This window comes from Marinobacter alkalisoli, from assembly GCF_045449855.1.
Classification (GTDB): Bacteria; Pseudomonadota; Gammaproteobacteria; order Pseudomonadales; family Oleiphilaceae; genus Marinobacter.
This window is the reverse complement of sequence record NZ_JBJJLC010000031.1, coordinates 56594-171936: the sequence shown is the minus strand read 5'-3', so window position 1 is coordinate 171936 and position 115343 is coordinate 56594. Positions and strand designations below refer to the sequence as shown.

At 56.1% G+C, this 115343-nt stretch carries 96 protein-coding genes and 1 tRNA gene (2 of these 97 running past the window's edge); 68 read left to right on the top strand and 29 right to left on the bottom strand.

Annotated elements, in window-relative coordinates; translation table 11 throughout:
- Positions 1–261, top strand: partial view of an EF-hand domain-containing protein gene (locus tag ACJO5Y_RS13630; RefSeq protein WP_406987913.1) — the 3' portion only. 93 nt of this gene lie to the left of the window's left edge; 261 of the gene's 354 nt are visible here — the last part of the coding sequence; its start codon lies beyond the left edge, outside the window; it ends in the stop codon at positions 259–261.
- A 113-nt stretch (positions 262–374) separates the two neighbouring features.
- On the opposite strand, the gene ACJO5Y_RS13625 is transcribed toward ACJO5Y_RS13630, so the two are convergent.
- Together ACJO5Y_RS13625 and ACJO5Y_RS13620 are read right to left on the bottom strand one after the other, a co-directional pair.
- Positions 375–3065, bottom strand: a complete 2691-nt coding sequence (locus tag ACJO5Y_RS13625; RefSeq protein ID WP_406987912.1) for a hypothetical protein — start codon at positions 3063–3065, stop codon at positions 375–377.
- Between the two features lie 287 nt (positions 3066–3352).
- Positions 3353–4126, bottom strand: coding sequence for an enoyl-CoA hydratase (locus ACJO5Y_RS13620; RefSeq protein ID WP_406987910.1), 774 nt, complete (start codon positions 4124–4126; stop codon positions 3353–3355).
- Positions 4127–4291: 165 nt separating this feature from the next.
- Between ACJO5Y_RS13620 and ACJO5Y_RS13615 the strand changes: the two genes are divergently transcribed.
- Positions 4292–5806, top strand: a complete 1515-nt coding sequence (locus ACJO5Y_RS13615) for a fumarate hydratase (RefSeq protein ID WP_406987909.1) — start codon at positions 4292–4294, stop codon at positions 5804–5806.
- 33 nt (positions 5807–5839) lie between these two features.
- On the opposite strand, the gene ACJO5Y_RS13610 is transcribed toward ACJO5Y_RS13615, so the two are convergent.
- Entirely contained in the window at positions 5840–7294 is a 1455-nt protein-coding gene (locus ACJO5Y_RS13610) for a protein adenylyltransferase SelO (RefSeq protein WP_406987908.1), read from the bottom strand.
- A gap of 76 nt (positions 7295–7370) precedes the next feature.
- Here ACJO5Y_RS13610 and ACJO5Y_RS13605 point away from each other — a divergent pair, with 76 nt between their 5' ends.
- Genes ACJO5Y_RS13605 through ACJO5Y_RS13580 form a run of 6 tightly spaced genes read left to right on the top strand, consistent with a single transcriptional unit; the run spans position 7371 to position 13503 of the window.
- Entirely contained in the window at positions 7371–7577 is a 207-nt protein-coding gene (locus ACJO5Y_RS13605) for a hypothetical protein (protein ID WP_406987907.1), read from the top strand.
- Positions 7578–7589: 12 nt separating this feature from the next.
- A complete protein-coding gene (locus ACJO5Y_RS13600) occupies positions 7590–8393 on the top strand; it encodes an HAD-IIB family hydrolase (protein WP_406987905.1) in 804 nt (267 codons plus the stop codon).
- A gap of 17 nt (positions 8394–8410) precedes the next feature.
- On the top strand, positions 8411–9634 hold the full coding sequence (locus ACJO5Y_RS13595) for a glycosyltransferase family protein (RefSeq protein WP_406987903.1): 1224 nt from the start codon (positions 8411–8413) through the stop codon (positions 9632–9634).
- Positions 9631–11361: an alpha-amylase family glycosyl hydrolase gene (locus tag ACJO5Y_RS13590; RefSeq protein ID WP_406987902.1), complete on the top strand. Its 1731-nt coding sequence runs from the start codon at positions 9631–9633 to the stop codon at positions 11359–11361. Before ACJO5Y_RS13595 ends, ACJO5Y_RS13590 begins: the two co-directional genes overlap by 4 nt.
- Positions 11362–11375: 14 nt before the next feature.
- A complete protein-coding gene (locus ACJO5Y_RS13585; RefSeq protein WP_406987901.1) occupies positions 11376–12515 on the top strand; it encodes a tRNA-queuosine alpha-mannosyltransferase domain-containing protein in 1140 nt (379 codons plus the stop codon).
- A gap of 22 nt (positions 12516–12537) precedes the next feature.
- A complete protein-coding gene (locus ACJO5Y_RS13580; RefSeq protein ID WP_406988017.1) occupies positions 12538–13503 on the top strand; it encodes an NAD(P)H-quinone oxidoreductase in 966 nt (321 codons plus the stop codon).
- Between the two features lie 52 nt (positions 13504–13555).
- On the opposite strand, the gene ACJO5Y_RS13575 is transcribed toward ACJO5Y_RS13580, so the two are convergent.
- Entirely contained in the window at positions 13556–14581 is a 1026-nt protein-coding gene (locus ACJO5Y_RS13575; RefSeq protein ID WP_406987899.1) for an NADP-dependent oxidoreductase, read from the bottom strand.
- Positions 14582–14751: 170 nt separating this feature from the next.
- Between ACJO5Y_RS13575 and ACJO5Y_RS13570 the strand changes: the two genes are divergently transcribed.
- From ACJO5Y_RS13570 to ACJO5Y_RS13525, 10 genes are all read left to right on the top strand, one after another.
- Complete coding sequence (locus tag ACJO5Y_RS13570) at positions 14752–16872, top strand: type VI secretion system Vgr family protein (protein ID WP_406987897.1); 2121 nt, start codon at positions 14752–14754, stop codon at positions 16870–16872.
- Positions 16869–20366: a toxin VasX gene (locus ACJO5Y_RS13565; protein ID WP_406987896.1), complete on the top strand. Its 3498-nt coding sequence runs from the start codon at positions 16869–16871 to the stop codon at positions 20364–20366. Before ACJO5Y_RS13570 ends, ACJO5Y_RS13565 begins: the two co-directional genes overlap by 4 nt.
- The gene (locus ACJO5Y_RS13560) at positions 20363–21439 is read left to right on the top strand and encodes a hypothetical protein (protein ID WP_406987894.1); all 1077 of its coding nucleotides are present in this window, start codon (positions 20363–20365) and stop codon (positions 21437–21439) included. The genes ACJO5Y_RS13565 and ACJO5Y_RS13560 overlap by 4 nt, the downstream gene beginning before the upstream one ends.
- Positions 21440–21550: 111 nt before the next feature.
- Positions 21551–21790: a hypothetical protein gene (locus tag ACJO5Y_RS13555; RefSeq protein ID WP_406987893.1), complete on the top strand. Its 240-nt coding sequence runs from the start codon at positions 21551–21553 to the stop codon at positions 21788–21790.
- Between the two features lie 287 nt (positions 21791–22077).
- Complete coding sequence (locus tag ACJO5Y_RS13550) at positions 22078–22842, top strand: hypothetical protein (RefSeq protein ID WP_406987892.1); 765 nt, start codon at positions 22078–22080, stop codon at positions 22840–22842.
- A gap of 99 nt (positions 22843–22941) precedes the next feature.
- Complete coding sequence (locus tag ACJO5Y_RS13545) at positions 22942–23295, top strand: hypothetical protein (RefSeq protein ID WP_406987890.1); 354 nt, start codon at positions 22942–22944, stop codon at positions 23293–23295.
- Between the two features lie 45 nt (positions 23296–23340).
- Positions 23341–23865 (top strand): hypothetical protein, encoded by a 525-nt coding sequence (locus ACJO5Y_RS13540; RefSeq protein ID WP_406987889.1) that lies wholly within the window; start codon positions 23341–23343, stop codon positions 23863–23865.
- Between the two features lie 238 nt (positions 23866–24103).
- Positions 24104–24559 carry a DUF3304 domain-containing protein gene (locus tag ACJO5Y_RS13535; protein ID WP_406987888.1) on the top strand — a complete coding sequence of 152 codons (456 nt, stop codon included), beginning with the start codon at positions 24104–24106 and terminating at the stop codon, positions 24557–24559.
- A 176-nt stretch (positions 24560–24735) separates the two neighbouring features.
- Positions 24736–25806: a hypothetical protein gene (locus tag ACJO5Y_RS13530; protein WP_406987886.1), complete on the top strand. Its 1071-nt coding sequence runs from the start codon at positions 24736–24738 to the stop codon at positions 25804–25806.
- A gap of 153 nt (positions 25807–25959) precedes the next feature.
- Positions 25960–26427 carry a DUF3304 domain-containing protein gene (locus ACJO5Y_RS13525; RefSeq protein ID WP_406987885.1) on the top strand — a complete coding sequence of 156 codons (468 nt, stop codon included), beginning with the start codon at positions 25960–25962 and terminating at the stop codon, positions 26425–26427.
- A 64-nt stretch (positions 26428–26491) separates the two neighbouring features.
- On the opposite strand, the gene ACJO5Y_RS13520 is transcribed toward ACJO5Y_RS13525, so the two are convergent.
- The 4 genes from ACJO5Y_RS13520 to ACJO5Y_RS13505 form a co-directional block, all read right to left on the bottom strand.
- Entirely contained in the window at positions 26492–27337 is an 846-nt protein-coding gene (locus ACJO5Y_RS13520) for a substrate-binding periplasmic protein (RefSeq protein WP_406987884.1), read from the bottom strand.
- Between the two features lie 115 nt (positions 27338–27452).
- The gene (locus ACJO5Y_RS13515; protein WP_406987883.1) at positions 27453–29357 is read right to left on the bottom strand and encodes an MFS transporter; all 1905 of its coding nucleotides are present in this window, start codon (positions 29355–29357) and stop codon (positions 27453–27455) included.
- A 52-nt stretch (positions 29358–29409) separates the two neighbouring features.
- The gene (locus ACJO5Y_RS13510) at positions 29410–30321 is read right to left on the bottom strand and encodes a DUF1853 family protein (protein ID WP_406987881.1); all 912 of its coding nucleotides are present in this window, start codon (positions 30319–30321) and stop codon (positions 29410–29412) included.
- A gap of 43 nt (positions 30322–30364) precedes the next feature.
- Positions 30365–30790 (bottom strand): hypothetical protein, encoded by a 426-nt coding sequence (locus tag ACJO5Y_RS13505; RefSeq protein ID WP_406987880.1) that lies wholly within the window; start codon positions 30788–30790, stop codon positions 30365–30367.
- A gap of 131 nt (positions 30791–30921) precedes the next feature.
- Here ACJO5Y_RS13505 and ACJO5Y_RS13500 point away from each other — a divergent pair, with 131 nt between their 5' ends.
- From ACJO5Y_RS13500 to ACJO5Y_RS13485, 4 genes are all read left to right on the top strand, one after another.
- A complete protein-coding gene (locus tag ACJO5Y_RS13500) occupies positions 30922–31362 on the top strand; it encodes a VOC family protein (protein ID WP_406987879.1) in 441 nt (146 codons plus the stop codon).
- Between the two features lie 91 nt (positions 31363–31453).
- The gene (locus ACJO5Y_RS13495) at positions 31454–32860 is read left to right on the top strand and encodes a mannose-1-phosphate guanylyltransferase/mannose-6-phosphate isomerase (protein WP_406987878.1); all 1407 of its coding nucleotides are present in this window, start codon (positions 31454–31456) and stop codon (positions 32858–32860) included.
- Positions 32861–32921: 61 nt separating this feature from the next.
- The gene (locus ACJO5Y_RS13490; RefSeq protein ID WP_406987877.1) at positions 32922–34328 is read left to right on the top strand and encodes a hypothetical protein; all 1407 of its coding nucleotides are present in this window, start codon (positions 32922–32924) and stop codon (positions 34326–34328) included.
- Complete coding sequence (locus tag ACJO5Y_RS13485; protein ID WP_406987876.1) at positions 34300–34677, top strand: hypothetical protein; 378 nt, start codon at positions 34300–34302, stop codon at positions 34675–34677. The genes ACJO5Y_RS13490 and ACJO5Y_RS13485 overlap by 29 nt, the downstream gene beginning before the upstream one ends.
- A gap of 61 nt (positions 34678–34738) precedes the next feature.
- On the opposite strand, the gene ACJO5Y_RS13480 is transcribed toward ACJO5Y_RS13485, so the two are convergent.
- Positions 34739–35284: a cold-shock protein gene (locus ACJO5Y_RS13480; RefSeq protein WP_406987875.1), complete on the bottom strand. Its 546-nt coding sequence runs from the start codon at positions 35282–35284 to the stop codon at positions 34739–34741.
- A 218-nt stretch (positions 35285–35502) separates the two neighbouring features.
- On the opposite strand from ACJO5Y_RS13480, the gene ACJO5Y_RS13475 reads away from it, so the two are divergent.
- Complete coding sequence (locus ACJO5Y_RS13475) at positions 35503–35721, top strand: SlyX family protein (protein ID WP_406987874.1); 219 nt, start codon at positions 35503–35505, stop codon at positions 35719–35721.
- 2 nt (positions 35722–35723) lie between these two features.
- On the opposite strand, the gene dapE is transcribed toward ACJO5Y_RS13475, so the two are convergent.
- From dapE to ACJO5Y_RS13440, 7 genes are read right to left on the bottom strand one after another with little or no spacing between them, the layout of a single operon-like run.
- Positions 35724–36860: a succinyl-diaminopimelate desuccinylase gene (gene dapE, locus ACJO5Y_RS13470; RefSeq protein ID WP_406987873.1), complete on the bottom strand. Its 1137-nt coding sequence runs from the start codon at positions 36858–36860 to the stop codon at positions 35724–35726.
- Positions 36847–37875, bottom strand: a complete 1029-nt coding sequence (gene dapD, locus ACJO5Y_RS13465; RefSeq protein WP_406987872.1) for a 2,3,4,5-tetrahydropyridine-2,6-dicarboxylate N-succinyltransferase — start codon at positions 37873–37875, stop codon at positions 36847–36849. The genes dapE and dapD overlap by 14 nt, the downstream gene beginning before the upstream one ends.
- A 27-nt stretch (positions 37876–37902) precedes the next feature.
- Entirely contained in the window at positions 37903–38250 is a 348-nt protein-coding gene (locus ACJO5Y_RS13460) for an ArsC family reductase (protein WP_406987871.1), read from the bottom strand.
- Complete coding sequence (dapC, locus tag ACJO5Y_RS13455) at positions 38247–39449, bottom strand: succinyldiaminopimelate transaminase (RefSeq protein ID WP_406987869.1); 1203 nt, start codon at positions 39447–39449, stop codon at positions 38247–38249. The genes ACJO5Y_RS13460 and dapC overlap by 4 nt, the downstream gene beginning before the upstream one ends.
- Positions 39446–42091 carry a [protein-PII] uridylyltransferase gene (locus tag ACJO5Y_RS13450; protein ID WP_406987867.1) on the bottom strand — a complete coding sequence of 882 codons (2646 nt, stop codon included), beginning with the start codon at positions 42089–42091 and terminating at the stop codon, positions 39446–39448. Before ACJO5Y_RS13450 ends, dapC begins: the two co-directional genes overlap by 4 nt.
- A complete protein-coding gene (map, locus tag ACJO5Y_RS13445) occupies positions 42092–42862 on the bottom strand; it encodes a type I methionyl aminopeptidase (RefSeq protein ID WP_406987866.1) in 771 nt (256 codons plus the stop codon).
- 34 nt (positions 42863–42896) lie between these two features.
- On the bottom strand, positions 42897–43670 hold the full coding sequence (locus tag ACJO5Y_RS13440) for a helix-turn-helix transcriptional regulator (protein ID WP_406987865.1): 774 nt from the start codon (positions 43668–43670) through the stop codon (positions 42897–42899).
- 119 nt (positions 43671–43789) lie between these two features.
- On the opposite strand from ACJO5Y_RS13440, the gene ACJO5Y_RS13435 reads away from it, so the two are divergent.
- From ACJO5Y_RS13435 to ACJO5Y_RS13320, 24 genes are all read left to right on the top strand, one after another.
- The gene (locus ACJO5Y_RS13435; RefSeq protein ID WP_406987863.1) at positions 43790–44650 is read left to right on the top strand and encodes an SMP-30/gluconolactonase/LRE family protein; all 861 of its coding nucleotides are present in this window, start codon (positions 43790–43792) and stop codon (positions 44648–44650) included.
- 170 nt (positions 44651–44820) lie between these two features.
- A complete protein-coding gene (gene rpsB, locus ACJO5Y_RS13430; protein ID WP_406987861.1) occupies positions 44821–45573 on the top strand; it encodes a 30S ribosomal protein S2 in 753 nt (250 codons plus the stop codon).
- Between the two features lie 89 nt (positions 45574–45662).
- The gene (gene tsf, locus ACJO5Y_RS13425) at positions 45663–46532 is read left to right on the top strand and encodes a translation elongation factor Ts (protein WP_406987860.1); all 870 of its coding nucleotides are present in this window, start codon (positions 45663–45665) and stop codon (positions 46530–46532) included.
- A 189-nt stretch (positions 46533–46721) separates the two neighbouring features.
- Positions 46722–47450, top strand: a complete 729-nt coding sequence (gene pyrH, locus ACJO5Y_RS13420) for a UMP kinase (RefSeq protein WP_406987859.1) — start codon at positions 46722–46724, stop codon at positions 47448–47450.
- 72 nt (positions 47451–47522) lie between these two features.
- Complete coding sequence (gene frr, locus ACJO5Y_RS13415; protein WP_406987858.1) at positions 47523–48080, top strand: ribosome recycling factor; 558 nt, start codon at positions 47523–47525, stop codon at positions 48078–48080.
- A gap of 67 nt (positions 48081–48147) precedes the next feature.
- Entirely contained in the window at positions 48148–48918 is a 771-nt protein-coding gene (uppS, locus tag ACJO5Y_RS13410; protein ID WP_406987857.1) for a polyprenyl diphosphate synthase, read from the top strand.
- A 22-nt stretch (positions 48919–48940) separates the two neighbouring features.
- Entirely contained in the window at positions 48941–49780 is an 840-nt protein-coding gene (locus ACJO5Y_RS13405) for a phosphatidate cytidylyltransferase (protein WP_406988016.1), read from the top strand.
- A gap of 8 nt (positions 49781–49788) precedes the next feature.
- Positions 49789–50964: a 1-deoxy-D-xylulose-5-phosphate reductoisomerase gene (gene ispC / locus ACJO5Y_RS13400; RefSeq protein ID WP_406987855.1), complete on the top strand. Its 1176-nt coding sequence runs from the start codon at positions 49789–49791 to the stop codon at positions 50962–50964.
- Between the two features lie 53 nt (positions 50965–51017).
- Positions 51018–52367: an RIP metalloprotease RseP gene (rseP, locus tag ACJO5Y_RS13395; RefSeq protein WP_406987853.1), complete on the top strand. Its 1350-nt coding sequence runs from the start codon at positions 51018–51020 to the stop codon at positions 52365–52367.
- Between the two features lie 43 nt (positions 52368–52410).
- Positions 52411–54729, top strand: a complete 2319-nt coding sequence (bamA, locus tag ACJO5Y_RS13390) for an outer membrane protein assembly factor BamA (RefSeq protein ID WP_406987852.1) — start codon at positions 52411–52413, stop codon at positions 54727–54729.
- Between the two features lie 44 nt (positions 54730–54773).
- The gene (locus ACJO5Y_RS13385; protein WP_406987851.1) at positions 54774–55271 is read left to right on the top strand and encodes an OmpH/Skp family outer membrane protein; all 498 of its coding nucleotides are present in this window, start codon (positions 54774–54776) and stop codon (positions 55269–55271) included.
- A 63-nt stretch (positions 55272–55334) separates the two neighbouring features.
- Positions 55335–56360, top strand: a complete 1026-nt coding sequence (lpxD, locus tag ACJO5Y_RS13380; protein ID WP_406987849.1) for a UDP-3-O-(3-hydroxymyristoyl)glucosamine N-acyltransferase — start codon at positions 55335–55337, stop codon at positions 56358–56360.
- Between the two features lie 11 nt (positions 56361–56371).
- Positions 56372–56809 carry a 3-hydroxyacyl-ACP dehydratase FabZ gene (fabZ, locus tag ACJO5Y_RS13375; RefSeq protein ID WP_406987848.1) on the top strand — a complete coding sequence of 146 codons (438 nt, stop codon included), beginning with the start codon at positions 56372–56374 and terminating at the stop codon, positions 56807–56809.
- Complete coding sequence (gene lpxA / locus ACJO5Y_RS13370) at positions 56809–57600, top strand: acyl-ACP--UDP-N-acetylglucosamine O-acyltransferase (protein ID WP_406987847.1); 792 nt, start codon at positions 56809–56811, stop codon at positions 57598–57600. Before fabZ ends, lpxA begins: the two co-directional genes overlap by 1 nt.
- A 17-nt stretch (positions 57601–57617) precedes the next feature.
- On the top strand, positions 57618–58796 hold the full coding sequence (gene lpxB, locus ACJO5Y_RS13365; RefSeq protein ID WP_406987845.1) for a lipid-A-disaccharide synthase: 1179 nt from the start codon (positions 57618–57620) through the stop codon (positions 58794–58796).
- Complete coding sequence (gene rnhB / locus ACJO5Y_RS13360; protein ID WP_406987843.1) at positions 58793–59470, top strand: ribonuclease HII; 678 nt, start codon at positions 58793–58795, stop codon at positions 59468–59470. Before lpxB ends, rnhB begins: the two co-directional genes overlap by 4 nt.
- Before the next feature lie 70 nt (positions 59471–59540).
- Positions 59541–59617 (top strand) — tRNA-Met (locus ACJO5Y_RS13355).
- Between the two features lie 116 nt (positions 59618–59733).
- Positions 59734–60732 (top strand): helix-turn-helix transcriptional regulator, encoded by a 999-nt coding sequence (locus ACJO5Y_RS13350; protein WP_406987842.1) that lies wholly within the window; start codon positions 59734–59736, stop codon positions 60730–60732.
- A gap of 147 nt (positions 60733–60879) precedes the next feature.
- Entirely contained in the window at positions 60880–61137 is a 258-nt protein-coding gene (locus tag ACJO5Y_RS13345) for a hypothetical protein (protein ID WP_406987840.1), read from the top strand.
- The gene (locus ACJO5Y_RS13340; protein ID WP_406987838.1) at positions 61134–61778 is read left to right on the top strand and encodes a hypothetical protein; all 645 of its coding nucleotides are present in this window, start codon (positions 61134–61136) and stop codon (positions 61776–61778) included. The genes ACJO5Y_RS13345 and ACJO5Y_RS13340 overlap by 4 nt, the downstream gene beginning before the upstream one ends.
- A 24-nt stretch (positions 61779–61802) precedes the next feature.
- Complete coding sequence (locus ACJO5Y_RS13335) at positions 61803–62738, top strand: metallophosphoesterase (RefSeq protein WP_406987837.1); 936 nt, start codon at positions 61803–61805, stop codon at positions 62736–62738.
- A 253-nt stretch (positions 62739–62991) separates the two neighbouring features.
- Complete coding sequence (locus ACJO5Y_RS13330) at positions 62992–66444, top strand: hypothetical protein (protein WP_406987835.1); 3453 nt, start codon at positions 62992–62994, stop codon at positions 66442–66444.
- A gap of 39 nt (positions 66445–66483) precedes the next feature.
- Entirely contained in the window at positions 66484–72732 is a 6249-nt protein-coding gene (locus ACJO5Y_RS13325) for a DEAD/DEAH box helicase (RefSeq protein ID WP_406987833.1), read from the top strand.
- A gap of 14 nt (positions 72733–72746) precedes the next feature.
- Positions 72747–74369, top strand: coding sequence for a nuclease-related domain-containing DEAD/DEAH box helicase (locus tag ACJO5Y_RS13320; RefSeq protein ID WP_406987831.1), 1623 nt, complete (start codon positions 72747–72749; stop codon positions 74367–74369).
- A gap of 153 nt (positions 74370–74522) precedes the next feature.
- Here ACJO5Y_RS13320 and ACJO5Y_RS13315 read toward each other — a convergent pair whose 3' ends face one another.
- Positions 74523–74987 carry a very short patch repair endonuclease gene (locus tag ACJO5Y_RS13315; RefSeq protein ID WP_406987830.1) on the bottom strand — a complete coding sequence of 155 codons (465 nt, stop codon included), beginning with the start codon at positions 74985–74987 and terminating at the stop codon, positions 74523–74525.
- A 334-nt stretch (positions 74988–75321) separates the two neighbouring features.
- On the bottom strand, positions 75322–76650 hold the full coding sequence (locus ACJO5Y_RS13310; protein ID WP_406987828.1) for a DNA cytosine methyltransferase: 1329 nt from the start codon (positions 76648–76650) through the stop codon (positions 75322–75324).
- Positions 76651–77119: 469 nt separating this feature from the next.
- On the opposite strand from ACJO5Y_RS13310, the gene ACJO5Y_RS13305 reads away from it, so the two are divergent.
- Together ACJO5Y_RS13305 and ACJO5Y_RS13300 are read left to right on the top strand one after the other, a co-directional pair.
- Positions 77120–78802 (top strand): class I SAM-dependent methyltransferase, encoded by a 1683-nt coding sequence (locus ACJO5Y_RS13305; RefSeq protein ID WP_406987827.1) that lies wholly within the window; start codon positions 77120–77122, stop codon positions 78800–78802.
- A 120-nt stretch (positions 78803–78922) separates the two neighbouring features.
- Positions 78923–80335 (top strand): NADH:flavin oxidoreductase/NADH oxidase family protein, encoded by a 1413-nt coding sequence (locus ACJO5Y_RS13300; RefSeq protein ID WP_406987825.1) that lies wholly within the window; start codon positions 78923–78925, stop codon positions 80333–80335.
- On the opposite strand, the gene ACJO5Y_RS13295 is transcribed toward ACJO5Y_RS13300, so the two are convergent.
- Entirely contained in the window at positions 80261–80839 is a 579-nt protein-coding gene (locus ACJO5Y_RS13295) for a CIA30 family protein (RefSeq protein WP_406987823.1), read from the bottom strand. The genes ACJO5Y_RS13300 and ACJO5Y_RS13295 overlap by 75 nt on opposite strands.
- A 91-nt stretch (positions 80840–80930) precedes the next feature.
- Between ACJO5Y_RS13295 and ACJO5Y_RS13290 the strand changes: the two genes are divergently transcribed.
- The 5 genes from ACJO5Y_RS13290 (at position 80931) to ACJO5Y_RS13270 (ending at position 87560) form a co-directional block, all read left to right on the top strand.
- On the top strand, positions 80931–81713 hold the full coding sequence (locus tag ACJO5Y_RS13290) for a hypothetical protein (RefSeq protein WP_406987821.1): 783 nt from the start codon (positions 80931–80933) through the stop codon (positions 81711–81713).
- Positions 81706–84648 (top strand): coiled-coil domain-containing protein, encoded by a 2943-nt coding sequence (locus ACJO5Y_RS13285; protein ID WP_406987820.1) that lies wholly within the window; start codon positions 81706–81708, stop codon positions 84646–84648. Before ACJO5Y_RS13290 ends, ACJO5Y_RS13285 begins: the two co-directional genes overlap by 8 nt.
- Complete coding sequence (locus ACJO5Y_RS13280; protein WP_406987819.1) at positions 84641–86068, top strand: hypothetical protein; 1428 nt, start codon at positions 84641–84643, stop codon at positions 86066–86068. The genes ACJO5Y_RS13285 and ACJO5Y_RS13280 overlap by 8 nt, the downstream gene beginning before the upstream one ends.
- A complete protein-coding gene (locus tag ACJO5Y_RS13275) occupies positions 86061–86687 on the top strand; it encodes a condensin complex protein MksE (RefSeq protein WP_406987818.1) in 627 nt (208 codons plus the stop codon). The genes ACJO5Y_RS13280 and ACJO5Y_RS13275 overlap by 8 nt, the downstream gene beginning before the upstream one ends.
- 636 nt (positions 86688–87323) lie before the next feature.
- Positions 87324–87560 carry a fibronectin type III domain-containing protein gene (locus tag ACJO5Y_RS13270; protein WP_406987816.1) on the top strand — a complete coding sequence of 79 codons (237 nt, stop codon included), beginning with the start codon at positions 87324–87326 and terminating at the stop codon, positions 87558–87560.
- An 18-nt stretch (positions 87561–87578) separates the two neighbouring features.
- Here ACJO5Y_RS13270 and ACJO5Y_RS13265 read toward each other — a convergent pair whose 3' ends face one another.
- The 4 genes from ACJO5Y_RS13265 to ACJO5Y_RS13250 form a co-directional block, all read right to left on the bottom strand.
- Complete coding sequence (locus ACJO5Y_RS13265) at positions 87579–90158, bottom strand: CHASE2 domain-containing protein (RefSeq protein ID WP_406987815.1); 2580 nt, start codon at positions 90156–90158, stop codon at positions 87579–87581.
- Positions 90159–90191: 33 nt separating this feature from the next.
- Complete coding sequence (locus ACJO5Y_RS13260) at positions 90192–91838, bottom strand: FecR family protein (protein ID WP_406987813.1); 1647 nt, start codon at positions 91836–91838, stop codon at positions 90192–90194.
- Between the two features lies 1 nt (position 91839).
- The gene (locus ACJO5Y_RS13255; protein WP_406987812.1) at positions 91840–92565 is read right to left on the bottom strand and encodes a response regulator transcription factor; all 726 of its coding nucleotides are present in this window, start codon (positions 92563–92565) and stop codon (positions 91840–91842) included.
- A gap of 67 nt (positions 92566–92632) precedes the next feature.
- Positions 92633–94801: a DNA topoisomerase III gene (locus ACJO5Y_RS13250; RefSeq protein WP_406987811.1), complete on the bottom strand. Its 2169-nt coding sequence runs from the start codon at positions 94799–94801 to the stop codon at positions 92633–92635.
- 115 nt (positions 94802–94916) lie between these two features.
- Between ACJO5Y_RS13250 and ACJO5Y_RS13245 the strand changes: the two genes are divergently transcribed.
- The gene (locus ACJO5Y_RS13245) at positions 94917–95261 is read left to right on the top strand and encodes a BolA family protein (RefSeq protein WP_406987809.1); all 345 of its coding nucleotides are present in this window, start codon (positions 94917–94919) and stop codon (positions 95259–95261) included.
- Complete coding sequence (locus ACJO5Y_RS13240; protein ID WP_406987808.1) at positions 95258–95881, top strand: L-threonylcarbamoyladenylate synthase; 624 nt, start codon at positions 95258–95260, stop codon at positions 95879–95881. Before ACJO5Y_RS13245 ends, ACJO5Y_RS13240 begins: the two co-directional genes overlap by 4 nt.
- Positions 95882–95932: 51 nt before the next feature.
- Here the strand turns inward: ACJO5Y_RS13240 and ACJO5Y_RS13235 are convergent, their stop codons facing one another.
- Complete coding sequence (locus tag ACJO5Y_RS13235) at positions 95933–96595, bottom strand: hypothetical protein (RefSeq protein ID WP_406987807.1); 663 nt, start codon at positions 96593–96595, stop codon at positions 95933–95935.
- A gap of 178 nt (positions 96596–96773) precedes the next feature.
- Here ACJO5Y_RS13235 and ACJO5Y_RS13230 point away from each other — a divergent pair, with 178 nt between their 5' ends.
- From ACJO5Y_RS13230 to ACJO5Y_RS13220, 3 genes are all read left to right on the top strand, one after another.
- Positions 96774–97925 (top strand): metallophosphoesterase family protein, encoded by a 1152-nt coding sequence (locus ACJO5Y_RS13230; protein ID WP_406987805.1) that lies wholly within the window; start codon positions 96774–96776, stop codon positions 97923–97925.
- A complete protein-coding gene (locus ACJO5Y_RS13225; RefSeq protein WP_406987804.1) occupies positions 97922–100564 on the top strand; it encodes an AAA family ATPase in 2643 nt (880 codons plus the stop codon). The genes ACJO5Y_RS13230 and ACJO5Y_RS13225 overlap by 4 nt, the downstream gene beginning before the upstream one ends.
- A 135-nt stretch (positions 100565–100699) precedes the next feature.
- The gene (locus tag ACJO5Y_RS13220) at positions 100700–101710 is read left to right on the top strand and encodes a hypothetical protein (protein ID WP_406987802.1); all 1011 of its coding nucleotides are present in this window, start codon (positions 100700–100702) and stop codon (positions 101708–101710) included.
- A 50-nt stretch (positions 101711–101760) separates the two neighbouring features.
- Here the strand turns inward: ACJO5Y_RS13220 and ACJO5Y_RS13215 are convergent, their stop codons facing one another.
- Positions 101761–102717 carry a helix-turn-helix domain-containing protein gene (locus tag ACJO5Y_RS13215; protein ID WP_406987800.1) on the bottom strand — a complete coding sequence of 319 codons (957 nt, stop codon included), beginning with the start codon at positions 102715–102717 and terminating at the stop codon, positions 101761–101763.
- 223 nt (positions 102718–102940) lie between these two features.
- Between ACJO5Y_RS13215 and ACJO5Y_RS13210 the strand changes: the two genes are divergently transcribed.
- From ACJO5Y_RS13210 to gdhA, 5 genes are all read left to right on the top strand, one after another.
- Complete coding sequence (locus ACJO5Y_RS13210; protein WP_406987798.1) at positions 102941–104353, top strand: ethanolamine ammonia-lyase subunit EutB; 1413 nt, start codon at positions 102941–102943, stop codon at positions 104351–104353.
- Complete coding sequence (gene eutC / locus ACJO5Y_RS13205; protein ID WP_406987796.1) at positions 104346–105176, top strand: ethanolamine ammonia-lyase subunit EutC; 831 nt, start codon at positions 104346–104348, stop codon at positions 105174–105176. The genes ACJO5Y_RS13210 and eutC overlap by 8 nt, the downstream gene beginning before the upstream one ends.
- 22 nt (positions 105177–105198) lie before the next feature.
- Positions 105199–106641, top strand: coding sequence for an ethanolamine permease (eat, locus tag ACJO5Y_RS13200; protein ID WP_406987794.1), 1443 nt, complete (start codon positions 105199–105201; stop codon positions 106639–106641).
- A gap of 314 nt (positions 106642–106955) precedes the next feature.
- The gene (rnk, locus tag ACJO5Y_RS13195) at positions 106956–107342 is read left to right on the top strand and encodes a nucleoside diphosphate kinase regulator (protein WP_406987793.1); all 387 of its coding nucleotides are present in this window, start codon (positions 106956–106958) and stop codon (positions 107340–107342) included.
- A 13-nt stretch (positions 107343–107355) separates the two neighbouring features.
- Positions 107356–108702, top strand: coding sequence for an NADP-specific glutamate dehydrogenase (gene gdhA / locus ACJO5Y_RS13190; RefSeq protein ID WP_406987792.1), 1347 nt, complete (start codon positions 107356–107358; stop codon positions 108700–108702).
- 55 nt (positions 108703–108757) lie between these two features.
- On the opposite strand, the gene ACJO5Y_RS13185 is transcribed toward gdhA, so the two are convergent.
- Positions 108758–109291: a hypothetical protein gene (locus tag ACJO5Y_RS13185; RefSeq protein ID WP_406987790.1), complete on the bottom strand. Its 534-nt coding sequence runs from the start codon at positions 109289–109291 to the stop codon at positions 108758–108760.
- A gap of 131 nt (positions 109292–109422) precedes the next feature.
- Positions 109423–110097: a polyamine aminopropyltransferase gene (locus ACJO5Y_RS13180; protein ID WP_406987789.1), complete on the bottom strand. Its 675-nt coding sequence runs from the start codon at positions 110095–110097 to the stop codon at positions 109423–109425.
- A 290-nt stretch (positions 110098–110387) separates the two neighbouring features.
- Between ACJO5Y_RS13180 and ACJO5Y_RS13175 the strand changes: the two genes are divergently transcribed.
- Positions 110388–110894 carry a PRC-barrel domain-containing protein gene (locus tag ACJO5Y_RS13175; RefSeq protein WP_406987788.1) on the top strand — a complete coding sequence of 169 codons (507 nt, stop codon included), beginning with the start codon at positions 110388–110390 and terminating at the stop codon, positions 110892–110894.
- Positions 110895–111005: 111 nt separating this feature from the next.
- Here ACJO5Y_RS13175 and ACJO5Y_RS13170 read toward each other — a convergent pair whose 3' ends face one another.
- On the bottom strand, positions 111006–111626 hold the full coding sequence (locus ACJO5Y_RS13170) for a DUF892 family protein (RefSeq protein ID WP_406987786.1): 621 nt from the start codon (positions 111624–111626) through the stop codon (positions 111006–111008).
- A 262-nt stretch (positions 111627–111888) separates the two neighbouring features.
- On the opposite strand from ACJO5Y_RS13170, the gene ACJO5Y_RS13165 reads away from it, so the two are divergent.
- The 3 genes from ACJO5Y_RS13165 to ACJO5Y_RS13155 all read left to right on the top strand — a co-directional run bounded on the left by ACJO5Y_RS13165 (position 111889) and on the right by ACJO5Y_RS13155 (position 114695).
- On the top strand, positions 111889–112155 hold the full coding sequence (locus ACJO5Y_RS13165; RefSeq protein WP_406987784.1) for a GlsB/YeaQ/YmgE family stress response membrane protein: 267 nt from the start codon (positions 111889–111891) through the stop codon (positions 112153–112155).
- 61 nt (positions 112156–112216) lie between these two features.
- Positions 112217–113281, top strand: coding sequence for an endonuclease/exonuclease/phosphatase family protein (locus ACJO5Y_RS13160; RefSeq protein ID WP_406988015.1), 1065 nt, complete (start codon positions 112217–112219; stop codon positions 113279–113281).
- Between the two features lie 58 nt (positions 113282–113339).
- Complete coding sequence (locus ACJO5Y_RS13155) at positions 113340–114695, top strand: diguanylate cyclase domain-containing protein (RefSeq protein WP_406987782.1); 1356 nt, start codon at positions 113340–113342, stop codon at positions 114693–114695.
- Positions 114696–114697: 2 nt separating this feature from the next.
- On the opposite strand, the gene ACJO5Y_RS13150 is transcribed toward ACJO5Y_RS13155, so the two are convergent.
- A protein-coding gene (locus ACJO5Y_RS13150) for a DUF2254 domain-containing protein (RefSeq protein WP_406987780.1) crosses the window boundary here: on the bottom strand, positions 114698–115343 show its 3' portion. 638 nt of this gene lie beyond the right edge of the window; only the last 646 of its 1284 coding nucleotides appear in the window; the start codon falls outside the window, past its right edge; its stop codon occupies positions 114698–114700.

Genomic DNA, 115343 nt, shown 5'->3' with positions numbered 1-115343 from the left:
GATGCAATGGAGGGCAGCAGTGACCAAATGCAAAAAAGCGAAACCACAGGGCACGGTATGCAATCCATGTCCTTTGATGAGCTTGATGCCAACCAGGACGGGGTCCTCACCGAGGACGAGCTGAACGTGTACGGCAGCACCGCAGCCGGTAACCCCGATGAGAAGTCCATGTCAGGTCAGGAAACCCGCGACATGATGATGGACCTGGATCGGGATAGTGATGGTCAGTTAACTCAGGATGAGTTTGATCAGATGGAATAATTCCCTCGAGAGCTGTGTTGAAATGCTACCGGGTTGGCATTCCCGGAGGCATAAAACAGAAAGGCCCCGGCAATTTACCGGGGCCTTTCTGGTTTTGGTCTATTTATTCGAATTTACGGGTTAGCCATAAATAGCCCAACGGTTTCAGTAACCATGCCGCCGAAAACGGTTGCATCGTCTGCTGAAACGGGGGTCCCATGGTTGCCCGAAGTGTAGGTTGTAATATTGGGCAGGCCGAGTGTCAGGGGCTTGGTACCTGCTAACGGAGCATTGAAGCTGTCGACAGTCACCGAAACGTCCTGGCCGTTTACTTCTGTGGTGAATGTACCCTCAAGCGCCGGTATGCCCCAAACTGCCTCGTCAGCTGCGTTGGGAATGACGGTATCACCTTCCACCTCAGAGAGCAGGACGGGTGTACCAAGATCCCCGAGATTATCAACGAAGTTGATTGGGTCGGCGGTATCAATGGTTGCCTGGAACACATTGAAGTATGTTTCCAGGTTCGCGTCGCCCTGCGCCAGACCAGCAGCTTGCTGGAGACCAAGGAGAATGCGTGGTGCGAATGTAGGAGAGTTCTCCAGCAGTCGAGTAACGCCACCACCTGGGGTCAGCATACTGGCGGCATTGATGTCGTTAGACTCTGCCGCGGGGTTGAGGGCAACAGACTGGTTGGCATTAACCGCCGCCACGAAAGGCGTGCCGGTAATCGTTCCCAGAGAGTGGCCCACAAAGTAGACCGGTGTTGAATCATCAATCGCCACAGTGGCACCAGTAATTGTGGGCAGGTTCAGGCCGGACAAGCTGGCCCGCAGGTTCATTTGGTCCACGGAGCTCTGGCGGTTATTGTCCCGAGAAGTCAGGAAGCTGGTCAGGTTGATAAACAGGCTTCCCGAATCTCCAACACCGTTCTCGAAGTCAATGGCTCCCGGTACGCCCGGCTGCTCAGCATAAAAACCAAAGTGACGCTCGTTGCCAATTTGCGGAGCGAGTCCCGGAACGGTGCTGCCTGCGTTGGCGACGGTGTTTTCGATTGAAACGAGTCCAGCCATGCCTTCCTGAGCCTCGGCACCACAATCGCCGTTCAGGACCTCTTCAACGGTCGTAACGGGACAGCCACCATCAATCAATTGCTGTAAGAGGCCCAGAGAAAGCTGCCCATTGATCAATGCAGCCCTGTTTGTGTCGTTAACCTCCAGGCCGGCACCTGTCAGCAACCGGTCCGCCAAGGCCTCCTGCTCTTCGGTTGTGAAACCCGCTACGCCATGCAATGGCTGGTCAACGGCAATCACCGCATATCCCTGAGTGGCAAGGGCAGTGCCGAAAGTGAGTGCAGCGCTTCGATCAGTGGTGATCCCGTGCTGGTAGAGTACGACACCGTTAATGCTGCCAGACGTGGGGTAGAGGGCTAGCATTGGCGCCTCAACCGTTGCCTGTTCTTTGGGGAAGGGGAATACATAGTTTACCGCTGTGGAAACGGAAGGATCCGCCTGAGGGATCGCCAGTCCAATACTCTCGAAAGCGGAATTGAGTTGCGTTGCCAGTCCGTCATCGGCCACCCAGGATTTCGTGACGAGATCTGCGCCACTGGTGCCCATATAGTAGGGAAGACTCACCGTGCCCTGTGCGGCCGTCACATCAGTGCTTGCTGCGCCGAATGCATCGAGAACGCCACTCGTTACTGCGGATACAAACGGTACAGGGGCGACAGATGCAGGATCAACGGTGATATCAGCGGAACTGCGGTCAGCCTGGTCTGGCAACAGAGGGCTGAAGTTCGTAGCCAGAGCGACGCCAGCACATACCACAGCGTCTTCCCCGGTTGTGGGTTCACATGGAGCGCCTGAGCCAAACAGTGTCGGCAGCTTATCGGCAATCAGCTCACCATCGGAAGCCGGGATGTTCGGGAAGTTGGCAATCGCTCCATCCACAACAGGCTGCACTTCTTCATATGTGGAAGCGCCACCTTCAAGTGCGCCCTCAGCTGCTGAAACCTTAACAAAGGTTTCTATCTGATCAGAGAACCATGCCGCAGGCTCAGCAATATACTGCAGCACCTTCTCATCGTTCGACGTAGTAAAGCTGTAACTAATCGCAATGTCTTCATCAGTAATGCCAAGCGCAGCGCCTGCAATCGGCTCCCACAAGCTATTAATCAGCGTCCGAACCGGAGCCAGGGCAGCGTTACCCAGCGGCTGCTCTTCATCGGTCAGGTTGCCGTAGCTGGGTGAAGCGATAATGGCTTCACCGTTGATGTCGGTAATGTCCTTGGTTACGACCGCCACGTAACGCTTGCGCGGGTTCAGCGGTTGCAGCGGCAGGATGCGGATGGCAGAAGTGCCGTCCAGTGTTTCAACATCTGCGCGAGCGGGAGCTGCACCCAGTACGGTGGGTGGCTCGCCAATGCTCAGGCCTTGTACCGGGTCGCCACTGGCATAATCCAGTTCAAGAAGGAACACGGTTTCACCGTAAACCACGGTGCCTGGATCAATCTGTCCATTAAACTGGATTACCGCCGGAGCAACGGTAGATGCGCCGCTCAGTTCATTCAGTGCGGTCGTAACGGGCGGAGAGCTGTCTGCAACGCCAAAGGTGCCGTCACCCTGTTCAGAATCAAAAATCAGATCATTAGGAATAGGAAGCTGGCTCAGCAGCGGATTGAAAACTGGCCAGGTTTTCCCATCAATGGCGGGATTATTGATCTTATAATCCGGATTCGCATTCTTCCCGGAGCCGGCACTATCGAAGCACCCTGTCAGACCAAGGGAAGACGCCACGGCAAGACTTATTAGTGTTTTCTTGAACATGGGTGTGGAACCTTTTCCTGTTGTTGTGTCGTTATTGTCGGCCGGTGACGGGGCCGGTCTGCTCCGGTAAACCCTGTGTCAGAGGCCTGTTTTGCTAATACGGTTATTTGAAATTGTAGCCAGCGCTCTGTGCCAATTTCTGTAACTCTGACTATAGCGACAGTATGGCAACAGTTGATCAGCCAAAAGTGTGATTCTGGCGTTTTGGAGCCTCCCCGCACGGAAGGAGTTTGGCCTGTTTGAAAAATAGTTGGCGGGGAGGGGTTTGTCGAGTTTGCTCAGGGTGGTTAATCGAACTTTGAGAAGTCCGGCTTCCGCTTCTCCATAAAGGCCTTGAAGGCTTCGGATGCTTCCCCGGATTTGAGGCGTTCGCCGAACAGCTTGCCTTCCGCCAGCATGGTGTCTTTTAGTTGTTCCAGATTGGGGCGGTTCAGCAGTTCCTTGGTGGCGCGGATAGCTGCCGGCGCCTGGGCGGCCAGCTGGTGGCAGGTCTCCAGCGCGGTGGCTTCGGTGGTTTCCGGATCGCATACCCGGTTGATGATACCCAGGCGGTCAGCGTCTTCAGCAGTGAAGGCGCCGCCCAGCATCAGCAATTCCGCCGCACGGACACGGCCAATCCATGAAGGCAGCAGCAGGCTGGAGCCGCCTTCCGGGCACAGGCCCAGGTTGGCGAAGGGCATCTGGAAACGAGTGTTGTTACCAGCGAATACCAGGTCGCAGTGCAGCAGCATGGTGGTGCCGATGCCGACTGCGGGGCCATTAACAGCGGCTACAACGGGCTTGGTGGCAGTGGCCAGCAGGAACAGGAAACGACCGACCGGGGTTTCCTCGAAGGAACCGGGCAGGCCTTGGGCGAAATCGCTCAGGTCGTTACCGGCGGTAAAGCAGTCTTCGCTGCCGGTAAACAGCACGCAGCGGATGTCCGCATCGGCGTGAGCCTGTTCAAGGGCATCACCCAGGGCTGTATACATGGCGTGGGTGAGGGCGTTTTTCCGGTCCAGGCGATTGATGCGCACCACCAATACCTGTTTGTTTTTTTCAGTGAGGACGAGGTCAGTCACGGTGTCTCCTGCGGTCGTTCTTGATTTATTCGTTAGGATGGTACCTTCTTTCCATAGTTTTTTTCACGGTTTTTCATCAACCGCCCGATGCCGCGCTCTGGTCATTTTCTGGTAAACTCCCGCTTCCGATTTTTTCATCGATAAACCAAAACTGATGAGACGCCTATGACCACCGTAATTCGCCAGGACGACCTGATTGAGAGCGTAGCGGACGCGCTGCAGTTCATTTCCTACTACCACCCGAAAGATTTTATTCAGGCTGTGTATGAGGCCTATCAGAGAGAAGAGTCCCAGGCGGCGAAGGATGCCATGGCGCAAATCCTGATCAACTCCCGCATGTGTGCCCAGGGCAAGCGGCCGATTTGTCAGGATACGGGCATTGTGACGGTGTTCGTCACCATCGGTATGGATGTGCAGTGGGATGCCGACATGCCGCTGGACGACATTATTAATGAAGGCGTTCGCCGCGCTTACACTCACTCGGATAACGTGCTGCGGGCTTCCGTACTCGCCGATCCGGACGGCAAGCGCGCCAACACCAAGGACAATACCCCGGCGGTGATCCACTACAAGATGGTTCCGGGCAATACCGTGGATGTCCACGTCGCCGCCAAGGGCGGTGGTTCCGAAGCCAAATCCAAGTTCGCCATGCTGAACCCGTCCGACTCGGTGGTGGACTGGGTTCTGAAAATGGTGCCGCAGATGGGCGCCGGTTGGTGTCCGCCGGGCATGCTGGGCATTGGTATTGGCGGTACCGCCGAGAAGGCGATGGAGTTGGCCAAGGAATCCCTGCTGGACCCGATCGATATTCACGATCTGCAGGCCCGTGGTGCCTCTAACCGCTCCGAGGAACTGCGCCTGGAACTGTTCGACAAGGTTAACGAACTGGGTATCGGTGCCCAGGGCCTGGGCGGCCTGACCACAGTTCTGGATGTGAAGGTGAAGGATTATCCCACCCACGCAGCCAACAAGCCGGTGGCGATCATTCCGAACTGTGCCGCCACCCGCCACGCGCACTTTGTGCTGGATGGCTCCGGCCCCTCACTGCAAACTCCGCCGAGCCTGGAAGACTGGCCGGAAATCACCTGGGAAGTGGGTGACAGCGTTCGCCGCGTGAACCTGGATACGGTCACTCCGGAAGATGTGAAAGACTGGAAACCGGGTGAAACAGTACTGCTGTCCGGCAAGATGCTGACCGGCCGTGATGCCGCCCACAAGAAGATGGTGGACATGATCGAGCGCGGCGAAGAGCTGCCGGTGGATCTGAAAGGTCGCTTCATCTATTACGTGGGCCCGGTGGACCCGGTGCGCGAAGAAGTGGTTGGCCCGGCTGGCCCCACCACGGCCACCCGTATGGACAAGTTCACCCGCACCATGCTGGAGAAAACCGGTCTCACCGGCATGATCGGCAAGGCCGAGCGTGGTCAGGTGGCGATCGATGCCATTCGCGAGTTCGGCGCTGTGTACCTGATGGCCGTGGGCGGTTCCGCTTACCTGGTATCCAAAGCGATCAAGAAGGCTGAGGTTGTGGCCTTTGAGGAGCTGGGTATGGAAGCCATCTACGAGTTTGAGGTGGAAGACATGCCCGTCACCGTGGCAGTGGATTCTACAGGCTCCTCCGTCCACCAGACTGGTCCGGCAGAGTGGCACGACAAGATCATCTCTGCCAAGGCTGTCTGAACACCAACTCCCTGTTCCTGATCCCGGCCGGGATCAGGACGAGCAACTGATGTTCAGGTGCTTCCCCCAGTCCGGGGGAAGCGCTGCATACCCTTCGAATTCCGGCTGTTCGTCGAACGGCTTTTCCAATACCTTCAGCAATTCCTTCATCGGCTCATAGTCGCCGTTCTGCGCTTCCTGAATCACCTGCTGGGCCAGGTAGTTTCGCAGGATGTATTTGGGATTTACCTTGCGCATGGCGTATTCACGGGCGTCGTGGGCGCGGCTTTCCATTTTCAGGCGTTGTTGATAGCGCTCAAGCCATTGATCCGCCACGCTTCGATCCACAAACAGGTCGCGGATGGGTGCGCTGCCCTTGGTCGTCAGGTTAGACAGCCCACGGAAAAACCGGGTGTAGTCCACGTGATATTCGTGGAGCATGCTGAAGGTGTCCATGATCAGCGGCAGGTCTGACCTGTCCTCCTGCGCCAGCCCGAGCTTGTCCCGCATGTTCTGCAGGAAGCGTTCGTTGTAGGCGACTTCATATCGCCTGAGGCCGCGGCGGACACCGCCTTCATCCATGACGGGCAACAGGGCATTGGCCAGGTACTGGCAGTTTACAAAGCCGATTTCCGGCTGGCGGTTGTAGGCATAACGGCCGCCCTGGTCGGTGTGATTGCAGATGTAACCGGCGTCGAAATCATCCAGGAACGCGTAGGGACCATAATCGAAGGTGTCGCCGATGATGGACATGTTGTCGCTGTTCATGACGCCGTGGCAGAAGCCAACCGCCTGCCAGTCGGCGACCAGCCGCGCGGTGCGTTCGACCACTTCCTCAAACCACCTGGCATAGCGCTCGCTGTCTGCCAGCCCGATCAAATGCGGAAAGTGCAGGGCAATGACATGGTCCATCAGGGTTTTCAGGGTGTCCTTGCCTTCGTGGTGCGCGGCGAACTCGAAATGCCCGAAACGTATGTGGGTTTCGGCCACGCGGACCAGGGCGGCAGCGGTCTCAATGGATTCACGACGGATCGGGTCCCGGGCGCTGACCATGAACAGCGCCCGGGTGGTGGGAATGCCCAAGCCATGCATGGCCTCGCTGCAGAGGTATTCGCGAATGGTGGAGCGTAGCACCGCGCGACCATCACCAAAGCGGGAGTACGGGGTCATGCCGGAGCCTTTCAGGTGCCAGTCCCAGCGCCGTCCGTCCGGACCGATGGTTTCCCACAACAGCAGACCCCGACCATCCCCCAGGTCCGGGTTGTACATGCCGAACTGGTGGCCGGTGTATTTCATGGCCACCGGGTCCATGCCTTCCAGTAATTCGGTGCCTGCGCCCACGCCGGTCCAATCCTCCGGCTGGTTGCTGTGAAAGCCCATTTGTTTCGCCAGCGTATGGTTAAAGCACACCATGCGGGCGTCTTTCAGCGGTGTGGGCTGTACCCGGGTGTAGAAGCTGTCCGGCAGCTCCAGATAGCGATGTTCCACCCGATAACGGTTGTTGCTCATAGGACGCTTATGCTCTCAACTGGTACAAAACATGCTAAATCATGATGTAAACACAATCTTCTCAGGACACCGGACCGTGGCTGATCAACAACTTCTGAAAAAACTGCAGCCCCTGATGGATCAGGAATCCTTACTACCATCCTACGTGAGGACAGTGGAACAGACCATCGTGCCGCTGGCCCGGCGTCAGGGTAATGCACCAAAAAGGGGCGAAAGCCCTGATGCCCTCAGAATCATGACCGATGACCACAGCCTGGGCTTGCCCCGATTCCGGACAGCCTGACGGAGATACGCCATGACCAAGCCCCGCCTGCTGGTATTCACCGATCTGGACGGCACCCTGCTGGACCACGACACCTACCGTTGGCAGGCCGCGGAGCCCGCTTTGGAGCGGCTGCGGCGGGCAAATATCCCGGTGATTCTCAATTCCAGCAAGACAGCCCCTGAAATTCGCGATATCCGGGGCGCACTGAACAACGATCACCCGTTTATTGTCGAAAATGGTGCAGCGGTGGTGATTCCGGCGAACTGTTTTGGATCAGGGGCCGAGCAGGTGGTGAATTTTGGAGCACCGCTGGATCGGGTGTTGGCCGTCTTGCAGCATTTGCGCTCACAGGGCTTCAGGTTCCGGGGCTTCGCGGACATGTCGGCGGAGGAACTGGCCCGTTGTACCGGATTGTCTCTGGCTTCCGCCGGGCTGGCCCGGGAACGGCTGGGAACAGAGCCTTTGCTATGGGAAGGCACAGACGAGGAACGAGAGTGTTTTGCTGAACAGCTGGCAGCGGAAAACCTGCGCCTGGTGCGGGGAGGACGCTTCTTTCATGTGATGGGAAACTTCGATAAAGCGGATGGGGTCCGTTTCTTGCTGAGTAAATATCGGGAGCACTATGGTCGGGAATCCCTGGTGACTGTCGCGCTGGGGGACAGCCCCAACGATCAGAAGATGCTGGAGTCGGTCAATCTTCCGGTCATTATCCGCGGCGTCCTGTCCGATCAGGTGCAGCTGACTTCGGATCGCCACGCCATGCGCTCCCTCAAGCCCGGCCCTGAAGGCTGGAATGAATGCGTACTCAATATCCTTATTGAGTACGGTTACTGAGCAAGAGGAACTCAGCCATGGGCGATTTCTACCAGAACGGCATCGTCACCACCCTTCATAACCTGACCCGCCGCCCGGTGGAGGATTTGGAACAGGAACTGATGAACTTTCGTAAGGAGCGCCCCATGTCACTGGTGCTGCCCTCACTGTTCTCGGAACTGGAAGGTCCTGCCCTGAAAAACATCGTCAGCGAGCTGGCCAAGGTGCCTTACCTGGAGCAGATTGTGATCGGGCTGGACCAGGCAACCGAAGCTCAGTATCGCTACGCGATGGAGTATTTTTCAGGGCTGCCTCAGAATTTCAAGGTGCTTTGGAACGATGGTCCCAGGCTGCGTGCCATTGATCTTAAGCTCCGTGAGCAGAATCTGGCGCCGACGGAAATGGGGAAGGGGCGCAATGTCTGGTACTGCTTTGGTTATGTGCTGGCTTCCGGCCTCAGCAAATCCGTGGCCCTGCACGACTGCGATATTCTGACCTATTCCCGGGATCTGGTGGCGCGCCTGATCTACCCGGTCGCCAATCCTGCGTTCAACTATATGTTCTGTAAAGGCTATTACTCCCGTGTGGCGGACAGCAAGATGAACGGTCGCGTCAGCCGGTTACTGGTAACACCGCTGATCCGGGCGCTGAAGAAAGTCTGTGGTCCCAATGATTTTCTGGACTACCTGGACAGCTACCGCTACCCGCTGGCGGGCGAGTTCTCCTTCCGCACCGATGTGATCAACGATTTGCGCATTCCCAGTGACTGGGGGCTGGAAGTGGGGGTGCTGTCTGAAATGAAGCGCAACTACGCCACCAACCGATTGTGCCAGGTGGACATTGCCGATACCTACGATCACAAACACCAGGAACTGTCGCCGGAAGATGCCAACCGTGGGTTGTCCAAGATGAGCACGGACATTTCCAAGGCGCTGTTTCGGAAGCTGGCCACCAATGGCGAGATCTTCTCCAATGAGAAGTTCCGCACCATCAAGGCTACCTATTTCCGGATCGCGCTGGATTTTGTTGAGACGTATCAGAATGACGCCATCATCAACGGCCTGACCTTTGATCGGCATAAGGAAGAAAAGGCCGTGGAGCTGTTTGCACAGAATGTGATGCGCGCCGGGGCCTATTTCCTCGATAATCCTATGGATACACCGTTCATTCCCAGTTGGAACCGGGTGGCAAGTGCGATTCCGGACATCAAGGAGCAACTGATGGAGGCGGTGGATCTGGATAACGAGGAGTTCCGCCCATGAAAGAACCACTGAAATCCAAGCTGGCGGGGATGCTGGAGATCGTATACCCAGATCTCGACAGTGGGTTTCTGGCGGAAAAGCTGCTCAAGACCATGGGGCTGGCGCCGAACCAGGAGCCCCTGCCGGCGCACCAGAACCACTGGAATGAATCGGACATTGTCCTGATTACCTATGCAGACACGGTGCGGCGGGCGGATGAGAAACCCCTGGTGACGCTCCGTGGGTTTCTGAACGATTGCCTGGCGAATACCGTTTCAGCGGTCCACATCCTGCCGTTTTTCCCGTACAGCTCAGACGATGGTTTTTCGGTGATGGATTACCTGGCGGTGAACGAATCCCATGGCAACTGGGATGATATCGAGCGCATCGCCGGAGATTTCAAGCTGATGGCGGATCTGGTGATCAACCACATGTCCGCCCGCAGCCGCTGGTTCGAGAATTTCCGCAAGCGCGTGGACCCGGGCAAGGACTACTTTTTCGAGGCCAGCCTGAGCGACGATCTGAGCGCGGTGGTGCGCCCACGGACATCGCCACTGCTGAACCCGGTGATGACAGAGGACGGCGAGCGCTACGTGTGGTGCACGTTCAGTGAAGATCAGGTGGACCTGAACTTTGCCAACCCGCGGGTGTTGAGCGAATTTGTATCAATCATCCGCAAATACCTGGAGCGCGGCGTGATCATGTTCCGGCTCGACGCCGTGGCATTCCTGTGGAAAGAGCCGGGAACTCCCTCTATCCACCTCCAGCAGACCCACGAACTGATCAAGATCCTGAGGCTGCTGATTGAGCATCATAGCCCGAAGGCGGTGGTGGTCACCGAAACCAACGTGCCCAACCGGGAAAACCTGACGTACTTCGGTAACGCCAATGAAGCACACGCGATTTACAACTTCTCCCTGCCGCCGCTGCTGATCCACACCCTGGTGACCGGCAACTGTCGCCACCTGAAAACCTGGCTGATGAGCATGCCGCCGGCGCAGATGGGCACCACCTACCTGAATTTCATTGCTTCCCATGACGGTGTGGGTTTGCGTCCCACCGATGGCCTACTGACTGAAGACGAGAAGCAGGGGCTGATCAATGCCATGGAGTCCTTCGGCGGCAAGGTCTCCTACCGCCGCATAGAAGACGGTCGTGACCAGCCCTACGAGATCAACATTGCGCTGTACGATGCGCTCAAGGGCACGGTCAAAGGTGGGGCCGATCACTGGCAATTGCAGCGCTTCATCTGCGCCCATACGGTGATGTTGGCGCTGGAGGGCATTCCTGCCTTCTACATTCACAGTTTTCTGGCCACCGAAAATGATTACGAGCGGGCTGAGCACACGGGCCGTCTGCGTTCCATCAATCGGGGTCAGTGGAAGCTCGAATCGATTGAAAGTGAGCTGGCCAATCCGCTAAGTCATCACAGCGAGGTGTTCAAAGAGCTGAAACGCCTGATTGCCATTCGTCGCCGGCAGCCGGCGTTCCACCCCAACGCCACCCAGTTCACGCTCCATCTCGGGCTGCAGTTGTTTGGGTTCTGGCGCCAGAGCATGCGGCGGGATCAGTCCATTTTCTGCATCCACAATATCAGCGATGAAGCCCAGGAGGTGGCTCTGAGTGATATCAACCTGATTGGCACCGACCAGTGGGTGGACCTGATTTCCAGGCTGCGGGTGGATGACCTGAGCGGCTCTCTTACGTTGAAGCCCTACCAGAGCGTCTGGCTGTCGAATCGGGAGTAGGGCAGAATGCGCTCATGCCCGAGCAACCACTACCATCGTCAACACCAAGAGTACTTTTACTGTCAGCCTACGATGCCGGCAGCCACAAACGCTGGCGGGAACAACTGGTCGCCAGCCAGCCGGCGTTCGACTGGCACGTGCTTGCCTTGCCGCCCCGGTTCTTTCGCTGGCGGATTCGCGGTAACGCGCTGACCTGGCTACAGGAGCCCGCGCTCAGGCAAAGCTGGGATCTTTTGGTGGTCACCTCCATGGTGGATCTGGCGTCCATTCGCGGTTTCCATCCCCATCTCGCCCGTACCCCGGCTTTGCTCTACATGCATGAAAACCAGTTTGCCTACCCGGATTCTGGCAGGCAGCACTCCAGTGCCGAGCCCAAAATGGTCAACCTGTACAGCGCGGTTGCGGCGGATCTCGTTGTGTTCAACAGCGAGTGGAACCGGGACAGCTTTCTGGACGAAGCCTATGGCTTTCTCAACAAGCTGCCTGACGGCCTGCCCGATGGCGTGATTCGTCAGATACGGGACAAGTCCAGCGTGATTCCCGTGCCGATTGAGGACTCTCTGTTCCGGGAGCGCGCCGTTCCCCATAACGCCACCTGCCCGCATTTGTTGTGGAATCACCGCTGGGAGTATGACAAATGCCCGGACCGGCTGTTACTGCTGCTCGACCGGCTGGTGGACATGGGGCAGGATTTTCGCATCAGCGTGGTGGGAGAGCAGTTCAGGAACCAGCCCCGGGTATTTGAAGAGATACAGAGCCGCTATGGCAGTCGGCTTGTGCACTGGGGATATATGGAAAGTCGTGAAGCGTACGACAGACTGTTGCATGAAGCCGACGTAGTGGTGTCCACGGCACTGCACGATTTCCAGGGGCTATCAATGCTGGAAGCCATGGCCTCTGGCTGCCTGGCCCTGGCGCCGGATCGTCTGGCGTATCCGGAGTATGTTCCTGCCTCCCAGCGTTATACCAGCCTGGTAGATGATCCGCAGCGGGAAGCTTGCTGTGCTGCCGACACATTGGTATCACTGCTGACGCAGAAACCGGCTATAAAGCGCCCCGAAGAATGGCGCCTTACCGAATTGAAACGCAGTTATCGCAATGCCATGTATGTCACCATAGGCGGTGACGCGGTATGCTCAACCAATCAAGAATGAACCACCGGAGCGGGCGAATATGATGAAGGCGATCAAGGTTGTCGGCGATGCTCTGAACTGGGAGACCTGCGACGCTCCCACGGAACTGCCAGAAAACCACGTCAGTATTGATGTGGCATGGACCGCTATCAATCGTGCTGACCTGATGCAGAGGGCTGGCGTTTATCCGCCGCCTCCCGGTGCCTCGGAGATTCTGGGGCTGGAAGTGAGCGGGACCATTGCCGACGTTGGTGAGGGCGTGACCGGCTTTAGTCCGGGGGACGAAGTCTGTGCCCTGTTGACCGGCGGCGGCTACGCCACCAAGGTGATTGTGCCGGCAGTGCAGGTGTTGCCAATTCCTGATGGGCTGTCACTCAGGCAGGCTGCGGCGGTGCCAGAGGTGTTCGCAACGGCCTGGTTGAATCTGTACCGGGAGGCGGGACTGGAACCGGGCGAAAAGGTCTTGCTCCACGCCGCCGCCAGTGGTTTGGGTACGGCGGTTATACAGCTGGCCACAGCGTTTGGGAATCCGGTGTTCGCCACCGCCGGAGATGATGAAAAACTGGCCGTTTGTCAGAAGCTTGGTGCGACCGGTATCTGGAACCGAACGAACGGCTCGTTCGTGGATGCGGTCCGTAAATGGGGTGGCATCGACATGGTGCTGGACCCGGTGGGCGGCAGTTACATCGGCGATAACCAGAAAGTCCTGAACGCAGATGGTCGAATCGTATTGATTGGCCTGATGGGCGGTCGGACAGCTGAAGTGAATCTTGGCCTGATGCTGGTGAAACGCCATCGCCTGATTGGGTCAACCCTGCGGTCACGCCCAGTAGCGGTCAAAGGGGAGGTCATGCAGGCCCTCTATCGTCATGTCTGGCCTTTGCTGAGCTCGAAGCAGATTGTACCGATTATTGATCGGGACTGGCCGATTGAAGAGGCCGCCGAAGCCATGGCCTACGTCGCCGCCAACAAGAGCACCGGCAAAGTGCTCTTGAGCGTTAACGCCTGAGTAAACGTTTGTCGGATTAGCGTCAGCGTAATCCGACAAACCCTAAATCAGATCAGTCCGCAACACGAACCAACTGCTTCCCAAAGTTCTGCCCCTTCAGCATCCCCTTGAACGCCTCAACGGCATTACCCAGCCCCTCGGCAATGCTCTCCCGATACTTCAGCTCACCGGAGGCAATCCTGTCAGCGAGAATACCGGTAATCTCCTGATGCTTGTCCTGCCACTCAGTGACCAGGAAAAAGCGGTGCTCTGGTACCGGATCCAATGCTTTCAGGACGTGGAAAGGCGTCTCGACCGATGCCATGTCACTGGCGTTGTAGGCCGACACATAACCACAGATAGGCACGCGGGCCCCCGGGTTCAGTAACGGTGCGACCGCGCGGGTCACGGCACCGCCAACGTTCTCGAAATAGATATCGATGCCGTCAGGGCAGGCCGCTTTCAGATCCTCTTCAAGGTTACCCGCCTTGTAATCGACACAGGCATCGAAACCCAGTTCCTCAACCACGAAACCGCATTTGTCCGGCCCGCCGGCCACGCCGACAACGCGACAGCCCTCTTTTTTGGCGGTTTGTCCAACCACGGTGCCAACAGGGCCGGAAGCGGCAGACACCACCACGGTTTCACCGGCCTTGGGCTTGCCCACGTACATCAGGCCGCAGTAGCCGGTACGACCGGGCATACCCGCCACGCCCAGATAAGTCTGCAGGGGCACATTGTCTTTCTGGTTGATCTTGTAAACCATCGGCGCATCCGCCGGGAAGGTCACGTATTCCTGCCAGCCGGAGTAGCAGGTGACCAGGTCGCCGACCTTGAGCTTGTCGGAGTTGGACTCCACGATCCGCGCGACGCTTTCACCCACGATCACCTCATCAATGGCAATGGGGTCCATGTACCCCTTGGCATCGTTCATGCGCGGGCGCATGTAAGGATCCAGCGACAACCACAGGACCTGGGCTACCACCTCTCCCTCGTTGGGCGGCCGAACAGGGCGCTCTTCCATAACAAGGTCGCCATCCTGGATTTCGCCCTGGGGGCGCTGTTTGAGCACGATTGCATGGTTCTTGTAGTCGTTCACTGACTTCCTCCGGTTGCATAATGAAACCAGATTAGAGTGCAGCAGATTAGGTTTGAGGTCAACCTCTCAACTCGGGATTCCCGGGGTTACATTCCTCGGCCCGATCGTTATAATCGGCCATGCTCAGGACGAGTAATGAACATACGACTTTATCTTCAGGGACCGAAGACATGCCCCAGGCAAGCGGACTGCAGTTCACCGCCACCATTGGCGAATTTTCCTCTGATCACTTTTCCGTTGTCGGCTTTGAGCTGACCGAGAACCTTTCCGAGTTGTTTCACGGCAAGCTTGAGCTGGCCAGCACCGACCCGTCGGTAGCGGCAGCCGATGTACTGGAACGGGCCGTGGACCTGGTGGTCTGGCAGGATGGCACGCCGTTGCGACGCTTCACCGGCGTGGTCAACGAATTCGCCCGCGGTGATGCCGGCCACCGCCGCACCCGCTACGAAGTCATCATCCAGCCCCCGCTGTGGCGCCTGGGCCTGATGCACAACAGCCGCATCTTCCAGACCCAGACCACCGACGCCATCGTGCGCACCCTGCTGGAAGAGCGGGGCATCGTCGATACCGTGTTCGATCTGAAACGCCGCCCGGAAGAACGGGAATACTGCGTCCAGCACCGGGAAAGCGACCTGGGGTTTGTGGAACGGTTGGCCGCTGAGGAAGGCTGGTATTACCGCTACCACCACGGCTCAGTAGACGGTGAAGAACAGCCGGCCCTGATCATCGCCGATCACCATGGCGATGCCCCCAGGCTCGACCCCGCCGAATACAACGGCAAAGCCGGTGGCAGTACCCGCCAGAGCGCCATCTTCCAGTTCAGCTACCGCGAACGGATCAAGGCCGCCTCTGTGGCCATGAAGGACTACACCTTCAAGAATCCCGCCTATGCCTTGATGCACGACAGTGTGGCGGGTGATGTTCAGCACCGGGAAGACTACCAGCACTACGATTACCCTGGCCGCTTCAAGGCCGACGCCAGCGGCCAGCCGTTCACCGAAAGCCGCCTGGATGCCCTGAGAAACGACGCTGCCACCGCCAACGGCCAGAGTAACCGCCCCGACTTTACCGTGGGCGCCAAAGTCGAACTCACCGAACACGACAACCAGACCCTGAACCGGGAATGGCTGTTCACCAGCATCAGCCATACCGGCGAGCAGCCCCAGGCCCTGGAAGAAGAGGGTGGTAGTGGTGCGACCACCTACCACAACGCCTTCAATGCCATCCCGGCGGACCGCACCTGGCGCCCACAGATCCAACACCGCCCGCGGATGGACGGCCCCCAGATCGCCATCGTCACCGGCCCGAAAGGCGAAGAGATCCACTGCGACGAACACGGCCGAGTGAAAGTCCGCTTTCCATGGGACAGATACAGCAAGAACGACGAACACAGCAGCGCCTGGCTGCGAATCAGCCAGGACTGGGCCGGTGGGCAATACGGCTTCATGGCACTGCCAAGAATCGGCAACGAAGTCATCGTCTCCTTTCTGGACGGGGACCCGGACCAGCCGATCATTACCGGTCGCACCTACCATGCCACCAACACACCGCCCTATGCGCTGCCGGAGCACAAGACAAGAACCACCCTCAAAACCCAGACCCACAAGGGCGAGGGCAGCAACGAGTTGCGATTTGAGGACGAAGCGGACCAGCAACAGATCTACATCCACGCACAGAAAGACCTGGACCTGCTGACGGAAAACAATCGCACCGAAGTTGTCAGGAACGACAGCCACCGAACGGTCGAGAATAACGATTTCAATCACATCAAAGGCAACGATCACTGCACCGTGGATGGAGAAAAACGCCAGACCATCGGCGGCGACTGCAGCCAGAGCATCAGCGGCACTTTCCACCAGAAATCCGGCAAGGGCACCCTCAGCGAAGCCGGCACCGAAGTTCACCACAAGGCCGGCGCCAAAGTGGTGCTGGACGCGGGTGCGGAACTCACCATATCTGCCGGTGGCAGCCTGCTGAAGCTGGACCCGAGTGGTGTGACGCTGGCGGGGGCTGGCATCAAGATCAATTCCGGTGGTTCGCCGGGTAGTGGTTCGGGGCAAAGGATATCTACTCCTGAACAGCCTGGAGTACTCGTCAGAGATGCAATAGCTGCGCCCCAATCTCCTTCTCTGGCGGAAGTGGATCAGCGCCAGTCCGCATTGCTTGATGAAATGGAAGTAGGGCAATTACCAAAGTTTGACCGAAAATTGATTGTTGAAGTAATTGGTGGGCATCTCGAGCGCGATTCGGTTGAAGCAATCAAAAGCTCGGCAGGGGAGGAAAACGCATGACAGATAATGTGAATTTTTCAGATGAGTCCCGGGATCGGTCGATTCTACGAAAAGCTGAATATGATGATTCAGACCCGAAAGATCTGGTGCTGACCATACCAAAGCGTGACGGTGGCAAGATTGTTGTCCCTCTTTTGAAAAATGCCAGATCAAACGTTGAGCGGGATGATTACCAAGAGAATACACTTGTCAGAATTAAACCCTTGGCTGAAATCGCTAGTAACCTGCCAGTAAAAAGCGGTTACAACGCGCCTGTCTACCAAGGAAAAGGGGTCGCTCTATTACGCCCCGGATACCTTTATATCTTCCGAAATAACAGGCTATGGAGAGAACTGGAAATTAACCAAAGCTCCCAAATGAGCGATGTTGACCTTGAAGCAGTCCGAGCGGAGGCCGACGATCAGGATTCTGAATTACGGGCTATTCGACCTTCGGCTGGGCGGTGGTTGGACGATGTGCTTGTCCCCGTTTTTCTTCAGGGACAATCTGTTATGCACGATTTCCGCATGGCATATAGCGAAGTGCAATGGGACTGGTCATATATCCAGCAGCTTGAAGAAAATGACGCTTCCCGCAATGCAAGGACGACTGGCGTGGGCCACGCGTGGGCTGTTACCTCGGTCGATACAATAGGTTTTGCGACCGGCTTCCCCGCATCGAGGGTTGAGGATGTGGCCGAATTAAGGGCTCGCGACTTGGGGATCGAATTGATGCTCGAAAACCCCAGTGACTTTGTGACCAGTTTTGAAGGCCCGGGCGAGCAAGAGCTATGCGCCAAACTGGCAAAACTGTTGAAGCATAATCAGAGTCTTGTGGGGAAAGCTGAACAAAATAGTGAATCTCTGACTAGCGAAGATAATCCGATATCCTATGTCGAACAGTTAATGGAGAACCCGCTGGATCTCGCATTCGAGGCGACTTCAGGCGGTCAACAGGACGCAAGTGAGGATGGGGAGGAAGCGCCAGAGATACTTGACCTCACGTGCCACCAGGGAGTCGACCTTTTGTGGAACCTTCGCACGCAAAAAGGTATAGCCTGCGTGGCGCTTCCGGATCCTTTATTCAAGCTTCGCCATTCCCTGGCACAACTGCACCTGGCACTGCACTTCCTCGATGCTGTAGATGTTTCCATCCAGAAGAATCCAATGGCTCACTCTGCGATGTTGATTCGACAAGCGGTGTTTGACCCATTGTCGAGCGGCGGCTCTAGTACTTTAGCGAATTACTCCGACGCTATCGACCGGGCAAAATTGGATGAAGTGCTGGACACCGCCGAAAAGAATCATGCTGTTCGGGTTATTGAACAACATGTTGACGAAATCCAAGACATGATCGAGTTGGGGAAGCTTGATCCAGTCTTTGAAGATTATCGGGAATGCAATGATGTGGCGCTCTGCGAAGCTTACCTGCTGATCGCAGACAAGCTCAATGTTTTGCAACAGATTCCAGGTGTTCTGGCAGCTCAAGGCGTAAGCAGCCGAGCTCAGGTGTTAACCGGTTTACGGCAATGGATATTAGATAGTAGTTTCCTTACGGATTGGGCCCCACAAACCGCAGACGATAGCGCTGGATCGCCGTCTCCGTTTGAGAAATTGCAAAAGCTCGCTGAGGAACAGACCGAGATCGATGAAGCGTTATTGAACCGTCTGAACATACAGTCATTGGTATACCTCGAAAAACAATTAAAGGAAAAGCAGGATGGCGGTGAAAGTATTCTGAAAGACCTGTCCGATGCTGGGAAAGTCGGCGGCCTGATATCTGGAGCGCTGGGGGAGTGGAGCTCCGCAATACTCACAGTTTGCAAGCGGCTCATTGAGGAGGGTGTGATACAGCAGGTCGAGATTCAGCGAATCATGCAGGCCGCGTCTTCAAATATTGTACTGACTAGTCCTGAACTGAGAGGAATCGATGTGATGGACAGGGCGGGTGCCGTCACTAGAGGATCGATTATTGGTATGCTCGGCAATGGCCTCAACCGGGGGTTGACAGACTTTGATCGGTCCAAAGGCATTTTGACCCGAAAGAAGGACTACCTCTATGCCGATTTGCTTGATGACTCGGATGATCTGGTGGCATCAAGCAGCCCGGCCCGTGCCGCCAATGCTGTTGAGGAAGCTGTTAATAAGGTTGCTGGCGCGACCATGGTATTCTCCGCTCCCGCCGATCATCCGGAGGCCCGGAAGCTGGGGTTGTTGAAGGTGGATTTTGCCAAGCGGGTTGGTAAAGTCGTGGATGGACCTGCGGTGTCCCGTGGGTTGGTGGTATTGGCGGCGTTTAACGTTTTTCTCGAGTGGAATAACTTTGTCAATGCCTGGAACTCAGAAAAGGGAAACGTAGTGTTTGCGGGTTCAAAGGCGCTGCTTGGGGCAGGATTAGACTTGATGGCTGCATCTTTCAAGCTGAGCGTAGTACTTGGGGGGGGCGCTACTCAACAATCAGGTCTGTACAAAGTTGCTGCGCGGCCGCTGTTCGATATGAAGAATTGGGTTGTCATTGGCAATAGATTAAATGCTCTGAAGGCTAGCACTTTGGTCCGCACTGTTGGCTTGGCTAGTTTCGCGGCAGGGGCTATTAACGTTGCCTTCAGTTCTTGGGAAATGCGCCTTAGTTTATCTAACAAAGATTTTGACGCTGCAACCGGCCATGCAATTGCGGTAGCGGGTGGTTTGATTTTCCTGGCTCAGCCTCTTATGGGCCCCCTGCTTGCCATTCCCGGCTGGGGCTGGGCTATTCTCGGCATGGCCATGGTAGTGGGCGGCAGTTTGTATGCAGGGGCAGCCACTGACGATTCGTTTGAGCAACTCCTGAAGCGTGGCCCTTGGGGGACTCATCCCGATGGTTCATTGGCTGGGCAAAACGACCATGCTTATTATAGCCAGCTTCTTTCCCTGCTTTCGCCGATTCAGGTCACTGCGAGCAAGTACGCTGATGTTGACCCTGACCCGGCGCTGTCTCATCCGGATTATGCGGCGGAACCGGACGATTACGTGATCACAGTGCAGCTTCCCCTGGTCAGCCGCATGCGGCTTTTCCAAGGGCAAGAGTGCAGGGCGGATCTACCTTCCAGGGCGTTTAATCTGGTTGTTCAGGAAGTGGCCTATCAGTCTTCGAGCTCGAGCTTAACTGCTCCTGGCTCGGTAGCACCTGTGAGTAGTACCCAGTTGGTCAAAACTACCCCGCTCACCAAAATTACCGCCCGACAATCCTTACCCCACCAGTCAGCTGTTCGGTTCCTTGTGAAACGTGAGTTGCAGGACAGCGAATACCGAAGCTTGTTTTATAACGAATCGGTGGAAACCAGAGTTAGAGTTGGGATACAAGCCACTCTGGACACAGAACTAGGGCCGATAGTATTTCCGGCTCCTGTGCAAGAGAATTTCGAACCATTCAATGTGTCCCTCCACAGTAACCCACCGCCCAAAGAGAAGGCGTTCTTGAACCCATACGCTCAGCCCAAGTCACCATACTGGTATTTTACTGAGGTCACTGCATGAATAACGCACGGAGAGCAGCCGAAATCGCGAATGCAGCCTTTATAGGAGCGGCCATTGGGCCATTGCCTGAGAGTCCAAGAAATCGCACGCGGATCGGGGAGGAGCTTCAGCCGATAGGCACATACGCGGGTGTCATTCCCTACCATGGTACGGTGCAAGACATTGAGGCTCTTCAGGAAAACGAAAAAACGGATCCTGAGTTCAAAAATAAAGATTGGTGGTGGGACCACCAGCGGATTCGATTCTTAAACGGGAAATTGGGGCTCAAGTTTCTAATACTGATTATTCCGTTTACTTGGGTGCTTACACTTTGGCTCGGAGGCCCTGCACTGATGGTTTGGGGTTTCTCTGAAGTGGATGCGATTCGAGCGCTTCCTGGCGTGTTGGTCGGAACCGTTGCTCTTATATTGGCGTTCGCTTGGTATGCAGTTGCAATATGGGTCACTCCATACACAACGAATTGGATCATGAGTACAGGTATCGGTTTCATCCTCAAGCCTTTTGAAAAAAACATCAATAAGAAACTGGACGACACCCTCGAAGACGGCTGTAGTGAATTCAACCGCGTCACTGGCCAGATTCGCATTGCCTTGGGGCGGGGGCAGTTTTTCGAGGCGCCCTTTGTGGAATTCGACGCCTATGTGGAGCGGGTGGTCCAGCATGGCGGTATCTTCTACCGCCTGATGCTGGTGCACCGCTACACCCAAAAAACCTTTAACAAAACCGGTTTCAGTACGATTGAAGCGGAAAAGTCCGAGGTGCTGGCGCTATGGGATATGTTGCAGCGCTACATGGATGTGACCCAGCCACTGCCGGATACCCCTCGCTTGGAACCTTTTCGCTATCTGGACCCGATTACGGCTGAACACGATAAGAAGACGAGCCGGAACCCGAGGTACTGGCGGGATCTGGACCTGGAATCTTGGAAAGACGGCGAGGGCTGGACGGAAGTCCACCACCGACAGAGCACGTTTCCCTGGGGGAGCCGAACCTGCAAGCTTACTCCGCAACTGGGCAAGATTTCGATGAAGGATTACCGGCAACGTCGACCAGCTGGCGCTTGGCCGATCTGAGCTTGTGTGTTCTTTGTGGGTACAGGGGGCAGGTCATGAGACTGCCAGTGTTGTGTTGGGCCGCCCCACGAGAAAACCAGGCATGGTATTGTCACCAGCGAATTGGCGCTGATGGTCAAGATTGAAACCCTGGAACCCGATGAACAATACACGGGAAGTGTCTACATGCTGCGAATCAAGCCAGACAGCGAGTTCCCGCTGCTGCCGGTGCAGGAACCGCCAAAGGAGCAGGCCATCTGGTGGGAACTGGATTGGCCCTACGCATCGCTGGAGGCCGTTAAAGGAAAGACGAAACAAATTCCAAAAGCCCCAGGGCCGGGCGAAGCGACACATTCCCCAGCGGAACTGTGACGTACTTGTCCCCTCTGCCGCTACCCACGGGGTTACCGCCTGTTGATCACAGCCAAATCGTCGCGGAAGTACGCGATGAATACCTGGAGTTGGGCGCCTTCACGCCGAATGTGTTCAGTTGGCAGGTAACCATTGGCGGGCCAATGGTGATGTTGCTTCTAATGAGTATGGTCTTGCCAATGTTGATGTTTGCTGCGGGTTTTATCTGGGGGAATGGTGTTCAGGACGCGATTGATGCTTACATTTTGTTTTCTATAGAAGGCTTAAAATTAGGAGGAGGGATCGCCTTGGTCGGCTTGTTCCTGGCTCTGATCCCCCGCGCTGAAGCCTACTTCAAACTCCGGGGCGTGGTCCCCACCCGCTTCAATCGTCAGCGGCGGGAAGTGTGCCTGGTGCCCTCGGATTCCGACACCCCGGTGTTCGTGCCCTGGGAAGAGATCCAGGCCTGGGTGGTCCAGGCTCAGGGGGCAACCCAGTACGGGGTTCAGCGCCAGTACGGCTTCGGGTTCGGCGGTGTTGACCCAAACACGGGCAAGGGCACCAGCCTGGAGCTGATGAGCGGCGGCCTGCCGCTGGCCATCAGCACCTGGGAGGCGCTGCGGGCTTACATGGAATACGAGGTCAAGGCCCTGGAGGAGATCCAGGACCCGCTGGACCTGCAAAAGCCCGGCGACCCGCCCTGGGAGGGCGTGCATACCTTCTACAATGCCCGGGAGCGCATGCGCCGGCGCCGTCGGGAAGGGGAAGTAGGCTGGAGTTATCCGTTCTTCTGGTATTGCTACCACCTGCTCACCCTCTGGACCCTGCCCAACCACCTGACCGAGTGGGAGGTGCGCAAGATGCAGCGCCTCAACCGTCGTGCCACGCCGGAAGCGGTACTTCGCTGGTCCGAACCGCTGCCGGAATCGGAGTGGACCAAGCCCAGCGACACCTTCAAGCGCCTGAGCCAGAAGGTTCGTGAGAAGCAGCAGGCCAATCGTGGGCGTTTGCCCTACGACGTGTTTGCGGAAGTGTATGCCGAGGAAGAGGACAAAGCTTCCCTTTCTGCCTGAGTCCCTCGAATCGCTGATCACTGCAAGACATAACAATCGTAGCCCCTCGGTCCCGGAGGGGCTGGTGAAGGATTACTAAAATTCGTCAAGGAAGAGTTCATGAGTAACACTGTAGAAGCAATCTGTATCTCCTGTAACGGCTCAAACCAACTGTCTGAAAAGGCGCTGGAGAAGCTTGGAAGATCGGAACCCATCCCCTGTGTTGAATGCGGAACGATGGTAAAAATCAGGACTGATCCCGCTTCAGAGCGTCAGGCCAAGGTATCAGTACTGACGTTAACCATCGGAGCCGCTATTGTCGCTATCGTGGCTTTGATTAATGTGTTTGGTGATGCCGGTTTCCCCACCTACTACGTGGCCATTCCGTTTATATTAATATCGTCGGTTTTTGTGTCTGGTCAAAATAGCAAGGTTCTCGAACTGGAGAATAGCAGTAGCGGGCGCGCTGAATAGAAGGACATAAAATAGGATATCAAGATCGATAAGGAGAATCGAACCATGCGAAAGCATATCAAAGGCTTGCTTGAACAGGGCTGCAGCCGCCAGGAAATATTTGAAAAGTTGAAAGCGGATGCTGGAAATGAAATGAGGCTGGCCAAACAGATAGCGACATTTCGAGCCCACCCTGACTCCGGGTTTTCTCTGATAGTGAACCGCATCCTTCTATGTGTGTTTTTTGCACAATCCGTCTTTGCTATCTGGACGATTCACACTGTATTGGCGCCGTTGGATGCAGAGTTTGCATTACACGGGATCGTGGTTGTATCGGTATTGTCAGTCATCTATTTTGTGGGGTTGCTGCGAATGGCTTTTACTGGATATGCGGCATACTTGATGTTCTGCATGGTTGTTGCGGGTAATTATATTTATGGATTCAATACTGTTCCAGTCATATCAATAGTTGGAGTACTTCTGGCGGCATTGAGTGGTGCGCTTACATACTATCTGAAGGTGAGCTTATTTCCACACATGGGCTTCATGGATGTGAGGACAGATGATGAGGGATGTTATATTTTAGACTAGTTTTAAGAGCTTGGCGTAAGCGCTTTATCTGTATTTGGAAAAATATCCTAGATATTGCTGTTCCTCACGCCGAGAATCCACATCCTCCGCTACCAAACACCGAACAGGAAAATGCGACAGCGAGGTGGTAATCAACTCCTCCAGAAAGTTGGATTGCCGAAATTGCGGAGCTTACAGAATGCGCAGCTATATGTAGAAACCTTGAGTTGATCAACGGGGTTGTAGAGCAGGGAAGTATATGATTGGTCGATGGTTAGTAAATAAAGTTCTTGACCCGTTACCTGTTTGGCTGCAAGTGATGCTTTTATTAGCAATTTTTAGTCCGGTTGCGTGGAACTATACGTTTTCAGCTAAGGACGCTGCTTTTGTATTCCATAACCATGTGGATCGCCCTATCCACGATGTAAATTTGAACGGTAAATGGATAGGTGGGGCTGCAGCTCACGATGGAAATGGACCGGGAGCCAGAGGTGGTGCAATTTGTTGCGGAAAGCTTGACTCTGAGGAAGTCGAGTTAACTTGGACCGTAAGTGTGACCCAATCACAATATGATGCCGGCCTAAGAAAGAAAAGCAAGAGATTGTTGGTGGAAATTCCTGAAAGACCAAATGATGAGCTTTATCTTCATGTGCATATTTTTACTGACGATACTGTGAAATTTTTCTGGAGCGAATCAACTAAATCTGATTATTAAATTGGCAAGTCCTCGGTTTGCTGGCCATCTGACAGCTTAATAAGATACTGCTTTTCGAAGTCCACGGGGATAGCCCAGCATTGTGGCCATGGAGGCACACCGGATAAACCTCGTAGTATTTTTAACCCGCATTCCGAGCCATTAGCACCCTATTGGTCCGTTAAGGAAGTTTCTGTATGACCATACCGATGGAGACACAAAAATATGCTTCGACCGCCTATCGGTCTGATCAGACGGTGGAGCTACCCGAAACCCGGGCCAAACGGGAGCGTGTTGGGGACGAGCTTCAGCCATATGGCGCCTACGTTAACCTTAACCCGTACCACCGAACCGTGGAGGATATTGATACGGTCCAGTGCAGTGAACGGGATGACCCGGAGTTCTATAAGGACAACTGGTGGTGGGACCACCAGCGGCTTCGCTTTCTTAATGAGAAGCTTGGATTAAAGGCGTTAATACTGATTATTCCATTCATTTGGGCGTTGTTGGTGCTTATTGGTGGTTTAGTGCTTATCAGTTGGAGTATCGGGACTTTCCTGATACCTATATTGCCGGCGATAGCTGTGGTTGTACTACTTCTAATTTTGGGTTCAGCATGGATATTCTTTTCATTTTGGATCATCCCCCCCACCACCAATTGGCTCATGATTAATGGCGTTGGATTGATTCTCAAGCCTTTCGAGAAAACTCTGGAAAAGAAGTTAGACGAAACCTTGGAAGACGGCTGCAGCGAGTTCAACCGGGTCACCGGGCAGGTAAAGTTTGCCTTGGGCAAAGGTCGTAACTTCGAAGCGCCGTTTGTGGAGTTCGACGCCTACGTAGAGCGAGTGGTGCAGCAGGGCGGTATCTTCTATCGGCTGATGTTCGTGCATCGTTACACGCAGAAGCAGTTCAATGACACGTCCCTGAGCAACGTCGAAGCGGAAAAAACCGAGGTGCTGGCCCTGTGGGACATGCTGCAACGCTACATGGACGTCACCCAGCCCTTGCCGGACATGCCCCGGCTGGAGCCCTTTCGCCACCTGGACCCGGTAACCGCCGAGCATGATCAGCAGACAGGCCGCAACCCCCGCTACTGGCGGGACCTGGATCTGGAAACCTGGCAAAAAGGTGAAGGTGCGGAGCTATTGAGGAGTCAACGGCAATACCCCTGGGGTCGCCGACAGTGCAGGCTGACCCCGAAACTGGGCAGTTTAGACATGCCCACTTATCGCCAGCAAAGGCCTGAGACCGCGAGTGTTGTGTAGGGTCGCCCCGCTTGATGGTCAACATCGAGGCGACTGCAGTCTGAGTGAGAAAGTTCGTCAGAAGCTGCAGGCCAAATGTGGGCGTTTGCCCTACGACGTGTTTGCGGGAGTTATGAGCTGAGTTTCTCAACGGGCTGGTAGGGGAGGAAGTATATGATTGGTCGCTGGTTGATGAATAAGATTCTGGACCCTTTGCCGGTATGGTTACAGGTAAGTCTCGTGCTCGTATGTATTGGCTTTATTGTCTGGGATCATTCATTTGCGACGAAAGATGCCGCTTTCATATTGCACAACCATACAGAGCGACCGATTTCAGAGGCGATTGTAGATGATGTCTGGATTGGAAATGCGGCTGCGTTTAATGGGTATGCAACAGGAAGCGGCGTTATATGCTGCGCGGCGTTGAAAGAAGAAAGGGTGGAGGTTCAGTGGCGACTAAGTGTGACGCAAAATCAGTATGATTCTGGGGTTCGAGGAGAGAATAGGGGGAAGGAAATTTCCGTCCCAGAGCGTGCTGGCGATGATCTGTATCTCCATGTCCATATATACCCAGACAATACGGTAAGGCTGTTTTGGAGTGAGACGATGCAGTCCAGATTTCAGGTAGTAAAAGGCAGATAGACACGATATCACGTAGCGGGAATTGTGATGCATTTATTTGGTTTGTAACAAATTTTAGCTCCCCTCACTCCCCACACCGCGAATCCCCATCCTCCACCACCAAATACCGAGCCGGCAAATCCGGCAGCGAGGTAGTAATCAACTCTTCAAGCCGGCCGGAGTCCCGCAACTCGTTCAACCCTTCGTTAAACTCCTCCAGGTACCGCTCACTGTCAGGCGCCCGCCGGGACAGGATCAGGTAAAGGTAGTCCGACTGCAGCGGGGTGGTGTGGAAGGTGATTTTGTCGCTCAGGTTCAATTTCTTGAGCATACCCATGCCCACGGCCGGTTCCATGGGGAACAGGTCGATTCGTCCAGCGGCCAGTTTGCGGAGGTTGGCCTGGTCTGAGGTGGTTACATCCGCACTGATGGTGCCGGCGGCCACCGCTTCCTCGAATTTTTCACCGTAGTTGTAGTCTTGTGTCAGGCCTATGCGATAGCTTTCCAGGTCTTTTACGTTGTCCCAGTCAAAGTCCATGCTTGTGCGGTGGAACAGGGCATAGTTGTGAGCCACGATGGGGTCGCTGAAGTGGAATTGCTTGAGCATTTCCGGGCGGCAGGTCCAGGCTACCGAGCCGTCCCACACGCCTTTTTGGGCCAGCATGCGGGCCCGGGACCAGGGGAAGAAGCCGTAGGTCACCGGCGTGTCGTGTTTGGCAAAGGCCAGGGTCACGATGTGTGAAATTACCCCGAAGTGGGGAGGGGTACTTTCCATGTATGGGGGCCAGTGTCCGTTAGTGAGTCGCACGCCCGGGTCGGGCTCGTCGGCTTTCAGGTTCGGCGCCAGGGTGCAGAGTAGCACCCCACCCAAAAGCAGGTTGCGGAGTCGATTCACGAACCGGTTGCGGCTGAGCTGTCCTTGCAGATGCATCTTTCCATCCAGGCATGACGGTGCTGGCCGGACAATACCGTCCTGCGTGCGGGGCACCACCGTGAAGAGAGAACGTCAATTCGTTATATCCAAAGAGTAGCATGGGGCCTGCTCTTTACAACCGTGTTGCATGGGCCAGTGTATTACGGCTGTTTCCCTTCAGATCTTTCACTGTTTCCTCCAGTCGTTCAGCGCTTGCCTGTTCTGCCGGTATGGGCTCGCCGGCCAGCAATTCAATCCGCGACCAGAACCGCCTGGGGAAGTGTCTCAGGGCCGGTCCGCCGCAGTGGCTGAAGAAGCTCCCCCACAACCCCCGCAGCGCCATGGGCACAACAGGTACGGGCCTGCGCTCCAGGATAATATCGACTCCGCTGCGGAAGGTGGCTACCTCGCCATCGGAGGTCAGTCGTCCCTCGGGGAAGATGCAAACCACGTTTCCGGCGTCCAGCTCTTCGTCAATGCGCTCGAAAGCGGCGTCATAGATCTCCGGCACCCGGTTGCGGGAGCCAATGGGAATGGTTTTGGCGAGCCTGAAAATGGCACCCAGTATCGGCGTTTTGAAGATCTGGTAGTCCATCACGAACCGGACTGGTCGCCTTACCGCACCAGCGATGACCAGCGCGTCCATGTAGGTGACGTGGTTGCAGACCAGCAGCACCGGGCCCTCCTCGGGAATGCGGTGCAGGCCTTCGTGGCGAACCCGATAGATGGTATGGGAGAGCACCCAGACAATAAACCGGAGCGCGAATTCCGGCACCTGCTGGTACACGAATCCCGCTACCACCAGGTTCATGATGGATAGCACCAGGAAGAATTCGGGAATACTGAGGCCGATAACGCCCAGCATCAGGATGCCCATAATGGCGCTGACCACCATGAACAGGGCGTTGAATACGTTCAGCGCTGCAATCACGCGGGCCCGCCGGGCCTCCGGGGTTTCCCGCTGCACGAAGGCGTAAAGCGGCACGATAAACAGGCCGCCAAAGAAGCCGATGCCCAGCAGGTCAATGGCCACCTGCCTGTGCTGGCTGTCGCTGATCATCATCCACCAGTCGGTCGGCACCGGGTTGGCGGGCATGTTGAAGTAGAGGTCAAGGCCGAAGAGGCTGATGCCGAGGGAGCCGATGGGCACGATGCCGAGTTCGATCCGATGGCCGGAAAGCCGCTCACAGGCCACTGAACCCAGTGCAATGCCAATGGTGAAAATCGCCAGCAGCAGGGTGACGACGGTCTCGTCGCCCATCAGGTCGGTCTGTGCAAAGCTGGGGAACTGGGTCAGGTAAGCGGCGCCCAGGAACCAGAACCAGGAGATCGCCATGATGCAAAGCAACACCGAGTGGTTTTCCGCGGCCAGGCGCATCAGGTTCCAGGTTTCCCGCAGGGGGCGAAGGTGAATGGTCATTCCGGGATTGGTTGCACCGGTAACCGGTACCTGTCGCGCCGCCAGGTAGCCGACTACCGCCAGAACCACCAACCCGATGGCGGCGAGTTTCTCCGGCTGATTGCTGCCCATTAACAGGCCCGCAGCCAGCGTGCCCACCAGAATGGCCACGAAGGTTCCCATTTCCACCAGCGCGTTGCCGCCCACCAGTTCATCGTCCTTTAGCACCTGGGGCAGGATGGCGTACTTCACCGGGCCGAAGAATGTGGATTGCACGCCCATCAGGAACAACAGCAGCAGGAGCGATTCGTACCAACCGTGCCAGAGCCCGGCGGCAGCCAGTGCCATGATGGCGATTTCCGCGAGTTTTACCCAGCGAATCACCCGGGATTTTTCGTATTTGTCCGCCAGTTGACCGGCGATGCCGGAAAACAGGAAAAAGGGCAGGATAAACAGGAAGGCCGCGACATTCACCACCACATCAATGGGCAGGCCCAGCAGGCCACCGGCGGTGTAGGTGATCAGCAACAGCAGGATGTTGCGGAACAGATTGTCGTTAAACGCCCCGGAGAACTGTGTCAGGAAGAACGGCAGAAATCGTCGCTCTGAAAGTAGCCGGAACTGGCTGTGATCGTCCATGATGTGTATCCATCGTCGTTTAGTTGGCGTGGAATATTCTGCCACAAACCGGTTACTGAATCAGGGCGCCGGGTGCTGGCCAGGCGTCTGGCACCACAAATATGCGAGAGGTTTCCTGCCAGTCACCGTCCTGTTCGCAGTGTTCCAGTTCTGCAAACAGGCGCGGCATCCTGTTGGCGGAGACGGTATTCAGCGCCTGTTGTACGTGGGACGCGACAGGCGCTTCCTGTTGCAGCCAGGGCCCAAGCCAATGTGGTTTGTTCAGCGGAACCCAGTGCTCGGTGGCGTCGGATTGCACCTCACTCAGATACATCCAGCGGCCCCGGTGATGGTTTTCCGGCACGGTATCTGGCGCCTGTATGCGGGTAGTGCCGGAGTAGAACAGATAGCCGGGCATAAAGATGCGAGTGGTGAGTGGCCCCTTGATGCCATGATCGTTCAACACCCGTATGGTTTCCGGTCGACTGGTGAGTTGGCTCTGGCGGTGCAGCAAATGGTCGGTTTTCAGATCCAGCCGGTCCCTGGCGTTGGGACCGTACCAGCGGTTCTGCCCGTTGGCGGATGGATAACCCAAGTAGTATTTCACCGCAATTTCATGGTGTTCGGTACGGCGGTCGTGGGGGTTATGTACGACAAAATCCAGCTCACCGATGGTTCGGTTTTCTCGCCGTATTTGTTGGTTCTTCAGCAGCACCGTCCAGCCCAGCAGGTCGGTCAGCAGGCATTCGTACAGTCTTTCGAAGTGATATCCCAGTCTGGGGTTGGGGTGTTCGGACAGTATTTCCGGTCCGTTTGACGGGCTCTGATCCCATTCCCGTAGCCGCTGAAAGGCTTCGGCAGTCGCGTAGTGTGCCGGGCAAAACACACGCTCATCGAATAGTAACTGCGGTGCCGCCATCATCCAGGCCAGATGGCGTACCGCAGGCGTTTTGAAGATCATCGGGGATGGTGCAGAAGCAGTCATCCCCAAAGCATACGCTAATCCTGACGACGGAACAGCTGTGAGGTCAGGCCGGGTTGAGGGCTTTCAGCACCAGATCCAGGCTTATGGCCGGGACGGCGTCGGGGAGGTAGTGGTCGTTCGGATCCTGGCTCAGCCACACCTGCTCCGGCCACTCCGGAATGGCACAGATCACCTGGTAATCGCTGGAGTCCCCCTTGCCGAGAACGTAGAGGGCCGAGGGGAGCCAGGCATTACCCTCGTTGGGTGGCTCGGTGCTGATGGAAATATCCGCCGGGGATATTTCGCTGGCTTTTTTGGTGCCGCTGGCACCGATGGTGAACACTCTGGTCTCGCCCTTATTGCCAGGCAGGGCGGCTTCTGTGGCTGCAACACCCGGAATCATGATCTCTGCGTACATGTTGGACCCGGCGTATTTCATGCGGGCGGTTGAGGCGATAATCATGATGGAGGTAATGGGTTGGTCGGACATAATGTCTGCTCCTTTCCCTGGATTCATAGGTTGTGGTTAATGTACAACAGCGGATAACTTCCCTATATCCGAGTATGAAGGGTAGGCGTAACAGCACTTACGCTCAAGTGAATTTAATCAGGAGAACCACCATGCAATATCTCCATACTATGATTCGCGTCAGCAATCTCGACGAATCGCTGCATTTTTTCTGTGACCTGCTCGGTTTGAAGGAAATGAACCGCAAGAGCAGTGATAAGGGGCGTTTTACCCTGGTCTTCCTGGCTGCGCCTGAAGACGAATCCCGCGCAGGGGAGGACAAGGCTCCGATGATTGAGCTGACTTACAACTGGGATCCCGAGGAATACAGTGGCGGTCGCAATTTCGGTCATCTTGCCTATCGGGTGGACGATATCTATGCCCTGTGTGAGCACCTGCAAGCCAATGGCGTCACCATTAATCGGCCACCCCGGGACGGACACATGGCGTTTGTGCGTTCGCCGGATGGCATTTCCATTGAATTGCTGCAGCAAGGTGAAGCGTTGGAACCCAGGGAACCCTGGGCCAGCATGGAAAATACCGGGACATGGTAGGGGCGGCAGGTCAGCAGAGATGACGAGGCGGCAATGGGAAACCAGGCGGCTTTACGCTAGAATTCGCGAAACGTTCAACCAAGGATGACACATGCTTGCAGTGATTCTTTCCGGTGGCTCAGGAACCCGGCTCTGGCCGCTTTCCCGTGAAGCGTACCCCAAGCAGTTTTTGCCGGTTGTGTCTGATGATTCCCTGCTGGCGGAAACCATTGAGCGGGGGCTGACGCTGGATAACAGCGCCCGGGTGATGGCCATCACCAATGAAGACCACCGTTTTGTGGTGGCTGCCCAGCTCCATGCCCAGGCGGCTGATCGCACCGCAGGCATCATTCTTGAGCCGGTAGGCCGCAACACAGCGCCTGCGATTGCGTTGGCAGCCCTGGCCGCCGCTGAGGACAATCCGGAAGAATTGCTTCTGGTGATGCCCTCCGATCACGTGCTGAAAAATCTCACGGCGTTTCGTGAAGCGGTGCAGAAAGGCGCCGATGCTGCCCGTTCCGGCAAGCTGGTGACTTTTGGTGTCGTTCCTGCCTCACCGCACACCGGCTATGGTTACATCAAAGCTGGCGCACGGAAGAATGGTTATCAGGACGTTGCCACCTTCGTTGAGAAGCCGGACGAGGCAACAGCCGAGCGTTACCTCGCCGAAGGCGATTACTTCTGGAACAGTGGCATGTTCTTGTTCAGGGCGGACCGGTACCTGCAGGAGCTCGGAACCCACAAGCCCGAGATGCTGAAGGCCTGTCGCGAAGCCTGGCAGCAAAAACAGATCGATATGGATTTCACTCGCGTCGGTAAGGCAGCCTTCGAGAGTTGCCCGGATGATTCCATTGATTATGCCGTGATGGAAAAAACCGACGACGCCGTGGTTGTCCCTCTGGATGCCGGCTGGTCGGATGTTGGCTCCTGGTCTGCACTCTGGGAAATCCAGCCGCAGGACAGTCAGGGCAACGTGTGTCGCGGCGATGTGATTACCGAGGATGTCTCCGGCTCCTATATCCATTCCGAAGGCCGGCTGATTGCGGCGCTGGGGGTCAGTGATCATGTCATCGTGGAAACCGATGACGTTGTTCTGGTGGCCGATCGCAATCGCGTTCAGGATGTCAAAAAGCTGGTGGCGCAAGTGAAGGCCCAGGGCCGCCTTGAGCACCGTTTTCACAAGAAAGTGCACCGGCCCTGGGGCACCTATGAAGGGATCGCCATGGGCGAGCGCTTTCAGGTCAAGCGGATTACGGTGAATCCCGGTGCGTCTCTCTCGCTCCAGAAGCACCATCACCGGGCCGAGCACTGGGTCGTGGTCAAGGGCACCGCCACGGTGAATCGTGGGGAAGAAACCCTGTTGCTGACTGAAGACCAGTCCACCTATATTCCCCTGGGTGTCACCCACAGGCTGACCAATCCCGGTGTGATTCCGCTGGAGCTGATCGAAGTCCAGACCGGGAGTTATCTGGGTGAGGATGACATTGTTCGCCTCGAGGACACCTATAACCGCGTTTGATTGAACCGATTTATGAATCTGGCTGTCCGGGATGGGCGGCCTCAAGCAAAGGAGATGCTGAATGGAAGACTGGCAGGGATGCCTGAGCCCCTTGTGTCAAACCGCCCTGCAACGGGCGCGGGACAGTGTTACCCATCGCGGTGGTTTTGCGATCACTGTTGAGGATTTTCTTCTGGCGCTGGTTGAAGGGGAGCCGGCGGTGTCCGGTTTCCTGAGAGCACGGGGCGTCGACCTCGACGAGCTGGTAAGAACCGTCCAGTGTGAACAACCCATCGTCACGGAAGTTGGTGGGGAAGGTCGCCTCTCATCCCAACTCCTGTACTGGCTCTCATCCGCCCGCGAAATATCTGACGCACCCTGGCTTGACTGGCCGGTTCTGCTGTCGACCCTGGCCTCCAACGCAGAGCGGCTCCAGGAGAAAGCGTACGTCTCGGTTCTGGAACTGGTGGGGGAATGGCCGCTGTCGGGCTGGGCTGAAGATGCTGAAGGCAGCGAAAGCCCAGATGATATTCCTGTTGTGGTCAGTGACCTTGGCTGGCTGTCCCTGGCAGAAGAGGTTGCGGTGACCATCGCGGCTTCCCCCGATGCACTGATCTGGCTCCGGGGGGATCGCGGTGCCGGTAAGTCCTCCTGGTTGAAATCACTGTTGCCGTGCCTTGAAAACGGTTATGTGGAGCTGGATCTGCGGCGGGAGTCGGAACTGGTCGCCAGTGACCATCCCGCGGTTCCTGGCAGCAACGTGCCCCAACGGGATTGGCCAGCGCTTATCCTTGATAACGTATCCCCTGCCGATGCCGTCATCCTTGCCGGTCGCTGGGACAGCCTTGCGGCACAGCTGGTGCAGTCCTGGCAGGGCCCACTGTTGTTGCTGGGGCCGTCCGTCCGGGAATCTTCTGACGATGTCGCGAAGCTGGAGCACTGGCTTGGCCGATCCATGGATATTTTCGACATGGCGGAGTCCGGCTATACGCAGAAAAAATCCATTCTGACAGCCCATCAGCCAGCCATTGAGAAGCAGTGGAATGTGCGCCTCTCCGAACCGGTCATGAGCTTTGCGGCCGGGTGCCGGAGCCGGGCTGTGGGATCTCCCGGCGGCATGCTTCGGTGGGTGGAGCGGGCCGCGGCCAGGCTTAACCTGTTTGCCAGCCGTGGTCCGGTGGATGCAGTGGCGCTGGCCGGCCAGATGGACACATTGCGCCGGCAATGCCTGGTGGCGATTGCCCGCCACGAACCACTGGAGGAACTGGAAGCCAGCCTGGCGCAGCTGGAAATTGAACGAACGGCCGTCGAAGTGGCCTGGCATGAGCGGGAGGCTGCTGGCACCTTGCGCACCCTGACGGTGGAGGATTTACAGCAGGAACTTGAGCGTTGGGTTGCAGCCCGTCCCGGCCCGGTTCACTATGTTGTCCATTGTGATCATGATGGGGGAGAAACAACGGGTGCAGGACCTCGAAATATACGTTCGTGACCTGAAGCCTCTGGCGGCTTCGGAGTGGTTAAACCGTCACCTGGACAAGCTTGAACTGGATGACCAACAGGTCGACGCAAAGGCCATCAAGGGCCGGGCTCTTTATGGAGGTGTGACCGTCAACATCAGCCTGTATCCGGGGGCTTCGGGTAAGCGCTATACCTGTCTGGTGCTGGAAGGTGTCTCGTTGCCCTGGAATTCTGATCTGGAGTTCGCCCGCAGTGCCTGGGGTGCCATGGATACGGAAGTTCGCTGCAGTCCCGGTGACTGGAAAGAGGGCGAACCGGTTGAAGATGAAAAATGGTGGCGTCTGGATGCCCGGGGTGAACACCTGGTGGTCTGGAACTGAGGGGTTCCAACAAAAAAAGGGGCAGCCGTCTGGCTGCCCCTTTTCGCTACATCCGGCGTGATCAGTCGCTCAGGATGGAGACGTTATCGGCCTGCAGGCCCTTGTCGGCTTCAACAACGCTGAAACGAACAAGCTGGCCCTGGCGCAGCACGCGACGACCACGGCCACGAATGGCACGGAAGTGAACGAAGACTTCGTCACCACTGTCGCGAACGATGAAGCCAAAACCTTTCTTCACGTTAAACCACTTAACAGTGCCTTCCTCATCGCCTTCCGGGCTGGTGTCGTCAAAGTCGTCGCCATCGTCAAAATTCTGGCCGGACGGACGGGACTGAGCAGGGCGGGAGCGTTTGGCGCCTTGTCTGGCGGCAAAAGCCACGGTCAGGAAGCCGGCAATGCCAAAAAGTACAACGGCAATGATATAGGCTGCGATGCCCTGGGCGCTGCCAAGGATGAACGGGGTGTTGGTTGCCAGTTCGCTGGACCCGGATTTCGACATAATCTGGAACATTTCCGGAGTAAAGCTGACCAACAGAAAGCCGAGGATAAACGGTGACGGAATGGCGATCAGGAGAGCAACAAGGATCGCTTTGGCTGGATTACGCATTGACTGAGATTTCTCCATTACTTTGTTAACGCTAACGATAAAGAGCCGGATATCGGGTAAAATCGTCTATCCGGCCGGTGATAACCGCCAAAGTGACCGAATAAAGACGGGCCTTGGCGGGCAAAAGCGGCATGATACCAGATAACGGGGAGCGCTGACCAAGCAAGTGGTCAGTCAGATACATCGATCACAAGGTTTGCGGAGAGCAGTCACGACCAATGGCATATAACGATCTGGAAGCACGACTGGATGAGCTTGAAACCCGGCTGGCGTTTCAGGATGACCTGATCAACACCCTGAGTGATCAGGTGGCCAGGCAGGAAATGGATATTCGGGAGCTGTGGGAAGCCAAACGGCTTCTGAACAAGCAGTTGAAAGAAGTCTCACCATCGAACATCAAGCTGGAGGACGAGGAAACCCCGCCCCCGCATTACTGATCTCACGCCAGCAGTTCGACCAGGATCTGCTCGTAGATTTCCGACAGGGTATCCAGATCAGCGGCTTTCACGCACTCGTCCACTTTGTGGATGGTGGCGTTGATCGGGCCAAGCTCAACCACTTGCGCGCCGGTGGGCGCGATGAAGCGGCCATCGGAGGTGCCGCCGGATGTGGAGAGCTCCGTTTCCCGCCCGGTGACCGTGCGAATGGCATTCTGGCTGGCGGAGACCAGCGCGCCGCGATCCGTCAGGAACGGGCGACCGCTCAGGTGCCACTGCAGGTCATACTTGAAACCGAACCGGTCCAGAACCGCGACCACGCGCTCTTCCAGGCTTTCCGCCGTGTTTTCCGTGCAATAGCGGAAATTGAAGTGCACCAGGCATTCACCGGGAATAATGTTGCTGCCGGTGCCGGCTTCCACCTTGGTGATCTGGAAGGTGGTGGGCGGGAAAAAGTCATTGCCGTTATCCCAGAATTCGCGGGCCAGGGCATCCAGTGCCGGCGCAACGGAATGAACCGGGTTCTCTGCCAGGTGCGGATAGGCGACATGGCCCTGAACACCGTGAACGGTCAGATAGCCGTGCAGTGAGCCGCGCCGGCCGTTCTTGATGACATCCCCCACTTCATGGGTGCTGGACGGTTCACCAATCAGGCACCAGTCGATCTTCTCGTTCCTGGCTTCCAGGGTTTCCACCACCTTGACGGTGCCGTCCTGGGCCGGGCCTTCTTCGTCACTGGTGATCAGCAGGGCGATAGAGCCGCGATGATCCGGGTGATTGGCGACGAACCGTTCGCAGGCCGTCAAGAACGCCGCCAGGCTGCCTTTCATATCTGCCGCCCCACGTCCGTACAGGTAACCGTCCTGTATCACCGGCTCAAACGGTGGGTGGGCCCAGTTCTTCTCGGGACCGGTAGGGACCACATCGGTATGACCGGCGAATGCCAGTACCGGCCCCTCTGAGCCCTTGCGGGCCCAGAGGTTATCGGTCTCGCCAAACCGGAGTGATTCGCCCTCAAAGCCGAGTGCGGCCAGGCGTGACATCATCAGTTCCTGGCAGCCGGCGTCATCCGGTGTGACGGACCGCCGGCGAATCAGGTCGATGGCCAGATCGAGCGTTGGGGAATTAGTTGTTTGCATGCAGTTCTTCGTTCAGCTCGATCGCGGATTTGTTGGACTTGCACTCCACGGCGCCGGTCTGGCTGTTGCGGCGGAACAGCAGGTCGGGCTTGCTGGCCAGATCACGGGCCTTGATGACTTCCACCAGTTCGTTGTTGTCATCCAGCAGTGCCACCTTGGTACCGGCGGTGATGTACAGGCCGGCTTCCACTTTGCAGCGGTCACCCAGCGGAATGCCGATGCCGGAGTTAGCGCCGATCAGGCAGTTCTCGCCCACGGAAATAATGATGTTGCCACCACCGGACAGGGTACCCATGGTGGAACAGCCGCCACCGAGATCCGAACCCTGGCCGACCATGACGCCAGCAGAGATGCGGCCTTCGATCATGCTGGTGCCTTCGGTGCCGGCGTTGAAGTTGATGAAGCCTTCGTGCATGACGGTGGTGCCTTCGCCCACATAGGCGCCCAGGCGAACCCGTGCGGTGTCGGCGATGCGTACACCCTTGGGAACCACGTAGTCGGTCATCTGTGGGAACTTGTCCACGGATTTCACTTCGAGGATACGATCCTCCAGGCGGGCTTTCAGCTGGCGCTCGGACAGTTCGTTGAGGTCGATCGCGCCTTCGTTGGTCCAGGCCAGGTTGGGCAGCAGGCCAAAGATGCCATCCAGTTTCACGCCGTGGGGTTTGGCCATGCGGTGAGAGATCAGGTGCAGCTTCAGGTACACCTCCGGGGTGCTGGAAGCTGTGTCATCGGTTTCCAGGATGGTGACCACCACCGGACGGGTGCTTTTTGAGGCCTTTTCAGCCAGGCTCGCCTGATCGGTGTTCCCCACCTGACGCAGTGCTTCAGACAGCGCATTCAGATCGTCACCAGTGACCTGAAGTGCCTGATTGCCACCCTTGTAACCGAGCGAGTTGCCCGCCACCTCTATCAGGCTGTTATCGGGTGTCATCACCGGCTGCTGATAAAACACTTCCAGCCATTCGCCCTGGTTGTTCTGGGTGCCGATACCGATACCGAATGCAAAACTCATCAGGTGGTTGCTCCTATTGTCTCAGGTTCATTCTTGGGAAAAACGGGTGGCCCATTCGTTGGCATTGAAGCCTACGCTGACGTTCCCTTCGTGCTCGACCACCGGTCGTTTAATGATGGAAGGGTTCTCTAGCATGACGTCATGGGCGGATTGGGCATCAATGGTATCACGAACCTCGTCGGGAAGTTTGCGCCAGGTGGTTCCCCGGCGGTTCAGCAGGGTCTCCCAGCCGACAGACTGTTCCAGGCGTGAGAGTAGGGTGCCATCCAGCCCGTCTTTCTTGAGGTCGTGAAAATCGTAGGAGACGCCTTGTTCATCCAGCCACTTGCGGGCTTTCTTGACCGTATCGCAGTTCTTGATGCCGTAAATCTTCATGCCTTGTTTGCCTTAACAAATTCAACGATGCGTTTCGCAGCTTCGACGCACTCTTCCAGCGGCGCGACCAGCGCCATGCGCACCCGGTTTTCGCCGGGGTTGCGGCCATCAACCGTGCGGGACAGGTAACGCCCCGGCAGTACATGAACGTTCTGCTGGGCGGAAAGGTCCCTGGCGAAGGTTTCGTCATCCATCGGGGTTTCGGGCCAGAGGTAGAAACCGGCATCCGGAAAATCGACGGACATGACTTCCCGCAGGATGGGCACCACGGCTTCGAACTTCGCACGGTAGGCGGCGCGGTTTTCCCGCACATGATCCTCATCCTGCCACGCGGCGATGCTGGCCAGCTGATTGTGGATGGGCATGGCGCAGCCGTGATAGGTGCGGTACTTCAGGTAGCCTTTCAGGATCTCCGCGTCACCCGCAACAAAGCCCGAGCGCAACCCGGGCAGGTTGCTGCGCTTGGACAGGCTGTGGAAAACCACGCAGCGGGAAAAGTCGTGTCGACCGATCGCTGCGCAGGTTTGCAACAGGCCTTCCGGCGGCCGGGATTCGTCGGGGTAGAGTTCGGAATAGCACTCGTCCGAGGCAACGATGAAGTCGTGGCGGTCCGCCAGTTCGATCACTTTGATCAGTGTTTCGCGGGGCACCACGGCGCCACTGGGATTGCCCGGTGAGCAGAGAAACAGCACCTGGCAGTCCTGCCAGACGTCATCGGGTACCTGGTCGAAATCCGGGATAAAGCCGTTGCTGCTGTCGCAAGGCAGATAGACGGGCGTCGCGCCGGCGAGAAAAGCCGCACCCTCGTAGACCTGGTAGAACGGGTTCGGGCTGACCACAGTGGCCGGTTTGCTGGCATCGACGACAGCCTGAACCAGGGAAAAAATGGCCTCACGGGTGCCATTGACCGGAACAATGTTGTCGCTGGCGGACAGGCTGCCGGGCTGCAGGTCGAAGCGGCGGGTTGCCCATCGGCTGATGGCTTGCCGCAGTTCGTCGGTGCCTTTGGTGGTGGGATAATTGGCCAGCTTGCCTAGATTGTCAGCGATGACCTGTTTTACGAAGGCCGGCGACGGGTGTTTGGGCTCGCCAATACCCAGCGAAATAGGCGCCAGGTGCTCGGGCACGGAAATGCCAGCTTTCAGTTTGGTCAGCTTCTCAAACGGGTAAGGGTGTAGTCGGTCCAGATTGGGATTCATTGAGTGTCGTCCAGCATTGTACGAAGGTCTTCCTGCAGGGCCTGACAGATGGCAGGGTCACTGATTTGCTCGCCCTGCTCGTTGGTAACGAAGAAGGCGTCTTCCACGCGCTCCCCCAGGGTGGCGATTTTGGCGTTGGTCAGTCTGACGCGATGCTCAAGCAGAACCTGGCCTACCCGTGCCAGCAACCCGGGCCGGTCCGGAGTGATGACTTCAATCACCGTGCGCTGATTGATGGTGTCATTGGACAAGGTGACTTCCGTGGGGAAGGAGAAGTGCTTGAGCTGCCGGGGAGTACGGCGATGGATGATGTCGGGGTAATCCTCGGGATCATCCAGCTCCTCTATAAGCCGTTGGCGTACGCGCTTCTTGCGGGCCGGGTCAATGCCCAGGGGCTTGCCCTTTTCATCCAGTACCACGTATGAGCTTATGGAGTATGGGCTCTCACTGGAGCTGATCCGTGCGTCGACGATGTTGAGGTTGAGCTGTTCCAGCACAGCCGTGGTCGCGGCGAAAAGAGCAACGCGGTCCCGCATGTAGATGATGATCTGGGAATAGCCGTCTGTCGGTCCGCCACGGGTATCGCGAATCAGCACCAGTGGGTCGGGATTGTCGCCATGGCGAATGATGGCCGCGGTCTGCCAGGCGATATCCACGGTGGAGTCCTGGAGGAAATAGTCTTCGTCCAGGGTGTCCCAGATGCTGTCGATCTGCTCGTCAGTCATATTCTGGGCATGCAGAATCTCTCGGGCTTCGGACTGTGTGGCCCGCACCCACTCCTGGCGATCCACCGGGGTTTCTGTGCCCCGGCGCAGTGCTCGCTTGGTTTCGATGTAGAGCTGGCGCAAGAGTGAGGCGCGCCAGGTATTCCAGAGCTTGGGGTTGGTGGCGCTGATGTCGCAAACCGTGAGTACGTACAGATAGTCCAGATGCGCCTGGCTGGGAACCGATTGCGCGAAGGCGTGGATAATGTCCGGATCGGAAATGTCCTTGCGCTGTGCGGTCATGGACATCAGCAGGTGATTTTCCACCAGCCAGGACACCAGTTGGGTGTCACGCTCACTGAGGTGATGCCGCGCGCAAAAGTCTTCGGCATCAATCGCGCCCAGCTCCGAATGGTCGCCGCCCCGGCCCTTTGCAATATCGTGATAAAGGCCTGAGATAAACAGGGTTTCCAGTTTCGGCAGGCGATGAATCAGCCGGGAGGCCAGCGGGTACTCTGTTCGCGCCTCCGGGCTGGTCAGCCGAGCCATATTGCGGATGACCCTCATGGTATGGGCATCCACGGTGTAGATATGGAACAGGTCGTGCTGCATCTGCCCGATGATCTGACCAAATTCCGGCAGGTAGCGGCCCAGCACGTTGTATTTCTTCATGGCGGACAGGGTCTGGTCCAGCGCGTGGGGCGTCCTCAGCAATTCCATGAACAGGGAAGTAACCGCAAGGTCCGAGCGGAAGGCATCGTCAATCAAGTGGCGGTGCGCCCGCAGGGAGCGAATGGTGGTGGCCCGTATGCCCTTGATTTCCGGGTGCTGTGCCATCAGCACGAAGATCTCCATGATGGAGTAGGGCGCGTAGGCGAAGACCTGATTGTTCACCGCTTCGATATATCGGTTACGAATCTGGAAGCGTTTGTTCAGGGGCTGTATGTCATCGGCATCGCCGGCGCCAAGAATCGCTTCGTCGTAGTACTGGAGAATGACATCGGCCAGCTCCGCCAGGGCCAGCACGGTGCGGTAGTACGACTGCATCATCAGCTCGACGCCCAGTCGCTTGCCCTCGTCCTGGTAGCCCAGCATTTCCGCCAGGGCTCGCTGATGGTCGAACAGCAGGCGGTTTTCGTTACGGTCGGCGATCAGTTGCAGGCCATACCGCAGGCGCCAGAGGAAAGTCTCACCCTGGAAAAGGATCTGGTGCTCTTCCTCGGTCAGGATGCTGAAGCGGGTCAGGTCGGCGATGTTCTGCAGTCCGAAATGGCGCTTGGTGATCCAGCCAATGGTCTGGATGTCGCGCAGCGCGCCTGGCGAGCCTTTGACGTTGGGCTCCAGGTTGTATTCGGTGTCACCGTACTTGTTGTGGCGTTGCTGCTGCTCTTCCCGTTTGGCAATGAAATACTCACGATCAGAGCTGACATCATCGGCATAGACCTGCTCGCTCAGGGTTTCCCGTAGCTCGTCGGGGCCCGCGATGGTGCGGGTTTCCAGCAGGTTGGTGAGGATGGTGATGTCTTCCCGGGCAGCGGCTTTGCTCTCCTCGATACTGCGGACGCTGTGGCCGATGTCCAGCTTCAGGTCCCAGAGCAGGGTAATAAAGGCCCCGAGGTCCTCCTGCCACTCCTTCCGGATGCCGTTGCGAGTCAGTATCAGCAGGTCGACGTCTGAGTGAGGGTGAAGCTCGCCGCGACCGTAGCCGCCAACCGCAACCAGGGAGATGTCGGTGGAAGTTGAGAATGGATAGCGGTTCCAGATCAGCCGCAGGGTGGTATCCACCGTGTCGGCCCGGGAATGGACCAGGGCCCTGACATCCGCCCCCTGGCGGAACGCCTCCGCATCGGCGTTGTACCGCCCCCGCAATAATTCGCGGGCGGCGACGACGGGCGAGTCATCGTTGCTGATGCGGGTTTCGAGTTCGCTTCGGTCCACCTAGAAAGACTCTTCCGTACGTTTTGTCAGAACGTCGCAACCGTCGGCCGTGACCAGGAGGGTGTGTTCCCACTGGGCCGACAGTTTGTGGTCCTTGGTGACCACGGTCCAGCCATCCGGCAACAGTTTCGTGTGATACTTGCCCTGGTTGATCATCGGTTCAATGGTAAAGGTCATGCCTTCCTGCAGTTCCATGCCGGTACCGGGCTTGCCGTAATGCATGACCTGGGGGTCTTCATGGAAGACCTTGCCAATGCCGTGTCCGCAGTAATCCCGGACCACCGAGTAGCGGTGCTTCTCCGCGTGCTGCTGAATCACATGGCCGATATCGCCCAGTCGAGTGCCCGGCTTGACCAGTTCAATGCCTTTATAGAGGCATTCCTGGGTAATGTTTATCAGCCGTTCGGTGCCCGGCTTGGGCTTGCCGACAATAAACATCTTGCTGGTGTCACCGTGGTACTCGTCCTTTATAACGGTCACATCAATGTTCATGATGTCTCCGTCCTTCAGCACCTTTTTCTCTGAGGGGATGCCATGACAGATAACGTGATTGACGGAGGTGCAAACAGATTTTGGGAAACCCTTGTAGTTCAGAGGGGCCGGAATCGCTTTTTGCACATTGACAATATAGTCGTGACAGATGCGGTCCAGTTCTTCGGTGGAAACGCCGGGCTTGATGTGCTCCCCGATCATTTCAAGAACTTCAGCGGCCAGACGGCCTGCGACGCGCATCTTCTCGATTTCTTCCGGAGTTTTGATTGATACCTGCATTGGGCTTCCTGTTGATCAATACCAAACCGTTATTCTAGGGATGCTGGACCGAGGGGACAAGCTCGGGGACATCCTGCGCCCGAACCGAGAAAAGCTGGTCGAAGGGCGTCAGGCCAAAGGCGCAGGAGAGTTTGTAGCCGGTCAGCTCCATTTCAGGCATGAGCAGATGGTCCCTCCGGGCCAGGTGTTTGATTTTGTCATTCAGTTCAGAAATGTCCCGGTGTATCTCTTCCGCACTGGCCCGGCTCATATGACGGGTCACTGATTCAAACTGGTAGCCGGTACGGTGGCGGTGGTTAAACACCCAGTTCAGGAAGTCCGCATTAATCTTGCGAATCTCCTGGTCGAGATTCTTGTCCGCCAGGAAGTCAACGGGCGGTTCGATCAGCAGCTTCAAGTCGCGGTTGTCGGTCAGTTGGATCAATTGCAGCTGCTCAAGGGATCTAAGGTATTGATACAGGGTTTGATCGGTGAGCTGGTAGATCGCCTGGATCCGGGTTGGCTCATACCGGTTCAGGAGCAACAGGAATACCGAAAGCAGCGAGCGATTGGCAGATAAGGCGCGGGACTGCTCGCCGCTGAGCCGGTTGGGAGGCGCAGGGTTTTGCCCTGTCGCCTCAACCAGTTCATGCAGTTGCAGGCCAGCGGCGCGACAGATGGCGTTGAGTCGGCTGAGCTTGCAATCCTGCTCTGCAAACAGGCGCTTGATGGTGATTTCCGACACGTCTAACCGTTCGGCGATGTCGGCATAGGTTAACCCGCGGGCCTTGAGCGCGGTCTTCAGGCGGGTGAACAGTTCTTTTGACATGACCTGATACCGGTATGGAATGGTGGGTATCAAATAAAGATACCTGATGTATTTTTGGTATCAAGGTCGGATTGTTGGCGCTAGGGTTTCAGAGGCACTTGAAAGCAATGGAGGCTTATATGATGAAGAAAACCCTACCCGTTTTAACCCTGGCACTGGCGATACCCGGCCTGGCGCAGGGGGATCCCGAAGTGATGTGGGTGCAATCCGGATTCGACCAGCCGGAATCGGTGGTGTCAGACGCCGATGGCGCGCATCTCTACGTATCCAGTATCCATGGCCAGCCTGGTGAAAAGAACGCCCAGGGCTATATCTCCAAACTGTCGAACGATGGCCAGGTTATTGATAAGCACTGGGTCAACGGACTGAATGCCCCCAAAGGCATGGGGATTCAGGGAGGACAGCTGTTTGTCACCGATATTGATCGTTTCCTGGTTATCGACTTGGTCAGCGGCGAGGTTCTGGAACAGTTTTTCCCGCCGCAGGCCCAGTTCCTTAACGATGTGTCCGTCAGCGATGATGGTGACGTCTACGTGTCCGACATGATGGGGAATGCCATCTATCGCTATGATGGTGAGGCCTTGACCCTTTGGCTTGAGGATGAGCGCCTGATGCATCCCAACGGCGTGTTGGCCGATGAAGATTCCTTGTTGGTCGCAGGCTGGGGAGCGCCGATTGCTGCCGACTTCAGTACCGAGGAGGCCGGAAGCCTGTTGCGTATTGGCTTTCAGGACAAGGCGCTGACCCGGGTGGCCGGTGGCGAAAGGCTGGGTAACCTGGATGGTGTGGCCAGAATAGGGGATCAGCTGCTGGCCAACGACTGGATGAACGGTCGCCTGTTCCGGATCACAGCTGACGGCCAGGGCACTGTCGCCGCCGAGCTGGCCCCGGGCGTGGCGGACATTGGCGCCGCGGGCGATGTGCTCTATCTGCCGTACATGTTCGATGGCGAGGTGCGGGCTGTTCGGATGCTGAAATAGATGGCATCAGGGTGCGTTTTTATGGTATAAACGCGCCCGCTGGAAACAAATCCGGCAAATTCACACACGTGTCGACACGTTGTCCCAGGGTGCCGTCTCCTGTTTTAAGGGGAATGGTTGGGTCAATCGGACGCGTGGAGGACTAACCCGAAGCTAAAAAGGTAAATATCATGGCTCAGGTAAATATGCGTGACCTGCTCAAGGCAGGTGCTCACTTCGGTCACCAGACCCGTTACTGGAACCCGAAAATGTCGAAGTTCATCTTCGGCGCCCGCAACAAGATTCATATCATCAACCTGGAACAGACTGTTCCTGCCATGAACGACGCGCTCAAGTTCGTTCAGCAACTGGCAGAGAACAAGAACAAGGTTCTGTTCGTAGGCACCAAGCGTGCCGCAGCGAAAATCGTGAAGGAAGAAGCCGAGCGCGCCGGTCAGCCTTTCGTAAACCACCGCTGGTTGGGTGGCATGCTGACCAACTACAAGACCATCCGTCAGTCGATCCGTCGCTACCGTGACCTGGAAGCCCAGAGTCAGGACGGTACTTTCGACAAGCTGACCAAGAAAGAAGCCCTTGAGCGTACCCGTGAGATGGACAAGCTCGAGCGTTCCATCGGTGGTATCAAGGACATGGGCGGCCTGCCGGACGCACTGTTCGTGATCGACGTGGACCACGAGCGCATCGCCATCAAGGAAGCCAACAAGCTGGGCATTCCTGTTATCGGTGTTGTTGATACCAACAGCGATCCTGACGGTGTTGATTACGTAATCCCGGGCAACGATGACGCCATTCGCGCTATCCAGATTTACGTGAAGGCTGTTGCCGATACCTGCATCGATGCGACCCAGTCTGCCGGTGCCGGCGCTGACGAGTTTGTTGAAGTCAGCGAAGATGCTGAAGGTGCTGCTCCAGCCGCTGAGTAATGTTTTCCCTTCAGATTTGAGATGTCGGGTGTGCCCGTGATTAACCCCGGGCACACCTTCCCACCGAATTCGGAACAAGAGGATTGAACATGGCTGCAATTACCGCTGCAATGGTTAAAGAGCTGCGTGAGCGTACCGGCCTTGGCATGATGGAGTGCAAGAAAGCACTGGTAGAAGCTGATGGCAGTGTTGATACTGCGATTGAAGAGCTGCGCAAGTCTTCTGGCCTGAAAGCCGCCAAAAAGGCGGGTCGTACTGCCGCTGAAGGCGTATCTCTGATCAAGATTTCTGACGACAACACCGTTGCTTTCATCCTGGAAGTCAACTCCGAGACCGACTTCGTTGCCCGTGATGACAACTTCATCAGCTTCGCCAGCGATGTTCTGGACGTTGCCTTCGAAAAGGGTGAGACCGACGTAGCCAAACTGATGGACGGCGATCTGGAAGCCAAGCGTGAAGCGCTGGTTCAGAAGATCGGTGAGAACATCACTGTACGTCGCCTCGTTAAGGTTGAAGGTCCGGTTGTCGGTGGCTATGTCCACAGCAACAACAAGATCGCTTCCGTTGTGGCCCTGACCGCTGGCGACTCTGAAGTTGCCCGTGACATCGCCATGCACGCTGCCGCTGTTAACCCGCGGGTTGGCAAGCCGGAAGACATGCCTGCCGAAGAGCTCGAGAAAGAAAAAGACGTCATCAAGGCCCAGCCGGATATGGAAGGCAAGCCTGCCGAAATCGTCGAGAAGATGATGGGCGGCCGCATCAAGAAGTTCCTCAAGGAAAACAGCCTTGTTGAGCAGCCTTTCGTCAAGAACCCTGACCAGACCGTGGGTGAGCTGATCAAGTCCGCTGGCGGTGAGCTGGTCGGTTTTGTTCGCCTGGAAGTTGGTGAAGGTATTGAGAAGGAAGAAGTGGACTTTGCTGCCGAGGTTGCTGCTGCAGCCGGCACAGGCAAGGCCTGATCCTTCTGTTTGGCGCTGCGACCCCCTGTGGTTGCAGCGCCACCTGAGTCTGCCACGTTGGCTGGGGTGACCTGGCTCTCGTGGCGGGCTTGTATCTGAGATACCCCTTTTTATTGAGGAGTATGTCAGATACAAGCCTGCGAAGCTTGTCGCGCCAGATAGCAGCCAACAGACGAAAAGGGGATCACCATGCCGACATCATCGAAAACCCAGCCCAGATACAAGCGTGTTCTGCTCAAGCTCAGTGGCGAGGCCCTGATGGGCGAGCACGATTTCGGTATTGATCCCAAAGTTCTTGACCGCATGGCACTGGAAATCGGCGCCCTGATCGGTATTGGTGTTCAGGTAGGCCTGGTTATCGGTGGCGGTAACCTGTTCCGTGGCGCTGCCCTGAATGCCGCGGGCATGGATCGGGTAACCGGCGACCACATGGGGATGCTGGCAACCGTGATGAACGGGTTGGCTATGCGCGACGCGCTTGAGCGCTCGAATATCCGTACCCGTGTCATGTCGGCCATTCCCATGAGCGGCATCGTTGAGCACTATGATCGCCGTCGCGCAGTGCGTGACCTGAAAGACGGTGATGTGGTGATTTTCTGCGCCGGCACGGGTAACCCCTTCTTTACCACTGATTCCGCTGCCTGTCTGCGTGGTATCGAGATCGAGGCGGATGCGGTCCTGAAGGCGACCAAGGTGGATGGTGTCTATTCGGCGGACCCCTATCTCGACTCGTCTGCAGAAAAATACGACCATCTGACCTATGACGAAGTGCTGGACAAGAAGCTGGGCGTGATGGATCTGACTGCGATCTGCCTGGCCCGGGATCACGGTATGCCGCTGCGGGTGTTCGATATGAATCGCCCGGGTGCGCTGACACGCATCGTGACCGGCGAAAAAGAAGGTACACTGATCGAATAACGTGGTTGATCCGGCCCGCATCAGGCTGGCCGGAAAACGGACTGACATGAATAACGAATTGAGGATGCTCTAGTGATCAACGACATCAAATCCGAAGCTGAGACGAAAATGAAAAAGAGCGTTGATGCTCTCCACTCAGCCTTCAACAAAATCCGCACAGGCCGTGCCCATCCTGCCATTCTCGACAGCGTCATGGTGAACTACTATGGCCAGGAAACGCCGTTGAAGCAGATTGCGAGCGTGAACGTCGAAGACAACCGTACACTGACGGTATCGCCCTGGGAAAAGAACCTCGTGCCGACGATTGAAAAAGCCATCATGACGTCGGATCTGGGGCTGAACCCTGCCACCAGCGGCGATATCATTCGTGTTCCGATGCCGATGCTGACCGAAGAAACCCGTAAGGAAATGGTCAAGCAGGCAAAAGCCGATGCCGAGCACGGTCGGGTCTCTATCCGTAACGCTCGTCGTGACGCCAACTCCATGTTGAAAGAACTGCTCAAAGAGAAGGAAATCAACGAAGACGAGGAGCGTAAGGGCGAGGAAGAGATTCAGAAGCTGACGGATCGCTACATCGCCGACATTGAAAAGATGCTCAAGGGAAAAGAAGAAGACTTGATGGCTGTCTGATTCAGTCGGGTCTTATTCGGACACAACGATTAGCCGGCGTCCACCCGTTGGCTGAGCAGGGGACTTCATGACGGAAACTGTATCCGCAGAGATTCCGGTGTCGGCTGACAGTCGGCCCCGGCATGTGGCCATTATCATGGATGGTAATAACCGCTGGGCGAAAGCGCGCCAGCTGACAGGGGTGGCCGGCCACAAGGCGGGCGTGAATGCGGTGAAAGCTGTCGTGGAGACCTGCGCCCGCGAGGGGGTGGAGGTGCTGACCCTGTTTGCCTTCTCAAGCGAAAACTGGCGACGTCCCAAAGACGAAGTCTCTGCCTTGATGCGCCTGTTCCTGTTTGCATTGGAGCGGGAGGTCAAGAAGCTTCATCGTAACAACATCCGGCTCCGGATCATCGGTGACCGGACCGCCTTCAGTCCTGCGCTGCAGGAACATATGGAAAAGGCGGAAGCGTTGACCCGCAATAACACCCTGATGACCCTGGTCATTGCCGCCAACTATGGCGGTCACTGGGATATCACGCAGGCAACCAGGCAGGTTGCGGAAAAGGTCCGGGCAGGGGGGCTGGAACCGTCGGATGTGACCGATGGCCTGATTCAGCAACATCTCTCCATTGGCGACCTGCCCATGCCGGACCTGATGATCCGCACGGCGGGCGAGCAGCGCATCAGCAATTTCATGCTCTGGCACCTGGCGTACACCGAGCTGTACTTTTCACCGGTTTACTGGCCCGACTTCCTTGAGGACGAAATGAGGGAGGCGCTGAAGGCCTATGCCGGCCGGCAGCGGCGGTTTGGCCAGACCGATGACCAGATTGCCAGTCGCCAGCCGGAAAAATAACGACAAGACAGCGAACTCTATTGTGCTAAAAACCAGAATCATAACTGCGCTTATCCTTGCCCCGATTGCCATTGGCGGCATCTTCTTTCTGCCACCGCTCGGCTTTGCCCTGTTTACCGGTGCCATTATCACCATCGGTGCCTGGGAATGGGCCAACATGTCGGGCATGACCTCCCAGCTGGCTCGCGTGGTCTACGCAGCGGTGACTGCCGCCGTTATGTACGGGTTGCTCAATGTGTCCGCTGTTGCCGTGCTCTGGCTGGCTGTTATCTGGTGGTTCATCTGTTTCCTGATGGTTCGCAGTTACCCGGCCGGATCCGAGCGCTGGGGCGGGTTGCCTGTTCGCGCCGTGATGGGGCTGCTGGTGCTGGTTCCGGCCTGGGTGGGGTTGAACCATCTGCGGACAGGATCGTTTCAGTTCGGTGATGTTGCCAACAACTTGCTGGTCATATTGTTTGTTTTCTGCGTTGTCTGGGTTGCCGATATTGGCGCCTATTTCGCGGGCCGGGCGTTCGGCAAGGCCAAGTTGGCCCCACGAGTGAGCCCCGGAAAATCCTGGGCGGGTGTCTGGGGCGGCCTGGTGGCGGTTGCGGTATTCGCGGTGATCGTGAGTCAGCTGGCTTCCGCGCCCATGGACCAGACGCTGATGCTGGTGATTGCCAGTCTGGTGACGGGGCTGGTCTCAGTGTTGGGAGATCTCCTGGAAAGTATGCTCAAGCGTTTTCGCGGCATAAAGGACAGCAGTCAACTGCTTCCTGGCCATGGTGGTATCATGGACCGGATTGACAGCCTTACGGCCGCCATTCCCGTTTTTGCCCTGATCATTACTCAGGTTGGCTGGCTGACGGCTGGCCACTGGTGAGTGAAATTATGCGCCATGTAACCATCCTTGGAGCCACCGGGTCGATTGGTCGGAGCACGCTGGATGTGATTCGTCGCCACCCGGACCGCTTCCGGATTCACGCCCTCACGGCCAGCACCCGGGTTGAGGACATGGTGATACTGTGTCGCGAGTTCCGGCCCGCCTATGCCGTCATGGCCGACAACGCCGCCGCCAGCCGGCTGGCGGATGCCATTTCGGAACTGCCGACAATCGTCCTTGGCGGAGAGGCGGGACTGTGCCAGGTTGCCTGTTCGGATGAAGTGGATACGGTCATGGCGGCTATTGTCGGCGCTGCCGGCCTTCCGCCAACGCTTTCCGCCGTGCGGGCTGGAAAGCGCGTTCTGCTGGCCAACAAGGAAGCCCTGGTCATGTCCGGTCGGCTGTTTATGGACGCGGTGGCCGAGTCCGGTGCTGAGTTGCTGCCAATCGACAGTGAGCACAACGCGATTTTCCAGTGCATGCCAGCGGACCGGGTGCGTGATCCCGATGGCGCCGGTATCACGCGTATTCTGCTCACGGCGTCCGGCGGGCCCTTTCGGCAGCATTCCGAAGACGAGCTGAAGAGCGTGTCTCCGTCACAGGCCTGCGCCCACCCCAACTGGTCCATGGGGCGGAAAATCTCCGTTGACTCCGCTACCCTGATGAACAAGGGGCTGGAGCTGATCGAAGCGTGCTGGCTGTTCAATACCGATCCGACGCGGATTGAAGTGCATGTCCACCCGGAAAGTATCATCCATTCGATGGTTGAATATGCCGATGGATCGGTTCTGGCCCAGCTGGGCAGCCCCGATATGCGCACACCGATTGCCAACGGCCTGGCCTGGCCAGAACGCATTGATGCCGGCGTAGCGCCGCTGGACCTGTTTGCCATAGGCCGGTTCCATTTCGAGCGTCCGGATATGATCCGGTTTCCCTGTCTGCGCCTGGCTGCGGAGGCCTTTCAGTCCGGCGGGACTGCACCGGCAGTGCTGAATGCCGCTAATGAAGAGGCGGTGGCGGCTTTTTTGGCGGGCGACCTTTGCTTCACTGATATCCCCGTTATTATAGAGCGCACCCTGACGGCGACCGAGGTGGTGTCCGCCGACAGTTTCGATACCATTTTTGCAAAAGATGCGGAAGCCCGCGGGTTCGCCCGGGAACAGATACGATTGCTGACGGTCTGAGTTATCGCTACCGGACCGGTCCGTCGGGATAATCGCCAACTATCGAGAGCACTATGCACATAGTTCAAACCGTTCTTGCACTGGCTTTAACGCTGGGCATACTGGTGACCCTTCATGAGTTTGGCCATTTCTGGGTGGCCAGACGCTGTGGGGTCAAGGTGCTTCGCTTCTCCGTCGGTTTCGGGAAGCCCATGTTTTCCTGGTACGACCGCCATGGCACTGAATTCGCGATAGCCGCGATTCCGTTGGGTGGCTACGTCAAAATGCTCGATGAGCGGGAAGGGCCCGTTCCCGAGGAGCTGCGTGACCAGGCGTTCACCTCCAAGCCGCCGTCACAGCGTATTGCGATCGCAGCCGCCGGACCGATAGCGAATTTTCTCTTCGCCATAGCCGCGTACTGGTTGTTGAGCGTGGTCGGCTTTACCGCCGTGGCTCCCATCGTAGGCGACGTGAAGCCGGATAGCGTTGCGGAACGCATGGGTCTGGTTGAGGGAATGGAAATCCACGAGGTGGATGGTCACAGGGTAACGTCCTGGCGAGATATTAACATGCGGCTGCTGGAGCGAGCCGGGGAGCACAGCAGCGTTGCTCTGGTGGTCAGTCGTAATGGCAGTCGTGGCGAACTATCCACATCCCTCGATGGCTGGCGCTTGCAGGACAGCAGGCCCGATCCCCTGGGGGCGTTCGGCATCGAGCCCTGGCGACCGGCCATTCCCGCTGTACTGGATGAAATAGTCAGTGGCGGTGCCGCCGAAGCTGCTGGTTTGCAACCCGGAGATCGCGTGGTTGCCGTGGAAGGGCAGCCCGTTGAGGGCTGGTTTGAGCTGGTGGACATCATCCGCGCCTCACCGGCCTCAACCCTGGCGGTAACCGTTGAGCGTCAGGGTGAACACCTGGACTTGCAGGTAACGCCGGAATCGAAAACCACGGAAAGCGGCGAGAAAATTGGCTTTGTGGGCGCCGGTGTGGCCCAGGTAAGCTGGCCGGACGAAGTGCTGCGGGACGTACGGTTCGGGCCTGTTGCGGCCGTGCCCAATGCGGTCAGTGAAACCTGGGCGGATACCCGGTTGACGCTGGTTGCCATCAAGAAGATGGTTACCGGGCTGTTGTCGCCCACCAACCTCAGTGGCCCTATTACGATTGCCCGGGTCGCGGAAGCCAGTGTCAGTTCCGGCTTCGAGGACTTTATCCGCTTCCTGGCTTACCTGAGCGTAAGCCTGGGGGTGCTCAACCTGTTGCCGATACCGGTTCTGGATGGTGGCCATATCATTTATTACACCATCGAGGCGATTCGCCGTAAGCCGCTTTCCGAGCAGGCTCAGGCGCTTGGATTACGAATTGGTATGGCATTGATTCTCACATTAATGGTGTTTGCTCTTTACAACGACCTGATGCGGTTGTGAGAATTGCGAGCTCCTTACGCGCATTAACAGGCGAAATGACTGAATGAGACGTTCTCTTCTAGGTGTAGCCATAGGTCTGGCAATTGCCGGTACCGGCATGAGTTCAGCGCATGCTGACGAATTTACGGTTTCCGATATTGAGGTAGAGGGATTACAACGGGTATCCGCAGGTACCGTTTTTTCCGCCTTTCCGGTCGACATCGGGGAGCCGGTGGACGAAGCCGAGCTTGCCGGGGCGATCAAAGATCTGTTCCGGACGGGTCTGTTCACGGATATTGAGGCAAGCCGGGACGGTGGCGTTTTGATCCTGACGGTCCTGGAGCGGCCTTCCATTACCTCCATTGAAATCGACGGCAACAAGAATATTGAAACGGATATGCTTCTGGATGCATTGTCCGGAGCCGGTCTTGAAGAGGGGCAGGTCTTCCGTCGTGCCACGCTGGAACGCCTTGAGCTTGAGATTCTTCGTTCTTACATCAGTCAGGGCCGTTACAACGCCCGGGTGAAGGCAACCGCCGAAGAGTTACCCCGCAACCGGGTCGCCATCAAGCTCGATATCAACGAAGGCGATGTGGCGGCCATTCAGCACATGAATATCATTGGCAACGAAAACTTCAATGATGAGGAGTTGCTGGATCTGTTTGAACTCAGGACCAGCAGCTGGTGGAATTCCATCACCAATGCCGACAAGTATGCGCGGGAGCGGCTTAGCGGTGACTTGGAGACCCTGAGATCGTTCTACCTGGACCGTGGTTATCTGGACTTCAACGTGGAGTCCAGTCAGGTATCAATCTCACCTGACAAGAAACAGGTCTTCATTGCGATTGCGCTTAACGAGGGGCCTCAGTACACGGTGTCTGACGTCCAGCTTCGGGGCGAGCTGATCGTCGATGAGGAAGAGTTGCGCGAACTCATCACGATCGAGGAAGGGGATGTGTTCTCCCGCTCGACGATGACGGCTGTGTCCGAGCGTCTGTCGCGGCGCCTGGGTCGCGAGGGCTATGCCTTTGCCAACGTTAATGCGGTGCCGGAACCGGGCGAAGACAATACCGCCTCGGTCACATTCTACGTTGAACCCGGAAAGCGCGCCTATGTCCGCCGGGTCAACTTCGAGGGCAACGTGTCTACCCGGGACGAAGTCCTGCGCCAGGAAATGACCCAGATGGAAGGCGGCGTGGCTTCCACGGATCGAATCGAATACTCCAAGACCAAACTGGAGCGGTTGGGTTTCTTCCAGACCGTGGATGTCGAAACTACTCCGGTGCCCGGAACGGATGACATGGTGGATGTGAACTACTCCGTTGCTGAGCAGCCCACGGGTAGCCTCTCTGCATCGGTTGGTTTCTCCCAGGCGTCGGGCGTGATTCTGGGCGCGAATGTCTCAGAGAACAATTTCTTCGGCAGTGGCAAGCGGGTTTCGTTTGGCGTCAACGTCAGTGATTCCATCAAGAGTGCCAATTTCTCCTATTCCGATCCCTACTACACGGTCGATGGCGTTAGCCGTGGCTTCAGTGTATTTGCCCGGGAAACGGATTTCGAAGAACAGGATATTTCCTCCTACCTGCTGGATGAGTACGGTGGCCGGCTTACCTTCGGGTATCCGACCGACAGCATTACCCGCCTGAACTTCGGGGTTGGGTACACTCTGTCCAAGGTCAAAAGCGGTACCTTTACTTCCCAGGAAGTGCGGGATTTCATTGCCGAGGAAGGGAATAATTTCAACAACTACTTCCTGTTTGGTTCCTGGCGCCGCAGCACCCTGAACCGTGGCGTGCTGCCCAGCGATGGTTACAGTCATTCCCTGTCCGGTGATGTGGCCGTTCCCGGGAGTGATCTGACCTTCTATAAGCTCACCCACAAAACCGACTTCTACCAGCCCCTGAACGAAAACCAGACCTGGGTCGTGCGGGCGCGCACGGAAGTGGGGTATGGTGATGGATACAGTGGCCGTGACGTCATGCCGTTTTATGAGCATTTCTATGCCGGCGGCTATGGCTCGGTCCGTGGATTCGAAGCGAATTCCCTCGGGCCGAGGGCGACAAACAGCCCCAATGATCTGTCAGACCCGGACCCGTTCGGTGGTAGCGTCTTGACGGAGGGCAGTCTGGAGCTGATCTTCCCGACTCCGTTTGCTGGAGATAGCCGCTCCATGCGCACGGCGTTCTTTGTGGATGCCGGTCAGGTGTTTGATCCGGATCGGGATTTTGAACCTGCTGCGAACGAATTACGGGTGTCAGCGGGTGTCGGATTCCAGTGGATCACCGCCGTTGGTCCGTTGGCTTTCAGTCTGGCCAAGCCACTGAACGATAAGAGCGGTGACGAAACACAGATCTTCCAGTTCTCACTGGGGCAGACCTTCTGATCAGTGGACGATGTAGAAAAAGAAAGATATAGAGGAGAAATACCATGTTTCGATTTGCAGCAATGGCCGCCCTGCTGGCGCTGGCCGTGTCTTTCCCGGCAGCGGCCGAGACCCGTATAGGTGTTGTGGATCTTCGTCAGGCCCTGTTTTCTTCAAACGAGGCAAAAACATTCAGTGAAAGTCTCCAGAGAGATTTCGCTGATGATGAGGCCGAAGTGCGCCAGGCCCAGGAGGCGGCGAGAAACCTGAAGGACCGTCTGGAAAAGGATGGCGCAATGATGAACGAATCCGAGCGTAGCCAACTGACCACCGAATTCCAGGAGAAAGTGAAGGAATTCAACTTCCTCAAGCAGCGCCTGGATTCCACCGTGGCCAGTCGTAAACAGTCCTTCCTGGAAAATGCCCGCCCGAGTGTCGATAGCGCCGTTCAGGAGCTTCTTGAGGAACACGACCTGGACCTGATTCTCCCCAGCGAGGCCGTGGTCTACGTGAAGCCGGAAATGAACCTGACGGACGAGCTGCTGGACAAGCTGAACCGCTGATCAGGCCGGCGCCGGCCTGGTGTGCCATTCGGCGCCAGGCCGTCTTACCTTGTGGAGTAAGTGATGACAGAACGTTGTTACCGGCTGGGGGACATTGCTGCCGAACTGGGGGCGGAGCTCAAGGGGGATCCGGATGCGCAGATTCATGGTGTTGCCACGCTGCAGGCGGCTACGCCAGGGCAGATCTCCTTCCTGGCCAATCCTTCCTACGGTCGATACCTGAAAGAAACCCAAGCCTCGGCCGTCATCCTGTCGCCGGCGGCGGCTGGCGATTCTCCGACCAATGTCCTGTTACTGGACAATCCCTATCTCGGGTACGCTCGCCTCAGTCACTGGTTTGATCCAGCGCCCCGCCAGCAGCCCGGCATTCATCCGTCTGCGGTGGTGGATCCGTCTGCAAGGATTTCCGACACTGCGGCCGTTGGTCCCCAGGTCGTGATCGAAGCGGAAGCGGAGATCGGGGATCATGTGATTATCGGAGCCGGCTCCATTGTTGGCGCCCGATGCCGTATCGGAAGTCAGACCGTATTACGCCCCCGGGTAACCCTGGCTCACGACATCATCGTGGGGCAGCGTTGCCATATCCTTAGTGGGGCGGTGGTCGGGTCCGACGGCTTTGGTTTTGCCAATGAAAAGGGCGCCTGGCACCGAATCGCCCAGATCGGCAAGGTTGTTCTGGGTGACGATGTGGAGGTGGGCGCCAACACCACGATTGATCGCGGTGCTCTGGACGACACGGTGATTGGCAACGGCGTCAAGCTGGATAACCTGATACAGATCGCCCACAACGTACGCATCGGCGATCACAGCGCCATGGCGGCCATGGTCGGGATTGCAGGCAGTACCCGCATCGGCAGCCATTGTGTGTTTGGCGGCGCGTCCGGGGTCGCCGGGCACCTTGAGATTGCCGACCAGGTGCATCTCACAGGGATGACTCTGGTTACCGGTGATATCCGGGAGCCGGGCGTGTATTCTTCCGGCACCAGTGCCGACAAGAATCGCCAGTGGCGCAAAAACGCAGTTCGCTTTCGACAGCTGGACGCCATGGCGCGAAGGCTTAAAGAACTGGAAAAGAAATCAGAAGGCTGAGGCCGTTAAAGATGATGTATATTGAAGAAATTCAGGAATATTTGCCCCACAGATACCCGTTTTTGCTGGTTGATCGGGTTACCGAAATCGAGAAGGGTAAATCCATCAAGGGATATAAGAACATTTCTTTCAACGAACCATTCTTTACGGGCCATTTTCCGCACAAGCCGATCATGCCCGGAGTGCTGATTATAGAAGCTATGGCGCAGCTTTCGGGGGTTCTTGGTTTTGTGACGGTTGAACGGAAACCGTCGGATGGCGTGGTACAATATCTGGCTGGGTCCAGTAAGGTGCGTTTCAAGCGCCCCGTAGTGCCAGGAGACCGACTCTGTATGGAATCGACCTTCATCTCTGGCAAGCGCGGAATCTGGAAATTTGAGTGCCGGGCACTGGTCGATGGTGAAGTCGTCTGCGTGGCCGACATATTGACCGCTGAGAGAGAAGTTTGATGGCGACAAATGACTGGTCGGGTGTCCATCCTCAAGCGATTGTAGACCCATCAGCCAGACTGGCGGATAACGTAACCGTTGGTCCGTGGAGCTACATCGGCCCCGATGTGGAAATAGGAGAGGGCACAGAAATTCTCTCCCATGTGGTGGTCAAAGGGCCTACGGTTATTGGCCGGAACAACCGCATTTTCCAGTTCTCCAGTATCGGAGAAGAGTGTCAGGACAAGAAATACGCCGGCGAGCCGACCACCCTGGTGATCGGTGATGACAACGTAATCCGGGAAAACTGCACTATTCACCGCGGCACGGTTCAGGATCGCGGCGAAACCCGCATTGGCAGCGGCAACCTGCTGATGGCATACGTCCACGTGGCCCACGATTGCACGGTTGGTGACAACACCATACTCGCCAACTGCGCGACCCTGGCAGGGCACGTCACCGTTGGCGACTGGGCTATTCTCGGTGGTGGCACCATGGTCCACCAGTTCTGTCACATCGGTCCGCATAGCATGGCGGCCGGGGGCAGCATCGTACTCAAGGATATCCCGGCCTATGTCATGGCCAGTGGCCAGTCTGCGGCTCCCCACGGTATGAACGTGGAAGGCCTGCGACGCCGTGGTTTCAGCAAGGATGTACTGATGACCCTGCGCAGGGCTTATAAGGTTATTTACCGGCAGGGCTTGACGACAGAGCAGGCTGTGGAAGAGCTGGAGAAGTCCTACCCGGATATGGACGAGATGCGTCCACTCATTGATTCCCTTCGTGGTGCTCACCGCGGCATTATCCGATAGTCGGGCCCGGACAGGTGATGGACCATCCCCCTTCCAGGGTCATTAGCGACCGACCAATCACATTTGGCATCGTTGCTGGCGAAGCATCGGGGGACATACTGGGTGCCGGGCTGATCCGTGCCCTGCGTACCCGGTACCCCCGGGCCCGTTTTGTCGGTATCGGCGGGGAAGAGATGGAGGCCGCCGGTTTCCACTCCCTGGTGCCGATGGAGCGATTGTCGGTGATGGGGCTGGTTGAGGTTCTGGGCCGCATTCGCGAGCTGTTCAGTATCCGCGCACGCCTGATGGACTATTTCCTGACCACGCCACCGGATGTGGTCATCGGTATCGATTCCCCGGATTTTACCCTCGGTGTCGAGCGCCGCTGCCGCGATGCTGGTATTCCCACGGTTCACTACGTCAGCCCCTCGGTCTGGGCGTGGCGGCAGAAGCGCATCTTCAAGATTGCGAAATCCGTGAATCTGATGCTGACCCTGTTTCCCTTCGAGGCCCGATTCTACGAAGAGCACGATGTGCCGGTTGCTTTTGTGGGGCACCCGCTCGCCAATCGTATTCCGATGGAGCCGGACACCGCGGGTGCCCGCCGCTCTCTCGGGCTGGACGAGAACAAGCCGGTGCTGGCGATATTGCCGGGCAGCCGTGGCGGGGAAGTGGAGCGCCTCGGCAGCCTGTTTCTGGCCGCAGCCCGCTGGATACAGGCATCCCGTCCGGATCTCCAACTGGTCATTCCCTGCATCAACCGCGACCGCGAACGGCAGGTTCAGGGCTTGGTGGAATCCCTCGAGGTTGCTTTGCCGGTGACCATTGTCCGGGGGCGGTCCAGGGAAGTAATGGCGGCGTCCGATGTGGTGCTGCTGGCGTCGGGCACCGCGACCCTCGAAGCCATGTTGCTGAAAAAGCCGATGGTGGTCGGCTACCGGCTAAGCAATTTCAGTTACAAGCTGCTATCCCACCTGGTCAAGGTGCCTCATGTCGCACTTCCCAATCTGTTGGCCCGTGAGCCGCTGGTGCCGGAGTTGCTTCAGGATGATGCTACCCCTGAGGCTCTGGGAGCTGCAGTGCTGGAGCGCCTCGAGAACGAGGATGAACGAACCCGCCTGACCGAGGCATTCACCGAGCTGCATCTGCAACTCCGCCAGAATGCGGATGAAAAAGCGGCGGACGCCATCTCCGAACTGCTGGAGCGATCATCTTGAGTAAACCCCCATTACCCCCGTTCCAGTGTCATTACTCCGGCTCGCGTCTTGCGGGTGTCGACGAAGTCGGACGGGGACCATTGATTGGGGCGGTTGTAACTGCAGCGGTGATCCTGGACCCGGAACGCCCGATAGCGGGGCTGGCGGACTCCAAAAAGCTCACAGAGAAGCGCAGAGAAGCTCTGTACGAAGAAATTATCGAGAAGTCGGCCGCCTGGAGTCTCGGGCGTGCCGAAGCGGATGAGATCGATCGCCTGAACATCTACCAGGCCACTATGGTGGCGATGGAAAGGGCGGTCGCTGGCCTGGCTGTTGAGCCGGAGTACGTGCTCGTTGATGGAAACCGCTGCCCCAAATGGCGCTGGCCTTCTGAGCCGGTGGTTAAAGGGGATAGCCGTGTCGAGGCGATCAGCGCGGCATCCATCATCGCAAAGGTGGTACGCGACCGCGAGATGGCCGAACTGGACAAGCAGTTCCCCGGTTATGAGTTGGCCCGTCATAAAGGCTATCCCACACCGGTTCATCTGGAGGCGCTTAATCGCCTCGGTGCGACGGTTCATCACCGGCGGTCGTTCCGGCCAGTGCAGGAAGCCATTGATCAGGTGGGCATGTATGAGCAGGCCACCCCGGAAACGCTGGTATATCCGGGCGATCTGTTTGAAAATATCGATTGACAGGTACGGGGCTAATCCTTAAGATACGCGCACGTTGATTCGGGGGTTCCCCGATAAACAACCAGTTTGATGCGGGGTGGAGCAGTCTGGTAGCTCGTCGGGCTCATAACCCGAAGGTCGTAGGTTCGAATCCTGCCCCCGCTACCAATATAAAAGAAGGCCAGCTTTTGCTGGCCTTCTTTTTTTGTATTTGGCTGATTTGCGACGTAAATTGACGGCTTGCTGCTACATTTCCCTGTACACGCTTGCCAGGTTGATTACCTATGTCCAACACCGCCGTTCGCTACCTCACCATGCTCCGAATGGTGCCACGCTTCCCCAAGTCCATCACCACCACTGAACTGGCAGAACGGCTCGAAGACCACGGCTTCTCAGTCACTATGCGGTCTATCCAGAGAGATCTGGAAAAGCTAAGTACAGACTTCCCGCTGCTGGTGGACGAGAACAAAAGGCCTTTCCAATGGTCATTCGACCGAGAGGCCGCCATGGACATCATTCCAGCCCTGGATTTACCGGCTGCGCTGACATTTGAGCTGGCCAGAGCCTACCTCAGCCCCATGCTTCCCCCGCGGGCGCTGTCCCATCTGAAACCGCATTTTGATGAAGCTCACCGAACCCTGCTGCGGGAGAAGAACCCCTTGGGGCAGTGGCCAAGCCGGGTGAGGGTCATCAACCGGGGCCTGGGTGGACAGCGCCCGGGTATTGATGCGGACGTCCTGGAGACGGTCACGGAAGCCCTGCTACGTGAATACCAATGCAAACTCACCTACCAGGCCCGCAACTGGCCACAACCGGAAGACATTGTGGTTCACCCTTTCGGCCTAATATTCCGGGACCCTAACGTGTACCTGATTGGTACCATCGAGGGCAGGGAAGGTATTCGCCAGTTGGTCCTGCACCGCGCAACAACCGGGGAGTTGGTTGAAGAGCTGGTGGAACGGCCGGACGACTTCGATCTGGACCTCTACATTCGTTCCGGTGCCATGGGCATACTGAGATCAGATGAACCGGTATTCCTGCGGCTGCGGTGTGACAAGCCTGTACTGAACCACCTGATCGAATCGCCGTTGGGCTTTGATCAGCTCACGCACGACATTGATGACAATACCTTTGAAATCTCAGTAACCGTCGGCGATACCCAGGATCTGCGCTGGTGGCTGACGGCACAGGCGATGCATTGCGATATTCTGGAACCGGAATGGCTAAGACAGGATATAGAAGAAACACTCACTCAGGGCCTGAAACGAACCAAGGTTCAATAATCCGAAGAGTCCTGACTTCTTCCTTTTTGTTCGATTCATACCGCATGCTCTCTGTGTGTTTACCTGGAGGAAGCATAAACCAGTTCTGCGACGTCATATGTCGCACCGTTTGGTGATAATAAGAATGAACCGAAAGGAGAGTTCAGAATGTCATCAAGGCCAGGCGCAGAAAAAATCTCTCAAGCTCTGTTTGAAACCGACCCAATGAATACCTGCTGCCAGGAAAACGATTGCTTCGATGAGTACGATTACATCGCCAAGGCAGTCGCAGACAGCCTTGCGGAAGGCCATAGCCTGAAAGAAGCCCTGGTTAAAGAAATCTCGGAATGGTTTTTTGACGGGGAAAGCTTCAACGCAGATCGGCTAAAACCCGCTCTTGAGCGATTGGGTAAGGAGGGGAAATGATCGATAACTTCAAAACCGACCTGGTACTTCGTGTCGCTCTTATACCCCGGGATGAAATCCTGAAAGCCATGGATTACCACAAACCCATCTCCGCCAATTTAGAGCGCATTCAGTCCGTGCTGGATGACCCGGATTTCGGCCTGGCCGATGGCGGGTTCGACTTTAAATACGGTAGCGAAGGCTTCCTGAGAGCACTGTGCGTGGTGACAGGTATGGATAGGGCTTTGGCTGATCAGCGCATCCGCCGCATACAGGAGCGCCTCGAAGAAGAGCGAAATGCTTTCAAACCTTATCTATGGGCAGACACGGGCTTCAAGCGCCGGAGCCAGCCAATATTCGCATTGGCTGCCTGTGAACATCAGCGCTATCTGGACTTTCCCAAAGGCTTCTGGCGGCTCTCCATGGACCGCCAGCTAGGCAGGGCCCAGTGTCGTGTCCGGGAACATGTCTATGAAACAGGCGGGGATCTTGGAATTTGGGGGCGAATCAAGCAGTATTGGTTTTATTACAAAAAAGACGCAGCCTATCTATTGGCCATCAATGGTGAAGTCATTGGCAAGCGAGAGGGACCTGTGCCTGATCAGGTGGCAGGGAGCAGGGAGTTGGACGCTATAACTTCGGCGACTCGCGCAGCCCAGTAGTAACAGCCTAAGGAAGAGGTAACGATGTACGACCTGATTGGCGATATCCACGGCCACGCTACCGAACTCAAATCCCTGCTCACCAAAATGGACTACGAAGAAATAGAGGGTGTGTGGCAGCACCCTGAGCGCAAAGTGATCTTTTTGGGGGATTTTGTTGACCGAGGCCCGGAGCAGGTAGAGACCGTCACCATTGCTCGAAACATGGTGGAAAACGGCCAGGCCCTCGCCGTAATGGGGAACCACGAATTTAACGCCGTAGCCTGGGCCACGGAAGACCAGCAGAATCCCGGCCAGTATCTCCGTCCCCACATTGAGAAGAACCTGAAGCAGCATAAAGCCTTTCTTGAGCAAGTCGGTGAGGGCAGCGAACTACACCAAAGCATGATCGAGTGGTTCAAAACTCTACCATTGTATTTGGATCTGCCGCAGTTTCGTGTAGTGCATGCCTGCTGGCACCCAGAACATCTCTCGGCAATAACCAGATACACCGATTCAGAAAACCGATTGCTGCCAGATGCCTGGGAGAAAGCAAGCCGAAAAGGTTCAGAGGTCTACGAGGCCATTGAAACGCTGCTCAAAGGACTGGAGATTCCGCTGCCTGGCGACCATCACTTTTTCGATAAAGATAAAAACAAGCGCACCAACATACGTGCCGAATGGTGGCGACAGGGTGAGCTGACGTACCGTGATCTTGCCATGGTGCCGAAAGAATACATCGACCAGATCCCTCATGAACCCATTGCCTCTCATGTTTTGCCAGGATACGACGGTGAAAAGCCGGTATTTGTCGGGCATTACTGGATGACAGGAGAGCCTGCACCGCTCAACGACCATATTGCGTGCCTTGACTACAGTGTGGCAGGAAAACATGGTGGAAAACTTTGCGCATACCGGTTCGATGGTGAGCGTCGGCTGCTTAGTAATAGATTTGTATGGGTAGCGCGGCCAAAAATTTAGCCTTAACAGCCTGAGTACCTGATGCATTTACATGAAATAACAGCACCGAGTTTGCTGGTGCCAACTCAAGCAGTTATAAGGGTAATCAGGCTTGGAGAAACCGCTGCCCGGGATTATCGAAATAAGGACAAGAAATGGACTTCTTATCGGTCCCATATGTATTAACCGTCATTGAACCCCAAAGGGTGGACGGCCTTCAGAAGAATCCTGCGCAAAGTAGTATCAATCGCATAATTACTCGATGGAGGTCGGCATGCTCAATGACGTAAAAAGGTCTGAGGCAGAAGTCGAGCACTTCTTTTCGGTGCGCGGATTAGACGTCGTTTTCCTTGTCGTATCTGGGACGAGCATTGGCAAGTCGACCATGGACGCAAATAGTAATTTGGTTGATTACATGCGCCGGAGCGAGCTGCACGATTACGCTTTGCAAGCCAAGGGTTCGGACGGAATAGCCATCTTCAGAACTTGGTTCGTCGAAAAAGATGACTTAATAGAAACGGAATCGGTTTTGTACCGCTCTGACACAGCGTCGGGTGACCCAAAAATCTTTGTGAAGAATCTTACTAAGCATGCCTCATCAGGCAACTTTTTAGCGCTCTTAGTACGCGAAAACGAAATCTTCATAGTGAACACTAGCAGGGATGGCCTTGTGAGGTCGGCTGCTGATCCTTCTAGTCCGTTTAGTTATGTTCTTGATTTAGTTGCTGCAGCCAAGATGAAACCGCTAGAAGATAGGTTTAGTGAGTGGAACCTTCGCTTATTGAGAAGTTTCTTTTCTGAAGCTTCTGGGGGCGAAGAGGTGTTTCTTCGAGTGGATAGGGATTTGCTCGATCAGATGGGCCAAGACATTGGTGGAGACGCCGGGTTTTTGGAAGCAGTTCGCAAAGGACCAAGTTGGACTAGAGCTACTAAAAGTTTCACGCGCAATATCATTGAATTAAAAAAAGATAGGACGAATCCAAAACCAAGTTACAAGGACCCAGGGAACTTTGATGCAATATACCGTGGGCTGTCTGCGCCAACATATCTCCCATATCTCGCAGCGTTGGTGAGAAACGATGCGGAAAACGCGAGCGCTTATTACGCCCGGTTATCGGAGGATTTGAAGCTCCAGTATCAATTCAGTTCGCAGGAAATGGGCCAAGTCGAGACTGTTTGGGCTGATTTAGAGAAGTGGACCGCTGAAAATCATGGACGCTTCGGCTATTTCAAAATGAGGAGACTTGGTGGTTATCGCTTGGTCGGTGTTCCTAGGTCACAAAGTATTCTCAAACCAAGCGACGTCGAGGACTTAGCGCGGGTATTCGTGCAAGCAGAGGTAAGGCCCGGCCAGGACTTGCCAGAAGAAACTTTGACGCGAATCTTGAGAGAAGCACGGTCGACGGGGTCAACGTTTACAGCAGGATTCCAGAAAGCCCTTAATATTGATGACTTTGAACAACCAATCCGAGAAGCGATCCGGACCGCTTACTCTGATTGGGATGGCACGTTGCCGGCCAATCGGGGCGTTGGTAAAAGCGCGGATTCTTCCCCTAGCTTTCCAAGTGAAGCAGATCTCAGTGTGGGGATTTCTCTTTCGGTAGTTCAGGATTCCCCTCTTCAATTATCTCCTGGCTGGCGAATCTCAGCGCTTCAAGACACTGGTGAGTTCCAACTATCACACGGCAATCTCAGCTGGAGTGGGCAATTTTCTGGAATAGAGGGTGCAACCAGCGCTCCGTGCCCGGATCAGGAGACAGAGGTTTGGGATATTGCCAAACGAGCCGCTGATTCAGCTTTTCAATTCCAAGTCTTTTGTTTTGATGGCGAAGACTCTGAGCCCACAGAGCTGCAGCTCACGCTTGTAAGGCACCCACTTTGGGTGCTTGTACCAGTGCTAGACCATGTAACGGAAAACATTGAGCTCAGAGAAGGTGAGCTTCCGGCGAGCGGATCAGCTTTTCTGCTAGCCCCACCTCAAAGCGTTCATGCACTTCAAGGATATATAGAGCGTGAACAACCTCATTTTGAAAAGATAGCAGCGTCAGGAATCCCGGAAAGCTGGCTCCTCATTCGTTTGGTAGAGTGCGAATCACTATCTCAAGAGCAACGAATTCTCCCCGACGGCGAAAGGGGCTCCCGCCCGAGACCGAGAGCAATACGCTTTGTTGGAGGGAGGTCCATTCGACGTGGCTACAGCCGAATGTATTTACCATACGATCTACCCTCGCTGGAGCTAGACGCGCCTGTAGGAGCATTCATTGAGTGCTCTGAGGGTATTGAAGTGGATGAGGTTTCAACAGCCAATTTGAACGGAATTGATCATGTCGACTGGAAGCCGACGCGGCGGTTCAATTTGACGCTTCAAAGTTCAAAAAGCGCCTTTTACGAATTCAAGGCATTTGCTGTCGACGGATCAGAGCTGGGACAAGCAAAATTAAGGATCGCCGATCTTGGTGGTGAGATTGTAGACACAGGTAAGCCGTTCAGTCTTGATAAAATAGGCAGGCCGATGCACTCGAGCGAGGGTTTGTCAGGTGTAATTTTGGGAGCTTCCAACGAAGAGCCTAGACAATTGCCCAGCGTATCAAGTGATTTTGAGCTTACAGATGATGAGTTGGGTGGCAGAGCCTTTTTCGAGACATCACAGGTCGGTGTCCATGAGAAATTTCTTGATGCTCTTGCTCAATCCGGAAGCATGGATTTTGGCGTCGCACGAGACCTTTTGCAGAGACTCCTCGTTTCAGGGGGAGAGTCGGACAAGCCGGTTTTTATAATACTTGAACTCAGAAGACGAGGTTTCTTGGGAGTTTCAACGACTCATAAGGGTCACATTGCCCGAATACATGCAATAAAGCCGGCTCTTTATTCACTTCCTCTGGTTTGTAGTGGCAAACATATTTGGGCCGTTGCAGGCACACTACGCATCGATCACTGGAAATATATTGCGAGTGAGTCCGAAGCTTGGAATGTCTATAGGCCCCTTTCGAGTGATTGCGTATTCGGGCCTTGGCGCCTGATTATAAAAGATAAATCACTTGCGATAGAGATTTGCAGCCAGATTGGCTTCCAGTTCACGGAAAAACCTTGTTTTTCGGTTGCTGACTGGTCTGCCACTCTTGGAGCGTTTAGGGATGAGACGTTTCAAAATACCATGGAGTCGATTGGGAACGCGCGAAATAGCGCGATGCGATTAAATGCATCCACGGGACGTTTCACCGCGACACCGTCAGGAGTTGTTTGTGAGTTGTGGAAAGTGCGAGACCTCGATATTGGTGTAGGCAATTTGTACGTTCTTGCAGAACAGGGCAAATATGCTTTTGTGAGTGATTCGCGTTGGGGCGTTTGGTTGGCTCTAGATGCATTTGCGAAGTACATGAGTAGCTTTCCTAGAATGGATGGTGTCCATCCTCTACCCATAACATATGAATCTGCCAAAAGAACAATCTGGCTCCCGGCCCGCATTAATTTGCCGACAGTCCTTGAGCGCGCTCTCATTTTGTGTAGCGGCGACTCACCGGACGTTGTGACACTCCAAAATAGTTCGCTCGAAGATGCTGGCAGCCGGCTCCACTTGACTCGAACGATTGATGGCTCGTCTGAGTTCTCAGCTAACCTTTTCTATACGGACATGGCAAATGGAAGATGGCTCGCTTATCGATATGTTCCAGAATTAATAGCCAGAACAATTGCCACAAAGCTCGGGGCGGTTCTCGACGTTATTTGAAAAACACTGATACTACAGACAAAAAAATTGGGAAATACAATGAAGGATCCAATAGGAGCCCATGAGGCTTTGCAGGAAGGGATTAAGCGCTATATAACCTCTGCGTTCGGAACGAATTCGTCTTCGTTTGAAAAAGATCGAAAGGAGCTGTTAGATCAACCAGGGGTGCTCTTCCAAAGGCCTTACGTTGAACCCACTCAGTCCTACAAGCCGGGACGCGCACTTGCCGATCTCGCCCAAGAAGATCTCCCGGGCCTGAACGCCAGGGGAATTGAGGCCTTCAAGGCCATTATTGGAGCGGGGCTATTCAACGGCGATTATCCACTGTATCAGCACCAGCAAACGATGCTCAGAGAGTCTTTAAAAGGCAAGCATAGTGTAGTTGTGACTGGTACTGGGTCGGGAAAAACGGAAGCATTTTTGCTTCCGGCGCTGGCGAGCATAATTAGAGAAGCGACTTGCTCACCGAGTCAATGGACCAAACCTAGCAATGCACCGCGAGAATGGACTAAGGATGCGCCTCCTAAATGGGATTCCACCAGAAAGGAGTTGCGTGGTGAGAGTCGCACTGCGGCAGTTCGAGCATTAATACTGTACCCGATGAATGCTCTTGTAGAGGATCAAATATCTCGTCTTCGCCTCGCGCTCGATTCTGATGAGGCACTTGAAGCACTTGATCAACATTTGTCTGGCAACAGAATTCGATTTGGCAGATACAACGGCTCAACGCCCGTTGCCGGTCATGCTTTCAAGGCCGATGGGAAGGCAAACAGTACCAAACGGTCAGCACTGGCAGCTGAACTCAAGTCGGCAATCGCCGACCACTTATCAATGCGCAAAAAACTTGATAGCTGTCGTCGAGCTTTGGCGGATGCTCAGGCCTCGGGGAACCCTGACGCGATCAAAACTGCTAGGCGTGAAATGGCTGATGCACTGGAAGAAACTAGCTTCATTCGACGTATGTCGCCGGACGCCGGTGAGATGTTCCACCGGTGGGAAATGCAAGCAACTCCGCCTGACATTCTAGTAACCAATCTTAGCATGTTATCTATTATGCTAATGCGACACCCTGATCCTAATATTCCCGGTGATCGCGCTGACTCCGATATCTTCGAAGCAACAAGGCAGTGGCTTAGTGAAGATCGCGAAAACAATGTCTTCCAACTAATTATTGATGAACTTCACTTGCACCGGAGTTCCGCGGGAACGGAAGTGGCTTATCTGGTTCGTCTCCTAACAGACCGACTAGGCCTGAGTCCGGAAAGTCCTCAATTTCGAATTCTTGCATCAAGCGCATCTCTCGATGGCAAAGATGATGTTACTTACGAGTATCTCGGTGGATTTTTTGGGTATACGCCTGATCAAGCGAAAGCCCGTTTTCATATAGAAGCTGGTGAACCAAAATATCTTCTCGAAGGCGACATTCCTGAACTCCAAGAAAATGTCACAGATGCATGCCTAAAAGTTGGGAGGGCTGAAACTCAAAAAGATATCGATCAATATGCATTAGAGACTGTGGTTGACCTTTTGGCTCAAGACCAAGTGAAAACCAATAAGTCGATCCTTGCTGCATTTGATGTAAATGGTCAAATAAGAGCCAAACCTTTGGATGAAATATCGAACTTTTGGTTCGCGGATTTACCAGTGGTTGAGCGTATTACAGCGACAAGAGGGTTATTTGCTGCAATCGGTTCAGATTATGCAAAAGAGAAAGAACTGATCGTACCGAGTCTCCGCTTCCATTGGATGGCAAAGAACGTCGATGGTCTATGGGCTACGGTCGGTTTGGGTGAGTCAGATGATGACCGACGTGTCGGCAAGCTCTTGCCTGAAAGAAAGCTCTCTATTGATGGGCAGCGTGTTTTGGAAGTCCTTTACTGTGAGTGCTGCGGTACGCAATTGCTGTGTGGAAATAAAATATCGCTTAAGAGCAGCTGGGGTATAGAAAGCCAATTTGAATTGACCTCTCTCGAAACGCAGATAGAGGGGCTTCCCGAAACAACTATCGAAACAAGAACTGATGCACAGAGTTATAAGGATGTCGGTGTCGTTTGGTTGCGTCGTCCAGACTCTCAGAAGGTATCTGAGGAAGACCTACGTTGGATGCATGGTACGTTTGAGGAAAATTCTACTAGCGATCGGCCTGGTCGACCAGTCGCAACAGTGCCTGCCAGCTGGAGCCCAGCTAGCATAAACCCCTCCACCGGTTTAGTTAGCCTTGGGGCCAATCCCAAAGAAGGTGAGCTGACTTGTTATTGGTTCAAGATCGACAAGCAAGTTTTGGCTGAGAAGGATCGGCATCGATATCCGGCGATGCCTCAGCGTTGCCCCTCCTGCTTGATTGATTATTCAGAGCGGTATGGGCGCAGGACACCCATCCGTTCTTTCGTGACGGGCTTGGCAAGGATGTCCCATCTTTTCTCAAAGCACGTGATGAGCACCTTGCCAGCAGGCAAGGCTAGAAAGCTTGTTGCTTTCTCTGATAGCCGAGAAGCAGCAGCAAACCTTTCTGTTGGGGTTGAAGAAGAGCAATGGAAACTGCTTCTACGAACGTTTTTGAACCGAGAACTCAAAGAACGTGCCGAAAGTGGCCTTGATCCTCTAATGAAAGAGGCGCTGTCTTTTGTGGAGTCTGGGCAGCTGGAAGAAATTTCCGACTTGCGTGCCAGAGTAAAGAGAGTCTTCGGTGAAGACGACGGGAACCTAGAGAAGTTCAACCTTTTTGTCCAAGCAGCGAAGGCAGTGAAAGATGACGCTGAAGGTGCGCTCTCTTCACAAATCGAAAACGTGGCAAACGTGCGGGCCTACAAGCAGGGATATGTTCCAGTTAATGATATCCTTGCGCAGCCTGATTCCAACAAGGTGATCAGCCCTCTTTGGAGGGACTTCATCGAAATGGGTGTCAATCCTGGAGGGGCATCAATAGATAAGAAAATGATTACCGAGAATACCGACTGGACCTCAATCTTCCAGTCAAGAAATGGCCAACTTATCCCTGTGTTAAATAATGAGGCCTCACCCTCTGCAATCGATCATATTGGTCTATCACTTCGTAGAAGTGCCTGGCGAGCATTGACCGGACGTTTGCTGTATGACCTCGAGGCTCAGGGTATTGGTCATCTGGCGTTCCCTCCAACGCCGACTTTACAGCCACCGTCTGGCTTGTCTTCAGAAGCATTCCGTCAAGTCTGTGAAAGCGTTTTACGTATCCTAGCTGAGGAAAATCAGCTAGATCCTACGCCCTGGGACAGGCCTGTTGATGGCTGGAAATATAATCAGCCAACTGGGGCGTCCAATGAAGGGCCTAAGAAAAAACGTGTCCACAATTATCTTGCCAAGGTTTCAGAGAATAGAGCTATTAACCTTGAGACGCTACATAGTTTTGTGGTCGATGCGTTCAAATCTATACATTCTTCTGGTCCTGACCTGTGGGCTGTAATCAAGCTGGAAAAATTATGGGTAAAGGTAGTAAAGCCCGAAGACTATCCCTGGGAGTGTGAAAACTGCGGGCAGATTCATTGGCAAGCATCAGCAGGTGTTTGCTCTCGTTGTACGTCAAGACTTAACGAGCAGCCGAATGGAAAAGCTTCATCAAAAAGCAGAGAAAGTAAGCACTACTATGCTTATGAAGCAAAAGATGCGTCTTCTACTTTCCGAATTCATTCTGAGGAACTGACCGGACAGACACAGGATCAGGCGCAGCGACAGCGGCACTTTCGCGATATTTTTTTCGACGATGAGACCGTTGAGGGAATTGGAACTCGCAAAGCATATGAAAATGTAGACTCAATAGATTTCCTATCCGTCACCACGACGATGGAGGTAGGCGTCGACATAGGCTCGTTGCAAGCAATTATGCAAGCAAACATGCCTCCTGAACGGTTTAATTATCAACAGCGCGTGGGTAGAGCGGGTCGAAAAGGCCAAGCATTTTCAGTGGCCTTCACATTCTGTCGAGGCCAAACTCACGACCGTATCCATTTTGAGCATCCAAAGGAGATGACGGGCGGTGTTCCACCGCAACCACGCCTTGCAATGGGTGATGACCAGCGCATATTAGCTGAAAGACTTGTTGCTAAAGAGGTTTTGCGGCGTGCCTGTCTAGACGCAGGGATTTCATGGACATCCACCAGCTTCGATCCCGACACTCATGGGGAAATGGGCACTTTAACTGAGTCTGAACAGACTATCTCGTCGATTGAGTTATGGATAGATGAGCATCAGGATACTATTCGAGACCTCGTGAAACTTGTGTGCGCTGGCTCGGGTGTATCGATGACAGCACTCATTAAATTCGTTCGTGATTTGCCGAGCAAAATTCGTGAAGCAGTCGCGAATACTGGCTTTGTCGCGAATACGCTGGCCCATCGCCTGGCTGAGGCCGGGATTTTGCCCATGTTTGGTATGCCGACAAGTGTCCGCAATCTGTACTTTGACCTTCCCAGCGGTGTGAGTGAGCCGAAAACCCTTAACAGGCCTGCAGATCAGGGAATTGCCGACTTCGCGCCGGGGGCAGAGCGGACATGGGACAAAAGGCGTCTGATCCCAAAATACGTGGTTGCTCCAATATTAAGTAAGAATGGGGGGAAGGGCTGGCGAGCAGCAGGTCCGCCTATTGGAGCAGCCTATATTCACGTTCGCTGTGGAGCCTGTCGTCAGTTGCATAGCGAGCCCGTTCCGATCAGCGAATTACAGGGATTTGTCAGTGAAAAAGGGATGTGGGAACCAAGCTGGTTGGTCGAGCCGCCACAGGGTGTTCAATGCCCGAACTGCGGAATTGTAGGGGCTAAGCCATACATGGCTGTTTCTCCAAACGCATTTGCTACGAATTTGGATGTATTGAAGCCTGCGGGAGGGGGAGGTGAAAGTAGGGGACGATCTGGTTCCACAGATATTTCCAGTCCAAGGCTCAGTTCGGTGGGATACGAGAGAGCCTGTAATGCTCACGTAAAATTAGAGCGGCAGGCCCCAGTTTTCCGCACCAACACCAATCGCGGTGATTATTTTGGTTTTAAAGAAAGGAAAAGTCTTCAGGAGAAGTATGTTGAGGCGGAATCTGTCTGGTGCTCCGATGAGGAAAATCCTGAATTCAGGGTTGCGCTCACTTCTGTAAAAACTACAGACATACTGGCAATTCGAATGCTGGATGGCAAAGGACTGGCGTATTTCGAGGGCATAAGTGAATCGCAACTAGCCAGGCGACGTGCAGCTTGGTATTCAGCCGCGACCATTCTACAGCGCGCCATTGCCCTCGAACTGGATGTTGATTCGCTGGACATTGAAATCGCATCTGTCCACGCAATCACGGATAGAGGTAGGGGCGGTGGTGAACTTTATTTAGCCGATGCGCATCCGAATGGTGCTGGCCTTGTTGATAGCACGAAAGGTGAGCTTGAGTCCTTCCTAGAAGGCTGTCTGTTTGGAGCAGGGCCTACACATCGAATGGGTAAAATGATCCGCGAGGAAATTGAGCTCTCTTCCCAGCCCGGGAACGAGTGGCGAAGTCCAGATCTATTACTTAAAGGCTTCCGAAACCGTCAGGTTCATGGTCTTTTAGATTGGGAGCTAGGCCTTGAGCTTTTGGCTTCGATGTTAGACGAGAGCTTTAAGCCGGGATTGGATAATGTCGCTCTTGGCCGAGAAATACCAATCGGAAGAGATGGCGACTGGTCTGCCCGCGCAGGCAAACTTGTCGACATTTGGGAGCTTAATGGCTTTCCTGCTGATTCAGTCGTTCATGAGGATACTGTACACGGGTGGATTGATGGTGACGTGTTGAACGTTGTAGTGCATCCGCTATGGGATGGGAGCCCGAGTGAGCGAAACGCAATAGGCAATGCGCATCGTCTGGCGGCTGGGAAAGGTCTCAAGGGAATCCGACGTGTAGATTCATTTAACTTATCTAGGAGAATGATTTGGGTCAGAGCCAATCTTTCGAACGATGAAGTATTTGTTGTGGAAGTAGTTGATTCGCAGTCTTCCTTTGGAGCAGCAAGTAACGTTTCCGCACCTACCAAGAATGTGCGAACGATAGACGAACTTCACGAATACACTGATGATGATATCGTCACCTTTGATGATCAAAGCTGGCAAAAAGCTGGTCGAAAGACGCTGAACCAGCTTGGAGATGGTGAAGAGTGGTTGGCGGCGACTCCGACCGGTCAGCTTATGTCTGTCAGAGCTGTGTATAAGCACGGAATGGAAGCTCCAAGGCTGCGAAATAACAATGGAAACGTTCCGAGGCATGAAGCTGAACAATTCAGTTTTGTCGCTCGTCGTATCAAATGAAGGAAATGATGTAAATGCCAAAAATCGTAGGTAGCCTACCGGCAGATCTGTGGGAAAACGAAGTTCTTAAGGCGTTTAAAGCTCAGCTGCCTGAAGATTGGGTTGTGATGCCCAGCGTGCACTGGACACTCGCCAAAAACGGTTATGTGCGTGACGGTGAAGCTGATTTCGTAGTTCTCGTACCCAATTCTGGCTTGGTAGTTGTTGAGGTAAAGGGTTCAAAAGGGTTTAGAGTTGAGGAGAATGGAGTTTGGAGCCGGAAGGAAAAAAATGGAAGCTGGACCGAACTCAAAGAGGCGCCTCCAGAGCAAGCCACGAGAAATATGCATGATCTGACTAAAGTGCTGATTGAGCGCCACCAATGGCTTAACTTTCCTGGACGGTACACATATCTCGTTATCTACCCTCAAGGAGAGGCAGCCGAGCTACCTGTGATGTTCGATGAGTCGACAATAGCGACGCGAAGGCATATGAATCAGTTAGCGTCGCGACTACGCAATTCACTTGAAAAGCGTGGGGGAGATGGCCGCGGAGAGCAATTTGTTACGCAAGTTGTAGAGTCGGTTACTGATCAACTCAAGAACAGGCAGTTCCGTGTTTATAAAGCGGATTCGGGAGAGGATGTAGCTGACGACTCGGATAGAATCGAGCAACTCACTCGGCAGCAATTTGCGAGCCTAAAAGGGTTATTCCAGTTGCCGAATGTTGCTGTTGTCGGTCCAGCTGGTTCGGGAAAGACAGTTTTAGCGATTTGGCGTTTAAAGGCACTAATCGACGAGGGAAAGAAGGCCATCTACGTCTGTTACAACCGCGCGCTCGCGGCGGCCCTCCGATTGGAAAATCCAGATCATGCGGATTTTATTTGGAATGTCGACAAGCTCTTTATTTCGATATGTTCGGAAGCGCGCCCTCGAGGTGACCTAGACGAATTTTATAGGGAGGAATTGCCAGGGCAGATAATGGACTATGCAGATACTTATGAGAAATATGATGCAATAGTTGTTGATGAAGGGCAGGATCTGTCTGAATCCCAGATCATCGCGTTACTCGAACTTCGTTCAAGCGATGAGGGCTGGGCTTTTTTCTCAGATTGGAAACAAGATCTTTTTAATTCCGGAAACAGTACCCCGATAGGTGCCGAGGTGGTTTTTAGCCTGCACCACAATTGCCGAAATACGGTAAAGATTAATGATGCTTCGAATTTTTATCTCAGTTCGAGAATCAAATCTATGCCAGGCATGCCTATGGGAGTCGCTCCGCTTATTGAATTGGCTAATAACCAATCGATGCGCGCGTGGGAAATTGCGAAGGATTGGAGCGGAGATGGCTCGGTAGTGATACTAAGCCCTTACAAGCTTGAAAATTCTTCGATGAGTGGCCAAAAGTCGGGGCACGGCCTGCGTCTGAGCAGTGATATTAGCGAGCTTGGGGAGGCTGGGACTGTTTTTTTCTCGACAATAAAGTCATTCAAGGGTATCGAAGCAAAGGCGATAATTGTCGTTGACGTTGGTATCCCAAATGAGCACGTCGCCTTTTCTAGAGAAGATCTCTACGTTGCTACTACGCGGGCGACAACTAGATTAGCTCTGATTACTTCAAGGAAGGACGTTGCTGACTATTACAACGCATTTGCTTAATCGATCTTCGAGAAGCTGATAGCCATGGGCAGGCCTGCGTTTGATTAAGTCCGATTGCGTAGGCTCCCTCATGCATTGTTTACAAGTTGGTCATAGTGCTTGTTCATCGGAAATCGGGTAGGGTTCAAAGCCACATTCTGGATGCAATCTTGCTCAGGAGCTCGTGCCATTGTTGCAAGAATGATTGCCGATTTTCTCTGGCTTCTTTAGTTTTTCGCCGATGAGCTTTCCTGTCGCAACAGCTTTCTTCATCGAATCCAGCTCGCACTCCCAGACAACGAGGACATTCCATCCTGCGTCCTCCAGAGTCTTTATCGTCCGAGCATCACGTTTTTTGTTTTTCTCGAATTTATCATTCCAGAATTCAGTATTACTCTTGGGTGTCGTCGCCACCTTGCATCCAGGGTGCCTGTGCCAGAAACAGCCGTGAACAAAAACCACTGTATTGTATTTTGGAAAAACAAGATCTGGCTTTCCTGGAAGTTTATTGACATGCAGGCGATAGCGAAAGCCAAGCCTATGCAAAATCTTGCGCAGTGAAAGCTCGGGCTTAGTATCCTTGCCCTTGATGCGAGACATTCGTGCCGATCTTTCTTTTGGCGACAGGAAATCAACCATATTCGAATATTAAATCAAATGGCTTGCTAGCTTCATGGCTGCTCAACGAGGATATCTATAGCGGATTGGCAGATCTCCTATACCGCAGCCCGTTGCGGAGGCGTCTAGTGCTGCTAATCGCTCCAGTTCCCACAATCTAGCAGCCAGATTAAGTGTAGCGACTTTCATCGACCGCGGCGTAACAGCATTGCCCGAGCGACGATGAATGCTCCGCAGTATCGCTCTCCGTTTAGCCCCAACATGCATGGATTTGCCTGAAGCGCAAAGATATCAGTCGTCTAACTTATCAGGAGGCTTGCCATAGTTTTTTCTTTGGCATCAATCAGCTGTCTCTTTATATAGCTGTGATAAGTTCTTCTGGTGTAGTTGGAAAACTCTCGCAGAAATTCGGTTTCGCTGAAAGGGACGCTTCACTCAAGGCTGCGGTGACGGCGAGCCCGATTGCTCGGGCGAGAAATGGAGGAACCGCGTTTCCGACTTGGGTGTAGCGAGGACACTCTTGTGAGCGCATAGATCCACCTGTTGTGAATTTTCCACTGAAGCGGAACCAATCAGGGAAACTCTGTATCCTAGCGCTTTCTCTGACAGTGAGTATTCTTGGCGCCGAATAGTGGAGCACGTCGTCCGGAAGTGTAGTGATCGTAGGTGCGGGAAGGTTTCTCGACATTAGATAGATTCGGTGTTTCTTTAGGCCAAACCTTTCTCGGCTTTCCTTATCCATAAGCACTCCGGCCTTACACTCGGCGAGAATTCTTGCGAAGCGTTCCCTGACTACCTGCCGGTGCCTTGCCAGGCGCATGCTATCCATTGCATCCTTGGCACAATGTTTGTTCATCAGTTTTTGGTATCTGGTATCCGGGCCCAGATAAACCGCCTCTTCGAAGCCTGATGGTGAATATGGGTCAGCACACGGCTGCCTGAGTGAGTGATCGGTGTGCAGGTCGGAAATGGCATCACTGGCTGTGACAATTTCTGGGAGCCGAAATTCGGATAACTGTTCCTTCCGCTTTTCTTCTAGCAGCTGAAAAACCCTGTTTGCACCGCCATCTAGCTTGGCAGAGATGCTATTTTCCAGGCCGAGTACAATGAGGCGCGATCGCTTTTGGGGAACACCAAACCGAGACGCGTCTATGAATTCGCAGTGAACATCGTACCCAATTGCTTCGAGACTTCGCTTGAGTTTTTCATAATAGGATTCTGATGCTTGCTGCCGGATGCCAGCATCCGACCTAGTTGCATGGGCAACCTTCATACCTGGAACATTCTCCAAGATGAGTGCTGAGGGGCGTATTGCATCTACGACTTCAACATATCTCTCGAAGAGTAAGTTGCGAGGATCTGATTCCTGACGCCGGCCGGCAAAACTAAACCCCTGGCATGGGGGCCCGCCCGCAAGTATTTCGATTTCATTTTTGAGATTGTGCAGTTGGTTGCGGTGTTCATCGAGGAGGTCATCAATGCCCCAGGCTTTTTGCTCCAACCAGAGGGGCCAGGCGAATTTCTTTACTGGCAATTTCCGTTTTCCAAGAAAGTTTGCGGAGAAAGTCTCGAATGCCATTGGATCCTTCTCGATGGCAAACACACCCTCCAATCCTGCCATCGACAAGCCTAGAGAAAGTCCGCCACATCCAGCGAAGAGATCCACGAATTTATGGTGAGCCATATTGCTACTGTCGTTCCTTTCGCAATACGGGATTTGCCCGTAGCGGTTAAACATGCCGCGCTGAGCGACTTGGAGGAATCTTAGGTTATCGACATGATTCAAAGTCGAGTATTTAGCCCTACCAATTCCTTATGGCGTTAAAGTACCGCCCATTAGTGGTTTGTGGCGTACTCTAGAGGCAACTACGACTCGTCGCATCCCCGCATATTGCATTCTACAATGGGGATGTTCAAGTTATCGGGACGACCGCATTGCGTCGTGAAATCAGAATCCAACGATTGATGCATTTTAGTTTCTTTTTATGTCCCGATCCATGAAACTCCGGGAATTAATGGTGTCGTTTGTGAGGACGAGAGCCGCGATCGGCCATCCATCGTAAGCTATCAGTGTCTATATTCCTTGATAAGCTACTCCACAATTCAGGAGGGCATTGAGTTGACGCCTTTATCCCGCGGTGGAACAGATATTCGTGAATGATGTTTACAGCCAGAAAGCCAAAACCTTCTACGATCAGTACCAGTCGCTTACCTTCGAACAGGTTCATCAAGATTGGCTCTCGTTTCGTGGTAATAAATCAGGCCTCGCTCTGGATGTCGGCGCAGGCAGCGGTCGAGATTCCAGCGCCCTTGCAGCGCGGGGCTGGGATGTTGTCGCGGTAGAGCCCGCAGCTGGCTTACGAGAGCTGGGGCAGGACGCTACTCGCAAGCAGAGCATTCACTGGGTAGACGATCAATTACCGGATCTTGGTAAGATCCGGAAGCTGAGTTATGGCTTCGATCTCATTCTTGTTTCCGCTGTCTGGATGCATATTCCACCCTCCGATCGTGAACGTGCTTTTCGAATTCTGACTGAGCTTCTGGCGCCCGGTGGAATGCTGGTGATTACGCTTCGGCATGGGCCCGGTGATGGCGAACGGTTTTTTTACGATGTCAGTAGGGAAGAGTTGGAGGCTTTTGCCAAACGCCGGGCACTGATCCCGCTTCTGTTGCCGGTCGGGCGTAACAAGGATGAGCTCCAGAGAGACGAAGTTTCCTGGGAGACTCTGGCTTTTCGTTTGGCGGACGATGGCACAGGCGCATTGCCGACAGTCCGCCACATCATCGTTAATGATAATAAGTCTTCGACTTACAAATTGGGTTTGTTGCGAACGCTCGTCCGAATCGCTGACGGTGCGCCCGGCCTGGCGCTTAATCGTAGCGATGACTGGGTGGAGATTCCGCTTGGTGCAGTCGGGCTATTCTGGATTATGCTTTATCATCCTCTGGTTCTCCGTCACCAGTTGAGGCAAGCGCCAGGTAACCGTGGCTACGGCTTCGCCACGGACGATTTCTTCAGTTTGCAGAGTTTCACGCCTCTGGATTTCAGAGTGGGTATGTCGCTGTCGGCGGATGTTGCTCCGGTGGTCCTCCGCGCTATCCGGGACGCTTGCTCGACCATTCTCAAGAACCCCGCACAGTTCACGACCTGGCCCGGTAGTAACCGTCCGATCTTCGAGGGCGGTTCGGCCAGGATGATCATCAAGAAGGCACCCGTGCGTTTGGACAAAGCAACGCTTTCCCGGTTCGGTACCTTCCGTGTTCCTTCATTTCTCTGGGATGCATTCAGTCGCTATGCGTGCTGGATTGAGCCTGCGATTGTTAATGAATGGATTGATTTGATGGGAAGCTGGGATCTGCGTTATTCCATGGATGTCTATCATCGTGGTTTACAGTGGGTTGAAGGTCGACGCGATACGTCAGCTGTCCGTCAAATGATTAACCAGCAGCTCGAGACGGGTCGGGTCGAGTGCGTATGGACAGCCCAAAATCTCAAGGCGAAGCGGTTCGACGTTGACCACTGTTTTCCTTGGTCACGATGGAACAACAACGATCTCTGGAATCTGATGCCAGCGACTCATACGGCGAATGCTTCTAAGTCCGAAAAGCTGCCCGGAGACCTGCTGCTCAAAGACGCGCATCCTCGGGTAGTGAATTGGTGGGAGCAAGCCATAATTGGTACGTCTCGTGAGGAGCAGTTCTTCTCAGAGGCTGAGGCCTCGCTACCATTGCTGGGGCAGGAACGAACCTTGGAAGGAGTTTTTGAGGGGATGCTTCAGCAGCGATTGAGGCTGAAAACCAATCTCCAGCTGGCAGAGTGGTTGGGCGCGGTATAAAGCGCCGTTCATGCCATGGTTTCTGAGACGGAACGCAGTGTTGATTCCCATAGAGCTGGCGCAATGATAGCTTCGATCGTGATTTGATAATCAACGAACTCAAACCATCAGGATGATGCCATGCCCGAATCGCCCCTCGCCCAACCCCTGAAACTCCCCTGCGGAGCAGTCCTGCCTAACCGTATTGCCAAGGCCGCCATGACCGAGGGGCTGGCAGACGATCAGCTACACGCTACCCACCGCCATCAAACCCTTTATGGGCGCTGGTCCGATGGCGGGGCAGGCCTGTTGATTACCGGCAACGTGATGATTGATCACCGGGTGCTGGAACGGCCGGGTAACGTGGCCATTGATCCGGCGCCCGATTTAACAAAAGTGAAGGGCGAGCCCGAGGGTATGGCGCAGTTGCGAGCCTGGGCCGAAGCGGGCACCCGCAACGGCAACCATTTGTGGATGCAGATTTCCCATGCCGGTCGGCAGTCGCCGCGTTACGTTACCTCGAGCCCAATGGGGCCTTCGGCGGTGCAGCTATCGCTGATGGGAAACTATGCCCGCCCGCGGGCACTCACGGAGCCGGAGATCCTCGATTTTATCCAGCGCTTTGCCAACGTGGCCCGCATCGCGAAAGAGGCGGGCTTCACCGGCGTTCAGGTGCATGGGGCTCATGGGTATTTGTTGTCGTCTTTTCTGTCGCCGGTCACCAACCAGCGCACCGATCGCTGGGGTGGGTCGCTGGAGAATCGCGCCCGTTTCTTGCTTGAGGTGGTCCGGGCGACGCGCGCCGCTGTGGGGCCGGAGTTTCCGGTGGCGGTAAAGCTGAATTCCGACGATTTCCGCAAGGGCGGGTTTACGCTCGATGAGTCTGTGCGCGTGGTGCGCTGGCTCAATGAGGAGGGTATTGATCTGCTGGAGGTGTCCGGCGGCACCTACGAACAGCCTCGGCTGCTCGGGTACAGTGGTGATGCCGACACGGCGAGCGATGGGCCGGCCATGAGGGAAAGCACTCGCAAGCGGGAGGCTTACTTCCTGGATTATGCCCAGACGATTCGTGAGGCGTGCGATTGCCCGCTGATGGTCACTGGTGGATTCCGGACGCGAGCGTTTATGGAAGAGGTGGTTGCCAGCGGTGAAACCGACGTGATTGGCCTTGGCCGGCCGCTCTGTACGGATCCAGATACGCCCAGGGATCTGCTTGAAGGGCGCATCAATAAGACCGTTTGCCACGAAGATCACGTCAAGCTTGCCCAGCGGGGATTTTTCTCGCCCGTCAGTCCGCTGATGCCAATCAAAATAGTAAATGTGCTGGGCGGGCAGGCCTGGTACTACCAGCAGATTTTCCGGCTGGCGGACGACGAAGAGGCTGATCCGAACCTGAGTATCCTCAAAGCCGTCGGGGCATATGTGAAGGATGAACTGAGCCGGGCCCGTCGGGTGAAGAAGTCCCGCCCTATTTCAAGATCAGAACAGAACCCAATCCGTCATCCTAAGACGAAATTCACCAACCTGCCGCCCGGAAACGAACAGGCTGACTGAAGCCAGGTGCTCAAGCTTCAGTGGTTCCGCATCGGTCAGTGTCTTGCCGCGCCAGGTCGGTATGAATTGACTGAACGGAAGTTGTATGCGGCTCCAGTCTTCCGTGCCCGGTGTGAACGCCTGCTGGTAAACAATACTGCGCCTGTCCGTGCTGTTGCGAAGGCCGATCTTGTAGGTTTTGCCGTCGCTCTGTGCGAGCAATTCAATGCCTGTCCATCGAGTGGCATCGACGGGTTCCGGCAAGTCTGCTTTGACAGAGGCAAAGCCACCGCCGTTATCTAGTCGAACTGTGCCGTGGAAGAGGCCGACTCCTTCCGCAGAGCTAACCAGTTTGCCGTCCGATTGTCCGCCCATCACCTGGTCACCGAGGGAGTTCCATGTCAACGGCTTGGCCTGAATATCGAATGTAACCAGGGTAGAATTGCCGTGGCTGGTGCTGTGCGCGTCTTTCATTGGTTTACCCTCGATCGCTTTGCAAAGACTAGGGGTATCATTCTGGATCAAAAAGTCCCCGATACAGTAGGCGCCTGATAGCGTTACACTATTCATTAAATATACGTCCAAAAAAACTGTTAAGGGTGAATGTGGTGAGCTGTTGAACGACTACCTCGAGAAAATCCTCCATGGCCAGCCCATTAACTACGAAGCCTTCCTGAAGAAACTCCCGGAGTCTTTTCGCCGTCGCCATAGCGATATGTTTGCCACGGAGAGAGTCCAGTCCAACCGGTGGGTGGTCACGATACTGGATGAAACCGCTTTCGCGCAGTTGCAGAATACGGCGGAGGCCCCGGCCAGCCGGGTCGACGCCGCGAAGAAGGGCAACTCCCACCGCCATGGCACCGACGTCAGCTTTCTTCTGGCCTATCATCAGGGTCTGGCGTTCAGCCGGCCGGATGTGGTGGTCATCGGAAACGATTCTGTCGACATTGGTTTTCACCGCGCACGCTCTGTGCTGGTAGTGGAGAACGAGCGTAATTTCTATCAATATCGACAGATGCTGAACTTTGCCAGTGAGGCGCTGGGCAAGCGTCTGGCGTTGGCGGAGTGTGATGTGGTGTTGGGCGGGGGCAACCGGATTACCCGGGGTGCGATTCTTGACTGGTTGAGGGGCTACGAAGACGTATTTTGCGCATTCGATTATGATGCGGGTGGTCTGCAAATGTTCTCGACGATGGCAGCCTCTCTCAATGACAAGGCCAGGTTCGTTCAGCCGACCGACTGGGAGCCCTGGCTAGACTGTTTCTGCAAGGCGCCGGACAGCACTGAGCGCTTTACCAGAGCGCTTTCACTGGCCGAAGTGCTTGGATTTGTGTCCCTGGCAGAAGCCTTTCGAGCCACCGGAAAATTCATGGAACAGGAGATGGTTCTGGATGAGTGAACTCCAGGCGAGCCCAAGCAATTTTACCTTCGGCATACGCCGTCTTGTGCTGGTGGATTCCGCCGGCTTCTGCTACGTGGAAATTCCGGTAGACAACCACGGCCTGATTCTGGGGCCGGGCAACCTGGGCAAGTCCAGCCTGTTGAATTCCCTGCGTCTGTTCCTGTTACCGGAGAACAATTTCAAGAACAGCCGCAAGAAATTTGCGTTCCGCAATGCCAGCGCCGGCAGCTTTTACACCAACGAGGAAAGCTACCAGCATTACTTTCCCAGCCAGTTCAGTTTTCTGATCATGGAGGCCGAGAACCCGGCCGGCGTGCATTGCCAGATTCTCTACCGGGACAATGCCAGTCAGCTCAGTTACGGACGGGCTTTTGTACCGGTAGGCTACGACCAACTGCGGCCTTTGTTCTGGAATGGCGAGGATGAGGACGGCATTGGCCAGGCTGTGCCGGAGCTGTCGTTCAGTCGCCTGTCAGAGGCTCTGAAAAAACTCTCCAAAGAAACCCGGCTGGTGAGCGATCCGGCCAAACTCAAGCACATGCTATACAGCAGCGAGCTGATGAACGCGGATGCGGTGCGCTATTCCGTGTTGCCACTCGGGGAGTCCGACGAGCGCCGGGTGCAGTCTCTGCGCACGCTGATCTTGCTGTTGTTCGAAATGAAGGCGGACGATCAGGCCATGGCCAACGCGGTCGCCAGTATCATTGAAGCGGACAAGAAGTTTGCAGACGATGCTTTCGATTTTAACATCGACGACTTCCTCAATAGGCATGACCAGTTAAAGCAGCAACAAATCCAGCTGACTCGAATCGAAAAAGAGCGCCCCCGGTTTGAAAAGCTATACCGGGATTATCAGGCGTACCAGACTCTGCTTCGCAGTCAGCACGACTTTGCCGCTTTCCGGGATGGCGTGGCGAATGCCTTGCAGGACATTGGTGCCAGGCGCAAAGCCGCGGTGGATGCGTTCAATGAGCAGAACGACACGCTGCGCCATGTACTGCAGACCCTGAAAAAACTGGAGCAGGACGCCAGTGGCCTGAAGGGCGAGATCCGTTCAGCAGAGCGGCGCATCAAGCAGGCGGAGCAGAACCAGAAAGACGGCAAACTGCTGGTGTCCCAGTACGGTGAGATGACCCTGCAGGAAATCGAGGACATCCAGAAAGAGGAGCTGGAAGGCAAGAAAGAGCATCTGGCTGCCCTGAAGAGTGCCGCTCAGGCGGAGATCCGGCTGGAGCGGATCCAGAAGAAGAAGCAGGAACTTGAACGCAAACTCGAATCCCTGAAGGATCGGGAAAGCAAGCAGCAATGGCAACTGCAAAACCAGTTGGACGAAGCCACCGCCGCGCCGCTGCGCTCGGTGGACCCCCGATTGATCATGGCCAGCCCGGGCCAGGATCTGGACGCCGATAGCAAGGCTGCCATTGAGGCTTTTGCCCGGCTGTTTGTGCCCAATGATTCCGGTTACGATTGGTTTGACACCGAATACCCGGCCCAGCCGCCCCGGCAGACCAACTTCGCCGAACAGCGCCAGTATATTGAAGGCGAACTTCACGGCCTGGAAAAGGAACGGTCCGAGCTGGCGGGCACCGCGAACCAGGAACATGACCGGCCCCAACTGATCGAGCGCACGGAAAAGGAAATCCGCGCCATCGAGAAAGACCTGGATACCCTGAGCCGTTACCCGGCGGCGGCCACCACCTTGCGGGATGCCACCGAGGAAAAACAGGCGGCGGAGGAACAGCTGGCCAAACTGGAAGAGCAGGCCCGGCTGGAGCAGGAGAAGCAGGAGGCCGTGCAGCAAAAAGTCGCCAGGGCCAAAACCGAGAAAGAGCGAATCGAAGAGCGGGAGCGGGAACTGGCGGGCCTTAGCCGTAGCGTGGGCACCGTGGAACACCGTTTCCCGCACCTGAAAGTGGTGGAAGCCGAGCAGCCACTGGCCATTGAACAGGTCTCCGCCGCCGCATTTGACGACCTGCAAGCCCAGCTGGACGACCTGGAAGATCGCCGTCGCAGTATCCTCGACCACCTGCGTCAGTTCGTCTACCTGGGCATCCATGAAGATGCCGAGGGCGAGTTGCAGAAGGACAGTCCGGCGTCATCGGTTATTCGTGAGACTTTCAAAAGTTTGTCGGACCTGTTTGCTGGCATGGTTGAGCGCTGGAATGTGCTGGAGCAGCAGGTTGGGATCCATAACGAGACAGTTGCCAGCTACCGGCAGGCCCTGAAATCCAACCACGAGCACATTGCCCGTTTTGAAGCACAGCTCAATCGCGAACTGGACGGCGTACGCATCAACGATCTGGTGGAAATCCGCGTGGATATCCACACCGATCCAAAATTCCGCAATCTGGTGGAAGAAGCCAACAACATCGACCCTTATGGCAACCAGCTACAGTCGGACGCGTTCTATGACCGTTTACGGGTGTTTGTGGCGGACTTTTTCGGGGAGCAGGGCGGTAGCAAGCACCTGACCATGGACAAGGTGATCACCGGTATTTCCTACCGCACCCGCAAGGAAAACGCCGCTAACCTGGATAAGAAGGGCCAGTCCACCTCCACCACGGCGCTCATTAATCTTGAACTGGTATACCGGCTGCTAAAACGAGTGCTGTATCCGGGCGTGCATCTGTCGTTCCCCATGGTGCTGGACGAGCTGGCAAGCGTGGACATCAGCCAGATGCCGTCTTTGCTGGAACGTTTACGCAAGCAGGGCTTCAACTTGTTCTCCGCCGCCACCCACAGTGCCAGCGCGGAAGTGATCTACCTGATCGGCCGGCACCTGGAGGTGGGGCAGATGCGCACCGCACGCCCCTACAGCCCACAGCGCACCCTGGTGTTCTGGGGTGGCGCCGAGGGTTTTACCAACGGTGAAGCCGTGAGCCATTGGGGCGATCAGACCCAGAATAGTCTGCTGGAGCCGGTGGATGAGTAAACGCTTCAGCACCCTGGACACCACCCGGCTTCTGTTCGAGCACCCAAAGATTCTGTTCAGGATGATCGAGCGTATGGACCGGAATGAGAGCCGATATATCCGGGAAAGCGACCTGGTGGCCGAGGTGATGGACTACACCGGCGCCCTTGGGAAAGCGGACCGGGACAGGGTGCGTCTGGCTTTGAACACCGACAACCTGTTCCGCAGCGGTCTGGTAATCGACATCATCAAGGCCGAGGGCGAGCGGCGACTGGTGTTCCAGGATGCCCTGATCAACCTGATGCGGGCCTGTAACGCTTCTTTGTACCAGGAACTGACCGATGCCCGCCTGCGGGGCCATCTGGTTACCCTTCGGGATGTGCGCAATCGACTGGAAACCAGCAGCTTCAGCGATGCCGACCCGGACTACACCGAACTGCGGGACGACCTGAACGAAAGGGTCAGCCAACTCATCGGCCTGCTGCGACAGAATGTCCTGCGCATGCAGACCATCAGTGCGAAGCTTGCAGACCTTTCCGGCGACGCCAGCCGGGCGCCAGAGAAATACCTGGAATTCCGCCAGAACCTGTTTGAGCAGATCGTGACCCTGTACGAGCGCCACATCAAACCGACCCTGGTGTTTCTGAACCCGGATACCCGCCTGCCCGATGGCAGCAACCTGTTTGAGACCCTGGAAGCGATGGTCCGGCTGCTGGAAAGCCACGGCGACCACAGTCTGGCGGACCAGTTGTTCCGTTCCTCCATCAGCCTTAACGCCCTGTACAAACCCATTCAGGCGGTGGCCCAGGAGGTGGAGCACTTTCTGCGCAAGACTCGCCAGGGCATGGTCCAGTACAACGCCATGGAGCATTTCTACAGCAAGCTGCAGGAACTCAAGGGCGAAACTGAGACCCTCAGCCTGCGTCGAAAGTGGCTGGAAGGTGGGGATTTTGCCCGCAGCACGGGCTTCCTGGTGGGCCTGCGGGCCCAGCAGAGCCCGAAGCACTATGCCTTCGGTAATTCGTCCAGCTACTACCAGTTGCTGTTCAGCGAACTGGAACTGCGGCTGAGCGATCTTCGCCGTAAGGCCGAGGTGCCGGTTCTGCAGGAAGTGGATGGCAGCGGCCGCCACACACGCATTGATGTTCAGCGTATCAACCAGCTTTATCAATGGCTGGAAACCCTGGAACTGCGGCCCACCACCGATCTGGTGCGGGAGCTGCACGGCCGCCTGGACGGCTTTATCCCCGGCTACCGCTTTCCGGATTTGCTGGCGGCTCTGAACCGGTTGGTAAACTTGCCACCGGACGGCCTACAGGTGGTCACCACCAACCGTTTCCGAACCCTGGATCAATCATCTGGCAGCGAGCAGTTTGTCTACCGCAAACGTCGTCTGGAAACAGATGAGCCCGTCAATCAAGAAGAGCAACATCATGCCTGAATTCTCTGACGCGATGGAAACCACCGAACCTGTAGACACTACACAAGCTTCGGGCACTTTCGACCAGATCCTGCCTGCCCAAAGCACCGCTATTTACCGCGAATTCCAGGCCGGCCGGGTGATTGTGCGTGATGTGTGGGACAGCAACCGCTCCGAGCTGCGCGCCAATCCGCTATACAACCTGTTGTACAACCACCTTTCCCACTTCCGGACCTTTTATGAGCATCTCGGCAGCGAGCTGGTGTTCAATGAAACCGGCGCGTTTTTCTTTCTCAAGGAAAGCAGCGATGACGAGAGTGAGGAGCACGACGAAAACGCCTTCCGGGTGCAGGTGATACTGCTGCTGATCGGGCGTTATTTCGCGCGCAGTGGTCGGGATCTGGATTACCTTGGCCGCCCCGATGCCGGATTGAATGAGCAAGACCTCACTGCCTTGGCGGGCGATGAGGAATATCAGGAAATTCTCAGGGCCGCGCGCTTTGAAAAAGGCTTTCCTGAAGCGTTGGATTATCTCGATAAACGAAATCTGCTGTTTCGTTCAGGTGCGGGTCGCTGCTTTCTGAGTTCCGCCGGTCTTTATTTCCTGCAGGAGCTGGTTCGGGAGTATGAGCAAGGTTAGGAGCTACCAAGAGCATGATGATGCCGCAGATGAAGGGTTAATCGATCATTCGGGGGCGAGGAGGTGCAAACAGGACGAGTTTTCATTACTATTCCGCACGAGACTACTCTGATAGGGCCGGGTCGTAGCAGGTTTACGATATGATTCGTGAAGGCTGCGTCCGATAACTATCGCTTCTTTGGTGTAACATTCCTGTCGTTGTTTTGACTATTCCTTGTCACCTTTTCTAATACTTTTTTCTACCACCCGCCCCTTAGGCTTTCCTCGATCAGGCAAAAAATTGCCCGAAATATCAGCACTTTTCCTTAAGTTATTACCGCATTCTGTCGAAAAATTGACAATTTCGTAATTAGGGAAATGACACCCTTCACATTGATACTTGCACGCGTTTTATACAATTTCACTTATTCGACAAAATATTGGTGTAAATAGCTTATGAAGCGCGTCATTAAAATGTCAAAGGCATGGATTGCCGCGTTATGTATTGGAGTTATCCTGACAGGTTGTGGGGGCAGCTCTTCCGGTGGGGGTGGTGATTCGGTGAAAAACGACTCCCAGGGCTCAGATGGTAGTACCGCCGCTAGTGTGGTCGGAGAGTACGGGGACAGAACCGCTGATTTGAGCTGGAATGCCCCGATGACCCGTGTTAATAACGACTCTCTTGCCATGGGTGAGCTGAGCGGTTACATCATCCGCTATGGGCAGGACCCCGCCAACCTGACCGAAACGTTGCGTATCGACAGTGCCGACACCATGGAGTACACGGTCACCAACCTGGACAACGGCATCTGGTATTTCAGCATTCAGGTAGAGGACGTAGAAGGGCTTGTCAGCGCACCCTCCCAGCCCGTAAGCAAGGAGATCCGGGGCTAACTCTGGCGCTTTGAAGTCTCAGGAATGTCCAAGGGGATTGGCTACCGGCAATTTGAGTGTGAATGCCGAGCCTTCCCCGACTTCTGAGAATACCGCAATTTCCCCCCGATGCTTTTCCACCACCACATTGACGAAAGACAACCCAAGCCCGGTGCCATGGTTTCCGGACAGTTCGCTGCTTTTTTGTCGGCGATACCGGTCAAACAGATGCGGCAGCTCTTCCGGGGCAATACCGCTGCCCTCATCGCTCACTGTCAGGCACGCCTGGTGGCCGGCAAGGAAAACCTGAATGTTGACTGTAGAGCCTCTGGGGCTGTACTGAACCGCATTGGTCAGGAGGTTGATCACGGCCCGTTCCAGGAGCTCGGCATTGCCTCTCAGCCAGAGATCTTCAGTGCCTTGTAGTACCAGCTGGATGCCTTTTTCCGCAGCCTGCTCGCTGACGCTGTCTCGGGCATTCTCGACAATAGCCAGGAATTCGCATTCGTAGAATCGGGTTTCGGTGAGCTGCTCCGCCCGCGCCAGTTGCACAAACTCTTCTGCCAGGTGATAGCTGCGACGTGCCAGCCGGCCTAATTGCTCAAGCTGCGCCGGTTCAATGTGCCCCGGATTGCGCTTCAGTTGTTCGATGAGCGCCAGCTGTGAAACCAGGGGTGATCTGACGTCGTGGGAGATGAAGTCGATGGCCTCGCGGTGTTGCCGTTGTTGTTCCCGTAACTCGGAAATGTCCGAAATATTGGCGATGATGCCATTCTGCTGACTTTCGGGCAGCGCAAAAGGGGCAAAATGGATCAGGAAATCCTTGTTCCTGATGTGCAGGTCGACTGTTCGGCTCTGGCTCATTGTGAGGGTTTCCGAGACGGTTTCGTGCCAGGGTGGGGTTTCCCGCGGATCATGCCCCTCCAGCAGTCGAGCGAGGGGAAGCCCGCTCAGGCTTGGCATGGGCTCCTGGAACCACTCCTCAATATGGCCGTTGGCGAACCGGATCACGCCGAGTTCGTCGGTCACAATGATGCCGTCGGGCATTCGCTCGAAGCTGCGGCGGATAAACTGCTGTATGTTGTTCATGCGGTCCGTTGCAAGCCTGACCCGCTCGATTCGCGCGGATATGTTTTCCCTGGGTTTTTCCGAATTCTGGCCCTTGCCCTGCGAGTCCAGGGTGAGCCTGCGCAGATAGCGCTGTATGGCTTCCCGACTGAGGTCGTTGGGGAGCAACAGGCCGAGGGTGTAGTCCCTGCCACTGCGCCGGAGGCTGATCCAGCTCTGATTGTTGGTGTGAATCCAGCGTCCCTGATCCAGGTTGGGTATGTCGTTTTCCGTCAGTTGCCGGGCGGAGTAGATCTCTCTGCCCTCTGACAGCCACCAGCCTTGCGGCTGCAGCAGGGCCTGAAAATGCTCCAGCAACTGGGTGGGGTGTCGCCGTGACGGTTCCGGCAGGGCCACCTGTGGTCCCCGGGCCAGGTCGTCCAGTTGCCTGTTGAGGAAACGGTTGGTCATCGCCAGTCGCAGGGCGCTGGAGACCGGGAAGGCAAAGAAGGGCATCAGTACTGCATGGGAAATGGGCAGCCACAGCCGTGCCCCGAGAAGCAGTCCCATATGCCCGATGACGAGTGCGGCTATGACGGCAAGGCACAGGCACAATGTCCTTGTCGGGCGCATTCTGGGCAGGAGCAGTGCCAGCATCGCAATAATGCTGACTGCAATGGCCAGGGACAGGGTTGTCGGCAGTGGCTTGATCAGCTCTCCGTTGACCAGGGCCGAGTAACTGTTGGCGTGGAACTCGACCCCGGACATGGGGCGATTGAGACCTGAGAAGGGGGTTGGCAGTATGTCGCCGAAGCCCGGAGCCGTGGCGCCGACAAACACGGTTTTGCCATCAAACAGTTCGGGAGCCGGCGGCGCGGACAGCACCTGTACGTACGAATAGGTTGGCAGCGTGCCGGCGCCACCGGCCATGGGAACGGCGCGGTAATGTTGGCGCACATTCATGAAGGCGGGAGGGCTGTCATCCCCCGTGGTTTTGTAAGCTCCCTCCTGGTGTTCCAAAGCGGCCAGCGCCAGGCTGGGCCAAAGGTGGTCGCCAAGACCGTTAAGCAGGTACAGCCCCCTTGCCAGGCCGTCTTTGTCCAATTCCACATGGGCGTGGCCAAGGGCGGAGGCAGCGGCCGCCAGATCACTGGTGGGCAGCTGTTCGCTGATTAGGTAACTGCGCGAAGGGGGCGACAGGTACAGCGGCAACACCACCTTGCCATGTTGTTCCATGGCGGCGGCCAGTTCCGGGTCCTCGCCAGAGGGTTCCGGGAACAGGATGTCGAACACAATGGTCTCGGCTCCGGCCTTGTCGAGCTTTTCGATGAGCCGGGCATGGGTATCCCGGGACCACGGCCAGCGGCCCAGTCGATCGAGGCTGATTTCATCAATGGCAATGACAGCAACGTCATCGTCCAGCGGTGCGGGATGGGTGGTGATCTGGGCGTCGTAGAGCCAGTAGTCGAGACGCTGTGGTAGTGCGGTTGCCTGCAGGAGTAGAAGTATGGCAAGCAGTGGCAGGCCCAGGGTCAGGGGTGTTGTTTTTATCGGCAGCCAATCCCGTGTCATGAGCCCTGCTGTCAGATGTATGAGTGCGATGGATTATTCCAAATACAATTCCCTCCCCGGTCCCCAGCGACTTGCCAGCGGGCCGTCAGAAAGAGCTTTAAGACGCACAAAATACCGTCTTCCGGGAATCAGGCGCAAGGCCGCCGTGGTTTCCGACAACGTTGCTTCCTTGATGATATTGGAAAAACCGGGCTCTTCCGAGAGCTGAAGGCGGTAATCAGACGCCGTATCGACCTTCTCCCAGAATACGCGAACCTGGCTGTCAACGTAGTTTACGCTGATAATTCGCACCGGAGGTAACGTCCCGTTGACGATGAACTCCCGGGGGTCACTGGTCGCCACCGAATTGCCGCCGGCCTCACTGACTACGCGCCAGTAATAGGTGCCGGGTGTCAGCGGTCTGGAGGGAAGCGCCTGGCTGTCCGGCGCCCATTCGCTGGTAGCCACCAGATTGCGGAAGGCGTTGTCTTCGGCAATCTCGATACGGGCGACCTCGTTGGTGCCTTTCAGTTCCCAGCGGAACTCCGGCATATCGTCGTTAACGGTAGCGCCGGCCTCGGGCGACAGAAGCTCGGCGGCACTGGCTTTCAGGTCGATTTCCACTTCCAGCACACCAGGCATGCCAGGGGTGCCGCGATTATTCAGGGCGGCCAGGTGAATTTCGTAGGTGCCGTTGTCCAGCAGGTTGAGATTGTACTGGTCACCGGCAATCCTGCGACTTTCCACCCAGCGGCCGGTTTCCGCTTCAAAAATATCGAGTCGGTGAGCGGGCGCACCACTGGGTTGCCAGCTTAGTTCCGTTGGCAATTGGTTGATCTGGGGCGGCAGCGGATTCAGCGTGGGCGCTGGTGGCAGCCGGTGAATGCTGAGGCTGCCGTTGGCCGCAGTGGAAACACTGGCACTGTAGCCGGCCGGAATGTTCCGGGTCTTGCCCCGGGGGCCGAAGTTCACTTCCCCTTCAGTGACCTGAAGGCTGGTGGTGCCGGGGCCTGACTGCATGGAAAAGACGGTACCGCGCACCGCCGCCACGGCCGATGGGGTCTCGATTTCAAACCGTGCGCCGCCCTCAATCACAGGCTTGACCTGGGTGTGCACCTCACCGTGATCGAGTCGTAGCCGGGTATCCACCATCCCGGACTTTCCATACTGGGTCAGACGGTTAAAGATCAGCCGCGACTCTGGTGAGATCCGTACCTGGGAGCCGTCGGCCAGTTCAACGGTGGCGCTGCCGGAGCCGGACAGGATTTCATCGCCCACCCGTACCAGCGTGTCAGCGGTCAGGGATTGCTTCCTGCCGTTGTTGCCGGAGATATGCTGTACCAGGCCGGATACCGAGATAACCCGGGCAGGGTCCGGCTGACGCTGTAGCCAGGCCAGTGGAATGCGTAAGGTATCACCCTCGCCAAGAGCCGCTGCATTGTCAATGTCGTTGTACTGAAGCAGGCGTGGGGCCTGGACTGTTTTCGACAGCAGGGCTTTTGCGACTTCGCTGAAGCTTTCCCCGGGGCGCAGGGTGTATTGCCACTCAGGCGTGGTGTTGGCTTGCTGGCCAGGACCGGCAAGGGCGTGAGAGCCACGGCTGATGGACAACTCGGCCTGCAGTGGCATGGTCAGTGCCATGATCACCAGTGCGGGAAGAATCTTGTGCAGAGTCCTTATGCGGGCAATGCGGTGCGTCATATCAGGCCTGGTCCGTTGTCGGGATCGGGTCGTCGGATGCGCTCGCGGTCATGGCTTCAAGCCGGTAGCCGCGCTGGTAGATCGTCTTGATCCGGAAACCGTTTTCCGGATTCAGGCCCAGCCGCCGGCGTAGCCGGCTCATGTGGGTATCCACGGTGCGGGTGTTGATGTCCCGGGTCAGGCCCCAGACCCGCTCCAGAAGCATTTCCCGGGTCAGCAGGCGTCCCTGGTTCTGGAACAGGAACAGGGTCAGGTCAAAGTCCTTGTCGGTGAGGGTCAGTAGTTCACCATGCAGGAGAATGGAGCGCTGTTGGGTATTGATCTCGAACGGGCCGTACCGAAGCACTTCTTTCTCATTGTCCGGATGGGTGCGGCGGGCCAGGGCGTTGATGCGGGCTACCAGCTCAGCTTCACGGGCAGGCTTGGCGAGGTAGTCATCCGCGCCGGCGTCCAGTGCGCGAACGATATCCGCCTCGCTGTCTCTCTGGGTCAGGAACACCACGGGTATGGGCCAGTTCAGTTGGGCACGAACATTCTCGAGCACTTCGATGCCGGTCATGTCCGGGATCTGCCAGTCCAGAATGAGCAGATCGTAGCTGCGATGCAGTACCGCGCTCAGAAAGGACTGGCCGGAGGGGAAACTGTCACAGTGATGCCCGCGCTCTGAGAGAATGGACTGAATGTGCTGTGCCTGTTCGTGTTCGTCTTCAAGCAGAGCGATCCGCATCAAGCGTCTCCGGGAATGTTCAATTTGGGGCCCATTATCACAGAACAACGGCTGGCCTTCAGTATCGTTATGTAGTATTGCGTAAACGAATAGCCGGTGTTCCATTGTCGTCATCAACTGTTTGTCGGCAGGCGGGAAAATTACTGCAGCCCCAGAACCATCCTTTTTTGCCTTTGCGCCGAACCAGCGGTGAAAAGCAGTGGGGGCAGGGTACGGGTTTCTGGCTGGTGCCGTCGGTAGGCGCCTGGTCTTCCAGCGGGCGCGTACCGTTGCAATCCGGGAAACGGGTGCAGGCCCAGAACCGGCCGAACTTGCCGTCCCGTTCACGCATGGGCGTGCGGCATTTGGGGCAGTGGGGAGAGGCTGGCTGATCTGTCCCTGGTTCTCCCGGTGTTCCCATGGGGGCATTGACGAAGCCCCGGATCTGCTCTTTCAGACCCTCCAGGAATTTTCTCGGGTCGCCTTCCCCACGCCGAATGGTTTCCAGCGCAGCTTCCCAGACCGCGGTCATGTCCGGTTTGCTGACGGTTTCCGGTAGCGAGCCAATCAGCGCCTTGCCCTTGCCCGTGGCCTTGATGTGGCGACTGTCGCGGTACAGGTAGTCACGCTTGAACAGGGTGTCGATGATCGCCGCGCGGGTTGCCTCCGTGCCGAGGCCGTCTGTGTCGCGCAGGGTTTTGCGCAACTCCGCATCGGTGACAAAGCGCGCGATATTGGTCATGGCGGACAGCAGCGTGGCGTCCGTGAAATGCTGGGGCGGCTGGGTTTTCCGTTCCCTGATGCTGGTTTGGTCGCACAGTATCGGCTCGTCTTTCTCCAGCCGTGGCAGCGGTGCTTTCCGCGGCTCTTGCCGGCCTTCCCGGAGCCGGATCTCCAGGGCTTTCCAGCCGGGTGTCAGCACCGCGGTTTCCGTGGCGCGGAACCGATGTTCGCCAATGGTAACGGTCAAACGGCCTTCCCGGTGAACGGCGTCGGCGCTGAACTGCATCAGGTAGTAACGACTGATCAGACCGTAGATTTTTTCTTCCGCCGCGGTCAGTTTGCCGTTGGACGCTGATCGGCTGGTCGGAATGATGGCGTGGTGGGCGTCGACCTGCTTGTCATTCCAGGCGGCCGTACGCCGGGAAAGGTCTGCCTGTTCGCAGGCCGGAGTCAGTTCGGGTGACACCTTGCCGATCGCGCGTACCACGCTTTCCCGTTGCCCGTAATGCCCCTCTGGCAGGTAGCGGCAGTCGGACCGGGGGTAGGTGATCAGCTGGTGTCGTTCATACAGGTTCTGGGCGGTATCCAGTACGTCCTTGGCGCCCATGCGGAACAGCCGGCCGGCTTCAATCTGCAGGGCGGAGAGTGACAGCGGGAGCGGGGGGGCTTCGTTGCGGTCGCGGAAGCGGGATTCGGTAACGCGACCGGGGCGGCCTTCCACAGCCGCGGCAATCTGCTCGGCCGTGGCCTTGTCCAGCAACCGGTCTTCTTCATCCAGGTGTTCACGAAACGCCTCATCCGCCAGCCAGCGGGCAGTAAACGATGCCGGATCGCTGTCCGGTTCCACTCCGTGGCACGTTGCTTCAATGCGGTAGTAAGGCTTGGGCTCAAAGTTCTCAATGGTGTTGTCGCGTTCCACCACCAGCCCGAGTACCGGCGTTTGTACCCGGCCCACCGAATAGACACCCTGCTGGCCTTGCTGTTGGTAGCTGAGGGTGTAAAAGCGGGTCAGGTTGATGCCATACAGCCAGTCAGCCCGTTGTCTGGCCAGGGCCGAGTGCGACAGCCGGCGATACTCCCGGTTGTCTTTTGGTGTCTGGATGGCTTTGGCAACGGCTGCCGGGGTCAGGTCGTTGATCAGTATCCGCTGGACCGGGCAGGTAGCGCCGAAATAGCGGATCACTTCGTCGACCAGCAACTGGCCTTCGCGGTCGGGATCGCCGGCGTGGACGATGGTGTCTGCCTGGCGAATCAGGGATTCCAGCACGTTGAGCTGCTGGCGAACGCTGTCCTTCGGGGTGACTTCCCAGCGCTCCGGCACCAGGGGCAGGTCTTCCTGCCGCCACTTCTTCCAGCGTGGGTCGTACTGTGCCGGCTCCGCCGGTTCCAGCAGGTGACCGATGCACCAGCTGACGGTGACCGCATTGTCGCCCTGGCCACAGCGAATCCAGCCCGGACCTTTCTGGTGCGGGGCGGGCAGGGCGGCAGCAATGGCGCGGCCCAGACTGGGTTTTTCGGCAATGTACAGGTGCATGGTTTCGGGTGCGTTCGGATTGGGAGGGGAAGATGGCCTTTTGGCATGGGTGTGTCAAGGTTCTTGCCCTGTGTAGTATGCTTCGGTTATGGAAAGTTAAGGAGTTACAACGGTTATGAAGATTCAGAACGCAATCGAAGAGAAACTGTCACGGGCTTTTGCGGTAAACCACCTGCAGGTGGAAAACGAAAGCCACAAGCACAGTGTGCCGCCGAACTCCGAAACCCACTTCAAGGTTACCCTGGTGTCAGCGGATTTTGATGGGCAGATGAAGGTGAAAAGGCACCAGGCGATCTATAAGGTATTGGCGGATGAACTGGCGGGTGGGGTTCATGCGCTGGCCTTGCATCTATACTCTCCCCAGGAGTGGGTGGATTCCGGTCAATCGGCGCCGGAGTCACCGAATTGTATGGGCGGGTCCAAAAAGGATCCGGCCATGAAGTCAGGAGAGAGTCAATGAGCCAGTTTTTCCAGATTCACCCGGAGACGCCGCAGAAGCGGCTGGTCAAGCAGGCGGTGGATATTCTTCGCAATGGCGGGGTGATCGTCTACCCCACGGATTCGGCCTACGCCATTGGCTGTCATCTCGGGGACAAGCAGGCGGCGGACCGGATCAAGCGGATTCGCAAGCTGGATGACAAGCACAATTTCACCCTGATGTGCCGGGATCTGTCGGACATCGGTGTGTATGCCAAGGTGGGCAATACCCAGTATCGGTTGCTCAAGACTTTCACGCCGGGGCCCTACACCTTCATTCTGGATGCCACCAGCGAAGTGCCGCGCAGATTGTTGCACCCAAAGCGTCGCACCATCGGGTTGAGGGTGCCGGACAACCCCATTGTGCAGGCATTGCTGGGAGAGCTGGGTGAGCCGATCATGAGCAGCACCCTGATCCTGCCGGGGGAAACCGATCCCATGACGGACCCCTACGAAATCCGCGAAACCCTCGAGCATGAGCTGGACCTGATTATCGACGGCGGTTTTTGTGGCTTTGAGGCGACAACGGTGGTGAACATGACCGATGACGTACCCGAAGTCACCCGGACTGGTAAGGGAGATCCGGGGCCATTTCAGCTTTGATCTGTTCAAAGTAAGGCCGGAATACCGGCCTTACTTGTATCCGGAGCCGCGTCAGGCGCGGGTATTGAAACTGAAAGCGTAGTGTTTGCGGTGGCCGGCGGCCTCCACCTGCTCCGCGCCAACGGATTTACGTAGGGTGTCGTAACGGTGTACCAGGTCCTGCAGGCCGTTGAACTGCTGGTTATCGCTGACCATCGTGTCCAGCAGGGAGTTGTTGACGCCGTAGGCCTTATTTAGTTTGAGCGCGTTGTCCACGAAGTGCAGGGTGGGTTCGTTCACGCTCAGACGGCTGAAGGCTTCACGAAACCCCTTGTTGTGGTTTAAATCCTGCTCAATCTGACCGCGTTTTGCCTCCGGCAGTTTTCCGTCTACCTGAACGTTTCCGCTATCGTCCCTGGCGACGTTGATCGCCGTTGCCGGATGCATACCGTACTCGGCAAGTTTGTGCCGCAAGGTTTCTTTCACAAAGGCAAGGTCCTGCCCTACGGTTTGCTTGTAATCGGTGACCGACAGCTTCCTCGATTTCAGCGCGGCCAGATCCGGGTTCTCCGGAGCGGAGCGGGTAAACCGGTCATCGGTGGGCGATGCCAGCTGCTCGGCAGCTGCTGCGCCAGCGGCTTTGCCCGGGTTCTGGTCACCGGCTGCCGCAGGGCGCTTTTCCATGGCGGTCTGGAACTGGGTGCTGGCTTTGATCAGTGATGTCAGCAGCGACACGGCTGTATTCCTCCCATCGTCACGGCTGGTCTGTGACAGAATTCGAACGTATGGATCGGGTTTCTGCACAAATCGGGCCAATCGAGTCATCTTGTGCTAGCTACCGAACGGTTCACTAAGCCGCCGATTGAACGTAGAGTTAGCAGCCAGATTCGTTGATCCGCTGAAAAGGAATGTCATGCCCCGTTTTCTTCACACCGCAGACTGGCAGATGGGCCGCTACTACAGCCGATTTGATAACGACGACGCGGTCGCGCTGGCGGAAGCCCGGTTTACCGCCATTGAACGGCTGGCCCGGCTGGCCAGCGATGAGCAATGCGATGCGGTTCTGGTAGCGGGGGATGTGTTTGATGCCCAGACCGTGGCGGATCGGACCATTCGCCGGGTGTTCAATGCCATGTCTGGTTTTACCGGCCCCTGGGTGATGCTGCCCGGTAACCACGATGCCGCCCTGGCGGAAAGTGTATGGACCCGTGCCCGACGCCTGAATGCGGTGCCCGACAACGTCCACTTGGCCCTGGAGCCGGGGGTTGTCGAGCTGAAAGAGCAGGGACTGGCCGTTCTGGCTGCCCCCCTGACCCAGCGGCATACCCACAGTGACCTCACCGAGAACTTTGCTCATCTGGAAACTCCTCCGGGACTGCTGCGTGTCGGTCTGGCCCATGGCAGCGTCCAGGGCTTGCTGGCGGACGATATCGATTCGGCCAACCCGATTGCCGCTGAGCGGGCCGCGCAGGCAAACCTGGATTATCTTGCCCTGGGTGACTGGCATGGCGTGAAACAGATCAACGCCCGCACCTGGTACAGCGGTACCCCGGAACCGGAACGGTTCCGCAACAACGAGGCCGGTGTGGCGTTGGTGGTGGACATTACCGGGCCGGGGGCGGAACCGAACGTCAGCCGTCATCGCACTGGACAGTTCGAGTGGGTGCAGTGGCGGGAACATCTCAGTGTGGCCACGGATCTGGATGAACTGCTACAGAGACTGGAAGACCTGCCGGCGCCGGCGGTGGTCGATATACGGCTGTCCGGCGAAGTGGACCTGGCCGGCGAGCAGAAACTTCTCCACGCCCTGTCCGTGGCCGAGGCCCGGCACCGAAGCGTGCAGTGCGATCGCAGCCAGCTGGCCCTTCAGCCCACCGATGAAGACATTGCCGAACTCAACGCGGACGGCTACCTGGGCGAGGTCATTGGTGAACTGAGGGAGCAACAGGAAAGTACCGATCACGATCAGGCCGCCACATCGCGGGATGCGCTGGCGATTCTGACCAGCCTGTTGCGGGATCGTATCGAACCGGTGTCAGAGAGCGCCGGGGAGGGCCAGCCATGAAACTGCAGCGTCTTCGCATTGAACAGTTGCGGCAGTTCCGTCAGCCCCTCGAACTGGGTGAGCTGGAGCCAGGCCTCAATCTCGTTCATGGCCCCAATGAGTCGGGCAAAAGTACCCTGGTGCGGGCCATTCGTGCGGCCTTCTTTGAACGCCACCGATCCAGCAGTGTGGATGATCTGAGACCATGGGGCGATTCATCGGCAGCGCCGTCTGTGGAGCTGGATTTTGAATGCCGGGGCGTTCAGTGGCAGCTCAGGAAGCGCTTCCTGCAGCAGAAACGCTGTGACCTCCAGGTGGCCGGCGAAAGTTACTCGGGAGAGGACGCGGAAGACAAGCTGGCGGACCTGCTGGGCTTTCAGTTTGCTTCCCGTGGCGCCAGCCAGGACAAGCATTGGGGGATTCCGGGCCTGCTATGGGTCGAGCAGGGCAGTGGCCAGAATGTTCACGATGCCGTTGCCTATGCCGGCGATCACCTGAAATCAGCCCTCAACAGCCTGCTGGGCGAAGTGGCCAGCAGCGGCGGGGACGATGTCATCCAGCAGGTGCAGGCCCAGCGCGCTGAATTGCTGACAGCCACCGGCAAGCCCCGGGGCGATTACGCCCGCCTGGGCGAGGAACAAAGCAAGCTGGCCGCCGAACTGGCGGCCCTGGACGAGCGGGTGGCGCACTACCAGTCCATGGTTGACCGGTTAGGGGAGCTGCGCCAGCGTTATCAGCGCAATGAGCAGGAACGCCCGTGGGAAGCCGCCCGCCAGAGCCAACGGGAGGCGGAAAACCGCTTCCGGGAAATTGAGCAGTGGCAACAGGAACAAAAGCGGGAGCAGCAGGCGCTGGATGACTGCCGGCAGAATCTTGAGCTTCTGCGGCGGCAACAGCAGCAATCGCAAATGGCCGCCCGCAAGCTGACCGAGCGTGAGCAGACGCTGGCACACTGCAAAGAAACCGTGAATACCCTGAAGACCAGGGAAGAACTGGTGACCGTTGCCCAGCAGCAGGCCAGGCAGGCCTACGACAAAGCGCGTGAGCAGGTGCGGGTGGCAAAGGAGCAGGAACAGCGCAACCGTCTGGACAACGATATCAAGCAGTTGCAGCAGCAACTGGAGGCTCTTGGTCAAAACCTGGAGAAGGCCCGCGCCCATCAGGCCGAGCTTCAGGAAACCCGCAACCAACAACAGGCCAACCCTCTTGACCTGGAAGCACTGGAAACCCTCAGAAAGACCCAGCGCCAACTGGAACAGGAGCGGATTCGATCACAGGCCATCGCCACCCGGCTGCATTACGCGCTGGAAGAAGGTCAGGCGGTAACACTGAACGGGGAATCCGTTCGGGGAGAGGGCGATGCACTGCTGCTGGAAGCCACGACCCTGGCATTACCCGGTATCGGCGAGCTGACCATTACTCCTGGCGGTGACGACCTCGCCCGGGTTCAGCGCCAGCTGGAGCGGCTACAGGAAAGTTACGACAGCCAGCTGAAATCCATGAAAGTGGACTCCCCCGAACAGGCGGGAAAACTGGCTGAGCAGCAGGCGCAACGTAAGGAAACCATCCAGCGCCTGGAAGCATTGCTGGCGTCCATTGCGCCCCAGGGCGTGGACGTGCTGGAGAGTCAGCAGCAGGAACTCGCCAGAAGGCTGGAACAGCTGCAGTCGGAGCAGAGGGCGCTGTCGGAGATTCCGGGGGAACCGGTGTCCCTGACCAGTGCGGAAGCGGCACTGGAACTGGCGGAACAGCAATTGCGGGAGGCGGATGGCAACCTGCAGGAACACAGCAAGCAACTGTTCGCCGCCACCCAGGCGCAGGAGAACGCGCAGGCGGAATGGCAGCAACTGAAGGGTGAACTGGAAAACCCGGAACGCCAGGCTGCCGAGCAATCCCTCCAGACACAAATTGCGGAAACCGGGGAACGGGAAACACGCCTGCAGCTGTCCGTCAGCAAACGGCAGGAGCAGATTGACGAAGCCCGCCCGGAGTTGCTGCAACAGGACATGGCCCGATTCAAAGCCAGCGCCGAACAACTGGAGCGCAGCCACCAGCAGGAAGCCCTGGAGCTGACCAGTCTCGAAAGCAAACTGGAAAGTCAGGGCGCAGAAGGGCTGGAAGAGCAAAGGGAAGAGCTGGCGGCACGGTTGGAGCATGCGGTTCGCCGTTATACCGAGCTGCATCGGCGTGCGGAAGCGCTGGATCTGCTGCTCACACTCCTGCAGGAAAAGCGCCAGGCCCTGACCCGTCGTCTCCAGGCGCCGCTGCAAAAACACCTGAACCACTATCTGGGCGTACTGTTCCCCAAGGCCAACCTGGACGTGGACGACAACCTGATGCCCGGCCAGTTGACCCGTGCCGGCCAACAGGGCCAGGAAACCGGAGATGTCCTGGAACTGAGCTTTGGCGCCCGGGAACAGATGGGGCTGATCAGCCGCCTGGCCTACGCGGATTTGCTGCGGGAAGCCGGGCGACCAACCCTGATTATTCTGGACGACACCCTGGTGCACAGTGATCGCCAGCGCCTGGACCAGATGAAGCGCATTCTGTTCGACGCCGCCCGCCGGCATCAGGTACTGCTGTTCACCTGCCATCCGGAAAACTGGCAGGATCTGGGCGTGGCGCCGCGGGATCTTGAGGCGTTAAAAACCGCCGATTAAATAATCGTCAAATCTTGCAAAATAATGCCGGAAATTTGTTGCATAGACTACTCTCACTTACAGGTGTATCGATTATGTAATCAGGGGCCGCTTCGGCCCACTGGTTTATGAGTGAGCTCAGGAAGACGCGAAAGGATGTCAGGCGAAACCATCCGGTTCACCTGTTCGCGCCGGCCGGTACAAAAGGGAGTACTTGCTGTGGTCAAAACAACAACTGCCGGAATTCTGGCACTCGTATGCGCATGGGGTTTAACCGCCTGCGGTGGTGGCGGAGGTGGAAGTAGCAGTAGCGGCGACCGCACCGAAACCCAGCGCCCTTCCGACTCTGATATTTCTGTCGATCCCGATGGTTATGCAGATCGGCAAGTGACCATCAGCGGCGAGGCAGACACTGATAAAATTCTAGTATTGTACGACGACGCTGAAAACGCTTACCGCCTGATTGAAGAGGTGGATACCGCGGTAACCTCATCGTCGCCCAGTATCTCGGACAATGAACTGACCTACGACTGTGATAATGGCGGACAGGTTGTCATCACGGTAAACAGCGACGATGTGAGTGACGACGAGCGCTGGCGTTTTAACAGCTGCGATCTGAACACACCGACGTTTGGACGTATCGTCCTGAATGGCGATTATTTCTATGTCAACGAAGTGATAAGCAGTGGCAATGAAGGTTTTCAGGTGTTTGATATAACCGGGACCGTTTTTGATAACGGCGACGATATTGTTGTCAAGGGAGTGGATGACTGGAAGATCGTTGAGAGTGGCGACGAGCGGACTGAAACCTACCGGACCGACGCGCTGGAATTCATCATCGGGGACGATTACTTTGCCATCGCCAATGCATTGACCACTCTGGACGTTGATAACTCAGGCGTGGTTATCTCGCTTGCGTCCAAGCTCATTGGTTCGGCTATTGATGGGTATATTGATATCTCCACAGTTGAACCGGTGTTCGTTCCCGACGGTGATACTTGCCCAATCAGGGGCGTTATCAGGCTTGGAGGCGAAGGCAATACCTCTGCCGAGATTCGATATGGTGAGGATATGGACGTTACCACTGACCCCGCTCACGTAGCTGTGGTCGAGATCAATAGCACTGATACGAAATTTTATGAAAGCTGTGATGATCTGATTTTCTGACAGACATCCTGGCAGCGGGCGTAGAAAATACCCTTCGCCCGCTTCCTCCTCTAAGCAACCTCCCCCGAACACCGCCCCAACGTCTCAGACGGACACTCCCCAAACAACTGCTTGTAGTCCGCAGAAAACTGGCTGTGATGATAAAAGCCATTGAACGCCGCAATGTCCGATACGGATTGCGCGCCTTCCTCCCGCAACATGCGCCTGACCCGGTTCAGCCTGCTGATCCTCAGAAACTGGAGCGGGCTGATGCCGAGTATGCTTTCGAAGCTGTATTGAAGCGTGCGCCGGCTGACGCATCCCACTTCACAGAGCTTCGCCATGGTGACGGGCAAATCGTCGACGGTGTTCACATAGGCCTTTATTTTTTCCACCACCGCTTTCCGGTGGGCGTAGCTGGGTGCAACTGTGCGGTTGGGTTTCTCCACGGAAAGTAACTCCAGTACCGTCATGATCAGCAGATCGTGGTGAATCCGCCCGTCCAGCCGGCTGGGCTCGGTGCGGACAATCCTCCGCAACAAATACTGGATGTTCCGAAGGGTTTGTGCCGGCAGCTTCAGTCTTGGATAGCTTGAGGTATCCAGCACCTTGAGTTCGATGCCCTGGGATTCCGACTGCTGCTCCAGTTCCCGTTGGTGGACCACCAGGCTGAGCATGTCGAAGCTGTCTGGTGTCACCAGTTCGAAGTGCTGGCTTCCCGGGCGACACAGGATGTCAGTGTGGTCTGCCTGCTGGCCGTTGATGCGAACGTCCTCGTTCCTGCTGGGTATGCCGAACCAGATGGATTCCGGCCACACCATGCATTGCTGTCTCACGGCATGGCTGGTGTGTTCGATGAAGAGCTGGATGCCATCCAGGTGCAGCTCGTCGATCCTGCCGTAAAACCGGCCATTCCCCACCTGATCGTATTGCTGATGCCAGTTGGTCAGGTTGCCGGCGTGCTCATTGGCATCATCCGCGACCGAAGTGCACCTCTTTGGTGCCTTTTTTTCTTGTTGTTGGTTCATGGGAACTCCGAAAGAGTCGTTTCGTTCCAGCTTGGACCTGGTTTCCGGATTCTGCCAACAGGACTTAGTGCCTAATTCCATACGACTTCCGTGCCCATTGAGGTTTGCCATTTTTCGATAACTCCGCTGTGACAGGAGGATTACAGTGGAATGGACAGCAATATCCGTTCCCCCGGATTAGCTGTCTGTTCCGGGGGAACCCTGTTAAAGGGCGAAAAAGCACATGGGTTACAAGTACACGTATACATTGGGAGCGCGGACCTGGCATTTCAGGAGCCTGGCGGACTTGTTGGCCAAGGCCACGCCGGCACGCTCCGGTGACCGGCTCGCCGGCGTCATCGCAGAGTCAGCCGAGGAGCGCGTCGTTGCCCAGATGCGCCTTGCCGAATTGCCGTTGGTAGCGTTTCTTTCCGAGGCGTTGGTGCCCTATGAGCAGGATGAGGTGACGCGCCTTATCCTGGATACTCAGGATTCAGCTGCGTTTGCTCCGGTCGCGCACCTCACCGTTGGGGACTTTCGCAACTGGCTGCTGAGCGACCAGGCCACGCCAGAAGCACTGGAACGGCTCCGCAGCGGCCTGACACCGGAAATGGTGGCAGCTGTCAGCAAACTGATGCGGAACCAGGACCTCATCCTGGTGGCCAAGAAATGCCAGGTGACAACGGCGTTCCGAAACACCATCGGCCTGCCTGGTCATCTCTCCACCCGCCTCCAGCCCAATCACCCGACCGATAATGTGTCGGGCATAGCCGCAAGCCTGCTGGACGGCCTGCTCTACGGCAACGGAGATGCGGTGATCGGCATCAACCAGGCCACGGACAACGTCAGCCAGGCCATCAAACTGATGGGGCTGATGGATGATGTTATCCAGAAATACGACATTCCCACCCAGTCCTGTGTGCTTACCCACGTCACCAATACCCTGGAGGCCATTGAACAGGGCGCACCCGTGGACCTGGTGTTCCAGTCCATCGGCGGCACGGAGGCCACCAACAGCAGCTTCGGGTTCAATCTGGCGACGCTGCAGGAGGCACAGGATGCGGCCTTGTCATTGAAACGGGGTACCGTCGGCAACAACGTGATGTACTTCGAGACCGGGCAGGGCAGCTCGCTATCCGCCAACGCCCACCACGGCCTCGACCAGCAGACCTGTGAAGCCAGGGCTTACGCCGTGGCGCGGCGTTTTGATCCCTTGCTGGTCAATACCGTGGTCGGGTTTATCGGGCCGGAATACCTGTTTGACGGCAAGGAAATCACCCGGGCGGGGCTGGAGGACCACTTCTGCGGGAAGTTACTCGGTGTGCCCATGGGGTGTGACATCTGTTACACCAACCACGCCGAAGCCGACCAGAACGATATGGACAACCTGCTGACCCTGTTGGGGGTCGCCGGTTGCACCTTCATCATGGGGATTCCCGGCTCCGACGACATCATGCTGAACTACCAGACCACCTCCTTCCATGACGCTCTCTACGCCCGCCATGTCCTTGACCTGAAACCGGCGCCCGAGTTCGAGGACTGGCTTGTTCGCATGCAGATTTTCGAAAACACCTCACGGTATGAGCCGAACAGGCGGTTACCGGACCTGTTCAGGGGGCCATTGAAGGGCCTGACCCAGGAGGCAGGCCATGAGTGAGCAAAAGCCGCTTGTTACCGGGAACGTCTGGCGGGTATTGCGCCAGTTCACTGACGCCCGGATCGGACTCGGCAGGGCCGGTGTCAGCCTGCCCACCCACGAACTCCTCAAGTTCCAGTTGGCCCACGCCCAGGCGAGAGATGCCGTCCACTTTCCCCTGGACGTGAAGCGCCTGGTGGACGATCTGGACCCATCGGGAACCGCATTACCAGACAAGTCACCGCTGCTACTCAAAAGCCAGGCGGAAGACCGGCTGACCTACCTTCAGCGTCCGGATCTCGGACGGCGTCTGTCCCAGGCATCTCTGGAGTGCCTGGCCAAGCATCGGGCCGGAGATCCGGGCGAGTCAGATGTGGCCATCGTGATTGTTGATGGCCTGTCTTCATCCGCCATCCAGAACAACGCAGTGCCCATGGTCACGCAGTTTCTCAGGGATCTGAATGCAGACTCAGGCGATTGGCGACTGGCGCCCCTGACCATCGTAGAGCAGGGGCGGGTGGCCATCGGTGACCAGATTGGTGAATCCCTGGGAGCCAGTGTGGTGGTTGTGCTGATCGGTGAGCGCCCTGGCCTCAGTTCACCTGACAGCCTGGGGATTTACCTGACCTGGGGGCCCGAGAGTGGTTTGAGCGATGCGCGCCGCAATTGCATCTCGAACGTGCGGCCCGCCGGTTTGAGTTTTGAACATGCCAGCCAACGCCTCCTCTATCTGATGCGTGAAGCAAGACGGCTCAGGATTTCCGGAGTCGGTCTTAAAGATCGCACAGAAGAGGTGGTGATCGAAAAAAACGCGAATAACAAAAACTTCCTCACGGATAACTGATGAACTTACCTGGAGAACTCACATGACAACGAGCAACGTAGACAAGGATTATCTGGCCAAGCGCCAGCTAAAGAAAGGCACGGCCGGCTGGGTGCTACTGGCTGGATTGGGTGTTTCATACGTCATTTCCGGCGACTTTGCCGGATGGAACTTTGGCATCGGCGAGGCCGGTTGGGGTGGCTTTGCCATTGCCGCGGCGCTGATGGCCGTGATGTATTTTGCGTTGGTGCTGTCGCTGGCGGAAATGTCGGCCTCGATTCCGGTAGCCGGGGGCGGCTACAGCTTTGCCCGGCACGCCATGGGGCCGGCGGGAGGGTACCTGACCGGACTGGCGGTGCTGATTGAATACGCCCTGGCACCAGCGGCCATCGTCATCTTCATCGGCGCGGCGGTGGAAGAACTGCTCGGCATAAACGGACCCTGGGTCTATGCCCTGTTCTATGCGGTTTTCGTCGGTATTCACCTAGCCGGCGTGGGAGAGGCGCTCAAGGTGATGATGGTGATCAGCGGACTGGCCGTGGTGGCTATCCTGGCCACTGCCGCTGCGCTGATTGGCGACTTTGATGCCGCCAACCTCTTCAATATCGCACCCACGGATGCCGCCGGCGCCAGCGAGTTCCTGCCGTTCGGCTGGTACGGGGTCTGGGCGGCGCTTCCCTTCGGTATGTGGCTGTTTCTGGCTGTTGAAGGCGTTCCCTTGGCGGCGGAAGAATCCAAGGATCCGGCGCGGGATATGCCCAGAGGCATCATCGGGGCGATGATTTTTCTGCTCTTCACCGCCACGCTGGTTGTTTTCCTGCTGGCAGGGGCGGCGGGCGCTGATCTGATCGGGGCAAGTGGTGTTCCCCTGGTGGATGCCCTCAAAGCCACTGGCAGTGGAAATCTCGCTACCTTCATCAATATGCTGGGTCTGATGGGGCTGATTGCCTCGTTCTTCTCCATCATCTATGGCTACAGCCGGCTGGTGTTTGCGCTTTCCCGTGCAGGGTACCTGCCCAAAGTCCTGTCATTGACCAGCGAGCGCAAGGCCCCCAAGTGGGCGTTGATCGTGCCCGGTGTATTCGGCTTCCTTGTCTCGCTCACTGGGGAAGGGGACTTGATCTTGGGCATGGCCGTGGTCGGAGCGACCATCTCCTACGCGCTGATGGCCGGCAGCCACATCCTGCTGCGCCTCAATCGGCCGGACCTGCCTCGCCCCTACAAAACCCCCGGTGGAATCTTCACCTCTTCCCTGGCACTGGTGCTGTCACTGGTTGCCATGACCGGCGTTTATGCCTTCGATCCGCGCGCCTTCAACTACACCCTTGTATTGTTTGTGGTCGGCGCTGTTTATTACTTTGCCTATGGCAAGAACAAGCTGGTTGCCAAAACTGCCGATGAAGAACTGGCGCTGATTCTGGATGCGGAATCGGATCTGGATGAAGAAAATGTAGGTGAGTTGTCACCTAAGGCTGCCGAGGCCTGATTTATCCAATTCATCACCGCTGATGAATGCTACTCCGGTGATCGCACGCGTGCCGCCGGAGTGGTTTTTCTTGCTTTTCTTCGCCATTTCCATTATCGATAGCACTATAGAAAAATTCATCCAGGATGTTTTTTTAGTGCTGGCTTCCCGGTTATCTACCAACTCTCCCTCTACGGCGCCTGTGTCCAGGTTCGCCGGGCACTCTGTCGTTTTCCATTCCTACCGCTGAATCCGCCGACTGACTCGCCGGGTTCGGCGAAACCCCGGTCAGCAGCTTTTCAAACCCCCAATACTTAATGCTCAGAGGAATGGGTATGTCCGAACGTCCGGCCATTTATATTTCTGAAACCGATTTTGATCGCTTGTCACTCATGCTTGATCAACAGGCCGCCCGAAGCCCCACGCTTGAAGCCCTTGAGGACGAGCTGGACCGTGCCACCCTGGTCAGATCCGATGAACTTCCGGAGGGCACCGTCACCATGAATTCGGTGGTCCATTTCATCAACGAAAGCAGCGGCGCGGAATACAAACTCAAGCTCGTATATCCGAACGAGAGCGCAGGCGCCAAGGATCATGTATCGGTTCTTGCACCGGCTGGCGCCGCCTTGCTTGGACTGACCATAGGGGACCGTATTGACTGGCCAGTGGACAGCAAAAATGTGCTTCAGTTGAGAATTATTCAAGTCACTCCATACAGTTAAAAAAGGAAAACAGATGAATCAAAACGATGCCCTGGAAGAATTGCAAAAGCAGGTAGTCAGGAGAAACCCCGCAGAACCTGAATTCCATCAGGCCGTTTCGGAAGTTCTGGATTCGTTGGCTCCGGTTATTGCCAAACACCCTGAATACAAGGATGCAAAACTTCTTGAACGCATCTGTGAGCCTGAAAGGCAGATTATTTTTCGGGTGCCTTGGGTTGATGATTCGGGCACGGTGCAGATTAACCGGGGATTTCGTGTCGAGTTCAATTCGGCCTTGGGGCCCTATAAGGGCGGCTTGAGATTTCATCCATCCGTGAACCTTGGCGTGGTCAAGTTCCTCGGTTTCGAGCAGATCTTTAAGAACTCACTCAGCGGCTTGCCGATCGGCGGCGGCAAGGGCGGTTCGGACTTCGATCCCAAAGGTCGTTCCGACAACGAGATCATGCGCTTCTGCCAATCGTTCATGACCGAACTTTACCGACACATCGGTGAGTATACCGACGTACCGGCAGGCGATATTGGTGTGGGCGCCCGCGAGCTCGGCTTTCTGTTCGGACAGTACAAGAGAATTACCAACCGCTACGAATCAGGCGTGCTGACTGGCAAAGGTCTGGGGTGGGGCGGTGCACGGGTGCGTAAGGAAGCGACCGGTTATGGAACGGTTTACTTCGTACAGGAAATGTTGGCTGCTCAGGGTCAGGATCTCGAAGGCAAGGAGGTCACGGTTTCGGGGTCCGGCAATGTGGCGATATACGCCATGGAGAAAGTGCATCAGTTCGGCGGCAAGGTGGTCGCCTGCTCAGATTCGGGCGGTTATGTCTACGATCCAGCCGGAATTGATGTGGATCTGGTGCGTCAGATCAAGGAGATCGAGCGGGGGCGGATCAGCGAGTACACAGAACGTCGCCGGAACGGTTCTGACTATGCTGCCGGCGGCTCCATCTGGAATTTGCCTTGTCACGTTGCGCTGCCATGTGCCACGCAGAATGAACTGACAGGTGACGATGCCAGTGCATTGATCAGGAGTGGGGTTCTGGCTGTGGCGGAGGGCGCGAATATGCCGTGTACCCCGGAGGCAATGAAACTTTTCCGGGACGCCGGAACGCTCTTCGGTCCCGCAAAGGCCGCTAACGCGGGAGGGGTGGCTACCAGTGCTCTTGAGATGCAACAGAATGCGTCGCGGGACTCGTGGAGTTTTGAATACAGCGAACAGCGTTTACGGGACATCATGGTTGAGATTCACCGCTCCTGCTTTGAGACCGCAGAAGAGTACGGCCGTTCCGGCGATTATGTGTTCGGCGCCAACACCACCGGGTTCAGCAGAGTGGCTGATGCCATGCTCGCCTTTGGTGTTATTTGAACTGAGGGCCGTTAGCCGACGCCAGCAGGGCGTCGGCACGGATATCATCGGTTAATCAGAGACTCTGCACCGTTTTAATGTGTCGGGATTTGAGCAGCGACTTCGCCTCCTGAAGTTGCTGCAGACTGGATGCATGAACGGCCAGCACATACTTGCCCTCGCGCAGTGCGGATTGCGTCTTGATCAAATAGGGCGTGTGATCCGGGCGGATCGTAACCGCGCCTGCAAGCAACAGCCCGAAGACTGCCCCGAATGCGGTGAAAACGGAAGCGGCAACCACCGTATTCTGAGCAATAAGCCCGATGCCAGAGGCGTTCAGCACGAGAAACAGCATAAACCCGCCAATGGCGCCCGCAACTCCCAGTCCGATATGGGACCGTACCAGCGTGCGCCAGATGCCCTGGTCTTCAGGTTCCAGCTCCTCGCCCTGATGCCGGTCATTGGGGCTAAGCACCATGACCTGTTTGTCCGTCAGGCTTGTGCTTTCCCAAAGGGCTTTCGCCACGTCCCTGGCGTCCGTCTCAGCATCAAAGACTGCGGCTATTTTGTGGCCTCCATGTTCACCGGTCAGACTCATTGAAGGTTTCATTGGAATACCTCCTGAGTGTCGCAGTGGATAAACGGGGCACGCCGGAGCATTCCCCCCTAATCATAAACATACAACACATATCCCTGTACTTCGAATGACCGTATCGCAATGCGGCACCCATGAAGGGGTATTTACCAGGCCAGCCAGATCACGTGGCGTGCACCTTTACCAGGTCGCAGGGCCCGCACCGTAACCGGCTCCACGGAAAACCCGGCACGGCGAAGCCTTTCGGTAAAGGCGTGCTCGGGGCCGGCGGACCAGTAGGCCAGGATACCGTCAGGGCGCAGGGATTTCTGGGCGGCGGCAATACCGGCCGGGGAGTAAATCCAGTTGTTTTCCTTGCGGGTCAGCCCTTCCGGGCCGTTGTCCACGTCCAGCAGGATGGCATCCCAGTCGCCATCACCGTCTCTGAGCAACTCTGCGACATCACCAACGTGAACGCTGGCCCTTGGATCGTTCAGCGGATACCCGGCCGCCGCCCCCAGCGGCCCCCGGTTCCAGGTTTCCACTTCGGGCACCAGTTCGGCCACCGTTACCCGGGCATCTTCGGCCAGCGCTGACAGCGCCGCTGCCAGTGTAAATCCCATGCCCAGCCCGCCAATCAGGACGCGGGGTTCGGGTTGCCCGTTGATACGCTCACAGGCCAGCGTGGCCAGGGCATCCTCCGAGCCGTGTATCCGGCTGTTCATCAGCTCGCCGGTGGTACCGGCAATCTTGATGGAGAATTCATCATTGCGTTGTAACAGGCGCAGCTGAGTTCCCTTGCCGGGAATGGTTGCGGTACCGATTTCGTTGAAGCGAGCCATTTGGGGTTCCGGGTAGCAAAGTCGGACCAGCATCTTAACGCATTGATGGCCGGCATAGGTTCCGATTGGCCCTAAAGCGGGGGTATTTAATCGTTTTACTCCAAACTTAGTGCGTCAGCGAACCGACAGGCCAACGCCTTACGCGTAAGTTGGAAGCTCATCCTGAATCGCCATGTCTCATGACGATTCAGTCTCCTTCCTGAAAATGACGCGGGGAAGGAAAAGCTGTGATGAAGCGGTTACACAGGACATTTTGTCCGACCATAACACCCGATTCGCAGGAGAATCTTATGAAAAAACTACATTCTTTAGCCTTTTATGCATTGGTCACACCGGCTATAGCGTTAGGTTCAGGTGCTGTGCTTGCGGAACAATCTGCTGACAAGGATGTTGATAAGCAACAGCAGAGCGCTCAGCCTGACCAGGACGCCATGGAATCTACCACCGGCACTGCGCAAAGTGACCAAAAAACGGGCGACCAGTCCAGCATGCAAAGCCAGGGCTATTTGGCCTCTGCACCGGCTAGCGGCATGCAGGCAAGCGACCTGATTGGTGCGAATGTTAAAACCACTGGTGATGAGGATGTGGGCGCGGTGAGTGATCTGATCATTGATCAGAACGGTCAGGTCGTGGCTGTTGTCGTCGGCGTCGGCGGATTCCTGGGCATGGGTGAGAAAGACGTAGCCATTGGCTGGGATGACGTAACGAAATTGGGCGCTTCTGATGAGCAGGATCTGCGGATTGACCTGACCCGTGAGGATCTGGAAGGTGCGCCTGAGTTTGAAAGACAGGAGTGAGTTCCAGTAACTCCATTATAGTGGAATGAATAAACGGCAGGGGCGAAAGCCTCTGCCGTTTTCATGCTCGGCCGGTACTAATCCGTACCAGATGCCACCACGCAGAATCCGTCAGTGCTTCGGTTTCAGCATGTCATCGCGCTGGTTTTCCGCCCGCGCGGCGCCGATCGCGGTTTCAACCGACTTCACTTCCTCCGGGGGCGGCAGGACTGCCGGCAAGCCGAGCGATTCGACCCACAATTCGCGGGTGAATCCCTTCGTGTGGTAGAGGTGATGGTCCTCTTCCTGCCCCACCGCTTCGAGCGCGGTTTTGAGCGCACCGGTTGCGTCCCCCTGGCCGTGTTCTGCCAGATGCCCGATCAGTTCCCAGTTCTGGTGGTCCTTGGTTTCCCCCAGGACCACGCACTCGCCGGCCACAAGTTGAGCGTCTGCGGCACTGCCCTTCGACTTGGCCATTTTCATCGCCGCGACCAGCGAGTCTCCGATGTGTGCTACCACTTCCCGACCGGGGGTTACGGTCTCCGGATTCAGTCCCAGTTCCTCGAACACCTTCAGCAGCACCTGCTCGTGGGTGCGTGTCTGTTCAAGGTACTCCTCCCATTCACCTTTCAGGTCCTCGTTCTGCACACATGACAGCGCGGCTTCGTAGATCTTTATACCTCCGCGCTCGGTTTCGAGAGCCTGATACAACAACTCGTCCAATTGCTTCTTGATATACGGGTTCTTTTTCATTGATTCCTCCTGAACACTGGTAGGCGACGCGCTAGGGCGGCTGCGTCATTGGATTCGGTTCACCCATCCGGCCGGTGTCGGCCAGCTGGATCTTGAATGGTAGTCAGCGAAGCCCTGCCGGGTCGGTGCAGTAACCCACATAGCACTGCGGAGTCTTGGCATGGGACTCGAGAGTGCGGTAACGCACAGTGATCGCAGAACGGCAGGTGTACGCTTCATCCACTGACGCCCGTTGCGTCGAGACTATTCGGAGGAAGGAATTATGGGCATCATTATATGGCTCGTCATGGGCGGCCTGGTCGGCTGGATCGCAAGCATGATCATGGGCACCAATGGCCGGCAGGGCATCATCCTCAACGTGGTGGTCGGCATTGTGGGCGCACTGATCGGCGGATGGCTGATCGGGCCACTGCTCGGCGCCGGCTCCATCAACGAGGGCATCACCGTCATGAGCTTCATCGTGTCGCTGATCGGCGCAGTGATACTGCTCGCTATAGTGAGGCTCATCCAGGGCAGCTCCGCACGCTGAAGGGTGGGGCCGGCCGCGCAGAAAGGCCGCGTGGCCGGCCCGGGAAGCCCTTTTGTATGCCATGAAAATTGTTCTGGTCTTACTGGCCCTGTTGCTGGTGATTGCGACGGCTCTTCCGCTACTGCGGTTCGACCAATGGTGGATCCGTGTTTTTGATTTTCCAAGAGGGCAGATTACCGTCGCAGGTATCGTGCTCCTTGCCTTCTATCTCTATTTCTGGAACCCGTATCGCGTCTATGAATCCGTCGTTCTCGGGCTATTGGTGCTGGCCTTGGGATATCAGATCGTAAAGATATTTCCGTACACAGTGCTGATGCCCAAGGAGGTGCTGGCGGCTGAATCGGACTCGGACGATGCTAACTTCAGCTTGCTGGTCGCAAACGTGCTGATAGAAAACCGGGAGTCGGAGGCCTTTCTGGAGATCGTTCGTGACTATGATCCGGATGTGATCCTCACCGTGGAGACAGATGATTGGTGGGAGGAGGCGCTCAGGCCACTGGAAGACAAATATCCGCACACGCTCAAGAACCCGCTCAACAACACCTATGGCATGCTCGTGTACAGCCGTCTGGAGATGATCGATCCCGTGATCCGGTTTATTCTCAAAGACAGCATCCCGTCGATGCACATGCAGGTGGTGTTGCCGTCCGAGGACCGGGTTTTTCTGCATTTGGTTCATCCCGATCCACCGAACCCGAAGTATGCGACCGAGACAACGGAGCGAGATGCGGAACTGCTGATTGTGGGCCGGGAAGTCGAGAAGCACGATAAGCCAACCATTATTGCAGGGGATTTCAACGATGTAGCCTGGTCCTACACCACGAACCTGTTTCAGAAAACCAGCGGCCTGCTCGACCCGCGTGTCGGGCGGGGCATGTACAGCAGCTATAACGCCAGGAACCCGCTCCTGCGCTGGCCGCTTGATCACGTCTTCCACTCCGATCATTTCAAGCTCGTGCGCATGGAAAGAGGGCCTGCCTGGGGATCCGATCATTTTCCCATTTTTATCGAATTGAGCCTGGAACCCGGAGCAGAAGCCGAGCAGGAAGAACCGGATGCCAACCGGGCGGAAGGCGAGCAGGTCGATGAGAAGATCGCGGATGGCAAGCAGAAAACAGATGAATAAGCCTGTCAGGAGCTGGTGCCGCTCCTGATCTTTTCTGCTCTTATTGGGAGCCAAAGACATGCAGACAAAGTTGCGACTAGCGGATTTTATTCGGGCGGAAATAGAACCGATTCTTCAGGATTGGGAAGCATTTGCCAAAACTATCTTTCATGCCAGGCATATGGGTAGGACCGGGCTGCGCGACCACGCCAGAGAAATGCTTCTGGAGATTGCCGACGATCTCGATTCACGCCAGAGTGAATCAGAACAGGCTGCCAAATCGAAAGGTTTTGAGCCGGAGGACGGGGAGGAGTCCTGGGCAGAAGTGCACGGTGGCGATCGACAGACCAGCGGCTTCAGCGTCGTTGAGACGGTTTCCGAATTCCGGGCCCTGCGCGCAAGTGTGGTGTCACACTGGACTAAAGCTTACCCAACCATTGCTGGCGAACAGCTTGAAGACCTCACCAGATTCCATGAAGCGATAGATCAAGCCGTCGCCGAATCGCTGGAGCAGTATACGACCGTAAAAGAGATGGAAACCCGGCTGTTCGGCGCCATTCTGGTTGCCTCACCTGATCCGATTTATGTGCTGGATCTCGAGGGCCGGTTCATCTATGCAAACAAGGCCACTGCCGACCTTTTCGCTCTACAGCCCGAGGCGATCATTGGAAAAACCACCTTTGAGCTCGGGTTTTCGTTCGCCTCGGACTTCCAGCGTAATCTGGAAAAGGTAATTGCTGAGCAGTCCACCTACCGGGGCAAGTTCGTCCACACGTTTGCTTCCGGCCAGGGTGAAAGGTTCGAGTATCTGCTCGCGCCCGTACTGGACGAACATCGGCACACCGAGGCGACCGTCTGCATTTTCCGGGATATCACCGAACAGGCGCTCGCCGAAGAAAAAGTATGGCACAACGCCCACCATGACCTGTTGACCGGGCTGCCGAATCGACGTCTGTTCCTGGATCGTCTGGAACAGGAGGTCAAACATGCAAAGCGTAGCAGCCTGCCTCTTGCCCTGCTTTTCATGGATCTTGATGGCTTCAAGGAGGTCAACGATTCGCTCGGACATGAAGCGGGGGACCGTGTACTGTGCGACGTGGCAGAGCGCCTTGCCGATTGTGTCCGGGAGGACGATACGGTTGCGCGCCTGGGTGGCGATGAGTTTACCGTGATTCTCACTGCCGCTAAGCGGCGCGAGGATGTTGAGCATGTGGCCCAGACGATTATCGATGCACTCGCGATGCCCTTCCAGACCGCACAGCAGCTTGTCCAGATTTCGGCCAGCGTTGGGATCTCGTTCTATCCCCAGGACGCATCCTCTCCTGTCGCTCTGCTAAAAACCGCGGATCAGGCCATGTATAACGCCAAAGAATCCGGTTCAAACCGGATGTGTTTTTACGGCACATCCGATAAAACGGACGGACACTTGTCCTGAACTTACGGGGCCGAAAACGCAGCGGCTCTGCGCACAGCATCGATATCGTCCTGAAGTGACATGGCGCGCTCCGAACGGACCAGTGCCATCCGTGAATGTTTTTTGGCAGCTGTGACTATCGCATTGTCATCCGTTTCGGCCAACGCGCAAAAAGCTTTCTGCAGTCGGATGGACACTTCAACGATACCCGCGCCGTCACGGGCAATGGCCGTAAAGGCATCGTCGAACAAGTCGTCGATCACCAACTCCGGGACCGATACGCGGTCATAGGTGATCGCCCGTAATTTGTCCTTTTCAAGCGGGGATTGCCAAAGCGTAAACAGTCGGACCATTGTGCCAATGACATTGATCGCGGTTCCCGGGTCGTTGATGCCAGGCGACAGCGCCTTGTCGGCGATCTCGGACAAGGCAAGAAGCCCGAAGCGGGGATCATCTTCAAAAGCACGGTTTGAGCTAATCGTGAAGGCGCCGGAAAAGTCGTCTGGCTTGAACGTCTCGCATCCCTCAATGCTCTCTCCAATACCCCCCACAATACGAAGCAGCGGACGGCGTGTACTCACAAATGTGCCAGGCAGTGCTGTCACCATCACGCGGCAATTGAGCGTTTCAGCGCAGGATTGTAACGTCTCCAGATCAATATGCTGGACA

What these genes read in the sequence shown, in the direction of transcription:
- ACJO5Y_RS13625 (WP_406987912.1), bottom strand. Translation starts at nt 3,065, where the DNA reads ATGTTCAAGAAAACACTAATAAGTCTTGCCGTGGCGTCTTCCCTTGGT.
- ACJO5Y_RS13615 (WP_406987909.1), top strand. Translation starts at nt 4,292, where the DNA reads ATGACCACCGTAATTCGCCAGGACGACCTGATTGAGAGCGTAGCGGAC.
- ACJO5Y_RS13610 (WP_406987908.1), bottom strand. Translation starts at nt 7,294, where the DNA reads ATGAGCAACAACCGTTATCGGGTGGAACATCGCTATCTGGAGCTGCCG.
- ACJO5Y_RS13600 (WP_406987905.1), top strand. Translation starts at nt 7,590, where the DNA reads ATGACCAAGCCCCGCCTGCTGGTATTCACCGATCTGGACGGCACCCTG.
- ACJO5Y_RS13595 (WP_406987903.1), top strand. Translation starts at nt 8,411, where the DNA reads ATGGGCGATTTCTACCAGAACGGCATCGTCACCACCCTTCATAACCTG.
- ACJO5Y_RS13590 (WP_406987902.1), top strand. Translation starts at nt 9,631, where the DNA reads ATGAAAGAACCACTGAAATCCAAGCTGGCGGGGATGCTGGAGATCGTA.
- ACJO5Y_RS13585 (WP_406987901.1), top strand. Translation starts at nt 11,376, where the DNA reads ATGCCCGAGCAACCACTACCATCGTCAACACCAAGAGTACTTTTACTG.
- ACJO5Y_RS13580 (WP_406988017.1), top strand. Translation starts at nt 12,538, where the DNA reads ATGAAGGCGATCAAGGTTGTCGGCGATGCTCTGAACTGGGAGACCTGC.
- ACJO5Y_RS13570 (WP_406987897.1), top strand. Translation starts at nt 14,752, where the DNA reads ATGCCCCAGGCAAGCGGACTGCAGTTCACCGCCACCATTGGCGAATTT.
- ACJO5Y_RS13565 (WP_406987896.1), top strand. Translation starts at nt 16,869, where the DNA reads ATGACAGATAATGTGAATTTTTCAGATGAGTCCCGGGATCGGTCGATT.
- ACJO5Y_RS13560 (WP_406987894.1), top strand. Translation starts at nt 20,363, where the DNA reads ATGAATAACGCACGGAGAGCAGCCGAAATCGCGAATGCAGCCTTTATA.
- ACJO5Y_RS13555 (WP_406987893.1), top strand. Translation starts at nt 21,551, where the DNA reads ATGGTCAAGATTGAAACCCTGGAACCCGATGAACAATACACGGGAAGT.
- ACJO5Y_RS13545 (WP_406987890.1), top strand. Translation starts at nt 22,942, where the DNA reads ATGAGTAACACTGTAGAAGCAATCTGTATCTCCTGTAACGGCTCAAAC.
- ACJO5Y_RS13540 (WP_406987889.1), top strand. Translation starts at nt 23,341, where the DNA reads ATGCGAAAGCATATCAAAGGCTTGCTTGAACAGGGCTGCAGCCGCCAG.
- ACJO5Y_RS13535 (WP_406987888.1), top strand. Translation starts at nt 24,104, where the DNA reads ATGATTGGTCGATGGTTAGTAAATAAAGTTCTTGACCCGTTACCTGTT.
- ACJO5Y_RS13530 (WP_406987886.1), top strand. Translation starts at nt 24,736, where the DNA reads ATGACCATACCGATGGAGACACAAAAATATGCTTCGACCGCCTATCGG.
- ACJO5Y_RS13525 (WP_406987885.1), top strand. Translation starts at nt 25,960, where the DNA reads ATGATTGGTCGCTGGTTGATGAATAAGATTCTGGACCCTTTGCCGGTA.
- ACJO5Y_RS13520 (WP_406987884.1), bottom strand. Translation starts at nt 27,337, where the DNA reads ATGCATCTGCAAGGACAGCTCAGCCGCAACCGGTTCGTGAATCGACTC.
- ACJO5Y_RS13515 (WP_406987883.1), bottom strand. Translation starts at nt 29,357, where the DNA reads ATGGACGATCACAGCCAGTTCCGGCTACTTTCAGAGCGACGATTTCTG.
- ACJO5Y_RS13510 (WP_406987881.1), bottom strand. Translation starts at nt 30,321, where the DNA reads ATGACTGCTTCTGCACCATCCCCGATGATCTTCAAAACGCCTGCGGTA.
- ACJO5Y_RS13505 (WP_406987880.1), bottom strand. Translation starts at nt 30,790, where the DNA reads ATGTCCGACCAACCCATTACCTCCATCATGATTATCGCCTCAACCGCC.
- ACJO5Y_RS13500 (WP_406987879.1), top strand. Translation starts at nt 30,922, where the DNA reads ATGCAATATCTCCATACTATGATTCGCGTCAGCAATCTCGACGAATCG.
- ACJO5Y_RS13495 (WP_406987878.1), top strand. Translation starts at nt 31,454, where the DNA reads ATGCTTGCAGTGATTCTTTCCGGTGGCTCAGGAACCCGGCTCTGGCCG.
- ACJO5Y_RS13490 (WP_406987877.1), top strand. Translation starts at nt 32,922, where the DNA reads ATGGAAGACTGGCAGGGATGCCTGAGCCCCTTGTGTCAAACCGCCCTG.
- ACJO5Y_RS13480 (WP_406987875.1), bottom strand. Translation starts at nt 35,284, where the DNA reads ATGCGTAATCCAGCCAAAGCGATCCTTGTTGCTCTCCTGATCGCCATT.
- ACJO5Y_RS13475 (WP_406987874.1), top strand. Translation starts at nt 35,503, where the DNA reads ATGGCATATAACGATCTGGAAGCACGACTGGATGAGCTTGAAACCCGG.
- dapE (WP_406987873.1), bottom strand. Translation starts at nt 36,860, where the DNA reads ATGCAAACAACTAATTCCCCAACGCTCGATCTGGCCATCGACCTGATT.
- dapD (WP_406987872.1), bottom strand. Translation starts at nt 37,875, where the DNA reads ATGAGTTTTGCATTCGGTATCGGTATCGGCACCCAGAACAACCAGGGC.
- ACJO5Y_RS13460 (WP_406987871.1), bottom strand. Translation starts at nt 38,250, where the DNA reads ATGAAGATTTACGGCATCAAGAACTGCGATACGGTCAAGAAAGCCCGC.
- dapC (WP_406987869.1), bottom strand. Translation starts at nt 39,449, where the DNA reads ATGAATCCCAATCTGGACCGACTACACCCTTACCCGTTTGAGAAGCTG.
- map (WP_406987866.1), bottom strand. Translation starts at nt 42,862, where the DNA reads ATGCAGGTATCAATCAAAACTCCGGAAGAAATCGAGAAGATGCGCGTC.
- ACJO5Y_RS13440 (WP_406987865.1), bottom strand. Translation starts at nt 43,670, where the DNA reads ATGTCAAAAGAACTGTTCACCCGCCTGAAGACCGCGCTCAAGGCCCGC.
- ACJO5Y_RS13435 (WP_406987863.1), top strand. Translation starts at nt 43,790, where the DNA reads ATGATGAAGAAAACCCTACCCGTTTTAACCCTGGCACTGGCGATACCC.
- rpsB (WP_406987861.1), top strand. Translation starts at nt 44,821, where the DNA reads ATGGCTCAGGTAAATATGCGTGACCTGCTCAAGGCAGGTGCTCACTTC.
- tsf (WP_406987860.1), top strand. Translation starts at nt 45,663, where the DNA reads ATGGCTGCAATTACCGCTGCAATGGTTAAAGAGCTGCGTGAGCGTACC.
- pyrH (WP_406987859.1), top strand. Translation starts at nt 46,722, where the DNA reads ATGCCGACATCATCGAAAACCCAGCCCAGATACAAGCGTGTTCTGCTC.
- uppS (WP_406987857.1), top strand. Translation starts at nt 48,148, where the DNA reads ATGACGGAAACTGTATCCGCAGAGATTCCGGTGTCGGCTGACAGTCGG.
- ispC (WP_406987855.1), top strand. Translation starts at nt 49,789, where the DNA reads ATGCGCCATGTAACCATCCTTGGAGCCACCGGGTCGATTGGTCGGAGC.
- rseP (WP_406987853.1), top strand. Translation starts at nt 51,018, where the DNA reads ATGCACATAGTTCAAACCGTTCTTGCACTGGCTTTAACGCTGGGCATA.
- bamA (WP_406987852.1), top strand. Translation starts at nt 52,411, where the DNA reads ATGAGACGTTCTCTTCTAGGTGTAGCCATAGGTCTGGCAATTGCCGGT.
- ACJO5Y_RS13385 (WP_406987851.1), top strand. Translation starts at nt 54,774, where the DNA reads ATGTTTCGATTTGCAGCAATGGCCGCCCTGCTGGCGCTGGCCGTGTCT.
- lpxD (WP_406987849.1), top strand. Translation starts at nt 55,335, where the DNA reads ATGACAGAACGTTGTTACCGGCTGGGGGACATTGCTGCCGAACTGGGG.
- fabZ (WP_406987848.1), top strand. Translation starts at nt 56,372, where the DNA reads ATGATGTATATTGAAGAAATTCAGGAATATTTGCCCCACAGATACCCG.
- lpxA (WP_406987847.1), top strand. Translation starts at nt 56,809, where the DNA reads ATGGCGACAAATGACTGGTCGGGTGTCCATCCTCAAGCGATTGTAGAC.
- lpxB (WP_406987845.1), top strand. Translation starts at nt 57,618, where the DNA reads ATGGACCATCCCCCTTCCAGGGTCATTAGCGACCGACCAATCACATTT.
- ACJO5Y_RS13350 (WP_406987842.1), top strand. Translation starts at nt 59,734, where the DNA reads ATGTCCAACACCGCCGTTCGCTACCTCACCATGCTCCGAATGGTGCCA.
- ACJO5Y_RS13345 (WP_406987840.1), top strand. Translation starts at nt 60,880, where the DNA reads ATGTCATCAAGGCCAGGCGCAGAAAAAATCTCTCAAGCTCTGTTTGAA.
- ACJO5Y_RS13340 (WP_406987838.1), top strand. Translation starts at nt 61,134, where the DNA reads ATGATCGATAACTTCAAAACCGACCTGGTACTTCGTGTCGCTCTTATA.
- ACJO5Y_RS13335 (WP_406987837.1), top strand. Translation starts at nt 61,803, where the DNA reads ATGTACGACCTGATTGGCGATATCCACGGCCACGCTACCGAACTCAAA.
- ACJO5Y_RS13330 (WP_406987835.1), top strand. Translation starts at nt 62,992, where the DNA reads ATGCTCAATGACGTAAAAAGGTCTGAGGCAGAAGTCGAGCACTTCTTT.
- ACJO5Y_RS13325 (WP_406987833.1), top strand. Translation starts at nt 66,484, where the DNA reads ATGAAGGATCCAATAGGAGCCCATGAGGCTTTGCAGGAAGGGATTAAG.
- ACJO5Y_RS13320 (WP_406987831.1), top strand. Translation starts at nt 72,747, where the DNA reads ATGCCAAAAATCGTAGGTAGCCTACCGGCAGATCTGTGGGAAAACGAA.
- ACJO5Y_RS13315 (WP_406987830.1), bottom strand. Translation starts at nt 74,987, where the DNA reads ATGGTTGATTTCCTGTCGCCAAAAGAAAGATCGGCACGAATGTCTCGC.
- ACJO5Y_RS13310 (WP_406987828.1), bottom strand. Translation starts at nt 76,650, where the DNA reads ATGGCTCACCATAAATTCGTGGATCTCTTCGCTGGATGTGGCGGACTT.
- ACJO5Y_RS13300 (WP_406987825.1), top strand. Translation starts at nt 78,923, where the DNA reads ATGCCCGAATCGCCCCTCGCCCAACCCCTGAAACTCCCCTGCGGAGCA.
- ACJO5Y_RS13285 (WP_406987820.1), top strand. Translation starts at nt 81,706, where the DNA reads ATGAGTGAACTCCAGGCGAGCCCAAGCAATTTTACCTTCGGCATACGC.
- ACJO5Y_RS13280 (WP_406987819.1), top strand. Translation starts at nt 84,641, where the DNA reads ATGAGTAAACGCTTCAGCACCCTGGACACCACCCGGCTTCTGTTCGAG.
- ACJO5Y_RS13275 (WP_406987818.1), top strand. Translation starts at nt 86,061, where the DNA reads ATGCCTGAATTCTCTGACGCGATGGAAACCACCGAACCTGTAGACACT.
- ACJO5Y_RS13270 (WP_406987816.1), top strand. Translation starts at nt 87,324, where the DNA reads ATGACCCGTGTTAATAACGACTCTCTTGCCATGGGTGAGCTGAGCGGT.
- ACJO5Y_RS13265 (WP_406987815.1), bottom strand. Translation starts at nt 90,158, where the DNA reads ATGACACGGGATTGGCTGCCGATAAAAACAACACCCCTGACCCTGGGC.
- ACJO5Y_RS13260 (WP_406987813.1), bottom strand. Translation starts at nt 91,838, where the DNA reads ATGACGCACCGCATTGCCCGCATAAGGACTCTGCACAAGATTCTTCCC.
- ACJO5Y_RS13255 (WP_406987812.1), bottom strand. Translation starts at nt 92,565, where the DNA reads ATGCGGATCGCTCTGCTTGAAGACGAACACGAACAGGCACAGCACATT.
- ACJO5Y_RS13250 (WP_406987811.1), bottom strand. Translation starts at nt 94,801, where the DNA reads ATGCACCTGTACATTGCCGAAAAACCCAGTCTGGGCCGCGCCATTGCT.
- ACJO5Y_RS13245 (WP_406987809.1), top strand. Translation starts at nt 94,917, where the DNA reads ATGAAGATTCAGAACGCAATCGAAGAGAAACTGTCACGGGCTTTTGCG.
- ACJO5Y_RS13240 (WP_406987808.1), top strand. Translation starts at nt 95,258, where the DNA reads ATGAGCCAGTTTTTCCAGATTCACCCGGAGACGCCGCAGAAGCGGCTG.
- ACJO5Y_RS13230 (WP_406987805.1), top strand. Translation starts at nt 96,774, where the DNA reads ATGCCCCGTTTTCTTCACACCGCAGACTGGCAGATGGGCCGCTACTAC.
- ACJO5Y_RS13225 (WP_406987804.1), top strand. Translation starts at nt 97,922, where the DNA reads ATGAAACTGCAGCGTCTTCGCATTGAACAGTTGCGGCAGTTCCGTCAG.
- ACJO5Y_RS13220 (WP_406987802.1), top strand. Translation starts at nt 100,700, where the DNA reads ATGTCAGGCGAAACCATCCGGTTCACCTGTTCGCGCCGGCCGGTACAA.
- ACJO5Y_RS13215 (WP_406987800.1), bottom strand. Translation starts at nt 102,717, where the DNA reads ATGAACCAACAACAAGAAAAAAAGGCACCAAAGAGGTGCACTTCGGTC.
- ACJO5Y_RS13210 (WP_406987798.1), top strand. Translation starts at nt 102,941, where the DNA reads ATGGGTTACAAGTACACGTATACATTGGGAGCGCGGACCTGGCATTTC.
- eutC (WP_406987796.1), top strand. Translation starts at nt 104,346, where the DNA reads ATGAGTGAGCAAAAGCCGCTTGTTACCGGGAACGTCTGGCGGGTATTG.
- eat (WP_406987794.1), top strand. Translation starts at nt 105,199, where the DNA reads ATGACAACGAGCAACGTAGACAAGGATTATCTGGCCAAGCGCCAGCTA.
- rnk (WP_406987793.1), top strand. Translation starts at nt 106,956, where the DNA reads ATGTCCGAACGTCCGGCCATTTATATTTCTGAAACCGATTTTGATCGC.
- gdhA (WP_406987792.1), top strand. Translation starts at nt 107,356, where the DNA reads ATGAATCAAAACGATGCCCTGGAAGAATTGCAAAAGCAGGTAGTCAGG.
- ACJO5Y_RS13185 (WP_406987790.1), bottom strand. Translation starts at nt 109,291, where the DNA reads ATGAAACCTTCAATGAGTCTGACCGGTGAACATGGAGGCCACAAAATA.
- ACJO5Y_RS13180 (WP_406987789.1), bottom strand. Translation starts at nt 110,097, where the DNA reads ATGGCTCGCTTCAACGAAATCGGTACCGCAACCATTCCCGGCAAGGGA.
- ACJO5Y_RS13175 (WP_406987788.1), top strand. Translation starts at nt 110,388, where the DNA reads ATGAAAAAACTACATTCTTTAGCCTTTTATGCATTGGTCACACCGGCT.
- ACJO5Y_RS13170 (WP_406987786.1), bottom strand. Translation starts at nt 111,626, where the DNA reads ATGAAAAAGAACCCGTATATCAAGAAGCAATTGGACGAGTTGTTGTAT.
- ACJO5Y_RS13165 (WP_406987784.1), top strand. Translation starts at nt 111,889, where the DNA reads ATGGGCATCATTATATGGCTCGTCATGGGCGGCCTGGTCGGCTGGATC.
- ACJO5Y_RS13160 (WP_406988015.1), top strand. Translation starts at nt 112,217, where the DNA reads ATGAAAATTGTTCTGGTCTTACTGGCCCTGTTGCTGGTGATTGCGACG.
- ACJO5Y_RS13155 (WP_406987782.1), top strand. Translation starts at nt 113,340, where the DNA reads ATGCAGACAAAGTTGCGACTAGCGGATTTTATTCGGGCGGAAATAGAA.